The 113330-nt window shown below is 61.4% G+C and carries 107 protein-coding genes and 1 tRNA gene (1 of these 108 cut by a window edge); 68 read left to right on the plus strand and 40 right to left on the minus strand.

Annotation, left to right across the window (positions count from 1 at the left end; all coding sequences use genetic code 11):
* Positions 1 to 114, minus strand: the 5' portion of a protein-coding gene (locus tag ACFRFQ_RS11595) for an MFS transporter (protein ID WP_378657064.1). Its footprint begins 1482 nt before the window's first position; 114 of the gene's 1596 nt are visible here — the first part of the coding sequence; its start codon is at positions 112 to 114; its stop codon lies off the left edge, out of view.
* Between the two features lie 119 nt (positions 115 to 233).
* Between ACFRFQ_RS11595 and ACFRFQ_RS11600 the strand changes: the two genes are divergently transcribed.
* Positions 234 to 683, plus strand: a complete 450-nt coding sequence (locus ACFRFQ_RS11600) for a MarR family winged helix-turn-helix transcriptional regulator (RefSeq protein WP_378657067.1) — start codon at positions 234 to 236, stop codon at positions 681 to 683.
* 74 nt (positions 684 to 757) lie between these two features.
* Here the strand turns inward: ACFRFQ_RS11600 and ACFRFQ_RS11605 are convergent, their stop codons facing one another.
* From ACFRFQ_RS11605 to ACFRFQ_RS11620, 4 genes are all read right to left on the minus strand, one after another.
* On the minus strand, positions 758 to 1606 hold the full coding sequence (locus tag ACFRFQ_RS11605; protein WP_378657070.1) for a 3-hydroxybutyryl-CoA dehydrogenase: 849 nt from the start codon (positions 1604 to 1606) through the stop codon (positions 758 to 760).
* An 87-nt stretch (positions 1607 to 1693) separates the two neighbouring features.
* Positions 1694 to 2851: an acyl-CoA dehydrogenase gene (locus tag ACFRFQ_RS11610; RefSeq protein ID WP_378657072.1), complete on the minus strand. Its 1158-nt coding sequence runs from the start codon at positions 2849 to 2851 to the stop codon at positions 1694 to 1696.
* Between the two features lie 149 nt (positions 2852 to 3000).
* Positions 3001 to 3693 carry a TetR family transcriptional regulator gene (locus ACFRFQ_RS11615; RefSeq protein WP_378657075.1) on the minus strand — a complete coding sequence of 231 codons (693 nt, stop codon included), beginning with the start codon at positions 3691 to 3693 and terminating at the stop codon, positions 3001 to 3003.
* A 73-nt stretch (positions 3694 to 3766) separates the two neighbouring features.
* Positions 3767 to 4387, minus strand: coding sequence for a TetR/AcrR family transcriptional regulator (locus tag ACFRFQ_RS11620; protein WP_378657077.1), 621 nt, complete (start codon positions 4385 to 4387; stop codon positions 3767 to 3769).
* Between the two features lie 90 nt (positions 4388 to 4477).
* Between ACFRFQ_RS11620 and ACFRFQ_RS11625 the strand changes: the two genes are divergently transcribed.
* Positions 4478 to 5845 carry a cytochrome P450 gene (locus ACFRFQ_RS11625; protein WP_378657080.1) on the plus strand — a complete coding sequence of 456 codons (1368 nt, stop codon included), beginning with the start codon at positions 4478 to 4480 and terminating at the stop codon, positions 5843 to 5845.
* Positions 5846 to 5860: 15 nt separating this feature from the next.
* Here the strand turns inward: ACFRFQ_RS11625 and ACFRFQ_RS11630 are convergent, their stop codons facing one another.
* Entirely contained in the window at positions 5861 to 7465 is a 1605-nt protein-coding gene (locus ACFRFQ_RS11630; RefSeq protein WP_378657083.1) for an AMP-binding protein, read from the minus strand.
* 158 nt (positions 7466 to 7623) lie between these two features.
* Here ACFRFQ_RS11630 and ACFRFQ_RS11635 point away from each other — a divergent pair, with 158 nt between their 5' ends.
* From ACFRFQ_RS11635 to ACFRFQ_RS11680, 10 genes are all read left to right on the plus strand, one after another.
* Positions 7624 to 8475, plus strand: coding sequence for a response regulator transcription factor (locus ACFRFQ_RS11635; RefSeq protein WP_378657085.1), 852 nt, complete (start codon positions 7624 to 7626; stop codon positions 8473 to 8475).
* A 100-nt stretch (positions 8476 to 8575) separates the two neighbouring features.
* Positions 8576 to 10003, plus strand: coding sequence for an amidase (locus ACFRFQ_RS11640; protein ID WP_378657088.1), 1428 nt, complete (start codon positions 8576 to 8578; stop codon positions 10001 to 10003).
* 259 nt (positions 10004 to 10262) lie between these two features.
* Positions 10263 to 13433, plus strand: a complete 3171-nt coding sequence (locus ACFRFQ_RS11645; protein ID WP_378657091.1) for a carboxyl transferase domain-containing protein — start codon at positions 10263 to 10265, stop codon at positions 13431 to 13433.
* A complete protein-coding gene (locus ACFRFQ_RS11650; RefSeq protein ID WP_378657094.1) occupies positions 13433 to 14422 on the plus strand; it encodes an NAD(P)H-dependent flavin oxidoreductase in 990 nt (329 codons plus the stop codon). The genes ACFRFQ_RS11645 and ACFRFQ_RS11650 overlap by 1 nt, the downstream gene beginning before the upstream one ends.
* Before the next feature lie 205 nt (positions 14423 to 14627).
* On the plus strand, positions 14628 to 16208 hold the full coding sequence (locus ACFRFQ_RS11655; protein WP_378657097.1) for an ABC transporter substrate-binding protein: 1581 nt from the start codon (positions 14628 to 14630) through the stop codon (positions 16206 to 16208).
* A 150-nt stretch (positions 16209 to 16358) separates the two neighbouring features.
* Complete coding sequence (locus ACFRFQ_RS11660) at positions 16359 to 17300, plus strand: ABC transporter permease (protein ID WP_378657100.1); 942 nt, start codon at positions 16359 to 16361, stop codon at positions 17298 to 17300.
* Positions 17297 to 18217, plus strand: coding sequence for an ABC transporter permease (locus ACFRFQ_RS11665; protein ID WP_378657102.1), 921 nt, complete (start codon positions 17297 to 17299; stop codon positions 18215 to 18217). Before ACFRFQ_RS11660 ends, ACFRFQ_RS11665 begins: the two co-directional genes overlap by 4 nt.
* On the plus strand, positions 18201 to 19247 hold the full coding sequence (locus ACFRFQ_RS11670) for an ABC transporter ATP-binding protein (protein ID WP_378657105.1): 1047 nt from the start codon (positions 18201 to 18203) through the stop codon (positions 19245 to 19247). The genes ACFRFQ_RS11665 and ACFRFQ_RS11670 overlap by 17 nt, the downstream gene beginning before the upstream one ends.
* Positions 19244 to 20083, plus strand: a complete 840-nt coding sequence (locus ACFRFQ_RS11675) for an ATP-binding cassette domain-containing protein (RefSeq protein WP_378657108.1) — start codon at positions 19244 to 19246, stop codon at positions 20081 to 20083. The genes ACFRFQ_RS11670 and ACFRFQ_RS11675 overlap by 4 nt, the downstream gene beginning before the upstream one ends.
* Positions 20084 to 20093: 10 nt before the next feature.
* Positions 20094 to 20807, plus strand: a complete 714-nt coding sequence (locus ACFRFQ_RS11680; protein ID WP_378657111.1) for a hypothetical protein — start codon at positions 20094 to 20096, stop codon at positions 20805 to 20807.
* A 6-nt stretch (positions 20808 to 20813) separates the two neighbouring features.
* Here the strand turns inward: ACFRFQ_RS11680 and ACFRFQ_RS11685 are convergent, their stop codons facing one another.
* Positions 20814 to 21542 (minus strand): IclR family transcriptional regulator, encoded by a 729-nt coding sequence (locus ACFRFQ_RS11685; protein WP_378657113.1) that lies wholly within the window; start codon positions 21540 to 21542, stop codon positions 20814 to 20816.
* Positions 21543 to 21674: 132 nt separating this feature from the next.
* Between ACFRFQ_RS11685 and ACFRFQ_RS11690 the strand changes: the two genes are divergently transcribed.
* The 9 genes from ACFRFQ_RS11690 to ACFRFQ_RS11730 are packed head-to-tail and all read left to right on the plus strand — an operon-like array spanning position 21675 to position 29969.
* Complete coding sequence (locus ACFRFQ_RS11690; protein WP_378657116.1) at positions 21675 to 22430, plus strand: class II aldolase/adducin family protein; 756 nt, start codon at positions 21675 to 21677, stop codon at positions 22428 to 22430.
* A gap of 45 nt (positions 22431 to 22475) precedes the next feature.
* Positions 22476 to 23654 (plus strand): acyl-CoA dehydrogenase family protein, encoded by a 1179-nt coding sequence (locus ACFRFQ_RS11695; protein WP_378657119.1) that lies wholly within the window; start codon positions 22476 to 22478, stop codon positions 23652 to 23654.
* Positions 23655 to 23693: 39 nt separating this feature from the next.
* The gene (locus ACFRFQ_RS11700) at positions 23694 to 24833 is read left to right on the plus strand and encodes an acyl-CoA dehydrogenase family protein (RefSeq protein WP_378657121.1); all 1140 of its coding nucleotides are present in this window, start codon (positions 23694 to 23696) and stop codon (positions 24831 to 24833) included.
* 1 nt (position 24834) lies between these two features.
* Positions 24835 to 26055 (plus strand): CaiB/BaiF CoA transferase family protein, encoded by a 1221-nt coding sequence (locus ACFRFQ_RS11705; protein ID WP_378657438.1) that lies wholly within the window; start codon positions 24835 to 24837, stop codon positions 26053 to 26055.
* A complete protein-coding gene (locus ACFRFQ_RS11710; RefSeq protein ID WP_378657124.1) occupies positions 26052 to 27323 on the plus strand; it encodes a CaiB/BaiF CoA transferase family protein in 1272 nt (423 codons plus the stop codon). The genes ACFRFQ_RS11705 and ACFRFQ_RS11710 overlap by 4 nt, the downstream gene beginning before the upstream one ends.
* 12 nt (positions 27324 to 27335) lie before the next feature.
* Positions 27336 to 27860: a MaoC family dehydratase N-terminal domain-containing protein gene (locus ACFRFQ_RS11715; protein ID WP_378657126.1), complete on the plus strand. Its 525-nt coding sequence runs from the start codon at positions 27336 to 27338 to the stop codon at positions 27858 to 27860.
* A 35-nt stretch (positions 27861 to 27895) separates the two neighbouring features.
* Entirely contained in the window at positions 27896 to 28351 is a 456-nt protein-coding gene (locus ACFRFQ_RS11720) for a MaoC/PaaZ C-terminal domain-containing protein (RefSeq protein WP_378657128.1), read from the plus strand.
* Positions 28351 to 29553: a thiolase family protein gene (locus ACFRFQ_RS11725; protein ID WP_378657131.1), complete on the plus strand. Its 1203-nt coding sequence runs from the start codon at positions 28351 to 28353 to the stop codon at positions 29551 to 29553. The genes ACFRFQ_RS11720 and ACFRFQ_RS11725 overlap by 1 nt, the downstream gene beginning before the upstream one ends.
* Positions 29554 to 29555: 2 nt before the next feature.
* Positions 29556 to 29969, plus strand: coding sequence for a Zn-ribbon domain-containing OB-fold protein (locus tag ACFRFQ_RS11730; protein WP_378657134.1), 414 nt, complete (start codon positions 29556 to 29558; stop codon positions 29967 to 29969).
* 28 nt (positions 29970 to 29997) lie between these two features.
* Here the strand turns inward: ACFRFQ_RS11730 and ACFRFQ_RS11735 are convergent, their stop codons facing one another.
* Complete coding sequence (locus ACFRFQ_RS11735; RefSeq protein ID WP_378657137.1) at positions 29998 to 30651, minus strand: PadR family transcriptional regulator; 654 nt, start codon at positions 30649 to 30651, stop codon at positions 29998 to 30000.
* Positions 30652 to 30819: 168 nt separating this feature from the next.
* Here ACFRFQ_RS11735 and ACFRFQ_RS11740 point away from each other — a divergent pair, with 168 nt between their 5' ends.
* Positions 30820 to 32292, plus strand: coding sequence for a class I adenylate-forming enzyme family protein (locus tag ACFRFQ_RS11740; protein ID WP_378657139.1), 1473 nt, complete (start codon positions 30820 to 30822; stop codon positions 32290 to 32292).
* A gap of 16 nt (positions 32293 to 32308) precedes the next feature.
* On the opposite strand, the gene ACFRFQ_RS11745 is transcribed toward ACFRFQ_RS11740, so the two are convergent.
* Together ACFRFQ_RS11745 and ACFRFQ_RS11750 are read right to left on the minus strand one after the other, a co-directional pair.
* Positions 32309 to 32989, minus strand: a complete 681-nt coding sequence (locus ACFRFQ_RS11745; RefSeq protein WP_378657441.1) for a 3'-5' exonuclease — start codon at positions 32987 to 32989, stop codon at positions 32309 to 32311.
* A 105-nt stretch (positions 32990 to 33094) separates the two neighbouring features.
* Positions 33095 to 34009: an SDR family NAD(P)-dependent oxidoreductase gene (locus tag ACFRFQ_RS11750; RefSeq protein ID WP_378657141.1), complete on the minus strand. Its 915-nt coding sequence runs from the start codon at positions 34007 to 34009 to the stop codon at positions 33095 to 33097.
* A gap of 84 nt (positions 34010 to 34093) precedes the next feature.
* Between ACFRFQ_RS11750 and ACFRFQ_RS11755 the strand changes: the two genes are divergently transcribed.
* Both ACFRFQ_RS11755 and ACFRFQ_RS11760 read left to right on the plus strand, forming a co-directional pair.
* Positions 34094 to 34711: a TetR/AcrR family transcriptional regulator gene (locus ACFRFQ_RS11755; RefSeq protein ID WP_378657143.1), complete on the plus strand. Its 618-nt coding sequence runs from the start codon at positions 34094 to 34096 to the stop codon at positions 34709 to 34711.
* 87 nt (positions 34712 to 34798) lie between these two features.
* Positions 34799 to 36220 (plus strand): purine-cytosine permease family protein, encoded by a 1422-nt coding sequence (locus tag ACFRFQ_RS11760; RefSeq protein WP_378657146.1) that lies wholly within the window; start codon positions 34799 to 34801, stop codon positions 36218 to 36220.
* On the opposite strand, the gene ACFRFQ_RS11765 is transcribed toward ACFRFQ_RS11760, so the two are convergent.
* On the minus strand, positions 36101 to 37714 hold the full coding sequence (locus tag ACFRFQ_RS11765; RefSeq protein WP_378657149.1) for a PucR family transcriptional regulator: 1614 nt from the start codon (positions 37712 to 37714) through the stop codon (positions 36101 to 36103). The genes ACFRFQ_RS11760 and ACFRFQ_RS11765 overlap by 120 nt on opposite strands.
* Before the next feature lie 106 nt (positions 37715 to 37820).
* Here ACFRFQ_RS11765 and ACFRFQ_RS11770 point away from each other — a divergent pair, with 106 nt between their 5' ends.
* From ACFRFQ_RS11770 to ACFRFQ_RS11780, 3 genes are all read left to right on the plus strand, one after another.
* Positions 37821 to 38300, plus strand: coding sequence for a nucleoside deaminase (locus ACFRFQ_RS11770; protein ID WP_378657150.1), 480 nt, complete (start codon positions 37821 to 37823; stop codon positions 38298 to 38300).
* Positions 38297 to 39268 carry an isopenicillin N synthase family dioxygenase gene (locus ACFRFQ_RS11775; protein ID WP_378657151.1) on the plus strand — a complete coding sequence of 324 codons (972 nt, stop codon included), beginning with the start codon at positions 38297 to 38299 and terminating at the stop codon, positions 39266 to 39268. The genes ACFRFQ_RS11770 and ACFRFQ_RS11775 overlap by 4 nt, the downstream gene beginning before the upstream one ends.
* 252 nt (positions 39269 to 39520) lie before the next feature.
* Positions 39521 to 40669, plus strand: a complete 1149-nt coding sequence (locus ACFRFQ_RS11780; RefSeq protein WP_378657154.1) for a magnesium and cobalt transport protein CorA — start codon at positions 39521 to 39523, stop codon at positions 40667 to 40669.
* 48 nt (positions 40670 to 40717) lie between these two features.
* Here the strand turns inward: ACFRFQ_RS11780 and ACFRFQ_RS11785 are convergent, their stop codons facing one another.
* Entirely contained in the window at positions 40718 to 41338 is a 621-nt protein-coding gene (locus ACFRFQ_RS11785; protein ID WP_378657158.1) for a hypothetical protein, read from the minus strand.
* Between the two features lie 89 nt (positions 41339 to 41427).
* On the opposite strand from ACFRFQ_RS11785, the gene ACFRFQ_RS11790 reads away from it, so the two are divergent.
* From ACFRFQ_RS11790 to ACFRFQ_RS11815, 6 genes are all read left to right on the plus strand, one after another.
* Positions 41428 to 42474 (plus strand): ATP-dependent DNA ligase, encoded by a 1047-nt coding sequence (locus ACFRFQ_RS11790; protein ID WP_378657160.1) that lies wholly within the window; start codon positions 41428 to 41430, stop codon positions 42472 to 42474.
* Positions 42474 to 43517: a non-homologous end-joining DNA ligase gene (gene ligD, locus ACFRFQ_RS11795; RefSeq protein WP_378657163.1), complete on the plus strand. Its 1044-nt coding sequence runs from the start codon at positions 42474 to 42476 to the stop codon at positions 43515 to 43517. The genes ACFRFQ_RS11790 and ligD overlap by 1 nt, the downstream gene beginning before the upstream one ends.
* A gap of 49 nt (positions 43518 to 43566) precedes the next feature.
* Positions 43567 to 44079 carry a DUF6764 family protein gene (locus tag ACFRFQ_RS11800; protein WP_378657166.1) on the plus strand — a complete coding sequence of 171 codons (513 nt, stop codon included), beginning with the start codon at positions 43567 to 43569 and terminating at the stop codon, positions 44077 to 44079.
* A 107-nt stretch (positions 44080 to 44186) separates the two neighbouring features.
* Positions 44187 to 45398: a serine hydrolase domain-containing protein gene (locus tag ACFRFQ_RS11805; protein ID WP_378657168.1), complete on the plus strand. Its 1212-nt coding sequence runs from the start codon at positions 44187 to 44189 to the stop codon at positions 45396 to 45398.
* 13 nt (positions 45399 to 45411) lie between these two features.
* A complete protein-coding gene (locus ACFRFQ_RS11810; RefSeq protein ID WP_378657171.1) occupies positions 45412 to 46278 on the plus strand; it encodes a hypothetical protein in 867 nt (288 codons plus the stop codon).
* Positions 46279 to 46358: 80 nt separating this feature from the next.
* Complete coding sequence (locus ACFRFQ_RS11815; RefSeq protein WP_378657174.1) at positions 46359 to 48041, plus strand: FAD-dependent oxidoreductase; 1683 nt, start codon at positions 46359 to 46361, stop codon at positions 48039 to 48041.
* A 10-nt stretch (positions 48042 to 48051) separates the two neighbouring features.
* Here ACFRFQ_RS11815 and ACFRFQ_RS11820 read toward each other — a convergent pair whose 3' ends face one another.
* Positions 48052 to 49839, minus strand: coding sequence for an ABC transporter ATP-binding protein/permease (locus tag ACFRFQ_RS11820; RefSeq protein ID WP_378657177.1), 1788 nt, complete (start codon positions 49837 to 49839; stop codon positions 48052 to 48054).
* 284 nt (positions 49840 to 50123) lie between these two features.
* On the opposite strand from ACFRFQ_RS11820, the gene ACFRFQ_RS11825 reads away from it, so the two are divergent.
* Entirely contained in the window at positions 50124 to 51041 is a 918-nt protein-coding gene (locus ACFRFQ_RS11825; protein ID WP_378657180.1) for an Ig-like domain-containing protein, read from the plus strand.
* Positions 51042 to 51062: 21 nt separating this feature from the next.
* Entirely contained in the window at positions 51063 to 51389 is a 327-nt protein-coding gene (locus ACFRFQ_RS11830; RefSeq protein WP_378657184.1) for a YnfA family protein, read from the plus strand.
* A 56-nt stretch (positions 51390 to 51445) separates the two neighbouring features.
* Here the strand turns inward: ACFRFQ_RS11830 and ACFRFQ_RS11835 are convergent, their stop codons facing one another.
* The 4 genes from ACFRFQ_RS11835 to ACFRFQ_RS11850 all read right to left on the minus strand — a co-directional run bounded on the left by ACFRFQ_RS11835 (position 51446) and on the right by ACFRFQ_RS11850 (position 54338).
* Positions 51446 to 52117: a GNAT family N-acetyltransferase gene (locus ACFRFQ_RS11835; protein WP_378657187.1), complete on the minus strand. Its 672-nt coding sequence runs from the start codon at positions 52115 to 52117 to the stop codon at positions 51446 to 51448.
* A gap of 92 nt (positions 52118 to 52209) precedes the next feature.
* On the minus strand, positions 52210 to 52623 hold the full coding sequence (locus tag ACFRFQ_RS11840) for a DNA-binding protein (RefSeq protein WP_378657190.1): 414 nt from the start codon (positions 52621 to 52623) through the stop codon (positions 52210 to 52212).
* 58 nt (positions 52624 to 52681) lie between these two features.
* Positions 52682 to 53173 carry a nitroreductase family deazaflavin-dependent oxidoreductase gene (locus tag ACFRFQ_RS11845; RefSeq protein ID WP_378657192.1) on the minus strand — a complete coding sequence of 164 codons (492 nt, stop codon included), beginning with the start codon at positions 53171 to 53173 and terminating at the stop codon, positions 52682 to 52684.
* Between the two features lies 1 nt (position 53174).
* On the minus strand, positions 53175 to 54338 hold the full coding sequence (locus ACFRFQ_RS11850; protein WP_138871943.1) for a steroid 3-ketoacyl-CoA thiolase: 1164 nt from the start codon (positions 54336 to 54338) through the stop codon (positions 53175 to 53177).
* 176 nt (positions 54339 to 54514) lie between these two features.
* On the opposite strand from ACFRFQ_RS11850, the gene ACFRFQ_RS11855 reads away from it, so the two are divergent.
* Complete coding sequence (locus ACFRFQ_RS11855) at positions 54515 to 55765, plus strand: cytochrome P450 (protein ID WP_378657196.1); 1251 nt, start codon at positions 54515 to 54517, stop codon at positions 55763 to 55765.
* A 205-nt stretch (positions 55766 to 55970) separates the two neighbouring features.
* On the opposite strand, the gene ACFRFQ_RS11860 is transcribed toward ACFRFQ_RS11855, so the two are convergent.
* From ACFRFQ_RS11860 to ACFRFQ_RS11885, 6 genes are all read right to left on the minus strand, one after another.
* Complete coding sequence (locus tag ACFRFQ_RS11860) at positions 55971 to 56351, minus strand: VOC family protein (protein WP_378657199.1); 381 nt, start codon at positions 56349 to 56351, stop codon at positions 55971 to 55973.
* A gap of 151 nt (positions 56352 to 56502) precedes the next feature.
* Positions 56503 to 56913 carry a nuclear transport factor 2 family protein gene (locus ACFRFQ_RS11865; protein WP_378657201.1) on the minus strand — a complete coding sequence of 137 codons (411 nt, stop codon included), beginning with the start codon at positions 56911 to 56913 and terminating at the stop codon, positions 56503 to 56505.
* 10 nt (positions 56914 to 56923) lie between these two features.
* Positions 56924 to 57787: a TIGR03619 family F420-dependent LLM class oxidoreductase gene (locus ACFRFQ_RS11870; RefSeq protein WP_138871946.1), complete on the minus strand. Its 864-nt coding sequence runs from the start codon at positions 57785 to 57787 to the stop codon at positions 56924 to 56926.
* Between the two features lie 33 nt (positions 57788 to 57820).
* Entirely contained in the window at positions 57821 to 59002 is a 1182-nt protein-coding gene (locus ACFRFQ_RS11875; protein ID WP_378657204.1) for a thiolase domain-containing protein, read from the minus strand.
* Complete coding sequence (locus ACFRFQ_RS11880; protein WP_378657207.1) at positions 59002 to 60072, minus strand: thiolase domain-containing protein; 1071 nt, start codon at positions 60070 to 60072, stop codon at positions 59002 to 59004. Before ACFRFQ_RS11880 ends, ACFRFQ_RS11875 begins: the two co-directional genes overlap by 1 nt.
* Before the next feature lie 11 nt (positions 60073 to 60083).
* On the minus strand, positions 60084 to 61061 hold the full coding sequence (locus ACFRFQ_RS11885) for a Zn-ribbon domain-containing OB-fold protein (protein ID WP_378657210.1): 978 nt from the start codon (positions 61059 to 61061) through the stop codon (positions 60084 to 60086).
* Positions 61062 to 61134: 73 nt separating this feature from the next.
* On the opposite strand from ACFRFQ_RS11885, the gene ACFRFQ_RS11890 reads away from it, so the two are divergent.
* Positions 61135 to 62172, plus strand: a complete 1038-nt coding sequence (locus ACFRFQ_RS11890; protein WP_378657213.1) for an LLM class F420-dependent oxidoreductase — start codon at positions 61135 to 61137, stop codon at positions 62170 to 62172.
* Positions 62173 to 62353: 181 nt separating this feature from the next.
* Positions 62354 to 63313 carry a hypothetical protein gene (locus ACFRFQ_RS11895; protein ID WP_378657216.1) on the plus strand — a complete coding sequence of 320 codons (960 nt, stop codon included), beginning with the start codon at positions 62354 to 62356 and terminating at the stop codon, positions 63311 to 63313.
* A gap of 132 nt (positions 63314 to 63445) precedes the next feature.
* On the opposite strand, the gene ACFRFQ_RS11900 is transcribed toward ACFRFQ_RS11895, so the two are convergent.
* Entirely contained in the window at positions 63446 to 64270 is an 825-nt protein-coding gene (locus tag ACFRFQ_RS11900) for a crotonase/enoyl-CoA hydratase family protein (RefSeq protein ID WP_138871951.1), read from the minus strand.
* Between the two features lie 80 nt (positions 64271 to 64350).
* On the opposite strand from ACFRFQ_RS11900, the gene ACFRFQ_RS11905 reads away from it, so the two are divergent.
* Entirely contained in the window at positions 64351 to 66024 is a 1674-nt protein-coding gene (locus tag ACFRFQ_RS11905) for an acyl-CoA synthetase (protein ID WP_378657219.1), read from the plus strand.
* Complete coding sequence (locus tag ACFRFQ_RS11910) at positions 66024 to 67139, plus strand: NAD(P)H-dependent flavin oxidoreductase (RefSeq protein ID WP_378657221.1); 1116 nt, start codon at positions 66024 to 66026, stop codon at positions 67137 to 67139. The genes ACFRFQ_RS11905 and ACFRFQ_RS11910 overlap by 1 nt, the downstream gene beginning before the upstream one ends.
* A gap of 85 nt (positions 67140 to 67224) precedes the next feature.
* On the opposite strand, the gene ACFRFQ_RS11915 is transcribed toward ACFRFQ_RS11910, so the two are convergent.
* From ACFRFQ_RS11915 to ACFRFQ_RS11940, 6 genes are all read right to left on the minus strand, one after another.
* Positions 67225 to 67383: a hypothetical protein gene (locus ACFRFQ_RS11915; RefSeq protein WP_185993124.1), complete on the minus strand. Its 159-nt coding sequence runs from the start codon at positions 67381 to 67383 to the stop codon at positions 67225 to 67227.
* 72 nt (positions 67384 to 67455) lie between these two features.
* Entirely contained in the window at positions 67456 to 68193 is a 738-nt protein-coding gene (locus tag ACFRFQ_RS11920) for a FadR/GntR family transcriptional regulator (protein WP_378657224.1), read from the minus strand.
* Positions 68194 to 68256: 63 nt separating this feature from the next.
* Positions 68257 to 69072, minus strand: coding sequence for an ABC transporter ATP-binding protein (locus ACFRFQ_RS11925; RefSeq protein ID WP_378657226.1), 816 nt, complete (start codon positions 69070 to 69072; stop codon positions 68257 to 68259).
* The gene (locus ACFRFQ_RS11930) at positions 69069 to 71144 is read right to left on the minus strand and encodes a dipeptide/oligopeptide/nickel ABC transporter permease/ATP-binding protein (protein ID WP_378657443.1); all 2076 of its coding nucleotides are present in this window, start codon (positions 71142 to 71144) and stop codon (positions 69069 to 69071) included. The genes ACFRFQ_RS11925 and ACFRFQ_RS11930 overlap by 4 nt, the downstream gene beginning before the upstream one ends.
* Positions 71144 to 72103 carry an ABC transporter permease gene (locus ACFRFQ_RS11935; RefSeq protein ID WP_378657229.1) on the minus strand — a complete coding sequence of 320 codons (960 nt, stop codon included), beginning with the start codon at positions 72101 to 72103 and terminating at the stop codon, positions 71144 to 71146. The genes ACFRFQ_RS11930 and ACFRFQ_RS11935 overlap by 1 nt, the downstream gene beginning before the upstream one ends.
* 40 nt (positions 72104 to 72143) lie before the next feature.
* Positions 72144 to 73769: an ABC transporter substrate-binding protein gene (locus ACFRFQ_RS11940; RefSeq protein ID WP_378657231.1), complete on the minus strand. Its 1626-nt coding sequence runs from the start codon at positions 73767 to 73769 to the stop codon at positions 72144 to 72146.
* Between the two features lie 273 nt (positions 73770 to 74042).
* On the opposite strand from ACFRFQ_RS11940, the gene ACFRFQ_RS11945 reads away from it, so the two are divergent.
* Genes ACFRFQ_RS11945 through nagB form a run of 9 tightly spaced genes read left to right on the plus strand, consistent with a single transcriptional unit; the run spans position 74043 to position 82372 of the window.
* Complete coding sequence (locus tag ACFRFQ_RS11945; RefSeq protein WP_378657234.1) at positions 74043 to 75092, plus strand: Gfo/Idh/MocA family protein; 1050 nt, start codon at positions 74043 to 74045, stop codon at positions 75090 to 75092.
* Positions 75089 to 76084 carry a Gfo/Idh/MocA family protein gene (locus ACFRFQ_RS11950; RefSeq protein ID WP_378657237.1) on the plus strand — a complete coding sequence of 332 codons (996 nt, stop codon included), beginning with the start codon at positions 75089 to 75091 and terminating at the stop codon, positions 76082 to 76084. The genes ACFRFQ_RS11945 and ACFRFQ_RS11950 overlap by 4 nt, the downstream gene beginning before the upstream one ends.
* The gene (locus tag ACFRFQ_RS11955; RefSeq protein WP_378657240.1) at positions 76081 to 77130 is read left to right on the plus strand and encodes a Gfo/Idh/MocA family protein; all 1050 of its coding nucleotides are present in this window, start codon (positions 76081 to 76083) and stop codon (positions 77128 to 77130) included. Before ACFRFQ_RS11950 ends, ACFRFQ_RS11955 begins: the two co-directional genes overlap by 4 nt.
* 58 nt (positions 77131 to 77188) lie before the next feature.
* Positions 77189 to 78118 carry a dihydrodipicolinate synthase family protein gene (locus ACFRFQ_RS11960; protein WP_138871962.1) on the plus strand — a complete coding sequence of 310 codons (930 nt, stop codon included), beginning with the start codon at positions 77189 to 77191 and terminating at the stop codon, positions 78116 to 78118.
* Between the two features lies 1 nt (position 78119).
* Positions 78120 to 79049, plus strand: a complete 930-nt coding sequence (locus tag ACFRFQ_RS11965; RefSeq protein ID WP_378657244.1) for an ROK family protein — start codon at positions 78120 to 78122, stop codon at positions 79047 to 79049.
* Positions 79046 to 79753 carry an N-acetylmannosamine-6-phosphate 2-epimerase gene (locus ACFRFQ_RS11970; RefSeq protein ID WP_378657246.1) on the plus strand — a complete coding sequence of 236 codons (708 nt, stop codon included), beginning with the start codon at positions 79046 to 79048 and terminating at the stop codon, positions 79751 to 79753. The genes ACFRFQ_RS11965 and ACFRFQ_RS11970 overlap by 4 nt, the downstream gene beginning before the upstream one ends.
* Positions 79750 to 80412, plus strand: a complete 663-nt coding sequence (locus tag ACFRFQ_RS11975) for an SGNH/GDSL hydrolase family protein (RefSeq protein WP_378657249.1) — start codon at positions 79750 to 79752, stop codon at positions 80410 to 80412. Before ACFRFQ_RS11970 ends, ACFRFQ_RS11975 begins: the two co-directional genes overlap by 4 nt.
* Entirely contained in the window at positions 80409 to 81578 is a 1170-nt protein-coding gene (locus ACFRFQ_RS11980) for an N-acetylglucosamine-6-phosphate deacetylase (RefSeq protein ID WP_378657252.1), read from the plus strand. The genes ACFRFQ_RS11975 and ACFRFQ_RS11980 overlap by 4 nt, the downstream gene beginning before the upstream one ends.
* Before the next feature lie 14 nt (positions 81579 to 81592).
* Positions 81593 to 82372, plus strand: a complete 780-nt coding sequence (gene nagB / locus ACFRFQ_RS11985) for a glucosamine-6-phosphate deaminase (RefSeq protein ID WP_378657254.1) — start codon at positions 81593 to 81595, stop codon at positions 82370 to 82372.
* On the opposite strand, the gene ACFRFQ_RS11990 is transcribed toward nagB, so the two are convergent.
* The 3 genes from ACFRFQ_RS11990 to ACFRFQ_RS12000 form a co-directional block, all read right to left on the minus strand.
* A complete protein-coding gene (locus tag ACFRFQ_RS11990) occupies positions 82366 to 84015 on the minus strand; it encodes a long-chain-fatty-acid--CoA ligase (protein ID WP_378657257.1) in 1650 nt (549 codons plus the stop codon). The genes nagB and ACFRFQ_RS11990 overlap by 7 nt on opposite strands.
* Before the next feature lie 93 nt (positions 84016 to 84108).
* Positions 84109 to 85230 (minus strand): acyl-CoA dehydrogenase family protein, encoded by a 1122-nt coding sequence (locus ACFRFQ_RS11995; protein WP_378657260.1) that lies wholly within the window; start codon positions 85228 to 85230, stop codon positions 84109 to 84111.
* Positions 85231 to 85244: 14 nt separating this feature from the next.
* Positions 85245 to 86426 carry an acyl-CoA dehydrogenase family protein gene (locus ACFRFQ_RS12000; RefSeq protein ID WP_378657263.1) on the minus strand — a complete coding sequence of 394 codons (1182 nt, stop codon included), beginning with the start codon at positions 86424 to 86426 and terminating at the stop codon, positions 85245 to 85247.
* Positions 86427 to 86670: 244 nt separating this feature from the next.
* Between ACFRFQ_RS12000 and ACFRFQ_RS12005 the strand changes: the two genes are divergently transcribed.
* From ACFRFQ_RS12005 to ACFRFQ_RS12060, 12 genes are all read left to right on the plus strand, one after another.
* Positions 86671 to 86862 (plus strand): ferredoxin, encoded by a 192-nt coding sequence (locus ACFRFQ_RS12005; RefSeq protein WP_378657266.1) that lies wholly within the window; start codon positions 86671 to 86673, stop codon positions 86860 to 86862.
* A 111-nt stretch (positions 86863 to 86973) separates the two neighbouring features.
* Positions 86974 to 87891: a 3-oxoacyl-ACP reductase gene (locus tag ACFRFQ_RS12010; protein ID WP_378657268.1), complete on the plus strand. Its 918-nt coding sequence runs from the start codon at positions 86974 to 86976 to the stop codon at positions 87889 to 87891.
* A 478-nt stretch (positions 87892 to 88369) separates the two neighbouring features.
* The gene (locus tag ACFRFQ_RS12015; protein WP_378657271.1) at positions 88370 to 89134 is read left to right on the plus strand and encodes an MlaE family ABC transporter permease; all 765 of its coding nucleotides are present in this window, start codon (positions 88370 to 88372) and stop codon (positions 89132 to 89134) included.
* Positions 89135 to 89189: 55 nt separating this feature from the next.
* Positions 89190 to 90041 carry an MlaE family ABC transporter permease gene (locus ACFRFQ_RS12020; protein WP_378657273.1) on the plus strand — a complete coding sequence of 284 codons (852 nt, stop codon included), beginning with the start codon at positions 89190 to 89192 and terminating at the stop codon, positions 90039 to 90041.
* A gap of 10 nt (positions 90042 to 90051) precedes the next feature.
* The gene (locus ACFRFQ_RS12025) at positions 90052 to 91233 is read left to right on the plus strand and encodes an MCE family protein (protein ID WP_378657276.1); all 1182 of its coding nucleotides are present in this window, start codon (positions 90052 to 90054) and stop codon (positions 91231 to 91233) included.
* Positions 91233 to 92252: an MCE family protein gene (locus ACFRFQ_RS12030; RefSeq protein ID WP_378657446.1), complete on the plus strand. Its 1020-nt coding sequence runs from the start codon at positions 91233 to 91235 to the stop codon at positions 92250 to 92252. Before ACFRFQ_RS12025 ends, ACFRFQ_RS12030 begins: the two co-directional genes overlap by 1 nt.
* On the plus strand, positions 92249 to 93307 hold the full coding sequence (locus ACFRFQ_RS12035; protein WP_378657279.1) for an MCE family protein: 1059 nt from the start codon (positions 92249 to 92251) through the stop codon (positions 93305 to 93307). The genes ACFRFQ_RS12030 and ACFRFQ_RS12035 overlap by 4 nt, the downstream gene beginning before the upstream one ends.
* A complete protein-coding gene (locus tag ACFRFQ_RS12040; RefSeq protein ID WP_378657282.1) occupies positions 93304 to 94605 on the plus strand; it encodes an MCE family protein in 1302 nt (433 codons plus the stop codon). The genes ACFRFQ_RS12035 and ACFRFQ_RS12040 overlap by 4 nt, the downstream gene beginning before the upstream one ends.
* Positions 94605 to 95843 carry an MCE family protein gene (locus tag ACFRFQ_RS12045; protein WP_378657284.1) on the plus strand — a complete coding sequence of 413 codons (1239 nt, stop codon included), beginning with the start codon at positions 94605 to 94607 and terminating at the stop codon, positions 95841 to 95843. The genes ACFRFQ_RS12040 and ACFRFQ_RS12045 overlap by 1 nt, the downstream gene beginning before the upstream one ends.
* Entirely contained in the window at positions 95840 to 97237 is a 1398-nt protein-coding gene (locus tag ACFRFQ_RS12050) for an MCE family protein (RefSeq protein ID WP_378657287.1), read from the plus strand. The genes ACFRFQ_RS12045 and ACFRFQ_RS12050 overlap by 4 nt, the downstream gene beginning before the upstream one ends.
* Positions 97237 to 97983, plus strand: a complete 747-nt coding sequence (locus tag ACFRFQ_RS12055; RefSeq protein WP_378657290.1) for a hypothetical protein — start codon at positions 97237 to 97239, stop codon at positions 97981 to 97983. The genes ACFRFQ_RS12050 and ACFRFQ_RS12055 overlap by 1 nt, the downstream gene beginning before the upstream one ends.
* Entirely contained in the window at positions 97980 to 98513 is a 534-nt protein-coding gene (locus ACFRFQ_RS12060; RefSeq protein ID WP_378657292.1) for a twin-arginine translocation pathway signal, read from the plus strand. The genes ACFRFQ_RS12055 and ACFRFQ_RS12060 overlap by 4 nt, the downstream gene beginning before the upstream one ends.
* Positions 98514 to 98570: 57 nt before the next feature.
* On the opposite strand, the gene ACFRFQ_RS12065 is transcribed toward ACFRFQ_RS12060, so the two are convergent.
* Together ACFRFQ_RS12065 and ACFRFQ_RS12070 are read right to left on the minus strand one after the other, a co-directional pair.
* Positions 98571 to 100088 carry a trehalose-6-phosphate synthase gene (locus ACFRFQ_RS12065; RefSeq protein WP_378657449.1) on the minus strand — a complete coding sequence of 506 codons (1518 nt, stop codon included), beginning with the start codon at positions 100086 to 100088 and terminating at the stop codon, positions 98571 to 98573.
* A 74-nt stretch (positions 100089 to 100162) separates the two neighbouring features.
* Positions 100163 to 100342: a hypothetical protein gene (locus ACFRFQ_RS12070; protein WP_378657295.1), complete on the minus strand. Its 180-nt coding sequence runs from the start codon at positions 100340 to 100342 to the stop codon at positions 100163 to 100165.
* Positions 100343 to 100497: 155 nt separating this feature from the next.
* On the opposite strand from ACFRFQ_RS12070, the gene ACFRFQ_RS12075 reads away from it, so the two are divergent.
* The 3 genes from ACFRFQ_RS12075 (at position 100498) to ACFRFQ_RS12085 (ending at position 104892) form a co-directional block, all read left to right on the plus strand.
* A complete protein-coding gene (locus ACFRFQ_RS12075; RefSeq protein ID WP_378657298.1) occupies positions 100498 to 102249 on the plus strand; it encodes an ABC transporter ATP-binding protein in 1752 nt (583 codons plus the stop codon).
* A complete protein-coding gene (locus ACFRFQ_RS12080) occupies positions 102246 to 104006 on the plus strand; it encodes an ABC transporter ATP-binding protein (protein ID WP_378657300.1) in 1761 nt (586 codons plus the stop codon). Before ACFRFQ_RS12075 ends, ACFRFQ_RS12080 begins: the two co-directional genes overlap by 4 nt.
* Positions 104007 to 104088: 82 nt before the next feature.
* Positions 104089 to 104892 (plus strand): alpha/beta fold hydrolase, encoded by an 804-nt coding sequence (locus ACFRFQ_RS12085; protein ID WP_378657303.1) that lies wholly within the window; start codon positions 104089 to 104091, stop codon positions 104890 to 104892.
* Between the two features lie 5 nt (positions 104893 to 104897).
* Here ACFRFQ_RS12085 and ACFRFQ_RS12090 read toward each other — a convergent pair whose 3' ends face one another.
* The 3 genes from ACFRFQ_RS12090 to ACFRFQ_RS12100 all read right to left on the minus strand — a co-directional run bounded on the left by ACFRFQ_RS12090 (position 104898) and on the right by ACFRFQ_RS12100 (position 107895).
* A complete protein-coding gene (locus ACFRFQ_RS12090) occupies positions 104898 to 105161 on the minus strand; it encodes a metal-sensitive transcriptional regulator (RefSeq protein WP_033232278.1) in 264 nt (87 codons plus the stop codon).
* Positions 105162 to 105273: 112 nt separating this feature from the next.
* The gene (locus ACFRFQ_RS12095) at positions 105274 to 105666 is read right to left on the minus strand and encodes a DUF302 domain-containing protein (protein ID WP_378657308.1); all 393 of its coding nucleotides are present in this window, start codon (positions 105664 to 105666) and stop codon (positions 105274 to 105276) included.
* 75 nt (positions 105667 to 105741) lie between these two features.
* The gene (locus ACFRFQ_RS12100; protein ID WP_378657311.1) at positions 105742 to 107895 is read right to left on the minus strand and encodes an MMPL family transporter; all 2154 of its coding nucleotides are present in this window, start codon (positions 107893 to 107895) and stop codon (positions 105742 to 105744) included.
* Between the two features lie 130 nt (positions 107896 to 108025).
* Here ACFRFQ_RS12100 and ACFRFQ_RS12105 point away from each other — a divergent pair, with 130 nt between their 5' ends.
* The 3 genes from ACFRFQ_RS12105 (at position 108026) to ACFRFQ_RS12115 (ending at position 110377) form a co-directional block, all read left to right on the plus strand.
* The gene (locus ACFRFQ_RS12105) at positions 108026 to 108610 is read left to right on the plus strand and encodes a class I SAM-dependent methyltransferase (RefSeq protein WP_378657314.1); all 585 of its coding nucleotides are present in this window, start codon (positions 108026 to 108028) and stop codon (positions 108608 to 108610) included.
* A gap of 178 nt (positions 108611 to 108788) precedes the next feature.
* A complete protein-coding gene (locus ACFRFQ_RS12110; RefSeq protein ID WP_378657317.1) occupies positions 108789 to 110135 on the plus strand; it encodes a lysine N(6)-hydroxylase/L-ornithine N(5)-oxygenase family protein in 1347 nt (448 codons plus the stop codon).
* Complete coding sequence (locus tag ACFRFQ_RS12115; RefSeq protein ID WP_033232272.1) at positions 110132 to 110377, plus strand: MbtH family protein; 246 nt, start codon at positions 110132 to 110134, stop codon at positions 110375 to 110377. Before ACFRFQ_RS12110 ends, ACFRFQ_RS12115 begins: the two co-directional genes overlap by 4 nt.
* 62 nt (positions 110378 to 110439) lie before the next feature.
* On the opposite strand, the gene ACFRFQ_RS12120 is transcribed toward ACFRFQ_RS12115, so the two are convergent.
* A complete protein-coding gene (locus tag ACFRFQ_RS12120; protein WP_378657321.1) occupies positions 110440 to 111867 on the minus strand; it encodes a threonine/serine exporter ThrE family protein in 1428 nt (475 codons plus the stop codon).
* Between the two features lie 138 nt (positions 111868 to 112005).
* Between ACFRFQ_RS12120 and ACFRFQ_RS12125 the strand changes: the two genes are divergently transcribed.
* Positions 112006 to 112080, plus strand: a tRNA-Thr gene (locus ACFRFQ_RS12125).
* Positions 112081 to 112138: 58 nt separating this feature from the next.
* On the opposite strand, the gene ACFRFQ_RS12130 is transcribed toward ACFRFQ_RS12125, so the two are convergent.
* Positions 112139 to 112951 (minus strand): GAF domain-containing protein, encoded by an 813-nt coding sequence (locus tag ACFRFQ_RS12130; RefSeq protein ID WP_378657324.1) that lies wholly within the window; start codon positions 112949 to 112951, stop codon positions 112139 to 112141.
* Positions 112952 to 113330 lie beyond the last annotated feature (379 nt).

Genomic DNA, 113330 nt, shown 5'->3' on the forward strand with positions numbered 1-113330 from the left:
GGACGTCGACAGCACGGCGACAAGCATTCCGATGAGGATTCCGCCGAACGCTTCGTTTACTTGGCGTCGAGACATTGTCGGCGCTGGTCCGTTTTCGGTGGTCGATTCCATCATTCGGTTTCCTCGCGTAGCTGTCAGACCCGGCAAAGTATGTGACTGAAGTCAATCATCTTTAGTTGATTGACGCAACTATTTCAAAAGTCGGCCGACAGGGGAGGTTCTATGCTGACCAGGTGAGGTCGACACAACCTGAAGCTGATATCCACGCGATTCAATGGGCAATCCGGCGGCTCGTGCAAGGTTCCCGCAAGACGCTGATTGCCGACGCGGGTGCGGCAGCGCCGGAGATGACGCCGGCTGCGTTTGTCATCATGACCCGCATCGTCGACATGTTCCCCGTGTCGCCCGCGGCGATCATTGCGGTCACAGGTTTGGATCGGAGTGTGGTGAGTCGTAATCTGACCGCCCTCACCAGGCAGGGCTACGTGGTGTCCGAATCCGATCCACAGGACGGACGGGTTTCGCTGTTCTCTCCGACGCCGGATGCTGCGGCAAAGTTCGGCGACGTGAGAAAGGTGAATCACGACCGAATTGCCGACGCGATCGGTGACTGGACGCACGAGGATGTGTCGACGTTCATCACGTTGTTGGAGCGATTCAACAAATCTGCCTACGAGAGCTGAAGGCGCGCTCGACTGAAAGACTTTCGGCCCCACACCTTCGAAAGGTGTGGGGCCGAAAGTGAGAACTGAAACGGCTAGGCGTAGTCGTAGAAACCGCGGCCGGTCTTCTTGCCGAGGCGTCCGGCGTCGACCATGCGGCGCAGCAGCGCCGGCGGAGCGTAGTGCGGTTCGGCGAACTCTGCGTACAGCGACTCTGCCGCTGCGAGAGCAACATCGAGGCCGACGGTGTCGAGGAGCGTCAGCGGGCCCATCGGGTAGCCGCAGCCGCCCTTCATGGCCTCGTCGATATCTTCCGCGGTGGCGTAGCCGGAATCGAGCATCCGGATCGCTTGGCACAGGTAGGGGATGAGCAGCGCGTTGACGATGAAGCCTGAACGGTCGCCCGCACGAACTGTCTTCTTGCGCAACGTGTTCTTCGCGTAGTCGGTGACCGCGAGGACAGTCTCTTCGGACGTGGTCAGGCTGACCACGATCTCGACGAGCGGCATGACCGGCACCGGATTGAAGAAGTGAACGCCGACAACCTGACCGGGGCGCGAGGTGGCCTTGGCGATCTTGATGACGGGGATCGACGACGTGTTGGTCGCCAGAATGCCGGCAGGCTTGACGATCTTGTCGAGCTTGCCGAAGATCTCGTACTTGAGGGCTTCGATCTCGGGAGCTGCCTCGATCACCAGATCGCGATCGGAGAACTCTTCCATGTCGAGGGTGACGCGGACGCGAGCGATGGCGGCGTCTGCTTCTTCCTGGGTGATCTTGCCCTTGGCTACGCCGCGGTTGATCGACTTGGCGATCCGCTCGCGTGCGGAAGCGGCAAATTCTTCCTTGGTTTCGAGCACCAGTACCGAGCTACCGGCCTTTGCACATACCTCGGCGATGCCGGCACCCATGGTGCCGCCGCCGATTACGCCTACAAGTTCCACAATTCTCCTCGAAAATTAGGGGCAAGCCCCGGTGCGCCGTTCCAGTAGTCAGAACTACCAGAAAGGCGCACAGGGGCGCGAAGTGCCTTACTTCAACAGCGCACGCGACATCACGACGCGCTGGATCTGATTCGTGCCTTCGTAGATCTGCGTGATCTTGGCGTCGCGCATCATGCGCTCGACCGGGAAGTCGGTGGTGTAGCCGGCGCCACCGAACAGCTGCACTGCGTCGGTGGTGACCTCCATGGCAACGTCCGAAGCGAAGCACTTCGCCGCAGCGGAGATGAAGCCGAGGTTCTTCTCGCCGCGCTCCGCGCGAGCAGCGGAGGTGTAGACCATCAGACGTGCGGCTTCGACCTTCATCGCCATGTCGGCGAGCATGAACTGCACAGCCTGGAAATCGCTGATGGACTTGCCGAACTGCTTGCGGTCCTTGGTGTATGCCAGAGCCGCGTCGAGTGCGCCCTGAGCAAGGCCGACGGCCTGGGCGCCGATGGTGGGACGCGTGTGGTCGAGGGTTTCGAGTGCCGTCTTGAATCCGGTGCCCGGTGCTCCGATGATGCGGTCGCCGGGGATACGGCAGTTCTCGAAGTACAGCTCAGCGGTGGGGGAGCCCTTGATGCCGAGCTTCTTTTCCTTCGGGCCGACGACAAAGCCCTCGTCGTCCTTGTGGACCATGAATGACGAGATGCCGTTTGCGCCCTTGTCCGGATCGGTGACAGCCATGACGGTGTACCAGGTGGACTTGCCGCCGTTGGTGATCCAGCACTTGGAGCCGTTGAGGATCCAGTCGTCGCCGTCAGCCTTCGCTCGGGTGCGCATGGCGGCGGCGTCGGATCCGGCTTCGCGCTCGGACAGTGCGTACGACGCCATTCCGCCGTTCACGAGGTCCGGGAGAACCTTTGCCTTGAGCTCTTCGGAGCCCTTGAGGATCAGGCCCATGGTGCCGAGCTTGTTGACGGCCGGGATCAGCGAGGAAGAGCCACAGACGCGGGCAACTTCTTCGATGACGATGCAGGTGGCAACAGAATCGGCGCCCTGGCCGTCGTACGCCTCGGGGACGTGGATGGCGTTGAAGCCCGACGCGTTGAGCGCGGCAAGTGCTTCCTCGGGGAACCGGGCGTTTTCGTCGACGTCCTTGGCGTGCGGCGCGATTTCCTTCTCGGAGAGTCCGCGGATAGCTGCCCGCAGTTCGTCGTGCTCTTCGTTCAGTGCGAAGAGATTGAAGTCCGGGTTTCCGGCCATGAGGACACTCCTTAGTAGAAGGTGGGTCGTGCGGCGCCGACAGAACCAGCATGGCTTGTCGGCGGACTGGTGCCAATGAGGTCAGTCAAACACGGCACTCAGTGCCAGGTCAAGGGAGCGGGGTGTGACATTGTGGTGTATGACGGGCATCAGCCGAGTTGTTCGTGAATTTTTTTGCTGATCTCTTCAGCTGAAGTTCCCGGATTAAACGCCACTACCAGCACAGACTTCTCTTCTCGTGGGGTGGTCTTGGAGCCTGGGGCGACGCCGTACGTGCGACGCACATTCAGTAGCGCTTGGCGCAGTGCGTCGGCTGTGGCGTCGGAATCGCCCTTGATCATGCTGCGCAAGAGATAGTTGTGGCACGCGGTGACAGCGGCGGCGAATCCGACAACCTCTAGCACTGGTTCGCGCGGTACAGCGCTGCGCAGATAGTCGACAAACAGTCGCTCGTATCGGAACCCTGTCACCAGCTCGCGGTCGCGCAGAGCGGGAACGTGCTGTACGACGCGGTATCGCCGCATCGACAGATCACGATTCTGCTGGAAGAAGTCGAAGACCAGACCGGCTGCTTCACAGACCGATCCCCACGGATCCGGCGACTCGGTGGACAGGAACTGCGCGACATGCGCCAGAAGCGACTCGTGATCGGCGAAGATCACGTCTTCCTTGGAACGGAACTGTCGGAAGAACGTCCGACGTGAAACACCGGCGGCAGCGGCGATCTGCTCGACGGTGGTGGCTTCGTAACCGTTTTCCGAGAACAACCGAATGGCTTGGGACGCGACATGGACGCGGAACTCTGTCGGATCGGTTCCGGGTACGTCTGCGCGTTCACTCATGGGGACAAGTATTGCCCCTGTGAGCACGATCCCGGTGTGACGGGCAGGATCGACGTGCCGGATCAGTTCTATCTCAACGGTGTGCGGTGGATGTGAATTGATAGGTTGCCGCCTCGACGATCTCCTCGGGGGAGATAGCGATCTCCTCGTTCAGCCATGCGGTGACCAGTTCGGCGAGGCCGCCGACAAAGAGCAGTCCGTTGATCTGACCCTGACGAGGTGGCCAAGCTCGGTCGCCGTACATTCGCGTGGCTTCGTCCGCGACCATCTGAGCGAAGCCCTGCAGTACGGCGCGTCGGTGTGTTCGAAGTGGTTCGTATGCAGCGGATTCGATCATTGCTACACGGCCCTTGCGGGGATCGTCGGTAAGGATGGTGACAAACGACGCGATGGCATCTCGCGCGCGCTGCTCGAGCGTTCCGTTGCTCGCTCGTAGTGCGGCCAGACCGGCATCGCGGACCTCGTCGGCAATCCTGTCCAGGATCTTTTCCAGCAGTTCGTCTCTGCTGGAGAAACTTTCGTAAAAGTAGCGTTCCGTCAACTTGGCCTGTGCGCAGATAGCGGTCATCGTGGCGCCGCGATTGCCTACGGCCGCGAATATTTCCATCCCTGCCTCGAGTAAGCTCTCGCGCCGCAGTGCCGAGCGCTGATCGCCGCTCAGGCCGGCATATCGACGCGGCGTTGGAGGAGTCATGGGTCGATATTGGCAGACACATCAGTGTGACGCAGACTACTATTAATCTGACAGGAGTCACTGTCAGATTGAGCGAGAGTAGAGGTCACAGTGCCCAAGATCCTGGCTCGTCCCCCGATGAACTCACCGTTGCACCCGATTTCGGGTCGTTCCGGGCTGCCCCTGGTCGGGCATGCGCTGGCATACATTCGCGATCCACTCGCTCTGATGCAGGAGAACTGGGATCGATTCGGCGAGGTGTCCTGGTTCTCCATGGTCGGTCGGCGATGGATCGCTGTACTCGGGCCTGACGCGTGTCAGGAGGTGCTGCAGAACAAAGATCGGGCTTTCGTCAACAGCGACGGCTGGTCGGTGCTGATCGGTCCCTTCTTTCACGGTGGGCTGATGCTGCTCGATTCCGAAGAACACTTACGGCACCGTCGAATCATGCAGCAGGCGTTCACTCGATCACGACTCGAGAAGTCTGTCGACGTTCTCAACCCGGCAATCGACTCGGCGCTCGACGCATGGTCTCCCACTGACGGATTCCGGGCTTACACGGCGCTGAAGACACTGACCCTCGATCTCGCCACCGACATTTTCATGGGCGGGGCGGAAGGAAGCACAGAGAGCGAAATATCTTCGGTGAAGAAGGCTTTCGTCGATTGTGTCCAGGCAGCAACGTCTCTGGTCCGCTACCGCGTGCCGGGGACGCGATGGAAGCGAGGGCTCGACGGCCGCCGGGTCCTGGAAGACTTCTTCCGTCGTTACCTGCCGACGCGTCGAAATCTCGAAACCGATGACCTGTTCTCCGTGCTCTGTCACATCGAATCCGAAGCGGGACAACGCTTCAGCGACGACGAAGTGATCGACCACATGATCTTCCTCCTGATGGCCGCACACGATACCTCGACCATCACCCTTTCCACGATGATGCAATACCTGGGTCAGCACCCAACGTGGCAGGACAAGTGCCGGACAGAATCGCTTGCTCTGGGAACCTCGATGCCGAGTTATGCAGATCTCGACGGGCTGAGCAGTCTTGATCTGGTGATGAAGGAATGCCTCCGACTCGTCTCGCCCGTACCGGTCATGGCGCGGCGAGCGGTACGCGACACTCAAGTGCGGGGTCGCTTCGTGCCGGCGGGGACGTATGCCGCCGTCGCTCCTCATTTCACACACCATATGTCGCAATACTGGCCGGATCCCGAGCGTTTCGATCCCGAGCGCTTTGCCGAGAATCGACGCGAAGACAAGATTCATCGATATGCGTGGGAGCCGTTCGGCGGTGGAGTGCACAAATGTCTCGGAATGCACTTCGCCGGCGCCGAGATCAAAGCAATCATGCATCATCTCCTCCTGCGCTTCGACTGGAACGTCGATGCCGATTACGTCGCCCCGCTCGACTTCACGTCCCTACCATTCCCTTCCGACGGTCAACCTGTCGATCTGCGTCGGCGTTCCACTCCGGTGCGCTGAGCCCCTAACTCCGAGTTACTTCGACGCTCGCAGTTCGAACTTGAGAACCTTGCCCGTCGGTGTGCGAGGAAGATCCAGGGGAAAGACGATGTCCCGCGGAACCTTGTATCCGGCGAGCAAGGACCGGGTATGCGCGACAAGCTCTTCGGCGGTGGCGCTCATGCCCTTGCCGAGAACGACAAACGCTTTGGGGCGCTCGCCCCACTTCTCGTCGGGAACCCCGATCACGGCAACGTCGATCACTGCGGGGTGGCTCATGATCGCCTGCTCCACTTCGACGGTCGAGATGTTCTCGCCGCCGGAGATGATGATGTCCTTCGCGCGGTCTTTGAGCTGGATGTAGCCGTCGGGGTGCATGACGCCGAGGTCGCCCGTGTGGAACCAACCACCGGCAAACGCCGCGGCGGTGGCAGCGTCGTCGCGGTAGTACCCGAGCATGACGTTGTTGCCGCGCAGGACGATCTCACCCATGACAGTGCCGTCGGCGGGCACGTCGTTCATGTCGGGGTCGACGACACGGGCGTTCTCGGCCTGGACCATGCCCACGCCTTGGCGAGACAGCAGGGCGGCACGCTCGGCCTGCGGCTTCTCGTCCCAGGCTTCCTGATACTCGCAGATCGTGTACGGCCCGTACACCTCGGTGAGCCCGTACACGTGGACGACCGTGATGCCGATGTCCTCGAGCTTTCCGATGATCGTCGGAGACGGGGGAGCACCTGCCGTGGTGATACGCAGGGTGTCGACCTTGTGGGCCTGTTCCGCGTCGGCAATGGTGGAGCAGACGGTGGGAGCGCCGCACAGATGCGTCACGCCCAAGTTGTCGATCGCGTCCCAGATCGAGTCGGCACGGACGGCGCGCAGGCAGATATGGGTTCCGGCTGCCTGGGTCACGGCCCAGGGTGTGCACCAGCCGTTGCAATGGAACATCGGGAGCGTCCACAGGTACTTGGTGGACCCGGTGAACCCGTTGTGGAAGGTTTCGCCGAGAGAGTTCAGGTAAGCGCCGCGGTGCGAGTACATGACGCCTTTAGGCTTTCCGGTGGTGCCGGAGGTGTAGTTGATGGCGATGCACTGCTGTTCGTCGTCGACGCCCCAGTGCAGCGGCTGATCAGCGAGTGCTTCGCCTTCGGCCAGCAGATCGGCGTACTGCCCGGTGACGATGCCGGCGGGAACTTCCGGGTACGGCACGGTGGAGTCCGGAATCTCGATGATCTCGCGCAGGCTCGGAACGTTGGCCTTGGACGAGGAGACGGAGCCGACGAATTCCGAGTCGACGAACAGGATCGTGGTTCCCGAGTGATCGAGAATGTACTCGAGTTCGGGACCGGCGAGGCGCGAGTTGAGGGCGATCAGAATTCCGCCCGCCAGCGGGACGGCAAAATGCGCGAACAGCATCTCGGGGATGTTCGGCGCCAGGTAGGCGACGCGATCACCGGGCTGGATACGCTCGCGCAGAACTCGTGCCAGGGCGGCCACCTCGTCGCCGAACTCGCGGTAGGTGTACGTCCGGTCGCCGTGAATGACGGCTGTGCGATCAGGGAACACCGACGCGCTGCGTTCGAGAAAACGCAGCGGGCTGAGCGGGGTGTTGTTGGCTGTGAGTGCGGCGGATGCAGACACGGGTTCCTCCGAGGTTCGCGTGGTCGGACGTTGCAGCTCACCCGTCACCGTGAATGTGATCGGCACTACAAACGCTCGCGTTGGACGATATTGGGCGAGCGCGTCAGCCGCTACCCTCTGAAGTGGGTATCTACGTTTGTCCCCGACCAGGAGTGCACGTGAACAAGGTTTTGAGGCCGAGCGACGACGACGCGTTGCGTGCGGCGTTGCGACAGTTGCAGCCACAGACCGAACTGCCGGTTCTGTTCGGCGGGTGCGTGAGCGGCAACTCGTTGACCATCACCGGTTACGTCGGCACGCACAGCACGATTCTGCGCAACCTCGAGATCAACGCCGAATGCGGCCTCGGTGGGCGGGCAATTGCCGAGCAGCGACCGGGCGCAGTGCAGGACTACGCGAATTCGTCGCAGATCACCCACGACTACGACTACGAGGTCGGCACCGAACGCATCGAATCGTTGATGGCGGTTCCCGTCGTCGTGCGAGGGAAAACCCGCGGCGCGCTCTACGGTGGACTGCGCGCCAACCTGCCGATCGGGGACGTCGTTGCAGACAAGATGATGCGCGCGTCGTATTCGTTGGCCCGCGAAATCGAGATCCGCGACGAGGTGGACCGCCGCGTCGCGATGATCGACAATGCTGCCGTGGAACAGGTTTCGAACCGCGAGGCAAAAATCTCGGAGACGTTGACGGAGAGTTTCCTTGCGTTGGGCGAGATCGCGGAAGGCTTGCAGGACAAAACCCTCAGTGCGCAGGTTCAGGCCGTCGAGGCAAAGCTGCGGACATTGACCGCACCCGCCCGGATCGAGAGCGCGATAGTTCTGTCGCCGCGAGAAACTGACGTGATGAGGTACGTCGCGCTGGGTCTGCGCAACGCAGAGATTGCCGAGCGGCTCTCCTTGAGTGTCGAGACCGTCAAGACCTACATGCGCAATCTCATGGCCAAACTGGACGTTCGGAGTCGTCATGAAGCTGTGGTGGAGGCTCGCCGTCACGGGCTGATTGTGTGAGTGAGTCCCGGTAAGCGGAATTCCGATACCCGCCGCTCGCCGCGGTTGATATGACGGACCTCACAATCGCACACGAAGCACACGAGTGATGAGGGCATCGATGCAGGATTTGTTCGACAACAGTGACATGACGGGCCTGGCCGGGGCGATTCGCGAGGGAGTCGTATCCGCCAAGGAGGTCCTGGAGTTCAGCCTTGACCGGCTCGACGAGCGCAATCCGGCCGTCAATGCAGTGATCAGTGAGCGCCGCGACGAAGCTCGGGACGAGGTCGCTGCCGGTCTTCCCGAAGGTCCACTGCACGGAGTCCCGTTCGTGATCAAGGATCTCGGACTGGACGTCGCGGGATTGCCGAGCACCAACGGATCTCGCTTGTTCGCCGACGCTGTGGCACAGGAGGATTCGACGCTCGTCGAGCGATACCGTCGTGCCGGCCTGGTGATTGTCGGTAAGACGAACACCCCGGAATTCGGTAAGAACGCGAGCACCGAACCTGCGCTGTTCGGCCCCACCCGCAACCCCTATGCGCTCGATCGTTCCCCTGGTGGTTCGTCGGGTGGAACGGCAGTCGCTGTTGCCGTGGGAATCGTGCCCGCCGGCCATGCGAGTGACGGCGGCGGCTCGATCCGCATCCCTGCATCCGCTTGCGGGTTGGTTGGTCTCAAGCCCAGTCGTGGTCGCACGCCGACGGCACCGGCGCGCACTCTCTTCGCGTCGCCGATGGGTGTTCACCACGCGCTCACTCGAAGTGTGCGTGACACCGCACTTCTCCTCGATCTTTCCGCCGGGCCCACGGTGGGCGATCCCTACGTGATTCTGGCGCCGAAGCGGCCGTACGTCGAGGAAGTGGGCGCGGATCCCGGACGATTGCGGATTGCTCTGAGTAACGCGCTGCCCGACGGCACCCCGGTGGACCCGGAGTGTGCGGCAGTCACAACCGGTGTTGCCGGTCTGCTCGAAGAACTCGGTCACGATGTCACCGAGGGGGCCCCGAGCTTTCCGCTCGATGCACTTACTGCCGGGCTTTCCGTGTTGATGGGCATTCCGATGACGATCGAGGTCGATGAACGACTCGAGACCCTGAACCGCGCAATCCGCGACGACGACCTGGAGCCGATGGCTCGGATGATCTACGACCGTGCGAAGTCCGAAAGTGCGACGAACGTCGTCAAGGCATTGCAGGAACTCGAGCGGGCAGCCCAGGTGATCGGTGCGTTCTTTGTCGATCACGACCTGTTGCTGACCCCGACGATGGCTCGGCCGGCAGCGCCGCTGGGTCTGCTCGATACGGCAAATCCCCTGTCGATCTGGGAGCACTCGGCTGGATACAGCGGTTTGACCAGTCCGTTCAACAGCTCCGGTCAGCCTGCGATTTCCTTGCCGATGGGTCATGATTCGGCCGGTGTGCCCATCGGCGTGCAGTTGGTCGGCGCGTTCGGGCGTGAAGATGTGCTGATTCAGGTTGCGTCGCAACTCGAAACGGCACGCCCGTGGTCCATCGCTCCCGTGTGGCCGCCGACCCAGGGATAACAGCGCGACAACAGCGGTCCGGCGGTGATTCTCGTACGCTGCCGGGCCGCTTTGTCGTGCTCGGAATGGGGCCGGACTGGCGCCTCGAAACTCAAAAAGTATTTCTAATCGAAATATCGCATATCGAACGACTCTTCTGCGTAGTATCCACAATGAGCGGTGGTGAGTAGTCGCGCCGGTGTGGAGCGAACAGGTTCCGATCCACACCGGCGGGCCGCCCAGCGCGATCGAACTGCGTTGTCACAGAAATGGATCAAGGATGGTCGTTCAACCGGACATGGCATACCGGCGCTCTCTGGCTGTGGCTGAACTGACAAGCCCGGGGCAGTTGTTCGAGGTGGCTGATGAATCCGTGCGCGGGCACATCATGCCGGTGTTCAAGAATCGCGCGCACACGCTTCGTGAGATTCTGGCGGCCTCGGTCAGGCATGGTGATACCGAATATCTGGTGTGTGACGAACAGCGGATCACGTTCTCCGATCACTTAGTACGTGTGGCGTCACTGGCGGAGGAGCTGCGACGCACGTACTCGATCGGTAAGGGCGATCGCGTTGCGATTCTGTCGGCGAACAACGCCCAATGGATCATCACGTTCTGGGCGGCGACGTCACTCGGAGCGATAGTGGTCGGGATGAACTCGATGTGGTCCGCTCCCGAGATCGACTACGGCCTGAAGCATGCCACTCCGAAACTTGTTGTCGCCGATGCCAAACGGCGGAAACTACTCGGTAACATCGATGTGCCGGTGCTGTCCACCGAAGCCGACGTACCTCGATTGTCGACACTGCACGACGACGCAGAACTGTCGACCGTCGCCATAGACGAAGACGACCCCGCCGTCATCCTGTACACCAGCGGTACAACCGGGCGGCCGAAAGGTGCGACACACTCGCACCGGAACATCATCACGGCAAACGACTTTCACCGATTCAACGATGCATTGGCAACGCACTTCGGCAGCCCGCCCGCGAACCGGCGGTTCCTCCTGTCCAATCCGCTGTTCCATATCGCATCGCTGCACAACCTCGCCGTGCCCCGGTTGTCGATCGGGGACACCGCAGTCATCTACAGCGGCCGATTCGAGATCGAACGTGTGCTGCGATTGATCGAGCGTGAGCAGGTCACCAATTGGGGAGCCGTGCCGACCATGGCGAATCGCCTTGTTTCACATGGTGATCTGTCTCGGTACGATCTGTCCTCACTCAAGACGATGTCACTGGGATCGGCGCCGTCGTCAACCGCTCTCAAGGAGAAGGTTCGCGAACTGCTGCCGGTGGCAGGGCGTTCACTGGGAACGACGTACGGGCTCACCGAGTCGTCCACGGGAGCCACCTTGGCAACGGCCGCCGATCTGGAGGAGTACCCCGATTCCGTGGGCCGCCCCGTCGTGACGATGAGTGTCGAAATTCGGGACGACAACGGGCATAGACTGCCGGACGGTTACGAGGGTGAGATCTGCCTGCGCGGACCACACGTGATGGTGGGCTACTGGAACAACGATGCGGCGACAGCCGCCGCCCTGGACGAAAAAGGGTGGCTGCGCACCGGTGATCTGGGATTCATCGCCGACGGTCATCTCCGTGTCAGCAGCCGACGTTCTGACTTGATTCTGCGTGGCGGGGAGAACATCTACCCGGTCGAAGTCGAGAATGTCCTGAGTGAGCACCCGGCTGTGCAGGAATGTGCGGTGATCGGAATTCCCCACGCGGACTACGGCGAAGAAGTGGCCGCCATTGTTGTCATCGAAGAGCCGGGATCCGTGACGGAGGCAGAGCTTCTCGGGTACGTGCGGGAGCGTCTCGCGAAGTACAAGGTTCCGTCGCGATGGCGATTGACAATAGAACCGTTGCCGCGCAATGCAACCGGAAAGGTTGTGCGCAAACAACTCGATGTCGATGCCGAACCGGCGATGGTCTCGGAGAATCGTCACGCGTGGACATCGCTTCTGACGGCGCTTGACGAGCGTCGGCGGGCCGCACGGGAGATGGGTGGCCCGGACAAACTACTGCGGTACCGGCGGTTCGGGCGCGTTGATGCGCGCGATCGAGTAGCAAAGTTCCTGGACCAGGATACATTTCAGGAAATTGGCATGCTGGCCGGTGACGCGTCGATTCCGTCCGACGCCTTCGTTGCAGGATCAGGACTAGTCAACGGCCGGCCGGTTCTGGTCGGTTCGGAGGATTTCACGGTTGCCGGCGGATCCATCGGCACGGCAGCGGCCACCAAGCGCGCCCGGATTGCGGAACTCGCCCAGCGTGAACGGACTCCGCTGGTCATGATGCTCGAAGGCGCCGGGCATCGGGCAACAAATGCCCTGCATCCACATCGGCCGGCACCTAACGATCTCCAGGCGATGGCTGAGCTTGCCGGGTTGGTCCCGACGGTCTCGATTGTGTGTGGACCTTCTGCCGGCCACGGAGCGCTCGCTGCACCCATGTCGGATTTTGTCATCATGGTCAAAGGCCACGGCGCGATGTTCACGGCCGGCCCACCGTTGGTGGAGGCGTCGCTTGCCGAGAAGGTGACAAAGGAAGACCTGGGTGGATCGACTGTGCACGCGGTGCAGAGCGGCATCGCCGACAACATTGCTGCGGATGTGGATTCGGCGCTCGAGTTGACGCGTCGATACCTGTCCTATTTCCCGTCGAATGCATGGAACCGCGCCCCACTATCGGATCCTGACGCTCCGGTTGCCGCGCCGCGCTCCCTCGACGCCCTCCTCGACATAGTTCCGCCGAATCCTCGTATCCCGTACGACATGCACGATGTGTTGTCCGTGATGGTGGACGAGGGCACACTCTTCGAACTGCAACCGCAGCACGGTTCTTCCGTCATCACAGCGCTGGCAAGGATGGGTGGCAGGGTTGTCGCCGTTGTCGCCAACCAGCCACTGGTGCTTGCTGGTGCGTTGGATGTTGCTGCGGCGGAAAAGGCGTGCCGATTCATCGAGATGACCGGAGCTTTCCATATCCCGTTGATCTTCCTGGCCGACAACCCGGGAGTTCTTGCCGGCAGTAAATCCGAACGGGACGGGATTCTTCGGGCGAGCGCCAGGATGTTTGCGGCCCAGCATCGGTCCACGGTGCCGAAAATGCATGTGACAGTGCGCAAAGCTTTCGGATTCGGGGGCTCTGTCATGGGGCAGAACTCGTTCGACAACCAGACCGTGTCGTTGTCGTTCCCGGGCGGAATGCTGGGAGGAATTCCGGCTGCCGTGGGTGGAAGCACTTCGAAAGCCGACGAACGAACACAGCGCGCCTTGATCGAGAACGAGGCTGCAGGTCCTTGGCGTCTCGCCAGTTCGGTCACCTATGACGATGTGATCGACCCGCGCGAGCTGCGTAACGCACTGCTCGGCGCGCTGAGGCTCTCCAGTGCGCGGGATTCGGAACCGGTTGCGCCGGTGGTGCACACCGGATACCTGCCCTGATGAAACCCGAAGTGACACCGGCATTTCGGAGTAGATTCGGCGCCCGCTTGCGGCTACCGCTTATCGCGGCCCCCATGTTGAGGGTGAGCGGGCCGAACCTCGTCGCGGCGGCCTGCGCTGCGGGCGTCGTCGGTGCCTTTCCGACGGCTAACGCGCGCACGCCCGAAGAACTCGATTCGTGGTTGGAGACGTTCGATCGTGCCCACGAGGAGAGCGGCGGAGCACTGGCTCCCTACTGCCCCAATCTGATTATGAGGGCGCCGAGACTCGCTGACGACGTTGCGTGCTTGGTACGCCGCCGAGTGGAAATGGTCATCGCGAGCGTGGGCTCACCGGCCCCGATCATCGGACCATTCCACGATATCGGCGCTGCCGTATTTGCCGACGTCGGCACCCTTCGTCATGCCGAAAAGGCTGTCGAGGCGGGCGCGGACGGGCTCGTGCTGCTTTCGGCCGGTGCCGGCGGGCAGACGGGGTGGATGAACCCGTTCGCCTTCATTCGTGGTGTCCGTGAATTCTTCGCCGGGACAGTAATTCTCGCAGGCGGAATCTCTGACGGGCACGCATTGTGGGCAGCGGAGGTGGCGGGGTTCGACGCGGTCTACATGGGCACACGCTTCATCGCGGCTGACGAGAGTCTGGCGTCGACGAGGTACAAGGACATGGTGGTCGACGCAACGATGGACGACGTGGTGTTGACCAACGCTTTCACCGGACTGCGTACGAACATGCTTGCTCCTTCCATCAGAGCTCAGGGGCTCGATCCCGAGAAACTGAACGAGCAGATCTCCGTGAAGGAATCGGCGGAACTGTTCGGGTCGAAGTCGTCGGCACCGGGGCCGAGAAGATGGACCGATGTCTGGAGCGCAGGGCATACGGTGTCCGGGGTGAAACGGCGCGGCCCAATTTCGGACATAGTGCACGAAACCGTCGGAGAGTACGAGGACGCCCGAGCGAGAACTCTGTCGCTGCTGGCCGATCGACCATGAGCGGTTGTCGATATCTGTTTTCGCTAGTCAACTTCCCAGTGATCGGGACATCGATGGACAACGTCTGTGCCGGTTACCATCGTCAAAACTAGTTCCGAAAAAACGTATACCTAATAGACATATCCGGGCTAGTCTGCCTGTGAGCCGAAGAGACCGTGTGCGTGGAGGTTTCTCGCCGACTTTGATCTACTTCGAGAGGAATTCGATGAGCGGAAAATGGAACGGCAAAGGCAAGATTGCCGCGGTGTCGTTGGTGGCTGCCTTGGCGGTCGCCGGATGCGGCGGGGGCGGCGGCACCAGCACTGCCGGCGGCTCGACTGCATCGGCCGCGGATGTCGACCGTGCGGCCGTACTTCGTGTCACCGCGTCGGCGCCGACCCGAAACCTCGATCCGTACCTCCAGACCAGCTACGGCGGCTGGGGATATCTGACTCCGATGTTCGATCGTTTGACCATGGTGGACAAGGACGGAAATCTTGTTCCGGGACTTGCGGAGTCGTGGGAATTTTCTTCTGACGGTGGCTATCTCGAGCTGAAGTTGCGAGACGACGTCTCGTTCCACGACGGCACAAAGTTCGACGCAGCTGCTCTCGCCGCGAACGTCCAGCGAGGAAAGACTATGGCAGGCAGCACTGTTGTCGCTGCGCTCGACGACATCACGTCCGTCGATGTTGTCGACCCGACGACTGCCCGGCTGAACCTGACCAAGGGTTCCGGTGTGGAGCTACCGGGGCTGTTCAGCACCAATGTCGGCATGATGGTCAGTCCCAAGACCATTGAAGCCGGAACTGACCTCCGAAATGATCCGGGGCAGAGCGGATCCGGACCCTACATCGTCACCAAGTACGTGCCGGAAGAATCTCTCGAAGTTTCTCGCGCAGAGGGCGACTACTGGGATTCGGCAGCCGGTCTGCTCGGCGGAATCAGCTTCAAGACCATGCCGGACGCGACGACGCGTTTGAACGGAATGCAGACCGACGCCACCGATATCAGTTGGGTCAGCTCGGCCAACGAGATCGTTCAGGCTCAGTCGCTCGCGGACCGTAATGTTATGGGCATCGACAAGGTGAAATTCCGCAATGTACTCGGCGTCTTCATGCGGGCCCGTGATGACCTCGCGAAACCTGAAGTGCGTCAGGCTGTTGCACACGCTATCGATCCCGAGGCCATCAGCGCGCTCTTCTCGGGCACCTGCACCCCGTACCGCCAGATGTATCCGGAATCGAGCTGGGCGGCCGACCCGTCGTACCAGTACCCGTACACCTTCGACGTGGACAAGGCCAAGAGTCTGGTCTCCAGTGCCGGTGGAGCCAAGATCACACTGACCTTCGGCGCTGGAACCAACACGGAAAAGCCTGCCAACGTCATTCAGTCCGCCTTGGCGGCAGCAGGGTTCGACGCCGAGCTCAATCCCGTTCCGAACTCCCAGAACGAACCCGGCTACATCGCGGGCACCTACCAGTCGATGGTGTCGAACAGCTTCAGCCCCAAGGTGGACCCCGCTGAGACCGTCAATACCTTTGTCGTGGGTCCCTACGACTTCGGCAACGGCAATCCCGAGATCGCCGCACTGGCGACAAAGGCTGCCAACCCGACGTTGTCGCAGGACGAGCGGGCCGAGATGTACCACGAGATCTGGTCGAAGACACTGGCCGAGGCCATGTTCGTGCCGATCTGCAACCAGACGAACGCAACGATTTTCAGTGACAAGGTAGTCAATGCCGACAACATCCCGTGGGTCGACACCGGAATCTTCGATCTGCGCTACGTAGGAATGACCAAGTAGCAATTACCAAGTAGCACTGCAGAACAGCAATCTCTTGCTGAAAGACCGATCCGCTTCACAGGTGATGCGACACAAGGATTCACGTAGTCGCATCACCCGTGAAGGGGAACCGCCGACAAGACCGGCTGTAAGCGCCGGTGAGGGGTGCTTATGTTGCGTTACGCCGGGCGACGGTTGCTGGCGGCGGTGCCGCTGCTGTTGATCGTGCCCTTGATGATCTTCTTGCTGATCGATCTCGCGCCGGGGGATCCGGCTGCGATTCTTGCCGGCGATGATCCGACTCCGGAACGGTTGGCGGAGATCCGGTCCACACTTCACCTGGACGACAACATCTTTGTGCGATACGTCCGGTGGGTGGGCGGTGTTCTGCATGGTGATCTGGGTACGTCGTTTCTGTCGAATCAATCTGTGACGGAACTTATTTTCCGCCGGATGGCGACGACATTGTCGTTGGTCATTTTCGCGATGGTGCTCGCGGTGACGATCGGCCTGATCCTCGGTGTCGTGGCATCGCTTCGTCCCGGCGGAATCGTCGATCGCCTGGTGAATGTGGTGGCGTCGATTGCAATTGCGATTCCGGCATTCTGGTTCGGTCTGGTGTTGGTGTCGGTGTTCGCGGTGACCAATCAGATTTTCCCGGCATTCGGCTATGCGCCGTTGTCCGACGGTTTTGTGCCGTGGATTCAGCACCTCATCTTGCCTGGCACAGCGTTGGCGTTGTTGCCCGCGGCGGAGGTGACCTTGCAGCTTCGGTCGTCGCTGGGGCAGGTACTCAAGAGCGACTACATTCTCAATGCGGAAGCAAAGGGTCTGGGACGCGGGACGGTCGTGTTCAAACACGGGCTCAAGAATGCGTGTATCCCGGTGGTCACGGTGCTCGGCTTCCGTGTTGCCGAGGTGTTGGGCGGGGCGGTGACTATCGAAATCATCTACAGCATGCCGGGGTTGGGCAGCTTGGCCGTCAACAGCGTCCAGAACCATGACATTCCGGTGTTGCTCGGGTTTGTCCTATTCACCACCGTTGTGGTGGTGCTGGTGAATCTGCTTGTCGACATTTCGTACGGCTACTTCAACCCTAAGGTTCGCGCATGACAGATCCGAAGGCACCGACGGAGGCAACTTCGGCTCCGAAGGCACTGACAAAAACCGAGACGGCAGCGCGATCAACTCGCAGCGGAGGTCTGAAAGCTGTTCTGCGGAAGCCGGTAACGATGGTGGCGGGTATTTTCATCCTGCTCCTGGTGATCATGGCTGTGTTCGCCCCCATCCTGGCGCCACACGATCCGTACGTGCAGGACCTGGTCAACCGGTTGCAGCCGCCCAGTGCGGATCATCTGCTCGGCACTGATGACTACGGCCGAGATGTGCTGAGCCGGTTGATCTACGGCGCGCGCATCTCGCTGACCGCGTCGTTGCAGGCGGTGAGCGTCGCGCTGATTCTCGGACTTCCTCTCGGCGTCATCGCGGGGTATCGCGGCGGCTGGGTCGATTCGCTGATCACCCGGGTGATGGATGCGCTGATGTCTGCTCCGTCGCTGGTGCTGGCAATCACGATCGTCGCGGTCCTCGGTTCGGGAATCACCAACGCGATGCTTGCCATCGGTTTGGTCATGGCGCCCAGGTTCTTCCGTGTTGCTCGGGCATCTACGATGGATGTGCGACACGAGACGTACATCGAGGCTGCGATCGCGTTGGGGTGCCGCCCGGTGCGAACGATTGTCAGGCATATCCTTCCGAACGTGATGCCGCCGGTGGTGCTGGTCATCTCGGTCTCTCTCGGTGCTGCGGTCGCGGCGGAGGCGAGTTTGAGCTTCCTCGGTCTCGGGGCGAAGGCTCCGGCGGCGAGTTGGGGTTCGATGCTCAGCACGGCGGCGTCGAATATGCAGCTCGCGCCGTACCTGGTGTGGCCTCCCGGTGTGATGATCTTCTTGACCGTCTTGTCCTTCACCTATCTGGGCGACGGTGTTCGCCGATCCTTGCTACGGAGTCGTAATGGTGACAATGACTGATCTGATGCGAAAAGAACAGCTCGGTGCGAGTGCTGAACCGCTGTTGCGGGTTCGGGATCTGACTATCGAGTTTCCCGGCAGCGGGGGGTGGCAGACGACGGTCGAGGGTGTCTCCTTCGATGTCGGTGCCGGCGAGTCGGTGGCGTTGGTCGGTGAGTCCGGATCCGGCAAGACGGTGTCCTCGCTCGCGGTGATGGGTCTTACCCAGGCAACCGGTGGCCGGATTTCACGGGGCTCCATCGAATTCGACGGTCGGGATCTGACGAAGGTTCCGGAGCGCGAGTGGCGCAAACTCCGCGGCACCGGGATGGGCATGATTTTCCAGCAGCCCATTCGTAGCCTCAATCCTGCCTATACGGTCGGTGATCAGATCGCCGAGTCCGTCCGCAAGCACCTCGGATTGAGTCGTAAGGAAGCGATGGCCCGGGCAATGGAGATGCTCGAGTTGGTGCAGATTCCCCGGGCGAAGGAGCGGGTGAGTGACTACCCGCACGCATTCAGTGGTGGCATGTGTCAGCGCGTGATGATTGCGATGGTGATGGCGTGTAACCCGCGGTTGCTGATTGCGGACGAACCGACCACCGCGCTCGATGTGACGGTGCAGGAGAAGATCCTCGATCTGCTGCGAGATCTGCAGGAGCAGACCGGTGTGGCGTTACTGTTCGTCAGTCACGATCTTGCAGTGGTGGCGGAATTGTGCCAGCGGGTGGTTGTGATGTATGCCGGTGAGATCGCGGAAAATGCTGCGGCAGAAGAAGTATTCTTCCGTCCTCAGCATCCGTACACGTCGGGGCTGCTTGCCTCGATTCCGCAGCCGGGGCTCAATACCGATCGGCGGCTGCATGCGATCCCGGGGGGAATCCCGGCGGCGGCCGACTGGCCGACAGGTTGCCGGTTCTCGCCGCGTTGCCCTCATGCCACACCGGGAGTATGCGATGTGGAGCATCCTTCGATGGCGAGTGTTCCCACCGGAGAAGCGCGATGCCTGCGCGTGCAGGACCTCGATCTGCAGGGAGTGAGTGTGCGATGAGCCTTCTCGAAGTGAAGAACGTGTCGAAGTCGTTTGCGTCGGGCCGCGACTTTCTCGGCCGCCGCACCAAGTGGTCTCATGCGGTCAAGGATGTCAGCTTCAGCCTCGAGGCTGGCGAATGTCTTGCCGTGGTGGGGGAGTCGGGCGCGGGTAAGTCGACCGTGGGCCGGATTGCGCTGCGGTTGATCGAGCCGGATACGGGTTCTATTACGTTCGACGGCGTTGATGTGCGGGCTGCAAAACCAGCCGAATTGCGTTCGATGCGCCGCGGTATGCAGATGATCTTCCAGGACCCACACAGCTCCCTCAATCCGCGGATGACTGTTGTCGACGCCGTGGTTGAACCGCTGATCGTTCACACCGACATGGGTCGGGGTGAGCGTGAGAAGTTGGCGACGGCGATGTTGGACAAGGTGGGGATCGGCTCCCGCTACTTCGGCCGATATCCGGCGGAACTCTCGGGTGGTCAGCTTCAGCGAGTGGCGATCGCTCGCGCGTTGACACTTAATCCGAAGATGATCGTCTGCGACGAACCCGTTGCTGCGCTAGATGTTTCGGTTCGAGCTCAAGTCCTCAATCTGTTGCGAGATCTTCAGGAGGAGTTGGGTCTTGCGTATCTGTTCGTGTGCCATGACTTGGCGTTGATCGAAGTGATCGCGGATCGCGTACTGGTGATGGCGCGCGGTGAGGTAGTGGAAAGCGGGTCGACCAAGGACATCTTCCAAAGCCCGCAGCAGGAGTACACCCGAACATTACTCGACGCGATACCTGTGCCTGTTCCACGATCAGTGCGTGGGCAAGTTCTCGAGGGCGTCCGAGCCGAACCTGTCAGTTGAGGAGAATTCGATGACATCACCCCCGGCAGCAGTCACACCCGCGCAGTCTCGAACCGTACTGCGTACCACGGAGTCCGGAGACTTCCTGATGAGTGACTATCTAGGTGAGCATTCGGATGGTTCGGCAACCGATGGTTTTCAGGCCTATCTTGTCGGTCAGAAGGCGCCGAAGCTCCGGCCGCACTATCACGAGGTAGATCAGTTTCAGGTAGTTCTCGACGGCAGTGGACGGTTGGGTAGGCACGCCATCCGTTCGGGCACTGTGCATTACAGCGATGCGTACACGGTGTACGGGCCGATTTTCGCCGATGCTCCGGAAGGGCTGTCGTACTTCACACTTCGGCTCGACCCTGCCGCTGGATTGAATTACATGCCGGAATCGCGCGTGAAAGGTGAGACGCGTGCCGGTGAACATTTCACCTGTGCGATCGACGACGCTGCGGCCGAGAAAGGAAAGCTGGATCTGCTGGCGCGTACCAGACGCGGCGCCGCGGCATTCGGTGTTGCGCTCGATCCCGGTGCGGTATTGACGGCCGATGCGCTGACCGAATGTGTGGGCCGGGGATATGCGGTGGTGTTGTCCGGCAGTGCTGCGTTCGGCGGCCGTGCATTGCCGCCGGGAAGCCTCATTCCGTTCGAGTCCGCTAGTGCGCTGGAGGGGCTTTCGGGACAGTCTGATCACACGAACCTGGCCCTGGTCGTCTTTGCCACACTGAGCAAGTGAATCCGCTCAGTGGGAGCCTCCGAGTTGATCCGCTGCTTCCCGGAGCAGTTCGCCGTACTGCGTGAAGTGATCCTCGGTCAGCCGCGTGGCGGGTCCGCTGATCACGATTGCAGCGAGTGGCGACCCCGACGCATCCAGTATCGCCGCGGCGAGGCTGGTCGATCCTTGTTGGACGGCTTCCGCACTGGCGGCCCATCCGCGGCTGCGAATCTCCTGGTACTCCTGCTCCCCGAGGAGGAGATCGGGCTGACCCGAACTGTTCACGCGCTCTTCCTGCGGCAGGTATGCGTGGATGACCCGGCCCGCGGCACTTGCTTCGGGTACGTGTACCTGTCCGATCTTCAGGCCGGTCCGAACCATGTGGGTACCTTCCGCAACGCCGAGAACGATCATGTGTTCGTCCTCGGTGACCGCGAGATGCACTGTCTCGCCCGTGGTATCCCGGAGCCTCGTCATGACGGGTTGCGCTCGGGCAGCCAGGGACGAGCCGTTGTAGACCTGTCCGGCAACAACAACGCAACGGGTGGAGAGCTCCCATCGTGGCGGAGCCTCCCCAACGGGGTGGATCCATTGCGCTTCATGGAGAGTTGCCAGGGTGCGTTGCATGGCGCTTTTGTCGACGTCGAGTAGGCGTGAGAGCGCGGTCAGGCCGATCGGCTGGTGGGCGGCAACGGCTTCGATGACGCGAAGTCCACGCGTGAGTCCGCTGATTGTCTTGACTGCGATCTGAATCACCCCTAATGTGGGACTTGAATTTGATACACAGTATCACATAGCGATACATGCTGATGCAAACTGTGCGATGGTCTTTCCGAAGTTCTCCCTTTCTTTCCTGCTGGCGGTCCAGTGCACTACCGAGAGGTTGCTGTGAAGAAGTTCAAACCCACTGTTGATCAATTGATCCCGAACCTGACGCCGGCGGAGGAGATAGTCCTGCTCGCGCGCGTCTTGTGGACCGAGGGGTATCAGGATCACCTTGCCGGGCACATCACGTACAACCTCGGCGACGGCACCATGCTGTGCAATCCCTGGTTGCTCACCTGGGAGGAGATCCTCCCCGCCGACATCATTCGCATCGATATGGACGGCAATGTTCTAGACGGCGATTGGCCTGTCCCGCTGGGAATTCCCCTGCACCTCGCGCTTCACCGCGCTCGTCCCGATGTCGGCATTGCGCTGCACAATCATTCGGAGTTCGGAACGGTCTGGGCCGATCTGGGTGAGGTTCCACCTGCCTACGATCAGAGTTCGAGCCTCGGCGGCGGCGAGGTAGTGCTTGTCGACGAATACGACGGTGGCGTCGACAACATGGAGGCGGCCGAGGCTGCGATTCGGTCGATCGGGCCCGCTGATCGAGCGCTGCTCGCTGGGCATGGTGTCTTTGTCACGGGTAGCACCGCTGCCGCTGTCTACCTGCGGGCGGTCGCACTCGAACAACGTTGCAAGAATGCCTGGATGGTCCGAGTGGCTAGCGGACCGGAGAAGACAGCACTGCCCGACTGGTGGCTCGATCGAATGGCCGGTAGCGACGGAAACAGCTACCACGGCTTCTGGGAGGCTGCGGTGCGCGCTGCATTGCGGTCGGATCCCGAACTGCTCGAGAGCCTGCAGGCCTCCCAATGAACGACCAAGGCTTTCAAGCTATCAGCTGCTGCGGAACGGACACTCATGGATTTTGAACTCGATGCAGATCAGCGAGCGTGGCGCGAAGAGATACGTGCGTTTCTTCGCGAAAATGTGACGCCGGAATTGCGTGCGGAGATGGCCGAGCACGACCTCGAGTTCATAGGCGGGGAGCTCACTGCGTTTCGGCGAAAGATCGGGGCAAAAGGATGGTTCGGGCTCAATTGGCCCACAGAGTTCGGTGGGCTTGGTCTCGGGGCGGTGTATCAGCATCTCCTGGTCAGTGAATTCGAGTACTGGGGTGTTCCGGGACCGGACCTGACGGTCACGTCGGTGGCACCGATGATCATGCGTCACGGCACGCAGCAGAATCGGGAGGAGTTTCTGCCGCCGATCGCGCGCGGTGAACTGACCTGCGCCGTGGGCTATTCCGAACCCAATGCCGGAACCGATCTTGCGAGTTTGAAGACCAGGGCGGTACGCGAGGGTGACGAGTGGGTGATCAACGGTTCCAAGATCTGGAACAGTATGGCGCAGCGCGTCACTCACGAATGGTTGTGCGTTCGCACCAATACCGAGGTACCCAAACACAAGGGAATTTCGGTGATCATCGTGCCGATCGACGCTCCCGGCGTCGTGATTCGCCCGATCACCGCGTGGTCCGGGTATCGAACCAATGAAACGTTCTTCGACAACGTTCGTGTCCCCGTGACCAACCTCATCGGTGAAGTCGACAAGGGATGGAAATACATCACCGGCGCACTGGATCTCGAACGGGGTGCGCTCACGAATGCCGGCGACCTTCGCAGAGCCGTCGACGACCTTGTAGTTCTTGCGCGCGAGATCCGCGAAGACGGAACAAGGCCACTCGATCACGCAGATGTACGACGAAAGCTTGCTCAGTTGGACGCGGATGTCGAACTCGCGCAACTCATGGGCTTCGAAGCGTCGTCGCTGCTCGAGAGCGGAACCATTCCGTCCGTGCTTGTCAGCGTCGAAAAGGTCTTCTCCAGTGAACTCAGACAACGGATTGCCGACGTCGGAACGTCGATGCTCGGCCCGGCGGGTTTGATCACGGGCGGCGATCCACATGCAGTGATGGCGGGAAAGTTCGAGCGGCTGTATCGAGCCGCGCCGTTGCTGCGATTCGGTGCCGGAGCCAACGAAGTTCTGCGAGATGTCATCGCGCAGCGCGGGCACTCTTTGCCGAGTTACGGACGCTGACATGATTTCGACATCCCTTGACGGCGTAGGAGTTCGCTGATGAAACTTGTTGCTACCCAAGACCAACTCGATCTACAGGCGATGTCGGCTGCCGTCCTGGCCAAACAGTGTCCGATCAGTGTGGTGCGTGAACTGGCAGAACCGATGTCCGAGAGCCATCCGGACAAGCTGATGACGGCGCTGGCCGAGGTTGGTGTTCTGGGATTGGCGATCGGTGAAGAATACGGCGGCGGCGCCGCGAGCCTGTACGAACTCGGTGTGTTCTTTCGCGAGGCCGGACGGGTACTGTGCCCATCGATCGTCTACAGCACACTGCAATTCGGTATTGCTGTCGGGCGACTGGCCACGCCGGAACAACGCAGCCGGTATCTGCCCGCATTGGCTGAAGGTCGACTCCGTGCCGGCGTTGCCGCCTGGAATCCCGGTGACGCCGGTGACATCCGACCGACGGTGACGGCAACCCCAGTGCAGGGTGGGTGGCTGCTCAACGGCACCCTGCCATTTGCCGTGAACGCCGCGGAGTCCGACGTGGTCCTCGTGACTGCTCGCACCTCGGTGTTCGCTGAACCGGAACGATTGATCTGTGCGTTTATCGAGCCGACAGCCCCAGGGTGGAATGCCGTCCCCTTGTCGAACATGTCCGGAGAGAGGCTCTCTCGGGTCCATCTGGTCGACATCTTCGTCTCGGACGAGTCGGTGTCGCTCGGGTTGAGCGGGAACGGGTTGAGCGTCGCCGATCTTCGATGGGTGGCCAACGCGGCAGTGGCGCTGCAATGTATGGAGATGGCCGGTGGTGGCGCCGCAGTTCTGGACCGCACCGTCGACTACATTGCGCAGCGCGAGCAGTTCGGACGGTCGATCGGCAGTTTCCAAGCCGCGCAACACATCATTGCCGATATGCACATCGCGCTCGAAGGCGCCCGCTTGGCTGCTGCGCAAGCGGTGTGGTGGGTGGCTCGCGGCGAATCCGCCACTCGCGCGGTCGCGATTGCAAAAATGCAGTGCAATGAGGCCTACAAGCGCGCGACGCTCGACGCACATCAGTTGCACGGCGGCATGGGATACGTCCTCGAAACCGATCTGCATCTGTGGTCGGAGAGGGCAAAGGTCACCGAAATCCGCTACGGCACAGCAGATGTTGCTGCGGGCTGGCTGCAGAAGGAGCTGAATCTTGCCTAGTGTGGCGAAGCCGGAACCGCGGCAGGCACTTCAGGATCTCCGGATCGTGGATTTGTCGAGATGGGTGGCCGGCGAATACGCAACGAAGATGTTCGCAGATTTTGGTGCGGACGTTGTCAAGGTCGAAAAGCCGGAGACAGGTAGTCTGACGCGGTCGTGGGGGCCGTTCCCCGACGATGTTCCGAACGTCGAGCGAAGTGCGCTGTTTCTGCATCTGAACACCAACAAGAAATCGCTTGTCCTCGACCTGAGTTCGGATGCCGGACGGGACGTTCTCCTGAACCTCGTGGACACCGCGGACGCTGTGGTGGAGTCCTTCCGGCCCGGACAGCTCGAGAAGTTGGGCCTGGGGCCGGACGTGCTCCAGGCGCGCAACCCTTCGCTGGTGATCACGCGGATCAGTGCATTCGGCCAGACCGGACCGTACCGGGACCGTGAAGCGAGTGGCCTGGTCCTACAGGCTGCCGGTGGTCCGATGAATGCAACCGGTGCGGCTGATCGCGCGCCGTTGCGCAAACCGGGACTGCTCGAGCACTACACGATCGGTCGTACAGCCGGCGAAGCAACGATGGCCGGAATTTTCAGTGCCAAGCGCACGGGACAAGGTTCGGTGATCGACGTGTCGGGGCAGGAGGTGCTGCTCGCCGGCGCCGACCGGCGAGCGTCGTATCTGGTCTCGGCGGCGTATTCCGGCATGAATGCCCCACGCGGAGTTCGAAGCCCGCATCGGCACGGCGTGACGTTCACCGGGCCGTTCCGGGCGAAGGACGGATTCGTGATGCTGTACGTGACCAATCAGGCATTCTGGAATCGATTGGTCGACATCGTCGGTGAGCACGACAGCGAATTCCATGCTCGATATCACGGACGCGAGACAATCATGGGAACGGACCGTGACGAGTTCATGGACTATGTCTCCAAGTGGTTCGCACAGCGACCGAAAGTCGCGATCATGGAACAGTGTGAGGCGGCTCGTATTCCCGTCACGGCGTACCTCAACGTCTCGGAATTGTTGAGTCACGATCACTTTCGTAGCCGAGGCGCGTTTGTCCGTGGTTCGCACCCGGTCGCGGGAACGTTGGAGTACACCGGTGCCCCGTGGCGGATGGCCAACGGGTACCGGTTGCGTCATACCGCGCCAACTCTCGACCAGCACGGCCCGGAGATCCGCGAGCTACTGGCACAGGCACAGTCACCGGCACAGACAGGGGAGCGATCGTGAGTTATCCGCTCGAGGGGATTCGTGTTGTCGACTTGACGGTTGTCTGGTCCGGACCCGGTGCGACAGCGATGCTGGGGGACTTGGGTGCCGAAGTGATTCGGGTGGAAGGCAACAACCGCGTCAGCCGACAAGTATCGGCAAAGACCACAAAGGAATCGATCGCGCAGACGGGCTATCACGGCGGCACCTATCCGGAGAAGGATCCCGGCGAGCGGCCGTACGACCGCACAGCTCTGTTCAATTGGCATTCCCGGAACAAACTTTCGGCGTGTATGAATCTCGACACGGCAGAGGGACACGCGGCGGTGATCGAACTGATCAAGGTCAGTGATGTTCTGGTGGAGAACAATTCCAACGGCACTCTGGAGAAGTTGGGTCTCGGACACGAGCATTTGCTCGAACTCAACCCACGGTTGATTGTCGCTCGTATGCCTCCCCTCGGGATGACGGGACCGATGAGTGACTATCTCGGTTACGGGCCCAATTTCAATTCGCTCGTGGGGATTGCCGCGATGGACGGTTACGAGGGTGAGGAAGCCGACTCGGCCGGCGAGAATTACCACATGGATGAGGCAGCGCCGGCGGGATTGGCCTTTGCGGTGATGGCCGCGTTGTGGGACCGCGAGCACACCGGCGTCGGGGGACTTGTGGAGTTTGCGCAGGCGGAGAACGTCATGGCGGAGATCGGGGAATTTGTACTCGACGCTCAGGTAAACGGGAGAGTTCCGGAGATTCTCGGCAACTCCGATCCTCATGTGCTGCAAGATGTTTACCTCAGTGCCGATGCAGACCGGTGGGTCGCTATCTCCGTGCGCAGCGATCGCGAGTGGACGGCATTGGCTGCGGTGATCGGCGGGGACGAACTCGCCGTACTTGGCGCCGATGCGGCCACAAGACGGACCAATTCCGCGTCGATCAGGGATCGAATCGCGCATTGGGCACGGTCCGTGTCGGCCGCCGAGATCGTTTCGGTGTTGCAGGATTGCGCCGTTCCCGCGGGTGAGGTGATGAGAGAAACCGGATTGCTCGAGGACGACCATCTACGCGAGCGGGGCTGGTTCCAGGAGCGAACGCACCCGTCGGTGGGAACCTATCGATATCCTGGACATCCCTGGCGGGTAGAGGGATTCGATCTTGCCTTCGGGCGAGTACTCCCGGGGTTCGGTGAGGACAACGAGTACGTCTACAAGAAGATTCTCGGCTATTCCGATGAGAAGTATGCAGAACTCGAGAATGCCGGACTGGTCACAGACCGTCAAATAGCGTGAGAGAGAAAGAACATGACTGAAAACATAGCCGTGGTTCCGGATTCGGAATCTCTGATCCCCGACACTGTTGCGGAGCGGGTCGGGGAAGTGGTCTCGAGGGCAACAGGAGCTGTCGTCGCGCGGGATTGGCAACGATGGGCGGTGTCTGTCGGCGAGACCAACCCGCTGTACTTCGACAGTGCCTATGCCCGTGAGCACGGCTATCGCGATATTGTTGCTCCGCCGTTGTATCTGCAGTACGCGATTCTCGGGGTGACGCCGATACCGGAACTGCGGGTAGACGGGTCATCCGGGGCTGCCTCCGGGAATCTGGTATTCCCGTTGTGTCCCAAGCGGATGGCCGGCGGCGAGAACACCACTTTCCTTCGGTCAGCCTATGACGGCGACGTGATCACCAGTGTGCGCGTCGTGGATTCGGTGGTCGAGAAGCGCGGTCGATCCGGCCGGTTCGTGCTGGTGACGTGGAAAACCACGTATACCAATCAGAATGACGAGGTTGTGGCCGAAGCGACGACCTCGATGATCGCCCGTCCGTAGCTCGCCCGGCCGTATCCCGCAGAAAGATGAAAGTTATGTCACCGCAAGTGTATTTCGACGACATCGAGACCGGCGACACGATTCCGGTGTTGGCGGTCAGTGTCACTCAGCTGCAGATGTTCCTCTTCAGTGCGGCAACGTACAACGGGCATCGCATCCACTACGACCGGAGTTGGGCCGTCGACGTCGAGGGTTACCAGGACGTCGTAGTGCAGGGGCCGCTCCAGGCGGCCCTTCTGGCGCGCGTTGTCACCGACTGGATTGGCGGTGCTGGATCGTTGGTGAACTTCTCGGCCTCGAACCGCGCCGTGGCCTTTCCCGGCGAGCCGTTGGAATTCACGGGAACAGTGACCGGCAAGCGCGACGAGAACGGCAGAGCATTGGTCGATCTGGATCTTGCGGGAGTACGTGGCGGTGAGGTGCTGATGCCGGGAACTGCGACGGTACTGCTGCCGCGTCGGGGCACTGCCGCCGCGGATGGAGTGTCCTGATGGCGGGACTGCGCGGAGAGGCTGCCATCGTCGGATTTTGTGAACTGCCTGCCCAGCGTAAGCAGACCCGACCGGAGTTGTTGACCATCGAGCAGTGGGCAATGCTCTCGAAGCTGGCAATTGAGGACGCGGGGCTGGAGGCTTCGCAGATCAATGGTCTTGTCACGCATGGTATTGCGGAATCCGATATGTTTGCTCCGGCCACGCTGTCCGAATATCTCGGGATTCCCCTGAACTTCGGTGAGCGAGTAGACCTCGGCGGTGCAACGGCAGCCGGGATGGTGTGGCGAGCTGCCGCAGCCGTCGAACTCGGTATCTGCGACGCGGTGTTGGTTGTTGTTCCTGGGTCGTTCATGACTCCGAAATCTCAGATTCAGCCCGCGGCGGATCCGGGGTATCTCGGTGCTTCGAGTGGCAAGTTCGGTTCTCCTCAGGCCGAATTCGAGATTCCGTTCGGTAATCTCGGGCAGAACGCGCCGTACGCTCAGATTGCACGGCGGTACGCGGCGGAATTCGGGTACGACGAGCGTGCCACTGCCAAGATCGCAGTGGACCAGCGAACCAACGCCTGTGGTACTCCGGGCGCGGTGTTCCACGGAAAGCCGATCACCATCGACGACGTCCTGGCGAGTCCGATGATCGCTGATCCCATTCGGATGCTCGAGGTGGTGATGCGGGTTCAGGGTGGGGCGGGGATTGTCGTGGCGAACGCGGACATCGCCCGTCGTGGCCGTAACCGTCCGGTCTGGGTCAAGGGGTTTGGCGAGCACCTGTCGTTCAAGACGCCGACCTATGCGGACGACATGGTGCGCACGCCGATCGCGAAGGCTGCCGACACGGCATTCGACATGGCTGGAATCTCGCGCTCAGCGGTCGATGTGGCGTCGATCTACGACTGCTACACGATCACGGTGGTGATGAGCCTCGAAGACGCAGGCTTCTGTGAGAAGGGGAAGGGCATGGAGTTCGTGTCGTCGCGAGACCTGACCTTCCGCGGCGATTTCCCGTTGAATACCGCGGGCGGCCAATTGTCCTACGGGCAAGCCGGAATGGCGGGCGGAATGCATCACGTATGTGACGGTGTGCGTCAGGTGATGGGCCGATCCGGGGCGGCGCAGGTCGAGGACTGCAATACCGCTTTCGTCACCGGGAACGGCGGCATCATGAGTGAGCAAGTTGCACTGATACTCCAGGGAGACTAGGCATGTCGAATGAAAAGCCGTTTCCGGAACCGACACCGGTGTCCGCACCGTTCTGGAATGCTCTGCGAGAGCGCAAGATAAAGATCCAGTACTCACCTTCTTCGGACGAATTTGTGTTCTATCCACGATTGCTGGCGCCGCGCACGTTGGCCGACGACCTCGAGTGGCGTGAGATCAGGGGACTGGGCACGCTCTACACCTATACGGTGGCTGACCGTCCGACGGCACCGCCGTGGTCGGATGCGTTGCCGCAGTTGTTGGCGGTGGTGCAGTGGGACGAGGGACCGCGGTTCAGTACCGAACTGGTCGAGGTCGGCGATCGCGAGCTCAGCGTCGGTATGCGGGTGGAACCCGTGTTCTGTGACTATCCGGATCGAGACATCACGCTGCTGCGATACCGGCCTGTATCGCTCTGACACCTTCAGTGTCAGAGCGATCCGAGCATCAGTCTTCGTGTTTGCGGAGCTCGTCCGGAGTGCGGGGTTCAGGCTTCTTCCGGCGTGCTTTTCCGGCGCTGGATTTGTCGGTCCCGAGTCGAGAGATGTTCTCCAACATCCAGTTTGCTCGGTCGCGCTCTGATTCGTAGTACATCTCCGACCATCGCAGCACCAGTTCGGGATATGCCCATCCAGCTTCCTCGGATGCGCCTTCGGCATCGGCAATTGCGCGGATGCGCATCTTTTCGGACTGGTCGCGGTGTTCGGTAAGTACAGATTGCAGTTTGTCGGGGTCGGCTAGATGGCCGAGCCACATTCTGAGCATCACGCCGTGTTTGAGCACTGCGGGTTCGACCGGCGATTCGTTTGCCCACGTCGCTACCGCGTCGGTTCCGGCCGGAGTGATCGCGTACAGGCGCTTGCTCTTGACATCGTTTGTGCTCACCACGCGGGAGGTGGCATAGCCGTGTGCCTCGAGATTGCGTAGTTCGCTGTAGATCTGGCTGTACGACGGTGCCCAGTAGAAGAACCGCAGGCTCCAGTCCGCCCATTTCTTGAGGTCGTAACCGGAGAGTTCGGATCCGAATGAGAGGAGGCCCAGGACGGCCCAGCTTGTCGGTCGCAGAGTGGGTGCGTCTGCGGATGTTTTGTCCTTTGCCATGGTCGAAAGGTTACCTGCCGGTAGACCACCAGAGAGTATTTCGGTTAGAAATATGCTGAAAAGTAGTGCGGGAAGGTACGGATGAACGGCGCTCTCAACCCCGGTTCCGGAGAACCACTCAGCGGGAGAGGCGCCAAGCCTGAGTCGGCCGGATGTTTCAATGCAGACATGCCGCGTGATCTTTTGGTACCGACGCTCGACGCGCTCTGCCTGGACTTGGCGCAGCGGTGCGGAGACCGAGTGGCATTGCTCGACGGCAGCCAGGAGATCACGTACGGCGAACTGACGGACCACGCGCTGAGGGTGGCGACTGTTCTGGCGAATGCGGGCGTGCGACCGGGCTCACGGGTGGTTCTCAGCGGCCGCAACACCGCCGACTGGGTATGTATCGCCTTCGGGATCCTGTGCGCTGGGGCAACTGTTGTTCCGGTGGGGCACGGCGTCAGTGACCTCGAGTATTCACGGATTCTCGATGTCACAAAACCAGCCCTGGTAGTCGACGAACCACGGATCGCCGACATCATGGCGGCGGCCGGAGTCGCCACCCCTGATCCGGATCGGCCTGCTGCCAGTCCCGATGATGTTGCGGTGATTCTTTCGACCTCCGGTTCGACAGGAGTGTCCAAGCAGGTCCCCATGACCCACGGACAGCTGTCACGGTTGTACTCGGCAGTGGCGCAGCGACTCGAGTTGACGACTGCAGATCGAGTGATCGGTGCCGTCCCGTTTGCACATTCGTTCGGTTTCAACGGCGTGCTGCTGACCGCGATGTGCGCGGGAGCCTCGGTGCGCGTCGTCGAACACTACGACAGAGCCGACCTGGCCGACGTGATAGTCCGTGACCGCGTCACCGTGGTGATGGGGCCACCGACCATCCTCTTCGACCTCGTCGGCAGCGGCCGCGACGACATCGGGTTGGTATGCAGGATGGCGGTGAGCGGCGGTTCCGAAGTGCCGCTCGACCGGATGCGCGGTGCGTGCCGCGAACTCGGAATCGTGAACATGGTTGTGGGCTACGGACTTACCGAAGCGTGCGGGACCGTCGCCATGGGCAGTATCACCGAAGGCGAATCAGGTTCGCTCGCGATGTTGACCCCCGTCGACGGACTCGAGATCCGGATTGTCGACGACTACGGCTATCCGCTTCCGCCCGACGAGGACGGCCACGTGCTCTGCTCCGGGTACAACATCATGCACGGATATCTCCGAGCCGGAGACGATCCGGAATCAACGCCCGACGACGCGGTGGACGGTGACGGATGGTTGCGAACCGGCGACATCGGTTGGTCCGACGACGAAGGACACCTGTACATCGTCTCGCGGGCAAAGGACACGGTGATTGTCAGCGGATTCAACGTGTACCCGCAAGAAGTCGAGACGATATTGATGGAGCACCCGTTGATCCTCGAAGTCGCAGTGATCGGTGTCGCCGACGAACGGCAAGGTCAACGGCTGGTTGGCTGCATCATCCCGGTCCACGGGTACTCCGTCGATCCGCAGGATCTGATCGAATTCTGCAAGGAACGATTGAGTGCCTACAAGGTGCCGCGCATCTTTGTCGAGTTGGAGATGTTCCCGACAACGCACACCGGAAAACGATCACGTGAAGAATTACGCAAGCAGATTTCGCAGAGATTATGACTTGCGTGTGCGGGTATCACGCAATGAACTGAATAGGCCACTGGCCGTTTATATCTGACACGTCTTTCCCCTGGCTGCTCAGGAATTCGGCAAAATCACGTTGCCGTTCGGCATGCCATTGTGCCTGATCGATCATGAGATCAAGATCGTTGATCTCGGGAAAACGCACCGCCAATTCTTGTGCGAGAGCTGCGGCGGCCATAGCATCGGCCTCTGCATCGTGTGCGGATTCGAGGGTGATTCCGTAAAACTCGCAGACCGCAGACAGTGTTCGCTTCCCCTTGCGGAACTTGTCCATCGCGCGATCGATGACGTACGGATCCACAACCATCCCGGGAACCAGCGCCGGCTTGCCGATACGCAAACCTTCGGAGTGCATGACCGTGAGGTCGTAGGACGCATTGAACGCAACAACCGAATGATCACGGGCCCACGAATTGTGGAGAGCCTCACGGATCTCCTCGTAGCCCTCGGCGTAGTCCTGGCCGTGCTCGGCCGCATGCTCGGTGGTGATGCCGTGGATGGCGATGGCACCGGCCGGAATATCGACGCCCGGGTTGAGTAACCAGGTGCGGGTCTCGACACTCGAGCCGTCCACGACGGCAACACACGCGCTGACGATCCGGGCAGTGGATGGATCACGCCCCGTGGTCTCGAGGTCGAACGCGCAGATCGGGCGATCGGACCAGTTGTTCATCGGGGGCCTTTCGGTGTGCAAGTTCATGTCCGGTTCACTATGCACGCAGGCACCGACAAACAACTGGCCGGCCGACAACCGGAGTAGCGGCCTCGTCGATGTCGTTCAGGCGGAGGGTTGCTCGGCTACTGCCTTCTCCACGAAGCGGCGCGTCTGATCGAATGCCGCGGCGACCTGGACCGTGTTGGTCATGTCACTGATTTCGGCCCAGCGTTCGGCGACAACCTCGGGCGAGAGCGCATCCTGCGGGATGTAGACGCCCTGTGACTCCTCCATGCGGGCGATTGCGAACACACCGGCGCCGGCGCTGAGGATCGTCTTGGTGGGGGCGTCGTCGGAGACCATGAACAGCGCGCCCGGTGAAATCGACTCGGGAGCAAGGAGTGCAAGGGTTTTCTCGTCGAGGAGGTCCTCGGTCATGCGAGTAGCTGCTGTGGGGGCAAGGGAGTTCACGCGAATGCCCTTGCGCTCGCCCTCGATGGACAACACGTTCATCAAACCGACGACGCCCGACTTGGCGGCACCGTAGTTGGCCTGGCCGAAGTTGCCGTAGATGCCCGACGCGGACGTGGTCATGAGAATGCGGCCGTAGTTCTGCTCGACCATGTGCGGCCAGACGGCTTTGGACACGATGACGGAACCCATGAGGTGAACGTCGATGACCTTGCGGAAATCGTCCAGTTCAGCCTTGACGAACGACTTGTCGCGCAGGATGCCGGCGTTGTTGACGAGAATGTCGACGCGGCCCCACTTCTCGATCGCAGCGGCGACCATGGCGGCAACTGCGGCGGAGTCGGTGATGTCGCAGTGGTCGGCAAGCGCTTCACCGCCGAGAGCCTCGATCTCGGCTACTACCTTTGCGGCTGCGGTATCGGCGCCGCCACTGCCGTTCACGGATCCGCCCATGTCATTGACAACAACGCGTGCGCCGCGCGCGGCAAGGGCCAAGGCGTGGGCTCGGCCGAGGCCACCGCCTGCGCCTGTGATGATCGCGACCTTGCCTGAGAAATCCAGTGACATGGGGAAAACCTCTCTGATCTGGGATACTACCGAGTATTACTATGTCAAAGTGTGGAAACAAGTCAAGGCAGTGAAGGGTGAACGATGAGTGCTGACGCACTGGACATGCGCTCGGTGATCATCGAGACGGCTGCAGACGCATTTGCGGCGGACGGATACGCCGCCACGACCATCGACGACCTCGCGGATCGCGTCGGCGCTACCAAAGGTCTTGTCTACTACCATTTTCGGTCGAAGTTCGATATCTACCTGGCTATTTTCGAGCAGGGCATGAACAGGCTCCGCGCGGAAGTCGACCGAGAAGTGGCGGCGGGCGGCACCGGATTGGCCAAGCTGACGGCGATGTCGCGGGCCCATCTGATCAATCTGATGACGCACCTCGGACATCACCATGCAATTCACCAGGGCGTGCGGGGGCAGATGAATTCGGCACTCAAGCCTCGCCAACAGCAGGCGCTCGTCGAACTCAACGACCTCCGGTTGGACTACGAGAAACTCTTCGAACAGGTGATGATCGACGGAGTCGCCGACGGGTCGATCCGCGCGACGTCACCGCGGATGGCGGCAAAAGTGCTGCTCAGCAGCCTTAACGGTATCGATCTCTGGTATCGCCGTCGAGAGGGCCAGTCGCTCGCGGAAACCGAGGCGTTGGCTGACGAGATCGTCGAACTCTTGATCGGCGGGTTGCGCGCGCCGCACTAGTGCGGCGCCAGACTGTCCGTAGAACCGGCTGCGGTGGCGGACAGTCTGTCGGTTGTCGCAGCTCTCCCCGCACCCCAAGGTTCTCTTATGGCAATTACCGAGGGTGTAACCGGCGAGCAGACCGGGGCGGATCGCGAGTACGGAGACCGCGTACTTGCCGTCGAACCTGGCGGAAACGAGTTCATTCCCGACGAGGATCGCCACGGCACGCCCAGTCAGTTGTTCTGGACCTGGATGTCCCCGAACCTCGAATTCGCCACGATCTTCATCGGAGTTCTCTCCGTATCCGTGTTCGGCATGACATTCTGGCAGGCAACCCTCGGGCTGGTCATCGGAACAGCTCTCGGCGCGGCCGCGCACTTCGTGCTGTCGGCACGCGGACCCCTGCACGGTGTACCGCAAATGGTGCTCGGCCGATTGGGATTCGGATACCGCGGCAATGCTCTGCCGTCGGCGTTCATGTCGATCATGTGCGGCGTCGGATGGTTTGCGACCAACAGTGTCAGTGGCGCTTTTGCGCTCAACACACTGACTGGATTGCCGCCGGTACCTTCGCTGTTGGTGATCGTCGTTATCCAGACCGTATTCGCCTTCTTCGGGCACAACCTCGTTCAGGCTTTCGAGCGATACGCGTTTCCCGTCCTCGCCGTCATCTTTGCGATCACTGCGATTGTCATTCTGACCAAAGCCAATCCAGGTGCGCCGGCGATCGAGGGTGGCGTCGGCGGCCTGGGCGGGTTCCTCCTCACGGTGGGTACCGCGTTCGGGTACGCCGCCGGGTGGACGCCCTATGCCGCTGACTACACGCGCTACCTTCCATCGTCGGTCTCGACATTCCGAACGGGCCTGTTCGCGTCGGCCGGGCTGTTTGTCTCCTGTGTGGCACTGTCGGTTGTCGGTGCTGCATCGGTCACGATCGGTGCAGCATCGTCGGATAACCCTGCCGATGCCTTTACCTCCAATCTTCCCTCGGCACTTGCCAATCTGACGCTACTTGCCATCGCGCTCGGAGCCGTCGCTGCGAATGCACTCAATGTCTATTCCGGCTCGATGGCTTTCGTGACCATCGGCTTGAAACTCCCGGTGAAAACGCAACGCGCCATGGTCGCAATGGTTTTCGGAGTTGTCGGATTTCTCGTTGCGTGGTGGGCACTCGCCGATGCAGCAGCAAGCTACGAAGCTTTCCTTCTTGTTGTCGCCTACTGGATCGGTCCGTGGCTCGGCATCATGTTTGCCGACCAGTATCTGCGCCGCGGGCAGCGCATCGACAATCTCCTCTACGATCCCGAGCACACCAACTGGGGCGGATTCTCAGCCTTCGTGATCGCACTCCTCACTTCGGTTCTGCTGTTCTCCAATCAGGAGAAGTTTGTCGGCTACGTCGTACGGTCAGTCCCCGAGCTCGGCGACATCACGTTCTTCGTGGGATTTGTCATCGCGGGCGGACTTTATCTCCTCCTCAACGGTTCGAAAATCTCTCGCGGCAAGTCGGTGAGCACACAGCGCTAGAAGCAGAGTTGCGTACATCGACGGTATCGACGGATCGTATCCGAGTAGGGCCCGGATGCGGTCGAGTCGTTGATAGAGCGACTGCCTCCCCAGATGCAATGCGGCTGCTGAACGTGTTGCGCTGCAACCATGTCGGAGATGAACTTCGAGTGTTCTCGTGAGATCACTGGAATGAGTGTCGTCCCAGGAAACCAGGGGAGCGACGACGGACACCATTCGCTCCCGGACGTCCACGGGCAACTGGTCCACCGCGAGTTCCGGTGCCAGTTCGCGCGTAGTTGTGACCACGCGTCCGGCGAGCCAGGTCCGACGAGCCGACGTCGCAAGGCGAAGCCCTGATCTGGCAGCGTGCAGTGCCGCACTAACCTCGGACGGCGTGAACGAACACGGGTCTCCGATCACCACCGTGACACCGTCGGTGATGTTGGACGACAAGGACGTTCCGAATGCCGCACTCACGGCTCCGACAGCATCGATTGTCTTGGCAGGCACCGCAACAAGACCGAAAGTGCTGGCATGAACTTCGGCGGCCAGATTGGGTTGACCGAGCAGTTTGGCTGCAGAATCAAGCAGACGTATCGAGATTCGTGAGCCAGGGGAGTCGATAGCGATCGCAACGACGCGGTGCCCGGGAGTGGGATGGAACCCGGCGGCCGCGGATCTGACTCGAAGGTCGATCTGCCGTACGTCGCCCCGCTCCAGCAGATCCGACACGAGGGTGGCGGCCGCCCGCTGGGGGCGGCCGGTCAGGCTTCCCGAATAGGTCAGTGCCAACCCCAACGAACCGGCAGCGCGTTGCAACAGCCCGTGCAACGTTGCCGGATTCAGTGTCGAACCTGGTCCCGCCGTCAGAGTTCCCCAGGCTCCGTCTCTGGAATGGATAGTGGCAGTCGCAGTTCCGGCGTCAGCGGCACGCCACGCAGATCGATCATCGTCGACGCCATGTGCCGCGACGAGGGCGCCGCTGCCACTTGTCACGATCAGCGGACAACCGGTTACGTCGCTGATGCGCTCGAGCAGAGTGGCGACACCGCTGCCCGCCATCAATTCGATTTCGAGTACCCGCGCGAGATCATTTCCCAGGCGCAAAACAGAGACTTCACGCGAAATGATCTCGGTGTTCGCGTTCTGGCACAGTTCGATGAAGGGGACAACAGTCCGGAGCGCGATCAGCGGCATCCCCATGATCGACGCCTCCTCGATCATGTCCGACGGAATCGTGTCGAAGGTTCGTCCGAGTTCTACGGCAACTCCGGCGACGTTTCGATTGCCGACCTCTCGCAGATAATGTCGCCTTGTCCCCGGATCGACTCCGGACAGCCCCAAACCGGTAGTGAGCAACAGTTCATCCCCGGACAGCAACGGACTGATCTCGTAGATCTCGCTCGAATGGACCCAACGGACCACCCGTCCCAACTGGCTGCCACCTGCTAGAACCTGTGGATCGGCCCCACGAAACTGGTTGTCGAGTAGCTCGCGCACGGTGAGAGTCATCGGTTCGGCTTTCCTCACTCTGGGCGACAGTATGTCCACACTAGGGGCGGCTCGTTACAACAATGTGTCAGTTGTGGATGTATCCGGAACCGCAGAAGGTAGAGGTATGTCGACGACTGTGACGAGCGCTTCTCGCGCTCTCGACCCCCAGGCAATGTTGCAGGCAGCGATAACCGAGGCTGAACTCGGCCGCAGTGAGGGTGGAATCCCCATCGGCGCGGCACTCTTCGCATCCGACGGCACCCTTCTCGGGAGTGGCAGAAACCGTCGAGTCCAGCATGACGATCCCTCGGTGCACGGTGAAACCGACGCCTTCCGTGCCGCCGGACGGCAACTCGACTATCGGCAGACCATTATGGTCACCACTCTCTCGCCGTGTTGGTACTGCAGCGGGCTCGTGCGTCAGTTCAACATCGGATCTGTGATCGTCGGTGAAAGCGTCACATTTACCGGCGGACACGAGTGGCTCCGAGAGAACGGGGTGTCTGTCACAGTTCTGCGGGATCAACACTGCATCGATCTGATGACCGAGTTCATCGAAACAAATCCGGCACTGTGGAACGAAGACATCGGGGTAGCGGAATGAAAGCTGTATCGACCGTGGATATTTCCCTGTGGCGCGCCGGCGGCCTCGGTGCCGAAGCCGTCGCGCGTGAGGTGGACGAAGGGCTGCGCCGGGCGGGCTTCCTCCTCGTTCGTGGACACGGGATCACCCAGGAACTTGCCGCAGACGTGCGAGCTGCGGCGCGGAATTTCTTTGCACTACCCGAAGAGGTCAAAGCCCGGTACGCCGCAGTAGTCGGCGAACGCGGATGGATCGGTCCGGGAATGGAGGCAAACGGCTACTCCGAGGGAACCGAAACTCCGCCGGATCTCAAGGAAACCTTTGCGATCGGAGCAGAAACTCGGACAGGAGATCCGCTGGTCGACGACGTCTGGTTTCTCTCCAACGTCTGGCCGAGCGAAGTTGCCGAACTACACGAGCTCTTGACCGTCTACACCGCGCAGATGCGTCGACTGTCGGACGATTTGCTGGAGATGTTCGCAGCCGCACTAGGTTTGACGAATAACCCATTCGATGGGCTTGCCGACCTCCCCACCTGGACGTGCAATATCAACCACTACCCACCGATGAGCGTGGTGGGTGAGCCTGAGCCGGGACAGTTCCGCATCGGTCCGCACACGGATTTCGGAACGGTGACAGTTCTCGATCGTGAGCCCGGATCCGGTGGACTGCAGGTGTACACGGACGAGGGCGGTTGGGAAGACGCCCCGTACGACGCCGAAGCGTTAACAGTCAACATCGGGGACCTTCTCGAGTACTGGAGTGGCAAACGCTGGCCGTCGGGCCGTCACCGCGTGCTTCCTCCCCAGGCGGACGCTCCGGAGGAAGATCTGGTCTCGCTCATCTACTTCTACGAACTCAATCACGACGCAGTAGTCACCCCGTTGGAGTTGCCGATCGGGCGGGTTTCCGGCCTGGAACCCGTCGTGTCGGCCGACTTCATCAAACTTCGGTTGGACGCGATCACTCTCCAGTCGGCGAAATCCTGAGTTTGTCCAGTTCCAGGAAGAGGGGTAGTGTGTGGGCGTCGTGCGCCGTCCGAGTGCATGAATGATTGCGTAGGAATTCAGGGAAGAGGAGGTGTGGCTTGTAATGCGTGGCCAACCTCCGAGTACCAACTGAAGCTGTAGGCCACCCGGGTTGTCGGGCATTTTGCTGCAGCTTCATTGTGTGTTCATCGGCCTGACGTTTCGCTGTGAAGCGAACTTCGCCGTTCACTCTTCCTTGAAAGCTGTTGCAGCATGTCTGAATTCAAGTCCCGCCGGTCACCCTTTCCACGTCGTTCGGCAGGTTTCGGCGACAGTCGAACCGGCCATGTGCGTGCCCGCACCGTCGTGAAGGCCGCACCGGTCGATGCGATTGCGCCGGTGGAAGCTACGGTGGTGAACAGTGGTGTGTACCGCGACGGAACTCGTATCGCGTCGCCTTCCACGCTGGCCGAAGCGTTGTCGTGCCTGCCGGATTCGCAGTCGATGGCATGGATCGGGCTGTACCGGCCCGATGATGCTCAATTGTATGCTGCAGCACAACATTTCGATCTGCACGAGTTGGCCGTCGAAGATGCGATCGTCGCCCATCAGCGGCCCAAGCTCGAGCGCTACGGTGAGACTCTTTTTGTCGTGCTGCGCGCGGCGCGCTACCGCGACGAGACCGAACGCGTCGAATTCGGCGAACTGCATGTGTTCTGCGGCCCCAATTTCGTTCTCACTGTCCGGCACAGCGAATCTCCGGACCTCACCGCCGTGCGAACACGAATGGAAAACGATCCCGATCTCCTCCGTCTGGGAACAGAGGCCGTTCTCTACGCGATCCTCGACGCTGTCGTCGACGGCTATGCGCCGGTTGTCGCCGGCCTGCAGAACGACATCGACGAGATCGAGACCGAGGTATTCAGCGGTGATCCCGGAGTGTCGCGTCGTATCTACGAATTGACCCGTGAAGTCATCGAATTCCAGAGGGCCACAAGGCCGTTGCTCGGTATGCTCCGTGGACTGTCCGCCGGATTCGACAAATACCACACCGACGAAGAATTGCAGCGGTATCTCCGCGATGTCACCGACCACGCGACAACGGTGGTCGAGCAGGCCGACGGGTTCCGGCAGCTGTTGGGAAACATCCTGACCGTCAATGCAACTCTGGTGTCGCAGAATCAGAACGAGGAAATGCGAAACCTCACGCACGCAAGTTATGCGCAGAACGAGGAAATCAAGAAAGTGTCGGCGTGGGCAGCAATTCTCTTCGCCCCGACACTGATCGGAACCGTGTACGGCATGAACTTCGACGACATCCCGGAACTGCACTGGCAGTTGGGGTATCCGTTTGCGCTCTCGATGATGGTGCTGACGTGTGGAAGTCTCTACACGATTTTCAAGCGGCGAGGCTGGCTCTGACTGTGCGCCTTTGTTAACCGCGGGCGGTTAACAAAGGCGCACAGCAAGCTACATCGTTGCCGTGCAGACGGTGAACTTGCGTTCAGCGTGCTCGAATCCCGAATCTGCGTCGGAGCCACAATCTTCGATGGACGTCGAGCCCTGCAGGATTTCGATGACCTGGACAACGTCGCTTCCCGAATCGCCGCAGTCGATGCGGGCCGGTTCGTCGTCGAGGCCGCCAGGTCCGAGATCCATGCATCCGCCGACGACCCAGTCGATGTCGAGGCAGACAGCGCCCTGTTCCTGTCCGAGGAGAGTCTCGTAATAGGTCTGATCGATGTCGGACGCGCACTGATCCGACGTGGGAGCCTTGGCGACGACCTTGTAGTTGGATTCGTCACTGCCACACACCGCATGGTCGATTTCGGCGTCGTTGGTGGTGCCGCCGATCTTGACGCAGTCGCCGATGCTCACGTCGATGTCGACGTCACCGCCGGCGTCGGTGCCCTCTTGACCGTCGATTTTCGAGGTCGTGGGACTGGCTGACGTTGTGGTCGAATCTGCCACGGAGGATGATGATTCCGCGATGGCTTTGGGTTCTACGTCAGATCCACACCCGACGGTGAAAATGGCGATCGCAGATGTCGCGATTACCGCAGTACACAGGCGTCCGAAGATTCCGGACATGAAGCCCCCTTTGCTAGATCTTGAACTGTTCGGGGTCTATTCCAACTGACCGCTAGTCGAATTGCGAATTGGACTGTCAGTATGAGTGGGTGGACCTCCCTCAGATGCCGCCGCTCGCCCCGATGTTGGCGAAGGCCGCTACGACAGTGCCGGTACAACCCGAATCCGATGAGCCGATGTGGTCGTACGAACCGAAATGGGATGGCTTTCGGTCGATTGTCTTCCGCGACGGGGAGGAGGTGGTCCTCGGTTCTCGAGGAGGAAAGGACTTGGCTCGGTACTTTCCCGAAATCGTCGAAGCGGTGAAGGCGGAACTGCCTGACAGATGCGTGGTGGACGGCGAGCTCGTTGTTCCGCGGGAAGTGAACGGTGTGACGCGGCTGAGTTGGGAAGCGCTGTCCGAACGTATCCATCCGGCGGCCAGCCGGGTGAAACTGCTCGCCGAACAGACACCAGCGCAATTTGTCGGATTCGACCTGTTGGCGCTAGGAGATCGGGATGTAGCGGCCGAAGATTTCACGCTACGACGCGCATTGTTGGTCGACACGATCGGCGGCGGTCTCAGCTGCCATGTCACGGCTGCCACTTTCGACAGTGCTGAGGCGATGCGATGGTTCGAGATGTTCGAAGGCGCTGGTCTGGACGGTGTGATCGCCAAGAAGCTGGTCGGCCCCTACCTGCCGAACAAGCGCGAGATGATCAAGGTCAAGCACGCCCGAACCGCAGATGTCGTACTGCTCGGATATCGTCCGCACAAGAGCCAACCGGGGATCGGATCCATGCTGCTGGGTTTGTTCGACGGCTCCGAATTGAAGATGGTCGGGGGCGCTTCGGCATTCACCGCGGCGCGGCGCATCGAGTTGCTGGAAGAACTCGAACCGCTTCGCGTCGGCGAGGACGTGGTGGCCGAAGGGGAGGCAAGCCGATGGAAGTCGGCGGCCGACCGCTCGTGGGTTCCGCTCCGCCCGGAGCGGGTGTTGGAAGTGGCATACGACCAAATGGAAGGGGAACGCTTCCGGCACGCAGCGCGTTTTCTGCGGTGGCGTCCGGATCGAATTCCCGACGAGTGCACGTTCGATCAGTTGGAGGTTCCGGTGCGGTACGACTTCGCGGATGTCCTTGCAGGTGGTGTGTGATGGCCAGTCCGGCAGTGGAACTGGATGTCGACGGAATCGCGGTCCGTCTCTCCAGCCCCGACAAGATCTACTATCCGCAATTGGGCGCAGAAGGCGGAACCAAACGTCAGCTTGTGGAGTACTACCGCACAGTCGCGTTACAGGGCGCCGCGGTGGCCGCACTGAAGGATCGGCCGACGCACCTTCAACGTTTCCCCGACGGTATCGAAGGCGAAGAGGTCTACCAGAAACGGTTGCCGGCGAAACGACCTGAACACGTCGAATCCTGTGAGGTCACGTTTCCGTCCGGGCGCAAGGCCGATGTCCTACGAGTGCAGAGCGCTGCCAACATCGTGTGGGCAGCAAACCTCGGAACCATCACGTTCCATCCATGGGCAGTGCGCTGCCCGGATACCGATCACCCGGACGAATTGCGGATCGACTTCGATCCGCAGCCCGGTACCGGTTTCGCGGAGGCCGTCGCGATCGCCGACGAGGTACTGCGTCCATTGCTGTCGGAGTTGGGTCTGGAAGGGTTCCCCAAGACATCCGGCGGACGGGGCCTGCACGTGTACATTCCGATCGCTCCGCGTTGGGATTTCATCGAGGTTCGCCACGCGGGAATTGCTCTTGCTCGTGAAGTCGAACGACGCAGCGGCGATCGGGCGACAACGGCGTGGTGGAAGGAAGAACGTGGCGAGCGGATCTTCATCGACTTCAACCAAAATGCCAGGGACAGAACGATTGCCGCAGCCTATTCTGCGCGCAAGACGCCGATTGCAACCGTGTCGACGCCGGTGACGTGGGACGAACTGCGTGACGTGCATCCTGATGACTGCACTATCGCGACGGTCCCGAGTCTGCTCGCCGACCGCGGTGATCCGATGGCAGGGATGCACGAGAAGGCCTTCGAGCTCGATGTTCTTCTGGAAATGTTCGACAAGGACATTGCGGCTGGATTGGGAGACCTTCCTTATCCGCCCAACTACCCGAAAATGCCAGGTGAGCCGAAACGGGTACAACCGAGTCGCGATCGAGATCGGAAGGAGCCGGAAACCGAGTAGCGTCTGAAACGGACAAATCCGAGACTCGCGAGTGCATTGTGAGGGGCAAATGGATCACCGGAGCGCACGGGTAACCGGATTATTGATGGGCGGCGGGATAATCGCTGCTCTGAGCATTGTTGGTGCTACCGCACCCTCGTCGGCCGCAACATTGGACTGCTCGGCGAGAGGAATCGACCAAACTCTGGTGGACGGCTCGTCGGCTTGCCGGGCGGTGGCCGATCCAGGCAGTTCCGCCATCTCGCATGTCGAAGGTGACGGAGTGGGGGCCGCAGACTCGCGTGACGGCGGCACATCTGCCGGGCTTGCGATGTTCGGTGGTGTCGCGGCGGCGGAAACACGCGGTGGCATGCTTGCTGCCATTGCTTTCGGACGGGATTCGTTGGCTCTCGGCCGCACCGCGTCACCCTTTGCGCTCGTCTTGGCAGGCCCAGGCGGTCGCGCCGCTGTCGGTGACGCCGACGTTGGCGCGATCTGCGGCGGGGGTCCTGCGCTGGTTTTCAATATCGCGACTGCTCAGGGGTGTTTCAGCGATGGAATATCGACCTGGACGCTGCCGTGACGCTACCTCGCACTACAGTTCACATCGTGACACCGGTCACAAGGATGTAAAGCTGTGGTGGGTCGATCAGGGCAGTTGCCGTGATCAAACGGGGATCGGAGGACGCGATGACGGCAAACGCACGGCGCGGTTCACTCGCACACGCAGAGTCACCGGCGCGGACTGAGTTGTATGTGGATCGTCGATTCCTGCCACTGGCAGACCGGTTCTTTGCGATGTACCGGCAACCGCAGCAAGGCGGCGGCGCGTTGGTTGCGTACCAGGGCGGCGAGAAAGTGCTCGACATCTGGGCCGGATATGCCGACCGTGACCGCCGCTGGGACCACGACACGATCTCGCTCTCGTTCTCCACCGGCAAAGGCGTGGCCAGTACCGTCGTACATCGTTTGGCTGAGCGTGGATTGATCGATTACGACGCACCCGTTGCGCAGTACTGGCCCGAGTTCGGCGCCGCAGGCAAAGACACGATCACCGTTCGTGAATTGATGACGCATCGCGCCGGCCTGCACAAGGTGCGTGGGTTGATGCGCAATCCACTTGATCTCATGGACTACGACGCCGTAGTTGCCGCGCTGGCTGCGAGCAAGCCGGATCCGCGCCGGCTCAAGGGGCCCGGGTACCACGCGGTGACCTACGGATGGTTGTTAGCCGAGTTGGTAGCGCGGGTGACTGGACTGCCCTTCACCGACGTAGTCCAGGCAGAGATCGCGAAGCCGCTCGGTGTCGACGAATTCTGGTTCCGGGTACCCATCACCGAGCGGACGCGTATCGCGAAACTGTTTCCACACATCAATCCGGCAGGTCTGAACTGGGCGTTTGCCTCCACGGTTCTCTCTCATGTCGGCCCAACTCGCGGTCTGGCCGAGGCGGCGATGCCCGACGGGTTCGACGTGATGGTTCGTAATCCGGCGGTGCACGACACGGTGATGCCGGGTTGGAACGGAGTCTTCAGCGCGCGGGCGCTGGCCAGAATGTATGCGGCAATTGCCAACGGCGGCATGCTCGATGGAAAGCGGTTCCTGAAAGAGTCCACCATCGAACAGATGGCGGCCATTCAAACGCGCGAGCGTGACTACGTGCTTGCCGTTCGGCCCAATTGGGCTCTCGGTTATCACCCGCCGATCATCGCAGCACGGCGTCAACCGCGAAACGCCATCGGACATTACGGCGTCGGTGGTTCGGGCGCGTACGCCGATCTCGACAGCGGCCTGTCCTTGGGTTTCACGACCAACCGATTGGGTAGTGCCGTAACAGCACTCGGCGACCTTCGTCTCGCCAGGCTGGGAGCCGAGGCACAGGAGTTGGCGCGTCGAACATAGCGAGGGAGGGGAAATGGTCGTCGACCTTGCGGCAGCAAAACGATTTCTGGCCGGCAACGGCCGGATACTCGACCGTCACCGGTTGAATTTGGTTCTGGGACACGGTGACCGGGATGGTGCATTGGCGTCCGTCGAGGGCTACCGCAATCCCGACGGTGGGTACGGCTGGGGTCTCGAGCCGGACCTGCGTTCGTCAAGTAGCCAACCCGGTGGCGCACTGCATGCGTTCGAGGTTTTTGCCGATGTCGGTACGGTGACCCCACGGGCGCTGGAATTGTGCGACTGGTTGCAGTCGATATCGCTCGTCGACGGTGGTTTGCCCTTTGCTCTTCCGATTTCCGAATCGGCGGGTTGCGCGCCGTTCTGGGTCGATGCGGATCCGACGGTGTCGTCGTTGCAGATCACGAGCATCGTGTGCGCTAAGGCGCTACGGGTGGCCGACTTCGATTCCGCGGTGGCCCGGCATCCCTGGCTCGTCTCGGCGGTTCGATTCTGCCTGGGCGCAATCGAGCGTGCCGAGACGTTCAGCGCTCTCGAATTGGCGTTTGCGTTGCAGTTCCTCGACGCAGCGAACGAGGTTCGGTTGGTGGCAAAGCTCGGTGCGTTGATTCCTCCCGACGGATTGGTGCACGTGGACGGGGGTGCCGTCGACGAGTACATGCGGCCGCTCGATTTCTCGCCGTATCCGGGAGGCCCGACCCGCACATTGTTCAGCGGGGGCGTGATCGAGGAGGAACTGTCCGCGTTGGCGTCGCAGCAGTGCGACGACGGTGGATGGACAGTGGATTTCGACAGTTATTCACCCGCTGCCGCACTTGAATGGCGTGGTCATGCCACCGTTTCCGCAGTTGACTTGTTGAAACGCAACGGCGTGATCTGAAAACCGTTCTCGCACCAAATTGGAACACGTTATAGTCTGGAAAGTAGATGTGCTTTGTGGTTCAGGGATAGGGGAGAGCAATGGCGTATGTGATCACGCAGCCGTGCTGTAACGACGCCTCGTGCGTGGACGTGTGCCCGGTCAACTGCATTCATCCGACGCCCGACGAAGCCCAGTTCGCCACCACGGAAATGCTCTACATCGACCCGGACACGTGCATCGATTGCGGTGCCTGTGTGGACGAGTGCCCGGTCGAGGCCATCTACGCCGACAACGAACTTGCCGAAGCCGACGCGCCGTACCTCGAGATGAACGCGTCGTACTTCGAGAAGCATCCGATGGGGCCGGACTGGCCGGAACCGATAACCATGGCCAAGATCGCTCCGGAGTTAGGGACACTGCGGGTCGCGATAGTCGGTTCGGGGCCGGCTGCGTGTTACGCCGCCATGGAACTGACCGGCAAGCCGCGGGTCGAGGTCGACATCTTCGATCGCCTGCCGACGCCATACGGTTTGGTTCGAGCGGGGGTGGCTCCCGATCACCCGGGTACCAAGGGCGTCACCGACCAGTTCCGGGCCGTTGTGTCGAAGAAGACGGTGCACTGCCATTTCAATGTCGAGGTGGGCAAGCATATTTCGCATACCGAACTGCTCGAGCACCATCATGCGGTGATCTACGCGGTGGGCGCGGCGGGTGACCGCAAGCTCGATATTCCCGGTGAAGATCTTCCGGGAAGTCATGCCGCTACCGAATTCGTAGCCTGGTACAACGGTCATCCGAGTTACGCCGACCGTAGTTTCGATCTGTCGGGGGAGCGGGCCGTCATCGTCGGCAACGGCAACGTTGCGCTCGACGTCGCGCGCATACTTGTCACGGACCCCGAGGTTCTGGCCAAGACGGACCTTGCGGATCATGCCCTCGAAGCGTTGCGTAACAGCAATATTCGTGAAGTGGTGATCCTCGGTCGTCGGGGTCCGGCCCAGGCCGCCTACACCAACCCCGAACTGCTGGCGCTTGGCCAGATGACTGATGTGGACGTCATCGTGGATCCGGCAGAGGCGGAACTCGACGATTCGAGTCGAGCTTTTGTCGAGAGCGACGCAGCCGAGCCGTCGGTGCTTCTCAAGGTGAAGCAGGCGCAGGAATTTGCCTCGCACACAGCCGATCCCACCCGTAAGCGCATTGTTCTCCGATTCCTCACCTCGCCGGAGGAAATCCTCGGCGATGGCAGTGCGGAGCAGATTCGCATCGTGAAGAACGAACTGGTCGCAACACCCACCGGTCAATTGTCCGCGCGGCCCACAGAAGAAACCGAGACCCTCGACACCGGACTGGTATTGCGCTCCGTCGGGTATCGAGGAACGCCCGTCGCGGACCTACCGTTCGACGACGCACGGGGTGTGATCCCGAACGAGAACGGCCGAGTGATCGATCCGGAATCAGGGATGCCCATGCCGGGCGTCTACGCGGCGGGGTGGATCAAGCGTGGGCCAACCGGTGTGATCGGCACGAACAAGTACTGCTCGGCCGAAACCGTCTCGATGATTTTCGACGACTTCGCAGCTGGACGCCTTGCGACGCCGAGCGCCGAAGCGGAGAAGTTGACGGTACTTCTGGCCGACAGGTCACCGGATCAGGTGGACTACCAGGGTTGGCAGCGAATCGACAAGGCAGAGCGCGCATCCGGTGCGGCAGTCGGCCGTCCGCGAACCAAGCTCATTTCGATCGAATCGATGCTCGCGGCCGCTCGCGAGGAAGGCTAGCGGAGATCGTTCAACCCACGTGCTCGGTGAGTGACCATTGTCCCGAACCCTGCAGTTCGAGTTGCCGATTGTGAAAGACGTCGAGGGTGCTGCGATGCCCCACGCTGACCATGATGCTGTCGGGCAGTTCGCTGCGAAGCATACGGTAGAGAGCGTATTCGAGGCCTTCGTCGATCGCGGATGTAGCTTCGTCGAGGAACACGGTGCGGGGCCTGGCCAGAACGACCCTGGCAAACGAGAGTCGCTGCTGTTCTCCCGGAGACAGGATTCGGGTCCAATCGGCTACTTCGTCGAGGCGGTCGGTCAGATGCGCCAGATGCACTTGGTCGAGTAGCTCGTGGAGCCTGCCGTCGGGGGCGATCGATTGACCCGGATACGCGAGTCCGGTGCGCAGCGACCCCAGCGGCAGATACGGGCGCTGGGAAAGGAAGAGAGACTTACCCGTCGGCCGGGTTACCGACCCGTCCGCGTACGGCCACAATTGTGCGAGGCTCCGTAGCAAAGTGGTCTTACCGCTGCCGGACGCACCTTTGACGAGCAAGGCGTCGCCGTGATCGAGTGTCAGATTCAGTTCGGAGATCAGCGTTTCGCCGGACGGCTTGCATACGTGGAGTTTTCGGATGACGAGTTGATCTCCACTGTCCGAGACGTCGAGCGTCGGTAGCGCCCGAGCTCGTTTGTCGGCGTCGGCGAGGCCGGTCAAGCGTATGAGGGTGGCGCGAAAACTCGCGAAATCGGCGTACGACTCGCGGAAGAACGACAGCGAATCGTGGACTTGGCCGAACGCCTGCGCGGTCTGCATGACGTCGCCGAAAGTGACCTGCCCCTTGAACAACCGATCGCCCTGCACCAAGAACGGGAAGATGACCGCGGTCTGGTTCACGGCGAGGTTGAAGCCGCTGAACTTCAGTGTCCGGAATACGATGGCCCACATGTTGCGGATCACGGCAGCGAAGCGTGTTGCGAGAGTTCGACGCTCGACGTCCTCTCCGCGATAGAACGCGATACTTTCGCCGTACTCCCGCAACCGCACCAATGCATAGCGAAAGGTCGCGCCGAATTTCTCGTTCAGGAAGTTCAGCATGATCAGCGGTCGGCCGATCCAGAATGCCAACGCCGTGGTCACCAGTACATAGATGTAGACCAGGAAGATCATCGCCCGTGGAATCTCGGTACCGAAAATGGTCAACGGCCCGGAGAGATTCCACAGGATCGCGGTGAAGCTCACTATCGACACCATCGCGGTGACGGCACCCATCGACAACGTATTGGCTGACGTGACGAATTCGGTGATGTCCGCCTGGATACGTTGATCCGGATTGTCGATCGGGTCGCGCAGGAATTCTCCGCGGTAGTACGCGAGACCGTCGAGCCAATCGTCGGTCAGATTGTTGTTGAGCCAGACGCGCCAATTGATGACGAGGGCCTGCCCGACGAAGTACGTGAGGAGTGAACTCACGACGTGGATGACCGCCAAGATGGCGAACACTCCGAGGTAGTGCCAGAATCCGGCTTCGTCGAGGTTCTGAATCGTGTCGTAGAAATCCTTGTACCAGTACGAGAACAACACCGTCACGCGCACAGCCCACACCGTGAGTAGCAGGAGTGTCGCAAGAATCAGTAACGGGACGGGGCTGCGACGGGGGTTGAAGTACGGCCAGGCCATCCGTCGAAACTGGCTACCCCAATGAGTGAAGCGGGCCAGCAGAATTGCCGTGATCGCGAAGGCGGCGGCGGTGATCGTGTATGCCTTTGCCAGCCACAACGCACTGTCCGGAACTGCGGCGCTCCAATTCACGTGCACCTCCGTCGCAGAACGGAAAGGGGCGATCCCGTCGGATACGGAAGCTGAAAAACGGATTCACCGAAGGGGACGCCACCAAACCTGGAAACGGGTGCAACATGACCGTTGACAGCTACGGTTCAGCGAACCTTCGTATTGCTGGATTTCTCGTTTTATGTGTTAATTACAAGGGAATTGTGCGGTTTGCTCCGAATGGCGCGTTGACGTCGATGCCAGGCGGGTATCGACGTCAGCCACGCATGACCAGCAAAGGCACGTTGTCGAAGGAAAGTAGTGAGATGGTCAGCAAGCGAGTGCGTCGGACGTCCCGGATAGCTGTGGCGGTTGTCGGAGTAGTGGCTGCAGGCCTCACCTTTGCCGGACCGGCAGCGGCTTTCCCGCTCTTTCCCGGTGGTCCGGAAATTCCCGTACCCGTCGTCGCAGGTGTTGCCGGCCTTGACCCGGCGCTCCCGGGTTTCATGGGTACAGCGGATCAGATCCCCGCCCCGGTTCCCAACTTCTCGGCACCGTCGGTGAACCCGTCCAACGGTGAGCGGGTCGGAATCGCGCAGCCTGTCATCATTCGCTTCAACGAATCGATCGATGACCGTGCCACCGCGGAACGTGCAATTCGCGTCACCACCAGTCCGCCGGTCGAGGGCAACTTCTACTGGATCAACAACAGCCAGGTGCGATGGAAGCCGACGCAGTTCTGGCCCGCGAACATCTCCGTGACCGTCGACGCCGGCGATTCGCATTCCACGTTCAGCATCGGCGACGCACTGGTCACGGTTGCGGACGACAACACGAAGCAGATCACCGTCACCCGCAACGGTGAAGTGGTTCGCACCATGCCGACGTCGTTCGGCAAGCCGGGGCACGAAACTCCCAACGGCACGTACATCGTCGGCGAGCAGTTGCGTGACATGTACATGGATTCGTCCACCTACGGAGTTCCGATCGATTCACCCGAGGGCTACCGGACTTACGTCGAATACGCCTCACGGATTTCCTACAGTGGCATCTTCGTTCACGCAGCACCGTGGTCCGTTGCGCAACAGGGCTTCACCAATGTGAGCCATGGTTGCCTCAACGTCAGCACCGAGAACGCCAAGTGGTTCTTCGAGAACGCCGGCAAGGGCGACCCCGTCATCGTGCAGAACACCGCCGGTGGAATCCTCAGCGGCGCCGACGGTCTGGGTGACTGGAACCGCTAGCAGCGCCTGAGTGTTCCGAACATGACCGTTGCTCGTTCGCTTCTGCTTTTTGTCCTCGCTGCCGTACTCGAAATCGGTGGAGCCTGGCTGGTGTGGCAGGGAATTCGCGAGAACAAGGGCTGGATCTGGGTCGGCCTCGGCGTGATCTCGCTCGGTCTGTACGGACTGGTCGCGACGATGCAGCCCGACGCCAACTTCGGTCGCATCCTCGCTGCGTACGGCGGCGTATTCGTCGCCGGATCCTTGCTGTGGGCAGTGGTGATGGACGGTTTCCGCCCTGATCGATTCGACATCGCCGGTGCGCTGATCTGCCTAGCCGGAGTTGGCGTGATCATGTACGCGCGCTAATACTGCTGTGCGCCTTTATCAACCGCGGGCGGTTGACAAAGGCGCACAGCACATGGTCATGCCTTCGCCCGAACCACCAGAACAGTGCCAGGGAATTCGGCGGCAAGTTCGCGGCGAGCGTGCTTGATGCACGCCGTGCCGTAGCCCTTCTTCCGGGCTTGCGGCGCGATCCAGATCGCGACGTTCACTTCCTGATCGGTGAGCTCACCGAAAACCAGGCCGACGCTCGCCGGAGTGTCAGACGAAAGATCCTCAGCCACAAACCAAGCCGCACTTTCGTCGTCGATGCGGCCCAGGCCTGCGGTGCGCTCCGACTCGACGCGATCGGAGGCCCACGGAGCGCCGTTGTCGTCGAGCTGCTCCGCGGACCGCTCCGCGAACAGTGCTGCATCGTCGGCGCTGCCGCTGAACGGGCGCAGGTTGAAGTTCACACCGCTGCTTGCCGGGCGATCCACGGCGGTCCATTCCAAGGTGGCGTCGAGGTTCTCGAGTTCGCCCTGAATGCGGTCGCGTGCTGCCTTGGTCAGTGCGCTGAACTTGAGGCCCAACACGGCTTCCGCGTTGGACTCCGACGTTCCGAGCAGTTCTGCAACCGTGGCCACTGCTGCCTGATGATCGGCGCTGTCGACAACGGCGTCCAAGACCTCGTGTCGGCGTTCCAAGGCGCGAACAAGTGCGGCAGTGAGCTCGCGACGGTCCAGGATCTGATCTTGAATGTGCGTCGTCATAAATGCGACTCCTTGTTGTTCGAGGCTACAAGCGCTTGCCGTGCGGACCGTACTGGTCAATAGTGCTCCAACTTGCACGTTATGGCACGTGTTCAGCCTGTGGTGCGCCGGACGAGTCGTTCGTAGCGCTGACGTGCAGCCTGAGTGCTGCCGAGGCCGAGTCCGAACGCGATGTCCTGCCACGTCATCCCGCGTTTGCGTGCGACCGCGAGGAAGAGTGCTTCGTCCTGGTCCATTTCGGCGCGGGCTTTGGGGATCAGGCTCAAGGCGGCCATGACATCGGCGTCGTCGATGTCCGGTTCGCCGGGTTCGAGTGTGCTGCTGCCCGCGGCGAGACCGCCGACGACGCGGATCGCGCCGTACGGCTCGAGCATGTGGGGGAGGGATTGTCTGGCGCGTTGGCTCTCGGTCGCTCCGTGTCGTTCGTTGATCCGAAAGAGCCCGGCGTACTCGCGATGTGCGCGCTCTCGGCCGGGCTCGATCGGTCGGAATTGGTCATCGGTCATGCATGTCAGGGTTGCATGAACCGTCGGCATTGTAAACACTTTGTTGTAAACAAATTGTTCACTTCGATATGAGTGGTTCACACACGATTACCGGGATAACCCGATCGGTCCAGGCTTGGTAGTTGTCGAAGTCGGCATACATCGCCACCAGTTTGGGCCACAACCGAGCGCGTTCGTCTTCGGTGGCGACACGAGCTTTCATCGACCGCACGCGTGACTTGATCTGAACGGTCACCACGGGATCGGCCTTGACATTGAGATACCACATCGGGTTCTTAGGCAGACCGCCTTGCGACGCCACCAGAATTACGTTGTCGTCGTCCTCGAGAAACAGAAGCGGACTGATTCGTTCCTCGCCGGACTTACGCCCGGTCGTCGTGAGCAGGCAGATCGGCAGCCCGCGTGGAAACGCGCTGCCGACCCGCCACTTGCTGCCCAGCAATCCGTCGGTCGCCCGATACATCGCGACGTTGGCCTTCGACATCCACTTGATGATCGTGACTGTCGCCTTGGCGTCGAGTCCCTTGGGTTTAGCTGGGGGAGCGCTCATGTCAGATGCGCTCGATGATCGTGCCGGTGGCCAGTGCGCCGCCGGCGCACATCGTGATCAACGCAGTGGAACCGTCGCGGCGCTCGAGTTCGTGCAGCGCCGTCGTGATCAGTCGCGAGCCGGTGCTGCCGACCGGATGGCCGAGTGCCAGAGCGCCGCCGTTGACGTTGACATTGTCGAAATCCGGCTCGTGAACCTGAGCCCAGGACAGGGCGACAGAGGCAAACGCTTCGTTGACCTCGAAGAGATCGAGGTCGCCGATCTTCATGCCGCTCTTCTCGAGTACGCGGGTCGTGGCCTGGACCGGACCGTCGAGGTGGAACTCGGGTTCGGATCCGACGAGAGCCTGGGCAACGATGCGAGCGCGCGGCTTCAAGCCGAGAGCGCGGGCCTTGTCCTCGTCCATGAGCAGGACGGCCGCTGCGCCGTCGGAGATCTGCGAAGACGTTCCGGCAGTGTGGATTGCGCCCTCCATGACCGGCTTCAGGCGAGCCAGGGCCTCGGCCGTCGTGTCACGCAGGCCCTGGTCGCGATTGACCAGCTTGGTTTCGCCCGTCAGGTTGCCTTCCTTGTCGATCTGGGGTGCCGACAGCTCGAGTACCTCGCGATCGAAGCGGCCTTCTTCCCAGGCCTGCTTGGCGAGGGCCTGGGAGCGGACGCCGAGAGCTTCGAGATCCTCTCTGGTCAGTCCGCGACGACGCGCGATGCGCTCGGCGGCTCCGAACTGGTCGGGCAGGTCGATGTCCCAAGTGGCGGGCCGACGTGGTCCAGCCAGGGTTCCGACATTGGCTCCGAGCGGGACCTGGCTCATCGCTTCGATACCGCAGGCGATTCCGGCGTCGATCGCACCGGTGGCGATCAAGCCGGCAATCAGGTGATTGGCCTGCTGCGCGGATCCGCATTGGCAGTCGACGGTGGTGGCACCGGTCTGCCAGGGCAGTCCGGCGTGCAGCCATGCTGTGCGGGTGATGTTGTTGGACTGTGCGCCCGCTTGGGTGACGCAGCCGCCGATCACTTGCTCGATCAACATCGGGTCGATTCCCGAGCGATCGAGAAGACCCTTCTGGGCAGCTCCGAGAATTTCGGCGGCGTGCAGGCCGGCGAGCCAGCCTCCGCGCTTACCGATCGGTGTGCGGACGGCCTCGACGATTACTGGTGTGCCCACGGTGGGTTCCTTTCCTTGTATTGAAAAAGTAGAACAAGTTCTTAGCTAGAAGCAAGAGCTGTCTACTGTTTCCTTTCCTAGTAAGCAGGCTTGTGTTTCAATGTAAGTTAGAACGTGTTCCACATTACGGATGGTCATCACCGCGGTGGTGAAAAGGCTCATGGCAGGAGACATCAGTGGCACAGCCCGCAATCCCCCAGGGGATCGACTTCACGGACCCCGACATCTACGCAGAGCGGATGCCTTTCGAGGAATTTGCCCAGCTGCGTAAGACTGCTCCCGTGTGGTGGAATCCGCAGCCGCCGGAGATCGGCGGGTTCCAGGACGAGGGCTACTGGGTGGTCACTCGACATGAAGAGGTCAAGGAAGTCTCGCAGCGTAGCGACATCTTCTCGACCCACGAGAACACTGCGATCCCGCGTTTCGCCGACGACATCCCGCGTGAGAACGTCGAAATGCAGCGGTTCATCCTCATCAACAAGGACGCTCCCGAGCACACCAAACTTCGTAAGCTGATTTCGCGTGGGTTCACACCGCGAGCTATCAACAGCCTGCGCGACGAACTGACCGAGCGGGCCGCGCAGATCGTGAAGACCGCCGCCGAGAGCGGTGCCGGAGACTTCGTCACGCAGGTGGCGTCGGAACTTCCGCTGCAGGCGATTGCCGAGCTTCTCGGTGTGCCGCAGGAAGATCGTATGAAGCTCTTCGACTGGTCCAACCAGATGACGTCGTACGACGACCCGGAATTCGACATCGACCCGCAGGCTGCGTCGATGGAGATCCTCGGGTACGCGTACCAGATGGCGGATCAGCGCAAGAAGTGTCCCGCCGATGACATCGTCACCAAGCTCATCGAAGCTGACATCGACGGAAATGAGCTCTCCCCTGAGGAATTCGGCTTTTTCGTGATCCTTCTTGCGGTCGCGGGAAACGAGACCACTCGCAATGCGATCACACATGGCATGGTGGCGTTCCTGGACAATCCCGACCAGTGGGAGCTGTACAAGAAGGAACGTCCCAAGACCGCTGCCGACGAAATCGTTCGGTGGGCCACCCCGGTGACGTCCTTTCAGCGCACCGCTCTCGAGGACACCGAGCTCGGTGGGCAGAAGATCAAGAAGGGCGATCGCGTCGTGATGATGTACGCGTCGGCCAACTTCGATGAAGAGGTCTTCGAGAACCCCACCAAGTTCGACATCACGCGCGACCCCAACCCGCATCTCGGATTCGGCGGCACGGGTGCGCACTACTGCGTCGGAGCGAATCTGGCTCGCCTCGAAATCGACCTGATCTTCAACGCGATCGCCGATCATCTCCCGGATATCACCCGGCTCGGAGATCCTCGTCGTCTGCGTTCAGGCTGGCTCAACGGCATCAAAGAGTTTCAGGTTGATTACAAGACCGGTGGCTGTCCGGTCAAACACTGAACCAGCCCTATACTTAGCTGGTAACCGGCAAGTAGGTATGTGCCAAGTAGGTATGTGTATGGAATCGAAGGTTGGCACTGCGCTTTCGACTGCACAGAACTACAGTTGACGTTCTGAGGAGCCACTAGCTGGCTACTTGGAACTGCGGCGGCGTCTGTGGGATCCCTCATCTCCCGCAGGCGCCGCCGTTTGTAGTTCGCGAGAGCTAGCCGCCGTATGGTTTGGTGATCGCTTCGAGGAAGTGTCCTGACGGGTCGAGGAAGTAGACACCGCGCCCACCGTCATTGGTGTTGAAGCCGGTGCTCAATTTGCGCGGATCAGCCCAATGCTCGAGTCTCAGATCGAGTATTCGCTGGTAGATTCCGTCGAAGTCACTCTCGGAGACCAGGAATGCGTAGTGCTGCGGTGAAATCTCAGCGTCTTGCTCGACCTGCGCGTAGTCCAGCATCGCTCCGTGTTCGAGTTCGACGGAGAGGAAATGCCCGGCCGGGGTGGGATCGGGAAGACCGAAAATGTGGGTGAAGAACCACGCGGACTCTTGTCTGTCGTGTGCCGCGATGATGGTGTGATTGAACGAAATGGTCATTGACAAACCCTTGGTGTACGACGCCTCCATGCCTGGCGCAGTCCGCCATCGACACGCGACGATAAAGACCAGGAAACCATTTTCGTGAATCCGGCGCAACAGCGAGGGCTCCGGTCGTGTGACCGGAGCCCTCGCTTGTTCGTTTGTACGATCAGGCCTTGCGAGCTGTTTTCATAGCGCGCTCCACTTCCCAGAATGCGCGCAGCGACTGGATTTTTCCCTCGTCGTTGACGTGGTAGACGAACACGCCTTCGGCGTCGATGACGGAGCCGGCGATGGTCGTCCGTATCTTGCCGATGTTGACGTTCTCGTTGCCACACACCAAGGAATCGTCGATGAGGAACTCGAGTTTGTCCGTGTTTGCGATCGTCATATCGTAGAACTTGGAAATGGCTTCGCGGCCATGATGGCCTTTGCCCTCGGGATCGAAGCCCGAAGGACCGACGGGATCTTCGACCCAGCCGTCCTCGGCAAAGAGATCCAGCCAGGCTTCCTTGTTCTTTCCACTTGCTGCTGTCCGCGATGCATTGCCCGCTACGCGGGCGGGATGTTCGGTGGTCATCGATTTTCCCTCACTGGATGTATTTCTCGGCGAACCTGCGCATGGAATCCTGCTTTGCCTCGAGCGGTGCGTCGAACCCGATACCGTCGAAAACCCAAGGAACCGTGATGATGTCGGTGACGCCGGCGTCCTCGAGTTCGGCGTAGCCGTCTTTTCCGAACCGGTCGACGCACACAGTCTGGATCTCGTACGGTTCGTTCTCCTTGCCGTACTCGGCGCGCAGTTCACGCAGTCTGGCGATGACGCCGACCAGATCGTCGAACTTGATCATCGCCGACGTCCAGCCGTCGCCGACGCGTGCCGCACGCTTGAGAGCAACCTCGGTGTGGCCACCGACGTAGAACGGAACCGGTTTGGTGGGAGTCGGACTCATCTGCAGACGATCGAAATCGAAAAACTCGCCGTGGTACTCGACCATACCGCCGCCGAGGATCAGCTTGATGACGTCGATCATCTCGTCCACTCGGGCGCCGCGACGCTGGTATGGAGCCCCACACCACTCGAATTCTTCCGGAGCCCAGCCGATTCCGACGCCGAATCCGAAACGGTTGTTCGTCAACGCGGCGACCGACCCGACCTGGCGGGCGAGGAGCACCGGATTGCGGCTACCCAGCTTCAATACCTGCGTGTAAAACTCGATTTTCTCGGTGACAGCGCCCATCGCCGCCGCGGCGATCAGCGGATCGACCCAGGGGGTCTCGGCAGTCCACATCCGAGACCCGTCCGGCGTGTACGGGTAGTCCGCCGTCTGGGTTTCCATGAAGAACAGTGAATCCGGCAACGCAATGGACGTAAATCCGCACTCTTCAGCGGTTTTGGCGATGCCGGGCAGCTGATCCAAAGGGTTCATCGCAACCCCGACGGTGTACTTCATCTTCGACTTCTCCCTGATCGACGGTTGGCGTGCTTACGTGGTGGGGCGTTCGGAGCCGACGACCCACATCGAGAAGTACTGTGAGCCACCGCCGTACGCGTGACCCAGAGCCTTACGTGCACCGGCTACTTGGTGATCGCCGGCGCGGTGCATCACCTGCATCGCAGATTCGGCAAACCGGATCATGCCGGACGCACCGATCGGGTTGGACGAGAGAACGCCACCCGACGCGTTGACGGGAAGCTTGCCGCCGATGGCTGTTTCGCCGGCTTCGGTGAGCTTCCATCCCTGCCCTTCCTCGGCAAATCCGAGGTTCTCGAGCCACATCGGTTCGAACCAGGAGAACGGCACGTAAATTTCGGCGCAGTCGATCTCGTTGAGCGGATCCGTGATTCCGGCTGCCTTCCACAGGGCTGCCGCAGCATCGCGTCCGGCCTGCGGGTTGACCTGGTCGCGACCCGCGTAGGTCGTCGGTTCGGTGCGCATCGCCGTTGCATGAATCCACGCGACGGTCCGGCCCTGGGCCTCGATCTCGGCGGCAGCCTCTTCGTTGCCGATCACCAGCGCGCAGGCGCCGTCGGAGGACGGGCATGTCTCGTCGTAGCGGATGGGATCCCACAGCATCTGTGACGCTTGAACGGATTCGACCGTGATATCAGGTTGCTTGAGGTGCGCATAGGGGTTGATGCTGCCGTTCAGGCGATCTTTTGCGGCAACGATGGCACCGATGTGCGAGGGCGCACCCGAGCGTCGGATGTACGAACGGACGTGCGGCGCAAAGTAGCCGCCGGCGCCGGCACCCACCGGCATGTTGAAGGGGACCGGCGTGGACAGTGCCCACATCGCATTCGACTCGGACTGCTTCTCCCAGGAAACCGTCAAAACCCGCTTGTGAACGCCGGATTTGACGAGGGTCGATGCCACGATCGCTGTCGAACCACCGACGGACCCGGCGGTGTGGACGCGAAGCAACGGTTTCCCGTTGGCACCGAGAGCATCCGACATGGCCAGCTCCGGCATCATCGATCCCTCGAACAGGTCGGGGGCCTTGCCGATCACGACTGCGTCGATGTCGTCCCAGCCGACCTGTGCGTCGAGCATCGCGGCGTCGATCGCTTCGCGGACCAATCCGGCCATCGACACGTCGTGACGCTTTGCGACGTAGTGAGTCTGGCCGGTGCCGAGCACGGCCGCGAGTTGTGGCGTTCCGGCCATCAGTTCCGTCCCTCCAAGACTGCTACCAGGTTCTGTTGCAGCACTGGGCCGCTGGTTGCATGGGCCAGTGCGCGATTCGCCTGGCCTCCCCAAATTGCCTGTGCTGCGTAACCGATACGTTCGAGACCACCCGAAAACATCGGGTTGCCACTGAGCGGGCCACCAGACGGGTTGATCGTGGTGGCATCCGTGAGACCGATTGCCTCCTTGAGGATCAGCTCCTGATGGCTGAACGGTGCGTGGAGTTCGGCAATGTCGATGTTGCTGACATCACCGCCCGTCGCAGCCCTCGCGGCGGATGCCGTCGACGGTGATGTCGTGAGATCACGCGCCCCCAGGTCGGGTGAGTCGATGCGGTGTTCGAGGCCGGAGATCCATGCCGGACGTTCACACAGGTCGCGAGCCCGGTTTCCGGATGCCAGCACGATGGCTGCGGCGCCATCGGTGATGGGTGCACAATCATGGGCACGCAATGGATCTGCGAGGAACGGACTGGCCAGCAGTGCCTCGATGTCGACCTCGCCGGCGAGCTGCGCGTTCGGATTGTTCATCGCGTGACGGCGGCTGCGGGCGGCTACTTCGGCCATGTCTTCGTGGGTCCACTTGCCGGCGTCGAGTCCGAGTCGGGCTTGAAGGCCGGCGATCGATACCGAGTCGGGCCACAACGGCGTCACGAGGTATGGATCGAGTTGCATGGAAAGAATCTTGCGCAGGTGCCCGGCGGAAGACTTACCGAAGCCGTACACCAGTGCGGTCTCGACCTCACCGGTCAAGATTTTGATCCACGCTTCGTAGAACGCCCAGGCTGCGTCCATTTCGACGTGAGACTCGTTGATGGGTGGAACGGCGCCGATCGAGTCGATTGCCGAGATGAAGGAAAACGCGCGCCCGGCAAGGTAATCGGAGGAACCCGAGCACCAGAATTCGATATCGGACTTGGTGATTCCCAGGTCCTGGTAGAGCTGCTGGAAGCACGGGACCAGCATCTCGACGCCGTTGGTGGTGCCGTGGGTCTCGCGTACGTGTGGGGCTTGTGCAAAGCCCACCACCGCGATGTCTGCAGAAGTCATGTCGGAAGCCCTCACAGGTGGTGTTGGAAGGTGGAGTACTCGGCGTCGGGTTCACCGCTCGGCCTGAAGTACTCGATGTTCTCGAGCGTGTAACCCCACTCCTCGCGTGGTTTCCACTTGGCCTCGACGCGCATGCCCATCCGGACATCGGCTGCGTCGCACTCCAAGATCAGGTGCAGGAACGGAATATCCGCACCGTCGAGCAGTACGTAGGCGGCGACATAGGGGGGCTTGATCCGTTGGCCGAGGAACGGGACGTTGACGATGCAGAAAGTGGTGACGGTTCCCTTGTCCGGCAGTTCGATCTGCTCGTTCGTCGGCTTCCCGTTGGTGGGGTTGGCGCCGCGCGGCGGGATGTAGACCTTGTCTCCCGGTCCGCTGCGACCACCGATGAGCTTGCCCTCCGCGAGCCCGCGGAGATAGAAACTTTCCTCGGCCGAAGCGGAATGCAAAAAGTGCAGGTCGACGGGCGTCGTAATCATGGTGACCGGATCGGCGCTCGAATCGATTGTCGCGATGCCATTTTCGCTCTCACCAGGTTCGAAGCACTCGATGTCCTTGATCTGGCCGACTCGCTCCGACGCCCATCGAGCACGCACACGCATGCCGGTGCTGATGTCGTCGGGGGACTCGACGTCGACCGCGTGAAGCATCGCGGTGTCTGCGCCGTCGAGCCTGATGAGGGCCCATGCGAATGGCTTCGTGAGGGGTTGGCCGTCGATCGGTTCCGGCATCCACGACCAACTCACGACGGTACCGCCGTCGGACACTCCGACGAAGTCAGTGAGTGGTTCGGCGGTATCCGGATCGAATTCGGGCGGCGGCACGAAGACACGTCCGTTCGACCCGCGCGCGCCGATCACCTTGCGATCACGCAGGGCCGTCACGAACGCGCCGATGGTCGGCCCCGTCGATCTGGTGTAGTCGAAATGGAGATTCAATGGTGCGCTCAGCGGCTTTTCGGCCACCCCGCTCTTTCCGATGGTCACAAGATCGAGTAGAACAGGTTCTAGAGATTGTGGCAAGGGTCACTTCTGATCACCGGAGACGTGGAGGCGCGAGATGAAGCTTGGGTTGCAACTCGGATACTGGGGCGCACAACCCCCCACGAATGCTCCGGAACTGATCGAGGCAGCCGAGAACGCGGGCTTCGATTCGGTTTTCGCAGCGGAGTCCTGGGGGTCCGACGCTTTCACACCACTCGCGTGGTGGGGATCGCGGACCGAGAACATTCGGCTGGGCACGTCCGTCGTCCAGATTTCTGCACGAACGCCCACCAGTTGCGCCATGCACGCACTTACGCTCGATCACCTCAGTGGCGGTCGGACCATCCTGGGACTCGGCGTATCCGGACCGCAGGTTGTCGAAGGGTGGTACGGGCAACCGTTCGAAAAGCCGCTCGCACGGACCCGCGAATACGTGGACATCATCCGCCAGGTCCTCGCTCGCGAAAAACCGGTCACCAGCCCCGGACCGCACTACCCGCTGCCGTACGACGGGCCCGGAAATTCAGGGCTTGGCAAGCCGCTCAAGGCGATTACACATCCGCTTCGCGCCGACATTCCGATCTGGCTCGGCGCCGAAGGACCCAAAAATGTTGCCCTCGCCGGAGAAATCGCCGACGGGTGGTTAGCGATCTACTACACCCCGCGGCTCGCACCGATGTACAACAAATGGCTCGACGAAGGATTCGCGCGCACCGGAGCGCGTCGCAGCCGTGAAGACTTCGAGGTAGCCGCCACCTGTCAGGTCATCGTCACGGACGATCGCGCTGCAGCTATCGCGAAGCTCAAACCGACGACAGCCCTCTACGTCGGCGGAATGGGCGCACCGGAGTTGAACTTTCACGCCCAGGTCTACAAGCGCATGGGCTACGAGAAGGAGGTCGACGAGATCGGCCGTCTCTTCATGTCGGGCCGCAAGGAAGAAGCTGCGGCCGTCGTCCCCGACGAGATGGTCACCGAGACCATGATCATCGGCAACCTCGACGAAGTTCGGGCCGGCGTGAAGCGCTGGGAAGAGGCCGGCGTCACGATGCTGTTGGTGACCTGCCGCGACGCCGATCATGTGCGGGAATTGGCGGCGGCGGTGCGGGGCTGACCCCTTTTTGAGCGAACGTACCTTTCGGCTTTTCGGAGCCCCTTCGACCGCGTGAACGTATCGCTGCCCTTGTCAGACAGGGGGAGCGATACGTTCACGCGCCGAAATGTTATCCACAGCCCTGTGAATAACCCCGAATTTTGAGACAGTTCACTTTCCGCGATGACCCATGCTGTTTTCCATGCGAAGAGGAGAGTGGGGCGACGATCCGAGGTTGTTGTACGCAGCGAGCGCCGACGGAGTGATTCGGGTGGCAGAACTGACGCGGTTGGGAGTTTCAGATACTGCAATCGCGGGGCGATGCAAACCGGGAGGTGCGTGGCAGCGATTGTTGCCCGGGATCGTGATGCTGAGCAACGGCTATCCGAGTCCGCGCCAACGCACCATTGCAGCACTCATGTTCTGTGGTCGCGGGTCGATGGTCACGGGACGGGCGGCAATGACTCAATATGGGTACCGCGCGCATTCGGGGGACGTTCAGTTGTTGATGCCCATGCACCGTCGCGTACAGTCGACGGGTTTTGTCGTCGTCGAGCGCACCGTCAGATTGCCGGACCCATCGACCCGTAACGGAATCGACTGCGCACCATTGGTTCGCTCGGTACTCGACGTTGCCCGGCGATGCAAGACGCTGGATGCTGCTCGTGCGGTCATTGCAGAAGTCGTTCAGCGTGGCGATGTTTCAGTTCGCGACCTGTCGAAGGAACTCGAAGCTGGAAGCATCCGAGGAAGCGCGTTGCCTCGCGAAGTCCTGCGTGAGGTCGACGCCAATGTCCACTCGGTACCCGAGGCGCAGGCTCGCAGGCTGTGGAAACGGAGTGGGCTGCCCGAGATGGTCTTCAACCGTGAAATCTGCGACGCAAATGGGAGATTCATCGCTATGCCGGACGGGTGGATCGATTCTGTCGCGTTTGCCTGGGATATCGATTCACTGGACTGGCATCTTTCACCCGATGATTATCGTGCGACAGTTGAGCGTCGGACGAGGATGCAGAATGCGGGAATCATCGTCCTGCCGACGGTGCCTCGCGCGTTGCGCGTTGAGCCTGAGCGCGTGATCGCAGATCTGCGCGCGCATTATGCGTTGGCGGCGTCACGGCCACGCCCAAGGGTGTCCATCAGCGCCAGACCCGGAGGGTGAACGTATCGCTCCCCCTGTTGGACAGGGGGAGCGATACGTTCATGCGATCGGCGGGAGCGGGCGGGGTCGGGGCAGGGTGGGGCGAGTGGGGCCGGTCGGCGCAGTAGTTGGGCAGGGAACGAGGGTGGGGCCTCAGACTCCCTTGAACTTGGGCGCCCGCTTCTCGCCGAAGGCTCGGGGGCCTTCCTTGGCGTCTGCGCTCATGAAGACCTTCATGCCCAGTTCCGCGTCGATGCGGAAGGCTTCTTCCTCGTGCATGCCCTCGGTGTCGCGGATCGTCTTGAGGATCGCCTGGACTGCGAGAGGTCCGTTGGCGCTGATCAGTTCGGCAAGTTCGAGTGCCTTGTCGAGGGCTTGACCGTCCGGGACGACGTGGCCGATGAGCCCGATTTCCTTGGCTTCCGGCGCTTTGATGTGGCGTCCGGTGAGCAGAATATCCGCGGCGATGGTGTACGGAATCTGCCGGACCAGGCGCACTGCCGAACCGCCGAGTGGGAAGAGCCCCCACTTGGCCTCGGACACTCCGAATTTGGCGCTTTCACCGGCGACGCGGATGTCGGTGCCTTGCAGGATTTCGGTTCCGCCGGCGATGGCGGCGCCTTCGACGGCTGCGATCAAGGGCTTGGTGAGCCGTCGGCCTTTGAGGAGACCTTCGATTTTGGACATGTCGACACCGCCGCCGGCAAAGGCGTCTCCCGGGGGTTTGGCGGACATGTTCTTGAGGTCGGCGCCGGCGCAGAAGTCGCCGCCGGCTCCGGTGAGGACGGCGACGCGGATGTCTGGGTCGTTGTCGACCTGATCCCACGCGTCGACCATGATCGCCATCATGTCGCCGGTGATGGCGTTCTTCCGCTCGGGGCGGTTCATGGTGATGATCAGGACGTGACCGCGTTTCTCCACGAGGCAGTGCGGTGCGGTTTCCGAAGTGTCGGATTTCTCGGTCGTCGTAGCGGACACTGATGGCTCCTGGTGAGTCTGTGAGCTGGCTCTCAAATTGGGTCTTGCCAGAAAAGGTAACACGTTCTACTTTGAAGGGCGTGGCCCTTAACATCGCAGACTTCGTAGAGCACTCGATCGACCTCGTTCCGGACCGGGTTGCACTGGTCTCCGATGATCGGGAGGTGACGTACGCGCAACTCGAGGACCGCGCCAACCGGCTTGGTCATTACCTGCGCGAACATGGCGTGAAGCCGGGTGACAAAGTCGGCATCTACTGCCGCAATGTCATCGAGGCGATCGAGGCTATGGTCGCGATCTTCAAGATCCGGGCGGTGATGGTCAACATCAACTACCGCTATGTCGAGAACGAGTTGCAATACATCTTCGACAATTCGGACATGGTTGCGCTGGTCGCTGAGCGCCGTTATGCCGACAAGATCAAGAACGTTCTCCCGAACGCGCCCCTCGTCAAGTCGGTTGTCATCATCGACGACGGCACAGATGCCGACTACTCGTCGTTCGGCATCGAGTACGAAGCGGCACTCGCGCAGAGTTCGGGCGAGCGCGATTTCGAGGATCGCAGCAACGACGACATCTTCATGCTCTACACCGGCGGCACGACGGGTAGCCCGAAGGGCGTCATGTGGCGTCACGTGGACTGGTGGCGTGTGCTCGGCGGTGGCATCAACTTCGTGACCGGAGTTGCGGTCGAGGACGAGTACGAGATGGCGAAGGTCGGTGCTGCCAACCCGAGCATGGTGCGCTACCCGATTCCCCCGATGATCCACGGCGGCTCGCAGTCGGCAGTGTTCCACAGCCTCTTCGGCGGCGGAACCTGCTTGATGCACCCCGAGTTCGACGCCCACGAGGTGTGGCAGAACATCGACAAGCACAAGGTCAACCTCATCTTCATCACCGGCGACGCGATGGCCAGGCCGATGCTCGACGCCTTGATCGCCGGAAACCCGAAAACGGGCCAGCCTTACGATCTTTCGTCGCTGTACGTCATGGCCAGCAGTGCGGCGCTGTTCTCGCCGAGCATTCAGGAGCAGTTCCTGGAACTGCTGCCCAACCGTTTGCTGACGGACTCCATCGGAGCGTCGGAGACCGGTTTCGGTGGCTTGGCAGTTCTCTCCAAGGGGCAGAAGCACACCGGCGGTCCGACGGTCAAGATCGACGCCTCCACAACGGTTCTCGACGACGACGGCAACGAGGTCGAACCGGGATCGGGCCAGCGCGGCATGCTTGCGCGCAAGGGCAACATCCCGCTCGGTTACTACAAGGACGAGGTCAAGACGGCGGAGACGTTCCGCACCATCAATGGTGTGCGCTACTCGATCCCCGGTGACTACGCGCAGGTCGAAGCCGACGGTACTGTCACGATGCTCGGACGCGGTTCGGTGTCCATCAACAGCGGCGGTGAGAAGGTGTACCCGGAAGAGGTCGAAGGTGCGTTGAAGGCGCACCCGGACATCTTCGACGTGCTGGTGGTCGGCATCCCCGACGAGCGTTTCGGGCAGCGAGTTGCCGCAGTGGTTCAGGTCCGCGAAGGCACGTCTCCGACGCTGCTCGACATCGCGACGGCGGCACGCAAAGAGATTGCCGGATACAAGGTTCCGCGCAGCGTGTGGTTTGTCGACCAGGTCAAGCGGAACCCAGCAGGCAAGCCGGATTACCGATGGGCGAAGGCCGAAACGGAATCCCGTGAAGCCGACGACCACAACGGAAACGGTGCTCCCGAGGCCAACAGTGCAGAGAGTGTGGAAGCCTGATGCGATCCGATCTTGCCGACAAGTTCGGCATCGAATACCCGATCTTCGGATTCACTCCGTCGGAGCACGTAGCGGCTGCGATTTCTCGCGCCGGTGGACTCGGAGTCCTGGGTTGTGTGCGATTCAACGATCCTGAAGAACTCGAAGCGGCCCTGACCTGGATGGACGAGAACACCGACGGTAAGCCGTACGGCGTCGACATCGTCATGCCCGCAAAGGTTCCCACCGAGGGCGGCGCGATCGATCTCGACAAGCTGATCCCGGCCGAGCATCGCGCGTTCGTCGACCGCACGCTCGACGAACTCGGTGTGCCGCCGTTGTCCGACGACGTCGAACACGCCACTGGTGTCCTGGGCTGGTTGCATTCCGTGGCCCGCTCGCACGTCGATGTAGCTCTCGGGCATCGAATTGCCTTGATCGCCAATGCTCTTGGTTCACCACCGAAAGATGTCATCGATCAGGCGCATGCAAAGGGTGTGCCGGTTGCGGCGTTGGCCGGTGCGGTCGAGCATGCCCGTCGTCATGTGGAGAACGGCGTCGACATCGTGATCGCCCAGGGCTACGAAGCCGGCGGGCATACCGGTGAGATTGCTTCCATGGTGCTGGTTCCCGAGATCGTCGACGCACTCGGCGACAGTGCGGCCGTGTTGGCCGCCGGCGGAATCGGAAGCGGCCGGCAGGTTGCCGCAGCCCTCGCGCTCGGTGCATCCGGTGTGTGGATGGGTTCGTACTGGCTCACCACGTCGGAATACAAACTGGGTAGCGCGTCGGGGGATGGCCCGTCGGCCATTCAACGTGCGCTGCTGAAGGCGACGTCGGCGGACACCGTTCGGTCTCGGATCTACTCGGGCAAGCCCGCCCGACTGCTCAAGACGAAGTGGACCGAAGCCTGGTCGAAGCCCGGTGCGCCGGACGCTTTGCCGATGCCGCTGCAGAATCTTCTGGTGAGTGATGCGCACCAACGTATTTCGGCGTCGGAAAATCCTGACGTCGTGGCAATGCCGGTCGGTCAGATCGTAGGACGGATGAACGAGATCCGTCCGGTCTCCGAGGTTATGGCGGAGTTGGTTTCCGGATTCGAGGATGCGCGTGCGCGCCTGGACTCCATGAAATAGAACGCCGTGAAATAGAACGCCGCGAAATAAGCAGACAGGGCAAAAGGCTCTCGACCACTCAGTGGTCGAGAGCCTTTTGCTTGTTTCAGCCCGCCAGGTCGTCCGGTCCGACGCTGTCGGCCAGCCATTCTCCGCGACTGAGTACGCCGCCGTCATCTCGACGACGGGCGATCACGAAAATGACCAGGGCAGCGGCGGCGACCAACGCGAGGATGCGCGACGGCGTCAGGTTCGGATTCTTCATGCCTGCAATTTTGCCGCAAGATCTGCCGACGTGGGGGATCGCGTGTCCAAGATCAATGCCTGGCGCTCAGCGCTAGTTCGAACTCTCCGCATGCAGATTTCCGATCCGCTCCCGCAGGCCACCGAAATGTACGTCGAGACTATGGGCAGCTTCGATGGCGTCACCGGTACGAATAGCGTCGAGAATTGCGCGGTGCTTCGACGCTATATCGACGAGCGGTGTATCCGAATGACCGATTGCCTGCTGGATTTCGCTGTACACCTGCCAGAAGACATCCATCAATTGCGCAAGCACCTGATTGTCGAGCGGTGAATACAGCCGGCTGTGGAAAGTTGCATCGATATCGGAGAAGTTCTTTCCGGCAGCTGCGCGGACTTCCATTCCCGTCACGAGTTCGTCGAGAGCGTCGTGATCTGCGGTGGTCATTTCGGCCATTGCGGCACCGATCAGACCGGTTTCGAGAGCCTGACGGATATCGACCAGTTCCATCGCTTCGTGGCCGGTGCCCTGGAGGGACAATCGGCCGCGGAACGTCAGACCGTCGGCCAGAGCGTCGAAGTTACTCGGGGCGACAAACATTCCGAAACCGTGCCGGATTTCGACGACGCCCAAGGCCTGCAGAACCTTGAGAGCCTCGCGCAGTGTGTTCCTGCCGATTCCCAGTTCTTCGGACAGCTCGGCTTCCGTCGGCATGGGATCACCGGGGCAGAGTCGACGATCCAGGATCAAGTTCATGATGTCGGATTGAAGCGCACGCATACGGTTTTGCGCGCTGAAACGAGCACGCGGTGTGCCATTCCGAACAGACATCGATTCCCCTTTTCCGAATTGAACGTCCTTCATCCTATGTCCGCTTGCCGACTCCATCGGTTATCACGCATCCACGGTGCGTTGAAGCAGGCTCGGTGCCGCGCCGAGCAGTTTTGCGGTATAGGCGTCGGACGGGTTGTCGAACACTTCGCGAGCTGTTCCCTGTTCGACGATGCGGCCGGCATTCATGACGACAATGCTGTCGGAGACGTAGCGGACGGTCTGGATATCGTGCGAGATGAAGACCATGCCGAGCCCGAGTCGCGCCTTGATGTCGCTGAGCAAATTGAGGATCTGCGCGCGCACCGACACGTCGAGCGCGGATGTCGGTTCGTCGGCCACGATCACGTCCGGTTCGAGTGCGAGCGCACGAGCGATCGCCACTCGCTGACGCTGTCCGCCCGAGATCTGACTCGGGAGGACCTCGAGCGCTGACGGGGGAAGCCCGACCAGTCCGACAAGTTCGCGGACCCGAGCGGTGCGGGTCGAACGATTCCCGATCCCGTGAACGTCGAGCGGATCGGTGAGGATGTCGGCCACCGTCATTCGCGCGTTGAGCGCGGTGGCCGGATCCTGGAACACGATGGAGATCGCGCGTCCGAATTCCTTGCGCACCGATGCCGATCGGGTCAGCGCGCTCTGCCCACGGAAGATAACGTCGCCCGACGTCGGCGTCTGCAGCCCGACCATGACCTTCGCGAGCGTCGACTTACCGCAACCGGACTCGCCCACGATGCCGATCGTCGCCCCTCGTCGAACGGCGATACTGACATCGTTGACGGCGTGCACGGTTCCGGGTTTGAACAGCGATCCCGAACGAGTCTTGTGGACGACGTGAATGTTCTTCAGTTCCAGGATGGGTGTCTCAGTTGTGGTCATCGCACGCTTTCCAATTCCGATTCTGCGGACAACGGCGCCGCGGACTGGTTGGCGAACCAGTGCTCGGTTCCGTCGATCCGAACCATTTCGGGCTTTCGGTGGGGATCGGAATCCGGACGCAGGGAACGTTCGGCAAAGCGGTCACCGGTGGCGAAGCTGCCGGGCGACGGTACGGTTCCCTGGATCTGGTGGAGCCTCGGCGCCTCGTCCTCGATGGAGAGAACTGCGCCGAGAAGGCCCTGGGTGTATTCGTGGCGGGGATCGACGAGCAGGTCGCGGGTAGGCGCTGACTCGACGACCTGACCGGCGTACATCACCGTGATCTTGTGGGCGAGTGAAGCAACCAGCGCAAGATCGTGGCTTACGAAAACCATGGCAAAGCCGAGCTTTTCGCGCAGATCGTTGAGCAGATCCACCACCTGAGCCTGGACGGTGACGTCGAGAGCTGTGGTGGGTTCGTCGGCGACGATCAGGCGCGGGCTACGCGTGAGGGACATCGCGATGAGGACACGCTGGCGCTGACCACCGGACAACTCGTGCGGGTAGCTGGCAAGCGTGCGAACCGGGTCGAGTCCGACAAGTTCGAGCAGTTCCTCGGCGGTACGCGTTCCACCTCGTTTGGTGAGCTGCTTGAACTGGGCGCGAATCAACATTGCCGGGTTCAGGGAGCTGAGTGCGTCCTGGTAGATCATGGCCATGTCGTGTCCGCGAAGCTTGTTTCGTTCCCGGTTGTTCAGCTCGAGGACGTTGACCCCGTCGAACAGGATCTCGCCGGTCACCACTGCGGTCTTGGGTAGCAGGCCCATGATGGCCAGCGACGTCAACGACTTGCCACAGCCCGATTCGCCGACAAGAGCCATCGTTTCGTTCGGGCGGACGGTGAAGCTCACGTTGTCGACGATCGCGGTGTCGCCGTAGCGTTCCGGGAACCGGATCGTGAGATTGCGAACCTCGAGCAGCGGGGCCGCGTCACCTTCGTACACAAGACGATCGGTGCGTGTGCGTTCGGTTTCCGCGAGGATCTTCAGATGCGTTTCGAGTGGCGTCGGCGCGGCGACCGGTTTCAGCGCCTTGCTGACGATGACACTCGAGTCGGCGAAGTCGTCGTCGATGACCGCCAACTTGGCGTCCGCTGCGGCTTCAGCTTCGAGAATGAGCTCGTTGGACGTTTCTTCTGCGGCGGCGGTGCGGGCTGCTTCGAGAGGTGTCTTCTTGGTCTTCTTGAGGCTCGGATCGGCCATCGCGTCGGTGAGACCCTCGGCAAGCACGTTGAGGGAGAGAACCGTCAGAAGAATCAGCAGACCGGGGAACACCGTTGCCCACCAACCACCGAGCAGGACCATGTTCTTACCGTCGGCGATCACCGATCCCCATGACGGGTCCGGCGGACGCACACCGGCGCCGATGAATGACAGGCTGGCTTCGAGCACGATGGCATCGGCGACCATGACCGTGCAGAACACGAGGACCGGTGCGGCGCAGTTGGAGATGACGTGCTTGACGACGATGTGGAAAGTGCTTGCCCCGATGACCTTTTCGGCTGCAACGTAGTCCTCGCCGTACTGAGCGAGCACGTTGGCGCGAACGACACGGGCAACCATCGGGGTGTAGAGAAAGGCGATGGTCACGATCAGGGTCGGGATCGAACCGCCGAATGCAGCGACGAGGACCGCTGCGAGTGCAATACCCGGGAATGCCATCACGACGTCGAGAACACGCATGATGGTCTCGTCGACGGCTTTGCGGCTGGTAGCCGCCACCGAACCGATGAGAGCACCGACGCACAGGGCCAGGAATGTAGAGCCGAGGCCGATGGCGAGTGACCAGCGCCCGCCGTACAGCAAGCGGCTGAACAGATCTCGTCCGAGACTGTCCTGACCGAACCAGTGATCTGCGCTGGGTCCGGCCGTGCCGACGGCCTGCTCGAGGGGGCTGTACTGCGTGACCAGTGGCGCGAACAGACACGCGAGAACGATGATCGCGAGGACTGCCATGGACAGCCAGGCGGAGAGGGGAAAGCGTGAAAAGGTGATACCGGGACGCGAAAGCTTCTCGGTGAGTTTTCTTCTCATCATGCTGCGCTCCGAAGTCGTGGATTGACAAGCAGGTAGAGGATGTCGACCACGAGGTTGACGACAACGAAGCCAACTGCGATGACGATGACAACACCCTGGACAACCGCGGGGTCACCGTTGGTGACGCCGTTGATCATGAGCTGACCCATGCCGGGAAGGCCGAAGATCTGCTCGATGACCACGGCGCCGCCCAGGAGATAACCGACGCGCAGACCCAGAACGGTGAGTGGGTTGATCAGCGCGTTACGCAACACGTTTCGCCCGATCACCACGGGGTAGGGCAGGCCGCTTCCGATGGCCGTACGGACGTAGTCCTTGTCCAATTCCTCGACCATGGAGGTGCGGATGATGCGAGTGAGTTGGGCTGCGACGGGGAGCGACAGCGACAACGCCGGCAGTGCCATGTACCAGAGCCAGTCCGTAACGGAGTCGGCCGGATTGACGTAGCCACCGGTGGGGAACCAGCCGAGCTGGACGGCCAGGTACTGAATCATCAACAGTGCCAACCAGAATGACGGTGCGGCCACGCCGCCGAGTGAAATCACGCGAATGACCTGATCAGGCCAGCGGTCACGGAAGAGTGCACTGGTGACGCCGAAGATCAGCGAAAGCACGATGGCGATCACGAGTCCGAGCACCGTGAGCTGGATCGTGAGCGGCAGCGCCGTGGAGATCGAATCCAGTACCGGGGTACCGGAAATCAGGCTGTCGCCCATGTTGCCACTGACAAGATCGGTCACGAAGTGGACGTACTGCAGCGGCAGAGGGTCGAGCAGTCCGTTCTCTTCCTTGAACTGCTGCAACTGTTCTGCCGTCGGGTTGCCACCGTTGAACGCCGCAGTCGCGGGATCGGTGGGCGCGAACTGCATCACGATGAAAACGAACGCGATGATGCCGAGGATCAGGGGGATCAGTATCAGTAATCGCCTGATCAGCATGGGGAGGACTCTTGCCATCGGGGGATCTCTCAGTCGATAGGAATGGCCGCGCGCAACGTCAGGCGGGCTTTGTCTGAAGCAGGTTGACGCCGGGGTACGGCAGGGGCGTGACGTCGGCGACCTTCTGCGGATCCCAGGCGGTCAACAGTTCCTGATGCAGGACCGGGTAGTAGACAGCGTTTTCCGCGATCTGGTTCAGGTACGACTGCACGAGGGTGCTTCGCTTGGCGGGGTCCGTCTCACGGGTTGCCTCGTCCATCGTGGCGTAGATCTTCTGTGCTTCCGGGGTGTCGTCCCACTTGGCGTAGGTCTTGGTCCACAGGCCGCCCTTGCTGTACGTGTAACGGACGAGCAGGTCGACGTCGGATCCGAATGCCTGCGGGTTGGACGTGCCGGCCGCGATCTGGAACTTCTGGCCGCTGTTGAGCTTGCTGACCATTGCGCTGGTGTCCTGCGGTTCGAGCGTCGTCTTGAATCCGACTGCGTCCCAGGACTCTTTGATGGTCGGCAAGCAGTCCGCCAGCCAGCTGACGTTCGTGGAGAGCAGCGTCAGATCGAGACCACTGACGCCGGCTGCAGCGAGCAGTGAGCGGGCCTTGTCCGGATCGTACGAGTACACGGTCGACGACCGGACATAGTCGGGGTTGCGTTCGTACAGGTAGCTCGTGGCCGGTGCGGCCTTGCCGCCGAGGGCGATTTCGATCATCTTCGGAGTGTTGATCGCGTAGAACATCGCCTGACGAACGCGAACATCGTCGAACGGTGCCTGCGTCGTGTCGAATAGCAGGTACATCAGGTTCATGCCCGGATTGCCTTCGACGGTACGTCCGCCGGACGTCAGCGTCGGGACGTTGGCGACGGGAATGTTGTCGGCGAGCTGAGCGCCGGCGTTGTTGCCGGACACTCGCGCGATACGCGAGGACGTGTCGACGATGGACAGCCAGTTCATGGTCGTGAAGTTGGCCGGACGCGGACCGTTGTACGCGGGGAAGGCCTCGAATGCCGTGTTGCTCTTGGGGGTATGGCTGGTGACCTTGTACGGACCGGAACCCACCACGAGCGTGCCGGACTTGGCTTCGTCCCAGTGACCGTCGAAGACATGCTTGGGCATGATCTTGGCAATGGACAGGCGTTGAGCAGCAGCGCTGAACGGGTAGTTGAAGTTGAGCGTCACGGTCTGATCGTCGACCTTGGTGACGGACTGCAACCAGGAGGAGAAGAAGGAGCGGATCAGCACGTTCTGCTGGGGATCGAGAATGCGCTCGAAGCTGAAGACCACGTCGTCCGAGGTGACCGGGGTGCCGTCGTGCCAGGTGGCGCCGTCGCGGATCTGCATGGTCCAACTCGACGCGGTGGCGTCGGTGGGAACGGTCTTCGCCAGTGCGGCATACGTCTCGCCGGTGGCCGGATCGTTTTCGAGCAGGCCTTCGTACACGTGGTTGACCGCGGCCATCAGGAAGCCCGACGCAGTCTGCATCGGATCGAAGCTCTGGTCGTTTCCGTATCCGATGGCGGTGGTGAGATCGCCCGTGGACGAGGAGCCGCCCACGACCGAGGTAGACGACGGGCCGCCGCCGCACGCTGCGAGGGTTGCGGTGATACCTGCAGCGGCTCCGATGAGGCCGGTGTACCGGAAAAGGTCCCGGCGGCTAATGGCGGAGCTCAGCGGTCGTTGGTTCTTCAAGGCGGCCTCCAAGGCGGGGAGCGGGACATCTCGAGTGGGATAGGGGATGTCCTATGTTCGACGTCCGATGTTGCGTAACCTACATTGTGGATCAGAAAGCGTCTAGAGACTCTTTGGAACTTGTTGCCCGAAAATTCATTTTTCAGCGGGTTTCGTGAACCTTTCGATGCCCCTACCTGCATAGATGAAGACTGTGTTACCGACCTCGAATTGACGGTCGATCACACTGGCCGTATAACATAGGACATCCCTTATCCAATCTTTGGAGACTTCATGACCCGATACAAAGTCGGCGTGGTCGGTTGCGGATTCTTCGGTAGTTCACTCGCACGCGAGTTTGCTGCCCATCCACGTTTCGAACTCACGATGCTCTGCGACCGAGATCTAGAACGGGCAACGGAAGCCGCCGGAGAATTCGGCGCGACCCCCACCAACGATCACGATGATGTGGCGGCTGACGCGACGATCGACCTTGTTGTAGTCGCGACTCCCAATCACGCGCATGCAGAACCGGCACTAGCCGCATTGACACACGGCAAGGCAGTGTTCGTCGAGAAGCCACTGGCAGTCGAGCTCGCCGACGCCCGCGGCATGATCGAGTGCGCCGAGTCCAACGGTTCGACGCTCATGGTCGGACACATCATGCGGATGATGCCGGGTGTTCGACGTCTGGCCGCATCGGTGCGGTCCGGAGAGATCGGTGATGTCAATGCCATCGAGACGTCGCGGTCGCGGTGGATCGACACCGCCGGAGCGGACCCGCAGTGGTGGAAGCTCGACAAGAGTCAGACCGGCGGCGAACTCACTCACGAGATCCACGAGCTCGACCTACTGTGCTGGCTCGGTGGCGACGTCAGCGCCGTGTCGAGCATCGCGACACCGGACGATGGCTTCCGTACAACGGTTGTGAAGTTCTCGAGCGGCGCGGTCGGCACGCACACCATCTCGACCCGTTCGCACACATCGTCGTGGGATCTGACGGTTGGCGGATCGAACGGCGCGCTGCGGGCAGATTTCCGTACCGGACTGGTGGAGAAGTTCACGGATGGTCAGGTTGTCGATTCCTGGCCGATCTTCGACGATACGGACGAGAACCAGTCCTTGGTCGACTCGGCGACCAAGACGCAGAAGTACAACTCCGGCGGCGGGGCGTCGTCAGTGTGGATGCAGGCAGCGATCCGTCACGAAATCGACGAGATCGCAAGGGTTCTCGATTCCGGTGACGAATCGCCTCTCACGGCGGCTACCGATCGAGCTCTGCTTGTGGCGCAGCAGGTGCGAGTTGGACAGGCGGAGCCCGCAGACCTTCGAGTTGCGCGATGACCGTCCGCGTTGCCGTGATCGGCAGCGGCGGAATCGCACGAGACCACGTACGTTCGCTCGGCAGTCTGCCAACGGTGGAGGTCGCGTACGTCGTCGGTAGTGACTTGGGCCGGGCCGCCTCGGTTGCGGCTCTCGCACCGGGAGCGCAGGCGAGCACCGATCTGGACCGAGTTCTGGCCGATCCGTCGATCACGGCCGTCAACGTCGTCGGGGCAACTCCCGATCATGCGCCGGTGACGATTGCAGCCGGCCTGGAGGGAAAGCATGTTCACGTCGAGAAGCCTGCGGCACTGACCGTCGCGGACTTCGACGCCATGGTCGCAGCCACCGAAGGTAACGGCACGTCGTTGATGGTCGGTCAGACCGTACGGTTCCAGCCGTCGATCACCTCGATCGGCGCTTCCGTTGCGCAGGGCGCTATCGGTGATCCCCGCCTGATCCATCTGAGTTGGTACACCGGCCACGTCTGGCCGGGTGGCTGGCGCGGGTGGCAGCACGACAAGGAACGATCCGGCGGCCACCCCGTTCACAACGGAACTCACGCACTTGATCTGGTGACCTGGCTGATCGACCGCAAGCCGATTCGGGTGTTCGCCCGCAGCTTCCCGACCTTTGCCGCCGGCATGCCCGTTCACGACAGTTTCCACCTGACCGTCCGATTCGAGGACGGTTCCCTGGCGTTGATCGAACTGGCGTACGCGTTGCCACAATCGGGAAAGATGGTGCGACGCATCGTCGTCTCCGGCACGCGAGGCACTCTCGCGCACGATACGGGCGACGATCCGGGACTCATGTCCGACACCACCAACGCTCCACCGTCGTCCATCGAAGACGCCATGACACATCAGATGCGCCATTGGATCGGCACTCTCGACGGTTCCGTGACACCGCTGGTGCAGAACTGGCAGGTGCGCGCGGCGCTGGCGACCGCGGTGGCCGCACAACAGTCTCTCGAAACCGGGCGCGCAGTTGCAATCGGAGGGCAGCAATGACCGGCTCGATCCGTATCGGATTCATCAGCGGCGTAAGGCATGCCGGTTCGTACGCGGACCTGTTGCGAGCCGACCCTCGCGTGCAGTTGGTCGGTGTCGCCGACGAAACATCGGTGCCGGACTGGATCCGCGACGACGGTATGAAGATGGCTGCTGCCGCCGACATCCCGTGGATCGACGATCTCGGCGAGCTTCTCGATCCCGACCGCATCGATCTGGCGGTCATCTGCAGCGAACCGACTCGGCACGCCCGGCTCGCCATTGCTGCCTTGAACGCGGGACTTGATGTGCTCGTGGACAAGCCGGTGGGAATCGACGAGGCAGAAGCCGCCGCCGTTCAGGAAGCAGCAGAGGCAAACGGACGTATCTGCACGGTCGTCAATCGCACGCATTCACCGGCACTGCGGAGATTGCGCCGCTGGATCGACGCGGGAAACCTCGGGCTTCCGCGCCACGTGGATATCGAGTTCCTGGCCAGCGGAACACATTTTGCGACCTCCGTGGAGCGGCCCGAGTTGGTTGTCGACCCAGCGCTGTCCGGCGGGGGAGAAGTCGTGAACTTCCTCGGATACGCCGCCGACTACCTCCGGTACCTCACCGGCCTCGACGTCTCCGAGGTCTACGCGGAGACAAGCACGTTGTACGGCGGCGCACACGAGAAGTTCGGTGTGGAAGACACCGCCCTCGTTTCGCTGGCCCTTGCACACGGTGTGACCGCAACCGTCACAGTCGGAAGAATCCCGGCAGCACCGGGTTTCGGTGCAAACACCGCAACGGTTCGGGTCCTCGGATCGCACGGCTACGCCAGTTCGGACGACGACAAACCCGCTGTCATGCAGTTCGGTGGCTCCGGCGATGTCACCGCGATACCCATCGGGGGCTTCGGATCCGACAACGCGGTTTCGAGCTTCCTCTCGCACCTCCTCGATCGCCTTCCGAAGCGCATCGAACCTGATTACTCCGTAGCAGACGCCCGCGCGTCGATGCGTGTGATCGACGCCGCGTACCGGTCCGCCGCATGCGGGCAGCCGGTTTCCGTAGCTTGACCACCCTGTAAAAGTTTTGCCCCGCAATTCAATCCGATAATCAAAGTACGGAGACCCCATGAGTACCGACACCACGACCTTCAGCGGAATTGTTCCCCCGATCGTCACACCCCTGACCATCGACGGTGACGTTGACACGAAGTCGCTCGAGCGCCTCCTGTCGATGCAGATCGAGGCCGGCGTCGACGGACTGTTCATCCTCGGTTCCTCGGGCGAGGTCGGCTACCTCACCGACGCTCAGCGCGCCCAGGTCGTGCAGACCGCCATCGGCCATGTCGGCGGCCAGTTGCCGGTGCTGGTCGGCGTCAACGACATGACCACGAACCGCGTCATCGCCGTTGCCGAGCAGGCGCGCGACGCCGGTGCCGACGCCATCGTCGCGACAGCTCCGTTCTACGCGATCACCAACGCCGAAGAGACTGCCACGCACTTCCGCTCCATCCATGCAGCAGTGGATCTTCCGCTGTTCGCCTACGATGTTCCGGTCCGCGTTCACAGCAAACTTCCCGTCGCGATGCTGGTCGAACTCGGCCGTGAAGGTGTCATCGCCGGTGTGAAGGACTCGAGCGGCGACGACGTCAGCTTCCGCATGCTGCTGCGTCAGTCTGTCGACCTCGAGAACTTCGCGGTCTTCACCGGCCACGAGGTTGTTGTCGACGGCTGCCTGCTCATGGGTGCATCGGGTGCAGTTCCCGGCCTGGCCAACGTCGATCCCCACGGCTACGTGCGCCTGTGGCGCGCAGCGCAGGCCGGCGACTGGGCCGCAGCCAAGACCGAGCAGGACCGTCTCACGGACCTCTTCTCCATCGTCGAGGCTCCGGCACCGGGACGGGTCAGCGCCGGTGCTGCCGGTCTGGGCGCCTTCAAGACCGCCTTGGCGCTGCGAGGTGTCATTTCGAGCAACACGATGTGCGCACCGATGCTCTCTCTCGACGAGTCCGAGGCTGCAGCGATCAAGGTCATTCTCGAACGCGCCGGACTGCTCTGACATGACCCACGGGCAGGAGCGTTGGATCGGTGTCGACATCGGCGGCACCAAAGTGGCTGCAGCGGTAGTCACCTCCACAGGTGAAGTGATCGAATCCGTCCGCGCGGCTACACCTGCGGCCGGCAAAGCCGCGGTGCTGGACACGACCGTCGCGCTGATCGACCAGCTGCGCGCCGAACACACCGTCGACGGAATCGGTGTGGGTGCGCCGGGAATCATCGACCGGGCAGCTGGACGAGTGCTGTTCGCTTCCGACATCCTGCCCGGATGGATGGGCGCCGAGGTGCGCGGCGAACTAGAGGCTCGCACGTCACTGCCGGTGACCGTGGACAACGACGTGCGTGCCATGGCACACGGCGAGAACATGATCGGTGTCGGCTACGGCCGCAGCTCGGTGCTGTTCGTCTCGATCGGCACCGGTATCGGTGGCGCACTGTCCGTCAACGGTGAATTACGGCACGGCGCGCACGGAACGGCAGGCGAACTTGCGCATCTACTCGTTCCGGCCTCCGGTGCCATCGGTTGTGGCTGCGGTCGCATCGATCATCTCGAAGCTGTGGCGTCGGGCCCGGCGATGGCAGCCGAGTACGCCTCCCGTGCAGGAGTTTCTGTGCAGCCGCTGCAGAAGGTGGTATCCCTGATGCACTCGGGCGACCCGATCGCCCGGGCCGTGATCACCGATGCCGGTGAACTGCTCGGGCGGGTTCTCGCCGGTGTCGCCACAGCCTTCGATCCCGAGGTGATCGTGATCGGGGGAGGCGCCGCCCAGATCGGACCCGATCTGCTGTCCCCGCTTGTGGCCGCGTTCCGCCTCGAAGCCATGCGCCCGATCGCTGACACCGCTATTCTCCCTGCACATCTGGGGACCGACGCTCCACTGGTGGGCGCTGCACTACTCGCCGCCGCAACACGAACAGAGGTATCACGATGACGCTCGATGAGTTACTGAAGATCATCAGCGGGAAGCTGGTCGTTTCGTGCCAGGCGGGACACGGACACGCGCTGCGCGACACGGCGACAATCGAGCGGATGGCCAGGGCAGCCGTCGACGGCGGTGCCGCCGCGATTCGCTGTGGCGGAGTGGGTGGAACGCCCGACGTCGCCGCGGTTGCCGCTGCGGTGGCGGTGCCGGTGATCGGACTGACGAAGATCGGATCCTCCGGGGTGTTCATCACTCCGACACGAGAATCCGCGCTGGAAGTTGTCGACGCCGGTGCACAGATCGTGGCAGCCGATGCGACGCTGCGGCCACGCCCGGACGGGTTGTCGTTCGCGGACACCGTGGCGGCAGTCCACGCGCGAGGCGCTCTCGTGATGGCTGACTGCGGAACTCTCGAGGATGGCATTGCGGCCGCAGAGGCGGGTGCAGACATCATCTCCAGCACCCTCGCCGGCTACACCGAGAACAGCCGACGCCTGAGCGGTCCCGATCTGGAGCTTATTTCGGAACTGCGAGCCGCACTTCCCACCGCCGTGATCATCGCCGAGGGCCGGTACCACAGCCCGGAGGCAGCCGCGCAAGCAATTTCACTCGGCGCGGATTCGGTTGTGGTGGGTACCGCAATCACGGATCCGGCATTCATCACCTCGAAGTTCGCTGCCGCAGTGTCAGACGCGGGGAGTGGTAGACGATGACTGCGGAACGCCGCAGAATCGAAGCGTTGCTGAATGATTCGGCAACACCGATCCGGTGGGTGTTCACCGGAGACAGCATCACGCAGGGTCTCGCTCATACGAACGGATACCGTAGCTACGTCGAGCACTATGCAGAGCGCATCCGCGGTGAGATGTCGTTGTTCAATCACATTGTGATCAACACCGGTGTGAGTGGTAATCGCTCATCGGATGTCCGTGGCGGATTTGCCCACCGGATCGAGGTCTTCGAACCGTCGGTGGTGCTGATCATGCTCGGTACCAACGACGCTCTCGACGGTGCGGACGGCCTCGAACGCTTTCGGGAAGATCTGTCCGACATCATCTTCCGATCTCGAGCCCTCGGTGCTGTTCCGATCTTGCAGACGCCGCCGCCCATCGACGTCCCGAACGCACCGACGCGAGCTGCTTTGATCGACTACGTCGAGGTGACGCGTCAGGTTGCCGCATCGACGCGCGCGATACTCATCGATCACTACGAGCAGTGGTATGCGGATTCACCCGAAGGCCCGCCGGCGTCGCTCCTGGCTGATGCGTTCCATCCGAACGAGAACGGGCACTATGTGCTGGCGGACGCGATTCTGCGCGAATTGGGGATCGCTGACATGGATAGTTCTGTTGCAACACAGGTGATGTCGTGATCCTGCGTGGGAAGCTGATCACCGGAGGTCGACTACTCGCCGACGGAGTTGTCGAAACGGCGGGTGATCGAGTGGTGTGGGCCGGGCCCGCATCGGAGCGAACAGATCCGATCCCGGAACCCGGAACTCCGGGCACTACGATCATTCCCGGTCTTGTGGACGTGCACTGCCACGGTGCCGGCGGATTCGGTTTCCCGGAAGCTGATCGCGAGGGGTCCATCGCAGCGGCAGATCACCACCGGCACAACGGAACTACCTCGGTAATCGGGTCGTTGGTTTCGGCGCCGCCGCAGGTCTTGCATAGTCGCATCGAACTGCTGGCGTCGCTGGTGGAGCGCGGCACACTTGCCGGAATCCATCTCGAGGGTCCGTTCCTCTCGGTACTGCGTTGTGGTGCACAGGATCCGGCCAGCATTCTCGATGGCGACCCGGCCCTGCTCGAGTCGTTGTTGGCTGCCGGACGAGGCCACATCCGCTCGATGACGATCGCACCCGAGACCGCGCATTTTGCCGAACTGTCGACCATGCTGGCCGAGAACGGCGTAGTGGTGAGCGTTGGACATACCGACGCGTCGAATCCCGTCGCGACTCGCTCGATCGCCCATTCCGCGCACGCACCGCTCAGTGCCACACACCTTTTCAACGGCATGGCGCCCATGCACCACCGCGCGCCAGGCACGGTGGCTGCGTGTCTGGCTGCCGCAGCCCGTGGTCAGATGGTGGTCGAGTTGATCGGTGACGGTGTTCATCTGGCCGACGAAACCGTCTCCACCGTCTTCGACCTGGTCGGCCCGCATCAGATTGCTCTGGTCTCCGACGCCATGGCGGCAGCGGGTATGCCGGACGGGCGATACCCGCTCGGTCCACTCGACGTGGACGTTGTCGACGGAGTGGCCCGATTGGCAGGACAGGGCGACACTGCAATTGCCGGCGGCACCAGCAGGCTGATGGACGTCGTTCGGCGAACGGTGCTTGATGCCGGCGTGGACCTGCTGTCGGCAGTTACCGCAGCAACTGCAACACCCGCTGCGTTGTTGGGATTGACCGGGGTTGTCGGCGATCTCGTCCCCGGATGCCGTGCCGATCTTGTCGTGACCGATGAAAAACTTTTGCCCCGAGCAGTCATGGCTTCGGGAAACTGGCTTACGAACACCATGGAAAGCTGAGGGGAAGAACTCCGATGGAAATTGTCATCGTCAAGGACGCGGATACCGCCGGTACGGTTGTCGCCGATATCTTCGACCACGCAGTACGTTCCGGCGCACGAACGTTGGGCCTGGCTACCGGATCGTCACCGCTGTCCGTCTACCGCGAGCTTGCGCGGCGCCACCGCGAGGAAGGCTTGAGTTTTGCCGGCCTGCAGGCGTTCCTGCTCGACGAGTACGTCGGCCTCCCGGATGGGCACCCCGAGTCCTATGCACAGGTGATCCGGACCGAGTTGGTCAATCACCTCGATCTCGACAGCGCTCGTGTATTCAGCCCGAACGGCACTACCGGAGACCCGTTCGGTGCCGCCGCGGCCTACGATCGCGCGATCGCCGCCAACGGACCGGTGGATGTGCAACTCCTCGGCATCGGAGCCAACGGCCACATCGGATTCAACGAACCGACATCGTCGCTGACCTCACGCACACGGGTGAAGACGTTGACCGAACAGACCCGGATCGACAACGCACGATTCTTCGAGAGCATCGACGACGTCCCGCGCCACGTCATCACCCAGGGCCTCGGAACGATCTGCGACGCACGGCATTTGGTAATGATCGCGACCGGCGAACACAAGGCCGACGCGATCGCCGCCGCAGTCGAAGGACCCCTCGCTGCGGTCTGCCCGGCATCGGTTCTCCAACTGCACCCGCACGCAACAGTTGTCGTCGACGAAGCCGCAGCCTCCAAACTTCAACTCACCGAGTTCTACAAGACGGTGTCAGCGCACAAGCCGGTCGCGCAACACTACTGAGCTGCCGCACCCTCACGAACGACCGGAACTTTTTCGAGTGTGAGCGCCCGCTCCGGAGTGAGTAACTGGAAGTGGGCCTCGCCGCGTTGACGGATCCAGACCGGATCGCTGGTGTTCCAGCGTTCCGCGCTCTGGGTGCGGGTGACAACCTTGAAGGTTGCGGTCCGGGGGAATTCGCTACAGACCCGAATGAGAGTGGGTTTCTGCTTCGGACCCAGTTCGGGACGTGAGTCTATGTAGGCGGCAACCGCTTCGGGATCGAAGTTGGTCACATCACCGACCGGGATGACCGACGCCATCACTCGATCGCCGACATCGCTGTCCGGGACGGCGTAGACGGACACCTGCGCAAAGCCGGGGTATGCGGTCAGCGCACGTTCGATGGGGGCAGCGCCGATGTTCTCGCCGTCGACCCGCAGCCACCCGGAACTGCGCCCCGCGAAGTAGACGTAACCGTCGGCGTCGGCGTACGCGAGGTCACCGGTCCAGTACTGCCCGTTCCGCATACGTTCGGCGTCGGCTTCGGGATTCTTGTAGTACCCGGCGAAGGCTCCCGGGCCGGTCACGTTGACCATTTCGCCGGTTGCCTCGTCGGCGTTGGTGATCCGGCCATCTGCGTCGAATTCTGCAGGGGGGCAGGGAACTCCGGTTTCGGGATGAAGAATCTTCACGCCGTCGGGAAGCAGTCCGAGAGTGCCGGCGCGGGGGACAGGAGCGGCGCCGATGGACACTCCACCCTCGGTGGATCCGAATCCGTCGATGACGCGCGCACCGAATCGACGGACAAATGTGGCGACTGCGGGAGCGGCGCCCTCGTTGCCGTACATGATCTTCAGGGTGTTGTCATGATCGTCGGGCTGCTCGGGTGTCGCGGCGATGAAGGAGAGCGGTTTGCCGACGTAGTTGGAGTAGGTAATACCGAACTTGCGGACGTCAGGGAGGAATCCCGAGGCGGAGAACTTGCGGCGCATGCCAATTGCGCACTTGCGATGCAGCGCGATCGCCCACGCTGCCATGATCGCGTTGGAATGGAACATCGGCATTGCCATGTAGATGACATCCTGCGGCCCGAGGTCGAATCGATCACCAAGCATGATCGCGGGATCCGCGATCTTGAAGTGCGTGCAGCGAACCGCCTTGGGATCACCGCTGGTCCCTGAGGTGAAGATGAGCATCATCAGGTCGTCGGGAGACACCGCGCATGGCTTGTGCGGCGAATTGGCGAAGGGCGCCAACAGTTCCGCCCACTCCGGCGAGTCGACGTTGATCACCCGAACATCGCCGAGGGCGACTCCGTCGAGGAGATGCGCCTGACTGTTCTCGGTGAAGATGATCTGGCAGTCGGCGAGCGCGACATCGCGGGCCAGCGCCGGACCACGCCGGGTGGTGTTGAGGCCGGCCAGAACCGTGCCGGAGAATGCCGCGGCGCCCAGTAGCAGTGAGAACTCCGGAATGTTCTCCATCAGCAACCCGAAATGTCGTGGACGCTCGTTGTCGAGCAGCGCGTCGAGCAACGCGGCCCGGTCGAACGACGCCTGGACATGCTCGCGCCAGGTGATGACCTGGTCCTCGAATCGAATGCCGTACGAGTCGATTTCACTGACTCCGAGGAGCAGATCTGAAACGGTGGGGCTCTCACTCATAACTGCATCATTACCAATTCGTCGAGGATCAGGTTCAGGTATTCCGCTTGGTGGGACTGGGTCACTGTGGGACAGGGCCACTGTGGGACAGGGTCACGCAGGCACGTCAGCGAGCTCCTTACCCAAACTACGCAGCAGATCGGTGGTGTTGCCGAGCAGGAATTCGTGCCGCTTGGCGGCGAGGAAGTACCGGTGAATCGGGTGATCCTCGTCCAATCCGACACCGCCGTGGACGTGGACAGCGGTGTGCGCGACACGATGGCCGGCGTCGGCGGCCCAGAATTTTGCGGTCTTGACTGCCTCGGTGGCCGGGAGACTTTCGCTCAGTTGCCAGGCCGCTGCCCAGAGCGTCAGACGCACTCCCTTGACGTCGATGTATCCGTCGGCCAGTCGCTGAGCCACGGCCTGGAAACTGCCGATCGGGCGTCCGAATTGGACACGCTCGCGCGCATATTCCGCTGTCAGTTTCAGCGCCTGATCGAGGACGCCGTATTGGTATGCGCTGGAACCGAGTCGGTCGCGTTCGACGATCCATTCGCTGATCTCGGAGCCCCGAGTCACCGAGCCGAGCACCCGGTCGTCCGGCAGCTGGACCGCATCGAAATCGACCTGACCCGCACTGCCGAAATCGACGATCGACTGCCGTGTGACACTGACACCGACATCGCCTGGCTGCACCAGGAAAACGACAACACCGTCATCGGTGCTTGCCGGAACCAGGAAGAGATCGGCTATCGGTGCGCTGTCGACCACGATCTTCGTTCCGGTCAACTCCCAACCGCTTTCCGTCCGCTGTGCATGAGTGAACGGGAGAGCCGGATTATCGCTCCATTCTTCGGACAGCGCTGCCGTCAAGATCTTTTCGCCCTGTGCTGCGGGCGCTGCCCAGTCGGCGCGCTGGGTGTCATTGCCGAATTCTGCGATCGCGGCGGCGGACGACACGATGGACGTCAGATACGGCACCGGTGCGACAGCCCGTCCCAATTCGACAAGAATGCTGCACTGCTCGAGCACACCAAATCCGTCGCCACCCACCGATTCCGGCAAGGCTGCGCTGAGAACACCGGACGATGCGAGTGCCGCCCACAGTGTGCGGTCGGTACGGTCCTGCGCTGCGTCGAGTTCCCGGAGACGGTCGTTGGTGACCAATTCGGTGGCAATTCCGCGGGTGAGGCCGGCCAGATCGTTCTGGGCCTCGGTGAAGGTGAAATCCATGTCGCGAGGTGTCCTTATCGCTTTGAGGGCGGCAAGCCCAGGGCCGTCATACCGATGATGTCGCGCTGCACTTCGTTGGTGCCGCCGCCGAACGTCAGGATCAGCGAGGACCGGTGCATCCGTTCGATTCGTCCACGCAGGACCGCGCCGGGGGAGTTCTGCCGGATTACGGCCGACGGGCCGAGGATTTCCATCAGCAAGCGGTAAGCCTCGGTGGCGAATTCGGTGCCGAACACCTTGTTGGCCGATGCAGCCTCAGGGCCGGGAGCGTGGTCGGTGGTAGACGCGATTTCCCAGTTCATCAGCTTGAGGTACTCGGCCTTCGCGTGTATCCGTGCCAGGTTGATCTGCACCCACTCCTGATCGATCATGCGTCGACCGTCGGGAAGCTTGGTGTTCTGGGCCCACTCGCGGACTTCGCGTTGCGCCGTCAAAATCGGGCCTGCGGAGGTCAGCGCAACTCGTTCGTGATTGAGCTGATTGGTGATCAGGCCCCAGCCGCCGTGTTCCTCGCCCACGATCGACGATGCCGGAACGCGTACATCCTGGTAGTAGGTGGCACTGGTGTCTGGTCCGGCCATCGTGTGCACCGGTGTGTAAGAGAATCCTTCGGCGGTGGTGGGGACGATCAGCATGCTGATTCCCTTGTGCTTCTTGGCTTCCGGATCGGTACGGCAGGCGAGCCAGATGTAGTCCGCGTACTGGATGAGGCTTGTCCACATCTTCTGGCCGTTGATGATGTAGTCGTCGCCGTCCTTGACAGCGGATGTGCGCAGCGACGCCAGGTCGGTTCCGGCTCCTGGTTCGGAGTATCCGATGGCAAAATGCAGTTCGCCGCGCGAGATCTTCGGCAAGAAGAACGCCTTCTGCTCGTCGGTGCCGAAATGCATGATTGTCGGGGCCACGGAGTTGATGGTCAGGAACGGCACCGGTGCCCCGGCGATCGCGGCCTCATCGGTGAAGATCAGCTGATCCATCGCGGATCGTTCCTGCCCGCCGTACTCCTTGGGCCAGCCGAGCGTGAGCCAGCCGTCCTGGCCCATCTGAGCCACAACTTCGCGGTACACGTTTCCTTCGCCGTACTCACCGGTGGTGGCTGCGAGGGCTTCGCGGCGAGCCGGGGTCATCAGTTGAGCAAAGTATGCGCGCAACTCCTCCTGAAGCGCTTGTTGCTCAGGTGTGTAGGTGATGTGCATGGTTGCCTCTCGAAGTAGAGATACAAATCGACTATCTGGCACAGGTTCTATAAGCAGGTTTTTCGGGTGTGGCGCCCATGTGGGCGAATCCCGGGACTCGTTTCTGCTACTTTTCCGAATCATTGCACAGGACTGGAACAGGTTCTAGTGTTATGGCAGGAACGGTGCCGAGCACAGCCCTGCGATGCCCGTTTCTCCACCTGTCTGTGACACCCGAATGCGTGAGTAGAGAAGAGGAATACCCATGGAGGTCAGGGTTGATTTGGACCGTTGCGAGGCCAATGGAGTCTGCGTCGGTATCGCCCCCGATATTTTCGACCTCGACGACAATGAGGAGTTGGTGATCAGTTCGACGCGTCCGCCGGAGGATCGGTGGGAGGATGTTCGCTCCGCGATCGCTCAGTGCCCGCGCGCCGCGTTGACGGAACATCCGTAAGGACTATTGCCCAAAACAGGAACACGTTCTAAAGTTGCGAAGTCGTGAGGCTCGACCGGCTCCGCCGAGACGGTCGGGTTCACGATCGCACAGAACTGGGAGAACGCGTCGATGAATGCTGTGAAGAGCGAGGACACCAGTCTCGAGGGCAAGGTCGCCATCGTGACCGGTGCTGGATCGGGACTCGGAAAGTTCGAGGCCATCGCCCTGGCACAAGCCGGAGCGTCGGTGGTTGTCAACGATCTGGCGCCGAACGAAGCCGTCGAATCAACTCTCGACGAGATTCGTGGACTGGGCGCCAAGGTTGAGTTCGTTGCCGGCAATGTCGGCGAACGTTCCACCGCGGACGCGCTCATGGAGAAGGCGCAGGGCCAATTCGGCAGTGTCGACATCGTCGTCAACAATGCCGGCGTCGTCCGTGATCGGATGTTGTTCAACATGTCCGACGAGGACTGGGATCTGGTACTCGAAGTACATTTGCGTGGCCATTTTCTGTTGTGCCGCAACGCCGCTGCGTATTGGCGCGCAAAGTCGAAGGAAGCCGGCGCGCCGGTGTACGGACGCATCGTCAATACGTCGTCGGAAGCGGGATTGCTCGGGCCGGAAGGCCAGCCGAACTACGGCGCCGCCAAGGCCGGCATCACGGCGCTGACGCTCTCCGCCGCTCGCGGGTTGTCTCGCTACGGTGTGCGCGCCAACGCCATCTGCCCACGGGCACGAACGTCGATGACCGAGGGCGTTTTCGGTGACGCACCCGAGGATGGCATAGACCCGCTCTCGCCCGAGCATGTGGCGTCGTTGGTGTCCTATCTGGCTTCACCGGCGGCGGACGCAATCAACGGTCAGGTTTTTGTCGTCTACGGCCCGATGGTAGCGCTGATGGCGGCGCCCGTGGTGGAGCAGCGGTTCGATGCCGACGGGACGGCCTGGTCGCCCGAGTCGTTGTCCGTTGCGATCGGTGATTACTTTGCCGACCGGGATCCCGCCGCGATGTTCTCGGCTTCCGCTGCGCTTCGGGAGCTGGGCTGACGCACGTTGCTGCCGGCTTGCCCACGACACGAAACCCAAATTCACAGATATCGCAGTTGTTGTCGTCATTTTTGGTAGAAAGAGCATGGTCGCACGTCCGAATGGCTGATTTGTCGCGTTACGAGACTGTTGGTCTTCAAAAAACTGGACTGTGTTCCAATTTCGCACGTCGTTGACAGGGTGGTAGAACCGTCAACCAAGGCGCATCTTCTGGTTTTCTGCGACTGGCCGAAAGCGTCCAGTATCCGCCAAAAGTATTAATTTGCACGATAATTCGATGATTTTGTCATGAATGACGGACAATGTAAGGCGTGTTCGATTGACGGTTTCCCAGCCGTCGGATTGGGATATCCACGGTGATATGTACCCGTTTTTGACAGGTGAACACGTTCTAGTTAATATGACCTGAGTCACAAGCTGCCGGGGGCTGGACCATGCAAACAGACAGTGCTGCGGCAACAACAGACGAGGAGGACGGATGGTAGACCTCGTCGAGGTGCCATTACGGGCGGTCGGTGGCTTCTTTCAGATGTCAGCGGAAACCTTGCGGGCAGTCTTTTCTCGTCCCTTCCAGCGTCAGGAATTCATCGATCAGGCCTGGTTCGTAGCCAGGGTCTCGATGGTCCCCACCGTGCTGGTCGCCATCCCGTTCACCGTGCTCGTCAGCTTCACCATCAACATCCTGCTTCGGGAAATCGGCGCCGCCGACCTCAGTGGTGCGGGAGCTGCGCTCGGTACCGTCACCCAGGTCGGACCCATCGTCACTGTCCTGATCGTGGCCGGCGCCGGCGCCACCGCAATCTGTGCTGACCTCTCCGCCCGAACCATTCGCGAAGAAATCGACGCGATGAGAGTGCTCGGCATCAATCCGATCCAGCGGCTGGTTGTTCCCCGAGTGCTCGCGTCCACTGGAGTAGCCCTGCTGCTCAACGGTTTGGTCGTCACCATCGGCATTCTCGGCGGTTTCGTATTCTCGGTCTTCGTCCAGGACGTCAACCCCGGAGCATTTGTCAACGGCATCACGCTGCTCACAGGATTCGGCGAACTGATGCTCTCGATGGTCAAAGCCGGACTCTTCGGCATGATCGCCGGACTTGTCGCCTCGTATCTCGGGCTCAACGTCAAGGGCGGCGCCAAGAGTGTCGGCGATGCTGTCAACCAGACGGTTGTTTTCGCGTTCATGGCATTGTTCGTCGTCAACGTCCTCATCACCACCATCGGCATCAAGTTGACGGCCGGATGAGGCACACGGCAAGTGCGGGCACTGGGACACACCACGACGGACGGGAGACGGACTGATGGCACTGGCAGCAGCAGGACGCTTCCCGCGAACTCGCCGGCAGATCCGATCGGTCTCTCGCGGGGTAGACAGCATCGGTGACCAGGCACTGTTCTTCGCGAAAGCGATAGGACATGCGCCAAAAGCCCTGATGCGTTATCCGCGTGAGACGCTTCGCCTGATCGCCGAGATCAGCATGGGAACGGGCGCGCTTGCCGTCATCGGCGGCACCGTCGTGATCGTCGGCTTTCTGACACTCTTCACGGGCGGCACCATCGCCGTGCAGGGCTACAGCTCACTCGGCAACATCGGTGTCGAGGCGCTGACGGGATTCTTCGCAGCCTTCATCAACGTTCGTATCGCGGCTCCTGTCATCGCGGGAATCGGGTTGGCCGCCACCATCGGTGCCGGCTCCACCGCTCAACTGGGGGCAATGCGTGTCTCGGAGGAGATCGACGCTCTAGAGACCATGGCTATCCCGTCTATCCCGTATCTGGTCAGTACCCGCGTCATGGCCGGCATGATCGCCATCATCCCGCTGTACTCGCTGGCCGTGATCGCGTCGTTCATCGCCAGCCGCTTTGCCACGGTGTTCCTCTACAACCAGTCCGGTGGTGTGTACGACCACTACTTCACTACCTTCCTGATACCCACGGACATCTTGTGGTCGTTTGCCCAAGCGATAGTCATGGCCCTGGCCGTCATGTTGATCCACACCTACTACGGTTTCAATGCAACTGGTGGCCCGGTCGGCGTCGGTGTAGCCGTCGGTAATGCCGTGCGCGCCTCGCTGATTGCGGTTGTCACCGTCACTCTGCTCATTTCACTCGCCATTTACGGTGGGTCCGGCAACTTCAACTTGTCGGGATAGGGGCGAGACGATGACAGTTCCCAGTTGGCACAAGAAGCTTGCCGCGGCCGGTCTGATCCTCGGGCTGGCCGCCATCGTGGCCGTTGCACTCACCATGTTCTCGGGTGGCTTCACCAAAAGCACCCCCATCACGGTGACGTCGTCGCGCGCCGGCCTGGTCATGGAACCCGACGCCAAGGTGAAATTGCGCGGCGTGCAGGTGGGGAGCGTCGAATCCATTTCACTCGACGGCGACCAAGCCAGCCTCCAGTTGGCGATGTTCCCCGATCAGATGTCGAAGATTCCGTCCAACGCCGGCGTGGAAATCAAGTCCACCACGGTGTTCGGCGCAAAATACGTCAACATCGTGATCCCGGACGATCCGTCGAGCCAGCCGATTCAAGAAGGCGCGGTCATTGCCTCCGACAGCGTGACCGTCGAGTTCAACAGTGTCTTCGAACATCTTTCGGAGGTGCTGGCCAAGGTCGAGCCCGAGAAGCTGAACGCCACACTCGGAGCAATCTCGACAGCACTCAACGGCCGCGGCGAATCACTCGGCGAGGTTCTCGAATTGGGCGACACCTACTTGAAGAAGATGAATCCCACGCTGCCGCAACTGCAGGAGGATCTGGCCAGCGCGTCCACGGTCACCAACCTGTATGCGGACGTGGCGCCGGACCTCCTGCGCGTCCTCGACAATGCAACCACCACAAGCGGTTCGATCGTGGCCGAGCAGGCCAACCTGGATCTGCTGTTGCTCAACATCACCGGCCTCGCCAACACTGGTAACGCCTTGCTGACCGACAACGAGCAGGCCCTCACCACGTCCCTGGACACCCTGACGGCAACCACGACGCTGCTCGAGGAATATTCGCCCGGCCTGACCTGCTTCCTTGTCGGATTGAACGACGGCCGCATCAAGTTCGAGCCGATGGCAGGCACTGGCGACAAGGCGGCCTTGATGCTCAGTGCGAGCTTCATGTGGGGTGCAGAGGCGTACTCGAATCCGGAGTCCCTGCCGAAGGTCGCTGCGTCGGGCGGTCCGAATTGCTACGGCTTCCCCACTTTTGACCCGAAGGTCGACGGAAAATCTCCGTTTGCCGTCACGAACACCGGAAACGTTCCGTTCGTGCCCAACACGGAATTCGAAGTGACGGTTCCGACGATCTTCCAGTTCCTCTTCGGGGACTCCTACGAACAGGACCGGGAGTGATGAGACCGACAACGGTAAAATTCTTGATCTTCACACTCGTCATGTCGGTGATCTTTGCCGGTCTGGCAATTGTGTTCAGTCAGGTGCGATTCAGTAGCAGCAACGGGTTTCACGCGACATTTGCCGATGTTTCCGGTCTGAAGTCCGGAGACAAGGTACGAATCGCCGGTGTCCCGGTCGGATCAGTGACAGGCGTGTCCATCGACGACTCCAACCAGGCCGCGGTCACCTTCGACGTCGATACCCAGTACTCGTTGATGAAGAGCACCAAGGCGACAGTTCGCTACGAGAACCTGGTCGGCGATCGCTACATGGAGCTACTCGAGGGCACCGGGTCGACCGAAACCTTGTCGTCCGGTGGTTCGATTCCGGTCGACCAGACATCGCCGGCACTGGACCTGGACCTACTGCTCGGCGGGTTCAAACCGCTCCTGCGTGCGCTTGATCCCCAGCAGGTCAACGATCTTTCCGGAGCGCTGCTTCAGGTACTGCAAGGACAGGGCGGAACTCTGGTTTCGCTTCTCGGAAACACCAATTCGTTCACCAGCACGCTGGCAGATCGCGATCAGTTGATCGGCGACGTGATCACCAACCTCAACGACGTCCTCGGCACGATCAACGACAAAGGGGATCAGTTCTCCACTACGATCGACCAACTCCAGCAGTTGGTGAGCGGACTGGCACAGGACAGTGGTCCGATTGCGAACTCGATCACCGATATCGCCGGTGCAACAGGGGACCTCGCGTCTTTGTTGGGAGCCACTCGCCCCGATATCCAGACGCTGATCGGTGAAACCAACCGCACCATGACACAACTCGATCTGGGCAAGGAAGATATCAATACCACTCTGGCGCGTCTGCCTACGGATTACCAGAAGCTCATCCGAGTCGGAACTTACGGTTCGTTCTTCCAGTTCTACCTGTGCGCCAACACCTTTAAATTCTCCGGCCCCGACGGAACCACGATTATCCTGCCCACGGCAGTACAGACCACGGGAAGGTGTGCGAAGACAGAATGAGTCCTACCCGTGAACGAAATCCTGTACAGATCGGCATCGTCGGTCTGGTCCTGGCTGTCGCGACGGTCGGCGCCGCACTGCAATACGATCAATTGCAGTTCCTGTCCGGTGGAATCCGGCACTCCGCCTATTTCGCCGACGCCGGCGGCTTGGTTGCCGGTGACGACGTGACGTTGGCGGGTGTGAATGTCGGCAAGGTCAGCGAGGTCGAACTCGATGATCAAAGCGTGTTGGTCACCTTCACCGTCCAAGACGGCATTGCGCTCGGCGAACAGACGTCGGCCGACATCAAGACCAATACCGTGCTGGGCCGCAAGTCGCTGGCAGTTCGGTCCGAGGGGCCGGGCATGCTGCGTACCGGTACGCCGATTCCATTGGAACGCACGAACTCTCCGTACTCGCTCAACGATGCTCTCGGGGACCTGGGCACCACCGTGTCGGAACTCGACACGGCGCAGATCAACGATTCCCTCAACGCGATCTCGGATACGTTGGCCGACACCCCGCCTGAATTGCGGGGAGCGCTGGACGGCATGACGCGGCTTTCGCAGAGCATCAACGAGCGGGACGAGAGTTTGCTCCAATTACTCTCTCGCGCTGAGGATGTCACCAAGATTCTTGCGGACCGCAGCGGTCAGATCGACTCTCTACTGGTGGACGGAAACAAGCTGTTCGGTGAACTGAGCTTGCGCCGCGATGCGATCAGTGAACTGATCGTCAACACTTCGGCAGTGTCGCGTCAGCTCTCGGCGTTGGTGTTGGAGAACGAAGCTCAAATGGGCCCCACCCTGGAGAAGCTGAATTCCGTCGCCGAGGTACTCCAGAACAACAAGGACAACATCTCCGGCGCACTCGACGGTCTCGGTCCGTACATCACGGCACTCGGTGAAACCGTGGCAAGCGGACCGTTCTTCGACGCTTTCATCATCAACATTCTTCCCAGTAACTGGTGGAAGACGCTGGTGGACAGCAGTGTTGATCCCGAACAACTTCCGTCGGATCTCGAGGACTTCTTTCCCGGGATTCCGCCGACGACCAGGGGGCCAGGAGAATGACCGACACAACAGCCTCCACCGGTTCGCGTAAGAAGTGGGTACTGATCGGCGCCGTGGCACTGGTGCTCCTGCTGGTCGCTGCCGCGGCTTACCTTCTGATTCCGGGTCTGGGTAAGACCAAGGTCTCCGCCCACTTCGTCTCCACGACGGGACTGTACGAAGGCGATGTCGTTCGAGTTCTGGGCGTCAACGTCGGCAAGGTCACGAAGATCGAGCCTCGTGATCAGGACACCTACGTCGAGATGGTTGTCGACTCCGGCGTTGATATTCCCGCAGACGCAAAGGCTCTCATAATCGCGCAGAGTCTTGTCTCTGCACGGTTCGTTCAGTTGACCCCGGTGTACTCCGGGGGTGACCAGATGCCCGACGGCGGCGTCATTCCGATCGAACGCACCGCGGTCCCGGTCGAATGGGACGAGATCAAAACCGAGCTTGCCAAACTGTCGGAGGCACTGGGCCCGGAAGGCGTGGACGACGAAGGCTCATTGGGGCGCTTCATCAATACGCTCGGCGACAACCTCGAGGGCAACGGTGAGTCCATTCGGATGACGTTGCGCGAGTTGTCCGACACGATGCACACATTGTCGGAAGGCCGGACGGATCTCTTCTCGACTATCCGGAACCTACAGGCCTTCGTCACCGCGCTGTCCTCGAGTAACGAGCAGATCGTGCAGTTCAGCGGCAACCTCGCGTCAGTGAGTAGTGTGCTCGCCAGCAGTTCCGACGAATTGGGCACCGCCCTGAGCGATCTCGATCTTGCGGTCGGAGATGTCCAGCGGTTTGTCAACGACAATCAGGCCGGCCTGAGTGAATCGGTGGCGCGCCTGGCGGACGCAACCCAAGTGTTGACCGACAAGCGTCCGGAGATCGAGCAGGTACTCCACTCGGGCCCGACGTCGCTGGCCAACTTCTACCAGATCTACAAGCCGGCCCAGGGCAGCATGACCGGCGCGATCGCACTCAGCAACGTCAAGAATCCGATTCAGTGGATTTGCGGTTCCATCGAAGCCATCGACACCGGGGACGCCCAGAGAAGCGCCGACCTGTGCAAGGAGTACCTCGGCCCGGTGCTCAGCACGCTGATCGCCAACTATCCGGGGTTCTTGTTCAACCCGGTCTCCGGAGTTCAAGCCTTCCCGGACCAGATCGTCTACACGGAGCCAGGTTTGGAAGCGGCCGCAAATCAGGGCAAAGCCGCGTCCAGCCCGCAGGCTGCGGCCGGTCCGCTGGATGGTGTACCGATGCCCTCCGTTCCGAAAGACCTCACCGAACTCTTCAACATGGGGGGAGGCAACTGATGCGCGCCAGAGGTAAAGCGGTAGTGGTGGCACTGACGGTCGGCGTTGCTCTCGGCGCCAGTGGTTGCGAATGGAACGGACTGAACTCCGTACCCATGCCAGGCACCCAAGGGCGAGGCGAGGGGTCGTACGAGGTTCAGATCGAAATGCCCAATGTGACGACGTTGTCGCAGAACTCACCCGTTCGGGTGGACGACGTGGCGGTGGGCAGTGTCTCGAACATCGAAGTCCAGGGTTGGCATGCTCTGGTGACGGTGTCGCTCAACCCCGAGGTTCAGTTGCCCGCCAATGCCACCGCGAAGATCGGGCAGACCAGTCTGCTCGGATCTCAGCACATCGAGTTGGCGCCGCCGGTGGAAGAGGAACCGGAAGGGCGCCTCGAAGCCGGGGACGTCATTCCCCTCGAACGAGCGGGTGCCTACCCGACCACGGAGCAGACACTGTCTTCGCTATCCGTTGTCTTGAATGGTGGCGGACTCGCCCAGATACAGGACATCACGACGGAATTGAACGCGGCACTCGTCGGGCGCGAGGATTCTGTGCGTGACCTACTCCCGCAACTCGATCAGCTCGTCGGCAGCCTCGACAAGCAACGCGGAGACATCATTTCAGCGATGGAAGGAATCGATCGGCTGTCGTACACCGTCGAGGCGCAACGTGACACGCTGAACAAAGCGCTCGAGGGAATTCCCCCGGCACTGGACATCTTGGTGGCGCAACGCCAGGACATCACCAACGCGTTGACGTCCCTGGGTGGTTTGAGTGAGGTGGCCAGTCGTGTGATCAACGAAAGTGGCGATGACTTCGCCACCAACGTACGGTCACTGTCCCCGACTCTGAAAGCACTTGCCGATTCCGGTAACGCGCTGACTCAGGTACTCGGAGTTCTGCTCACCTTCCCGTTCCCACAGAACGGAATCGACAACGTCATCCGAGGCGATTACGCCAACCTGGCGATGACAATCGACCTGACACTGCCGCGACTCGATGCGAACTTCCTCACCGGTACACCGCTCGCAGGATCCTTGGGTGGCCCGGAAGGTGTTCTGGGCACGCAAGCCGGGCTGGGTGGGCAGGCAGGCAATCCGTTGAGCGATCCATTGAGGCCGGCCGCAGCTCCGGCTCCGGCTCCGGCTCCGACGGCAGAAGCGCCCGCTGCTGACCCGAACACGATTACGATTCCGGGACTCCCGCCGATCACCATTCCAGGACTTCCTCAGGGGGCACCAGCACCGTGATGCTCACAAAGTTCGTCCGCATCCAGTTAGTCATCTTCGCGGTACTCACCGTCATCGGTTTGGTCGTGATGGCAACGCAATACGTGCGGGTTCCGGCGATGATCGGGATCGGGCGCTACGCCGTCACCGTCGAATTACCGTCCACCGGTGGGCTGTACAAGAACTCCAACGTGACCTACCGCGGCCAGAGTGTCGGCGTCGTCAAGGCCGTCGAGTTGTCGCAAACCGGCGTGAACGCCCAGTTGTCCATGGACAGCAGTGTCGAGATTCCGGCTGACGTCGACGCGGTAGTCAAGAGTGTGTCCGCGATCGGTGAGCAGTTCGTCGATCTGATCCCGCACACCGACTCCTCCGGTGCGATCGTCGTATCCGGGCACTTGGAGGACGGCTCCGTCATTCCGGTTGATCGGAGTTCCGTTCCACAGGACGTCGGAGCGCTACTCGATCAAGCAGATTTGTTGCTGCAGAGTATCTCCGACACGAAGCTCAAGACCGTCATCGACGAATCTTTCAAAGCATTCAACGGTGCGGGACCGGATCTGCAGAAGTTGATCGACTCCGCTCGGTTGTTCGTAGAAGAAGCGAACAACAACTCCGATGCCACCAAGACGCTGATCGAGCAGGCCGGTCCGCTGCTTGACACCCAGATCGTGAGTAGCGACGACATCCGTTCGTGGACAAGCGATCTGGTGACCTTCACGGATCAGCTGCGGGCCAGTGACCCGGATCTGAGGGCAATTATCCAGAAGGGCCCGGCAGCGGCGTCCGAGGCCAACGCGCTGCTCCAGGATCTTCAGCCGACACTGCCGATCCTCCTGGCGAACCTGGTGTCCGTTGGCGAGGTAGGGGTGTTGTACAACAACGCAATCGAGCAGATCCTCGTGATCTACCCACCGCTGTCGGCAGCGCTCGTCACAGTCGCCGGCTCCGGTAACCCGGCGGACGGTGCCCTGGTCGACTTCCATCTCGAAGTCAACGATCCGCCGCCGTGCACCACGGGCTTCCTCCCCGCGGAGGAGTGGCGCAGTCCCAACGACGAATCACCGATCGCCACACCGTCTGACCTGTTCTGCCGCATCGCCCAGGACTCGCCGATCGCCGTGCGCGGAGCACGCAATCTGCCCTGCGCCGAATTCCCCGGGCGACGCGCAGCGACGGTGGAGCAGTGCCGGACCGGATACGTTCCACTGGGCACGAATCCGCAATCCGGACCGCCGGAACCGATCACGGCGACCCCCAGTTCCTATGCGTCGGAACCGGGCGTCACCGCGCGTCGGTACGATCCGACTACAGGCACGTACATAGGACCCGATGGAAGGACGTACTCGCAGCCGAAACTCGGTGCCGGCGGAGACATCAGTCTCGAAGAGTTCATGAAGGGTCAGCAAGGTTGATGAACGAAGAAGAACCCAACACGGGGCAGCGTGTGCGTCGTCGGGCGTCCCGGAACGCCGGACCGACCGGCGCAGATACAGGCGCAGCGTCGACGGTAGTGCCGAGCTCGGCGCAGGAACGCGTCGACCTGGTCAAGTCGGAACAGAGCGTCACTGCGGCGCACACAGCTACGGAAACGTCTCCGAAGATTCCGGAGGTTCTGGAGGTTCCGAAAACGTCAGCGAACTCCGAGTCTTCGGCTCCGACGGCAAAGCGGCCGACGTCTCGGAAGTTGATCGGCGGGATAGTTCTCGCATCCATTGTCGCGCTTGCGTTTGCGGTGGTGTCGGTACTGCTGTTGGTGGATCGCAGTAAGGCATCCAGCGCTGACGAAGAGCGGGCCGCATACATTGCGGGTGCGCGGACCACAGCGCTCAACCTGACCACTCTGCACTCCGAGACTGCAGGCGCCGATCTCGACAAGTTCCTGGCCGGCACCACCAAGGAATTTCAATCGCAACTCGACGGACGTAAGGATTCGTTTGTCGACGTTCTCGGACAGGTAGGTGTCCAGACCGACGGCGAGATCCTCGAAGCCGGACTCGAAAAGATCGACGGTGACTGTGGAACGTCGCTCGTCGCGGTGCGTGCACTGCAGAAGAACGCGGAGCAGCCCGAGCCCGAGGAACGTAATTATCGCCTGCGAATCACCATGTGCGATACCGACGGGCAACTCCTTGCCTCGAACGTGGAGTTTGTGCCATGACCCAGCAATCTGCAGAGACGAACACTACGTCCGCACGGGTGTCACCACTTGTCATAGTCCTCTGTGTGATCAGTGCGCTCGCCATCGCGCTGGCCGGACTCTCCGCGTATCTCTACTTCGGTCCGGACGGAACCAGGGATCTGGCCGCGACGGATAACACCAGGGACGAAGTGGTACAGGTTTCCTCGGACCAGGCAGTCGCGATGTTCCAGTACGACTACAACAACGTCGATCAGCAATTGCACTCGGCAACAGAAGGATTGACCGGTGATTTCGAGAATCAGTTCACCGAGTTGATCGAATCGGTGATCATTCCCGGCGCACAGGAGAAGGCGCTCACCGTCCAGGTTGTGGTACAGGGTGCGGCGATTCTCGATGCCGCACCGGATACCGCGACCACAATGCTTTTCCTCAATCAGATCACGACGTCGAAGGATTCACCGGAGGCGGTGGCCAGTGGCAGTCGGGTCAAGATGGGACTCGAGAAGCAGGATGGCCGCTGGCTGGTGAGCAGCGTTCAACCGTTCTGATCGACGCCTGCTCGACATAAAGAACCCGGCCGAGGGAATTTACCTCGGCCGGGTTCTTTAGTCGTTGTCGTCGACTTCCTGGGTCTCGTCCGGTGCGATCAGCGCGGGCCCAGCGGCGCCGCCGTGCGCGAGAGCGTCGAGGAACGAGCGAGCCCAACGGTCCACGTCGTGAGTGAGCACCTGACGGCGCAGGGCGCGCATGTGGCGTCGGCCGTCTTCCTTCGGCTGGTTCAGCGCTTCCACCATGGAATCCTTGACGTCGTCGAGGTCGTGGGGGTTGCACAGGAATGCCTGACGCAATTCTGCTGCCGCACCGGTGAATTCGCTGAGCAGTAGAGCTCCGCCCAGATCGCTGCGGCACGCGACGTACTCCTTGGCGACCAGGTTCATACCGTCGCGGAGCGGGGTGACCAACATGAGGTCGGCGGCAACAAAGAATGCGATCAGTTCGTCGCGGTCGACCGGTCGGTGGATGTAGTGGACAACAGGGCGGCCGACTTCACTGAACTCGCCGTTGATGCGCGAGACCATCTGCTCGATGTCACCGCGCATCTGGACGTAGCTTTCGACGCGCTCCCGGCTGGGAGTTGCCAACTGGATCATGACGGTATCGGCGGGATCGATCCGTCCGTCGATGAGTAGCTCGTGCAGTGCATTCAAGCGAACGTCGATGCCCTTGGTGTAGTCGAGCCGGTCGACGCCCAGCATGATCTTCTTGGGGTTGCCGATTTCTTTGCGAATCTGCTTGGCGCGGTCGCGAATTTCCTTGGAACGTGAGCGCTCGTCGAGCTTTCCGGAGTCGATGGAGATGGGGAATGCGCCGACGCGGACGGTGCGGAAACCCACTTGTACAACACCGAGTTTGGAGCGGACGCCGACATTGCCGCGTGAAGTTTGTTGTCCCGCAAGACGCCTGGCGAGGAAGAGGAAGTTCTGTGCTCCGCCGGGAAGGTGGAAGCCGATGAGGTCGGCGCCGAGGAGGCCCTCGATGATTTCGGTTCGCCACGGCATCTGCATGAACAGTTCGACCGGCGGGAACGGAATGTGCAGGAAGAACCCGATAGTGAGGTCGGGGCGCAGCATGCGCAGCATCTTCGGTACGAGCTGGAGCTGGTAGTCCTGGATCCAGACCGTCGCGCCGTTGGCCGCAGCCTTGGCGGTGGCTTCGGCGAAGCGGCGGTTGATCTCGACGTACGCGTTCCACCATTCACGGTGGTACTCAGGCTTGACGATCACGTCGTGATAGAGCGGCCACAGCGTCGCGTTGGAGAAACCTTCGTAGTATTCGTTGATCTCGGTAGCGCTGAGCGGTACCGGGTACAGCTCCAGGCCGTCCTCGACGATGGGGTTCATGTCGGCGTCGGCAACACCGGCCCAGCCGACCCACGCGCCTTGCTTGCTGCGCAGGATCGGTTCGAGAGCGGTCACCAAACCGCCGGGACTGCGCTTCCACCGGGTGGTGCCGTCCGGCAGCCGCTCGAGGTCGACGGGCAGGCGGTTCGCTACTACGACGAACTCGGCCTGCCCGGACACAGTTTCCTGCGGGGAAGGGGCACCTGCGTCGTCAGAGGGGATTGAGCTGGCCGATTCCGGACTGACAGACACGTGGTTCCTTCTCGTTGGGGAATAGTGAAAGACTCGATCGAGATTCAGTCGACTTTGCTGACGGGGCTGATACCGAGCATCGAGAGCAGCATCCTGCACTCGTCGGCGTCTTCCGCGTAGGCAGCGACAACGCGCTGAGCCATGCGGGCGGTTTCCTCGGCTACGGTCTCGATTTCCTCGTCCGGGATCTCGACTTCGGCTTCGACGGTCGTCTTCTCAGACATCATGTTCCTCTCGTGCTTGCCTGCACGGCGCAAGCAATGGTTCTTACAGCGACTCTATGAGAACTGGGCACGTCAACGCTAGTTGCTCATGTATTAGGGTCGACTTACTTCTCTGTGTGCCCGACGTTCCGGTTCCTATCAATGCTTGGAGTTCCATGAGTTCGACCTCCGCGAGTGACATCGTAGATTCAGGTGAATCCGACACAGGTAAACACAGTGGTGCAGCGATCTTGCGACGGGTTCTGGTGCGAAACCGGGGACCGCTGGCTATCGGCACGGTCCTGGTGTGCCTGCATCAGCTCGCCGAAACCGCGGTGCCGATTTCGATCGGTGTGATCATCGATCGAGCAATCGAGACTTCGGACACCACCGCGATCGTCGTGTCGATCTGTGCGCTCGGAGCGCTGTTTCTCGTCCTCACCGCAGCCTGGAGACTAGGCGCGCGGTTCATCGTGACGGCGATGCAGCAGGAGGCGCACCGATTGCGCCTCGAGGTGGCGCACCGCGTTCTCGACCCGAGGGGCGTGCGCACGGACCTCCGATCCGGCGAACTGCTCACAGTGTCGACGTCCGACGCGGAACAGGCGTCGTGGATAGCCGACATCGTGCCGCGGGCAGCGGCAGCGCTCACCGCCGCGGTGGCGTCGGCCATTGCGTTGCTGTGGATCGACCTCACGCTGGGGCTGGCGGTGTTGATCGGTACTCCGGTCATTCTCGGACTACTGCAACTGTCCGCGCCGCTCATCACGTCCCGCGCGACCGGGAAGCAGGCGTCGATCGCCCGGGCGTCGGCAATGGCGACCGACTTGGTGAGTGGACTGCGGCCTCTCCGGGGTATCGGCGCTGAGAAGTCGGCATCCGATCGCTATCGCGGTGCAAGCCGCGAAGCACTCGCATCCGCGGTACACACGGCGAAGGCGACTGCGATTTACACCGGTGTGTCGGCGACGGTCAGCGCCCTGCTTGCCGTGGGGATCGCCGGTTGCGCCGGCTACTTCGCATTGCAGGGCCGAATCACGGTGGGAGAGTTGATCACCGTGGTCGGTCTGGCGCAGTTCTTTCTCGAACCGCTTGGTCTCCTTGCCTCTCTCCCCGGCTATTTTGCGGTTGCTCGCGCGTCGTCCGATCGGCTGGCCTTGGTGCTCGACGCCGATCCGATCCTGACGCCGGGGTCGGTTATCGAGACACCGGGCTACGATCTGACTCTCGAAGGGCTGCAATTCCGTTCGCTGAATGGCGTCGATCTGCACTGCGACGCGGGCGAACTGTTGGGCGTCGTGGCGTACCAACCGCAGGACGCCGAGGCGCTTGCGACGGTTCTGTCGGGGCAACCGGGTGCACACGAGTACGGCGGTTCTGTTCGTATCGGCGGAATCTCGCTGCACGACATGGACTTGGCGCTAGCGAGGCGCACCGTGCTCGTGGAACCGCACCTGACCGATCTGTTCGGGGGGTCGCTGGGCTCCAATCTCGAGGCGGGCGCGGGCGATACACAGTCCGCAGATCTGGGGCAGGCGCTGGCTGCCTCGGCCGCCGCCGACGTCGTCGACTCCCATCCCGACGGACTCGACCTCGAGGTCACCGACCGCGGAGCCAGCCTGTCCGGTGGTCAACGGCAGCGGGTCGCGCTGGCACGTGCGTTGCTCACGAAGGCGCCTGTACTGGTGCTGCACGATCCGACAACCGCGGTGGACGCCGTGACGGAGTCGTCGATCGCGGCTGGCATCGCGGATTTACGACACAGCGGAACAGATCTGCACACCACGATCCTGATCACGAGCAGTCCGGCGCTGCTGGCGGCAACGGATCGTGTGGTCGTTCTGAACCAGGGAGTAGTAGTGGCGCAAGGGACTCACGCTGAACTCGCTCATCACGACACCGACTATCGAGGGGCGGTTCTACGATGACCGAGACACAGACTCGTGAACTGTTGCCGATCGCGGGCGGCCGCGAAACCTGGCAGTGGTTGAGGTCGGAGTTGGCGCAGCGAAAACTGCACAGTTTTCTTGTTGTTGCCGTATCGGCCGCAGCGGCTGCAATGGCGTTGGTACCGATCTACGTCTTCGGTGTTCTGGTCGATCGGGTTCGTGAGGGCGCCCCCACATCGACGATTCTGACGGTGGTGGCGATCATCGCGTCGGCGGCCGTCATCGGTGGTGTGTTCACGGGATTCGCGTCGTATCTGGTCAAGAAGCTGGGTGAGACGATCCTCGCGGATCTACGCGAGCGAACCGTCGATCGAGCGCTTCGGTTGCCAGTCCCGACGCTGGAGAAGGTCGGCAAAGGTGATCTGCTGTCTCGCGTCGGCGATGACGTCGCTGTGATCGCGAAGGCCGTCTCCGAGGTGATTCCGAACCTGATCGGGGCGGTTCTTCTGGTCGCCCTCAGCATGGTGACCATGCTCGGACTGGACTGGCGCCTGGGTCTGGCGGGGTTGGTGGCGCTGCCGATGTACGCGATGGCACTCAAGTGGTATCTGCCGCGATCGGCGCCGATCTATGCCGCCGAGCGCGTGGCGATGGGTGCACGTTCGCAGGCATTGATCAGCAGTGTTCAAGGTGTCCGGACAGTGCGGGCCTACAGCCTGGAGAAGGAGCATCTGAGGCGGATCGACGACGCGTCGGCGAAGGCCCGCGATCTGGCAGTGGGAGTGTTCGGCCTGTTCACCAGGTTCGCCGGGCGCGGGAACCGGGCAGAGTTCGTGGGTCTGTCCATGATCCTTGTTGTCGGGTTCCTGCTGGTGCGCGACGACATCGTGACCGTCGGCCAGACCACCACGGCAGCACTGCTGTTCCACCGGCTGTTCAATCCGATCGGTTCGCTTCTTTACACCTTCGACGAAGTGCAGTCGGCGGGTGCGAGCCTGGCACGACTGGTCGGGGTTGTGGATATTCCGGAATCCCACCGCACCGCAATCGAGGTGGCCGAACCCCAGGATCGATCACTGACATTGCGGGACATTCGGCACAGTTACGACGGCCGCGAGGTTCTCCACGGAGTCAGCCTCACTCTGGCCGCGGGGGAGCGGGTGGCATTGGTCGGCTCGACCGGAGCCGGGAAGTCGACTGTCGCGGCGATTGCTGCCGGATCGTGGGCACCGACGTCGGGAAGCGTGCTGGTCGGTGGTGTTGCGCTGGCCGACCTCACCGATCTACGACGCCACATCGGGATTGTCAGTCAGGAAGTGCATGTATTTGCCGGCCCCTTGATCGAGGATTTGCGCCTCGCCGCACCGGAGGCGTCCGACGAAGATGTGATGTCGGCGCTCAAGACCGTCGGAGCGTCGCCGTGGGTGGCGGCCTTGAGCGACGGTCTCGCGACCGTTGTCGGCGAAGGTGGGCACGAGATGACGGCGTCGCAAGCACAACAGTTGGCATTGGCCCGGCTGGTATTGGCAGACCCGGCGTTCGCGGTGCTGGACGAGGCGACGGCGGAAGCTGGAAGTGCGGGCGCCCGCGAACTGGAGGCAGCTGCCGATGCAGCGACGGCCGGGCGGACCACTCTTGTTGTCGCCCACAGGCTTACCCAAGCAGCCGCGGCGGACCGGGTAGTCGTTCTCGAGCACGGCCGGATCGTGGAGGAGGGGCCGCACCTCGAACTGGTGGCCGCCGGCGGGCGGTACGCGCACCTGTGGGCAGCATGGGAAGGTCGTGAGACGCGATAGTGTTGCCGCAAGCGGGGGAGCTTCGGCCAACCCGAAATCAGGCTGAGAAGCACTGCGGCAGAACACGAGGAGGAAGGCAGCTATGACGGTCGCCACTATCAACGGAATCCCGATCAATTACCAGGTCAAAGGTGATGGGGATCTGGTGGTGCTCATCATGGGAACCGGAAGTCCTGGACGGGTATGGGATCTGCACCAGACCCCGGCACTGGTTGCGGCCGGGTATCGCGTCTGCACGTTCGACAACCGTGGAATCGCGCCGTCCGGTGAGAGCGTCAGCGGTATCACCATGCCGGACATGGTCGCCGACACCGCAGGATTGATCGAACATCTCGGTGGCGGCCCTGCGTACGTGATCGGAACGTCGATGGGTGCCCGAGTAGCTCAGGAACTCACGTTGGCCCGTCCGGACCTGGTCCGCAAGGCAGTCTTCCTCGCCGGCCATGCCCGGATGGATCACTTCCAGCAGACGCTGTCAGAGGGGGAGCGTGAGTTGGTCGACAGTGGCGTGGAGTTGCCCGCAAAGTATCGAGCAGCAGTGACAGCGGTGATGAACCTGTCGCCCACTACCTTGGCGGACGAACGCGGAGTCCGGGACTGGCTGGACATTTTCGAATTCTCGGGTGGCACAACAGCGCCCGGCGTGCGGGCTCAGTTGAACATGGACCGTTCGTTCGATCGCCGCAGTGAGTACCGGGGGATCATGCGTCCCTGCCTGTCCGTCGCCTTCGCCGATGACCGGATGATTCCGCCATTTCTCTCCCGCGAGGTTGCGGACTGCATCGCTACGGCGACGTACGAAGAGATTCCGGACACCGGCCACTACGGCTACCTCGAGCGGCCGGATGCCGTGAACAAGGTGCTGATCGACTTCCTGGCCGGATAATCCGTTCAGGCCAGTGCGAGGAACAGTTTCTCGAGTTCGGCTTCGGTAAGAGGGTCCTTGCCTTCGGCGCCGGTCATGCATTCACGCAGTCCGGAGGCAACGATCTTGAAGCCGGCCCGGTCGAGTGCCTTTGAGACAGCGGCAAGTTGGGTGACTACGTCCTTGCAGTCACGGCCGCTCTCGATCATCGTGATCACTCCGGCGAGTTGGCCATGAGCGCGGCGCAGTCTGTTCAGTACGAGCGCAATGCTCTCTTCGTCGCCGGTCATGGTGGCCCTTTCTCGAATGTCTGTACTTGGACGAGAGTACCCCGGGGGGCATGGCGGCTGATCGTGAAGGATTCTGTTCGCTGAGCGAGCAGAATCCTTCACGATCGAAACGTCAGAGTGTGCTGATTGCCGCGCGCAGTTTGTCGGCGGCCTCGGCCGCAACCGTTTCGAGTCCGTCTTCGTCGGAAACCTGCACCATTACATCTGGATTCATGGCCTCGACAAAAAACGAATCATCGGCCGACGTGTCTTCGCGAACCACGACGTTGCACGGCAGTAGAAGCCCGATCTGGCGATCGACCCCGACGGCGCGGTGCGCGAGTTGCGGGTTGCAAGCACCGAGGATCAGGTACTTCTCCATGTCTTCGCCGAGTTTGGCCTTGAGGGTGGCTTGCATGTCGATTTCGGTGAGGATGCCGAAGCCTTGTGTCGAGAGGGCTTCGCGAGTGCGGGCCACGACGTCGTCGAATGTTCCGCTGACCTTGGTGCCAAGTGCGATATCCATGGGAGTTCTCCTTTGTCGTCTGTCTCCATCATACCCCTAGGGGTATTAGTTGAGCAGTGATCTGAGGTACACGAATCAGCCGTGCGCAAAACTGATCTTCGGCAGAATCCGTCGCAGCCATGTCGGGCACCACCACGCCGCCTTGCCGGTCAGACGCAACGCGACCGGAAGTAGAACCAGGCGCACGAGGACGGCGTCGAGCACGACCGCAACACCGAGGATGATTCCCATCTCCTTCGGTGGCAAGGGGTCAGCCAACGCGAAGGTGAAGAATACGGCCACCATTACTGCTGCCGCTGCCGCGATCACTCGGCCGGAGTGTGCAAGTCCGTCGACCTGAGCGATCTTGGGGTCGCCGGTTCGCTCGTAGTGTTCCTTGGCGCTCGAGAGGAGGAAGACGGTGTAGTCCATCGCAATCGCAAAGATCATCGCGAAGAAGAAAACCGGACCCCACCCGTTCAAGAAGCCTTGAGGTTCGAAGCCGAGCAGGCCAGATCCGTGGCCGTCTTGAAAGATCAGCTTCGCGACACCGAATGCCGCGCCGGTGGACAGCAGGCTTACCACCGTACCGATGACCGCGATCAGCGGTGCCTGCAGTGCGATCAGCAACAGCAGGAATCCGAGTGTCAAAATCACGGCAATCACAATCGGCAGGTACTCGTTCAGTGCCTGTTGAAGATCGAGATTCTCGGCTGGAGCTCCGCCGACAAGGGCAGAATCGGGTAGCCGATCCCGCAGGTCGGCGAGGATTCTCTCCATTGCGGGATCGGACGGGTCGACGCCCGGGATTGCCTGCAGCATCACCAGATCGGCGTCGTCGGCCGCGGGTTGTCCCGGAGTGACCGCCGCTACGCCGTCGACGGATCCGGCGATGCGTGCCGACTCGGCTGCGTTCTCCGTAGCGGTGATGATCTGCAGCATTCCAGGAGTGCCGTCACCGAACTGCTGCTGAACCAATTCGTATCCCTGGCGGACCGGAGCGTCCTCGGGAACTACCGCGATAGACGGCATGGCGACTTTCAGCCCGAGAACGGGGGTGATGAGCGCAATCAGAATCAGTAGTGCGCCGATGCCGAACGGCCAGGGGTGGCGGTGCAGCAGTGACGCCCATGAGGCGAACAGCGGGGAACGGTGTTGCTGGCGCCGCGCATAGGGGAGCGAACCGGCGTTGACCTTTGCGCCGATTTTTCCGAGCAGCGCGGGGAGCAGGGTCAGTGTTGCGGCAAGAACAAAGATCACGGCAAGCATGATTCCGACGGCCATAGTCCGCACTGCAGGTGCCGGAACGATCAGAACCGCAGTGAGGCTGACAAGGACTGTCAAGCCGGAGAGAACAACGGCTTTGCCTGCGGTGTCCATAGTTTCGGCCACAGCGGTGCGAGGGTCGGGGTTTTTCCGCAGCGCGTCGCGGAATCTGGCAACCAGGAACAGGGCGTAGTCGATGCCGAGTGCAAGGGCAAACATCATCGCAAAATTCATGGCCCACACCGAGATCGGTGTGACTTCGTTGAGAATCACAAGTCCGCCGGCCGACGCTACGAGACCCGCGAGCGTCAAAAGCAGTGGCAGTCCGGCCGCAACCAGTGAACCGAAAGCCAGCACCATGATTGCGAGAGTGACTGGCCACGACATCATTTCGGCCTTGATCATGGCTTCGTGATTGGCCTTGTTGAAATCACTCCACAATGCCGACGCACCGGTCGGGTACACCTCGATTCCGTCGGTCGAGAGGCCGGAGAGCTTTCCTGCGAGTTCGTCGAGGGCGCTCACCATATCGTCGGTACTTGCGTTTGCGCCGGCAATGATGATGCCGGTATGTCCGTCGGGGCTGATCGTCATGCCGGGTTGTGGTGCGATGACCTCACCGAATCGGCTGTCGTCTTCGAACAGTGCGGTTGCGCGGGCGAGCGTGTCCTGCATCTCCGGGTCGCCTGTCTGTTGCGAATCCGAATGCACGACAACTTGGACCGCAGCAGAGGAATTTCCGCCGAAATGCTGCTCTGCCAATTCCCGGACCTGTACTGATTCGGACCCGTTCGCTTGCCAACCTGCGCCGGCCAGTGACGTGAAAACAGTAGGTGCTGCGGTGCCAAGCGCCACGAGTGCGATTAACCAGATGCCGATAACCCAGCGGGTGTGCGTGACCATGGTGCGCCCGAGTCGGGCGAGCACTCCGTCGCGGGTGCGCTGATCGGGTGGCGCCGAATCAGTACGTGCTGTGGTCGTCATTCCAAACTCCTGATACGGGTGGGGGTATATGGGCTTGCTGACATGTATACCCCCTGGGGTATCTTGTTGTCATATGTCCGGCCGGGAAGATACTCGGTAAAGGCAGTCAGTCGGGAAGTAGGGGAAGCACATGGATGCATCGGATTGGGACCAGCGGTACAGAGCAGTCACGCAGCCGTGGGGGATCGACCCGGCCGGGACGGTGGCCACGCGTGTGGCTGACCTGGAGCCGGGCACTGCCGTAGACTTGGCGTGCGGCGACGGACGTCATGCCCGCTGGTTGGCGGAGCAGGGCTGGTCGGTGACCGGGGTCGATTACTCGTCGGTGGCAATCGACCGGGCGCGGTCCGCTGACGTGGGCAATGCCGTCAATTGGCAGGTCGGCGATGCGACGGCCTGGAATGCAGAAGATCGGGTAGATCTCGTTCTGGTGAGCTTCCTGCATCTGCCGCTCGAGCAGCTTGTCGACACCCTGCGGCGCGTCGCCGGGTGGGTCTCGCCAGGTGGACGAGTGATGTACCTCGGGCACTCGATCGAAAACTATCACCGAGGCGTCGGCGGACCGCCCGAGCCGGAAATTTTGCCGGGTGTGTCCGATCTTGCGCGCGCTGCCGAAGGCTTCCGCGTGTATGCGCTCGAGCACGTGGTGCGCCGCCAAGGTGACGGCCTTGCGATAGATATTTTGCTCGAATTCGGTCCGTGGGAACAGCGCTGAGCAGGTGTTTCGGCCCGTGGGCGGCAAACTATGACGTGCGTCGCACTGCAGTAGGGGATCAAGCGCTATGCGACGGGTCTCCATGTTGATACCCTCACCTAATTAAGGATAGCCTTTGCTTCTGACTTGGGATCGATGATCGGCCGCCTGGTCGTGATGTCGGGGATGGACAACCTGTATGAGCGAATCACCGAGTGACGTCAGTGCTACATCTCGCACTGTCGATATTGTCGGAATCGGGTTCGGCCCTGCCAACCTCGCTTTGGCAATTGCGATCGAGGAACACAACGCAAACTGTGCAGCCGTTGATCGTGTCACCGCACAATTCTTCGAGAAGCAGGACCAGTTCGCCTGGCATCCGGGAATGCTCCTCGACGGAGCCACGATGCAGATTGCGTTTCCCAAGGATCTGGTGACGTTCCGCAATCCTCAGAGCGGATACAGCTTCTTCTCCTATCTTCACCAGCACGGGCGTCTCGTCGATTTCGTCAATCACCAGACTTTCTTCCCGACGCGTCACGAGTTCAACGATTACCTGTGCTGGGCTGCGCGCCGGGTTGACGCAGACGTGAGTTTCGGAACCGCGGTCGAGGCAGTCGACGGAAATCGAAACGCCGACGGCATTGTCGACCGATTCGACGTTCGGTTAGCCAACGGGAGCGTGGTCAGCGCTCGAAACGTCGTGGTCGCTGCTGGTCTGGTGGAGCGGATACCGGACTGGGCGCAACTGTCCTCCCGGTGCTTCCACAACCATCAGTTCCTGTTCCATCTCGACGCGATGCCGGAACCCGTACACAATCGGTTTGCTGTTCTCGGCGCGGGTCAGAGCGCTGCCGAGATCGTCGACTACCTGCATTCCCACTATCCGAACGCAGAAGTACACAGTGTCTTCTCTCGCTACGGATACAGTCCGGCCGACGACAGCCCGTATGCCAACCGCATCTTCGATCCGGAAGCCGTCGACGCTCTGCATGGTGCAACTGCCGCCGAGCGGGAGCGGATTCTGGCTCTGCACCGAAGTACCAATTACTCGGTTGTCGACATCGAATTGATCAACAGCCTCTATGCCACCGAATACCAGGAAATGGTTCGCGGGCCACGTCGATTGTTCATGCACAAGGCGTCGGAGATCACGGGTGCCGCCGAATCCGAATCCGGAGTCGAACTGACTGTTCGTAGCAATCTCGACGGATTTACCGAGACGCTCGAGTGCGACGCGCTGGTCCTCGCTACCGGCTTCACTCCGGCGCCGTTGGATACGTTGTTGGGCGAACTCGTGTCTGATTCGTCTGTTCCGCGTAGCGTAAGTCGGGACTATCGTATGGCTGTAACGGATGACGTGACGGGCGGTATCTACCTCCAGGGGGGTACGGAACGGACACACGGACTGACGTCGTCGCTGTTGTCGAACGTCGCGGTACGTGCCGGCGAGATTTTGGCGTCCGTTCTGAGCAACCAGAAGACAACCGGTGCGCTTGCTAGTCTGAGCGCACAAGAAACGTACGTAACGAGTGAGGCGAGATGAGCACTAACCCTTTCGATGACGAAGACGGACGCTTCTACGTGCTGGTGAACGACGAGGACCAGCATTCGCTGTGGCCCACGTTCTCCGAGGTCCCTGCGGGCTGGCGTGTGGTGTTCGGCGAAGAGAGCCGAGCAGCGTGCCTCGAGTACGTGGAGAAGAACTGGACCGACATGCGTCCCAAGAGTCTGCGCGAGGCGATGGAAGCAGATCAGGCTGCAGCCGGACGCAGCTCCGAGAGCTGATCCGTTTTCAGAAAGCAACGACAAAGCTGGGCACCGACAGAGGTGCCCAGCTTTTCGTGTTTCTACCTGCTCGCTGTCGGTGTGCGTCGTTTCCGCTTTCTGACCAGAGGGCGACGCAGTGAGTCCACACGCATGAGAATCCTGGGCCGTCGTAGCGTCCGGGCTACCCACTCGCCGAGGGTGACACCCGCGGCCAGCGCGCAACCGATACCGAACGCCGACAACAGTGCTGTCAGCCCGACCAGAACCTGATCGTTGAGCAGCGAATAGAGCCCCTTGTACAGCGAGAGACCGGGAAGCAGCGGCGTAATGCCGGCGACTGCCACGACAAGCGGCGGAGTCAGCGCTCGGCGTGCCATCAAACCACCGGCGAGGCCGACGACCGTCGCTGCGATTGCCGCCGCGATGACGGGACCGACGTCGAGCGTCTGCACGTAGATCGAGACACCACTGCCCGCCGCGCCGCCGAGGAACGCGGCTGTCAACGCTCGCCGTTCCGCGTAACAGGCAAGCGCGTAGAACACCGAGGCGAATGCGCCGGAGAGCATCAGCACGGGTAGCTGGGTGATCGGGGAGGCTTCGACGTTGATCGGCGGCAACGTCGAGCCCAACATTCCGGTGACGCGCAGCGAGATCGCGACGCCGGCGATAATGCCGCCCGTCATCATCACGACTTCGAAGAAACGCGCCACTGCGGTGATCGGCGCGCCCATGATGGCGTCCTGCACCGAGCCGACCAACGACAGCCCCGAGAGCAGAACCACCACCCCGGCCGCGATCACCAGCGACGGTCTGATGCTGATCCCCAACTGTTCCTGAAAGGTGTACAGAGTCGCGGCGGGGGCAGCGGCGATCAAGCCGCCCATCACCTGCTGGAAGAAGAACGGCAACCCGAAACGGTTGAGCACCCGGTTAACTCGGTCGATCACCATCGTCGTCAGGAACGACACCGTGGCAACCAGGAGGCCGCCGCCGAGGAGCACGGACACCGACGCGGCCATCGCGGACCACGCCAAGGTCGCGGTCCAGCGACTGTAGGGATGGGGTGCGGTCGTGATCGCCGTCAGTGCGTCGTGGGCCTGATTCGGGGTGATGGCCTCGCGTCTGATGCGACGCGTCAGACGGTCCACCGCGGCGAGGCGGGTGAAGTCCATCGAGCGGTAGTGAACGATGCGCATCGTGCTGGCCGGCGGGCGGGTCGGTCCTCGATACGCAGACAGAACAATCGAGTTGTACGTGACGTCGACATCGCACTGAGCCAAACCGTAGGTTGCAGCGATGAACTGGACCTGTTCGGCTGTGTCCATCGCCGCAGTCCCCGATGCGAGGAGTACCTCGCCGACCCGAACTGCCAGGTCGAGGACTTCGGCGACCACTGCGTCGTCGGTCAGGTCGATCGGTTGTAGAGGCGCAGGTGCTGACGTGACCGTGTCCAGCGTTGCCTGGCGGTGGCCGGTCAACCGGTCGATGGCCTCGGCGAGTTTCGACATCAAGGGCGGCGAATCGGGCGTCGACTCAGCGGGGTGCTCATGGGGCCCACGGTATCTAATGTGACCCGCGCGCGGCCACCGTGACGGCTTGGATATGATGGCTCCGCAAAGTTCGTTCGCGGCGACGCGTGTGACTTCGCCTCCTTAGCTCAGTGGTAGAGCACTCGCCTTGTAAGCGAAAGGTCGTCGGTTCAATCCCGACAGGAGGCTCCAACAAAAAGGGCGTCCACCCGGCAATCAGCCGAGTGGACGCCCTTTTTCGGTCCTGGTTCTAGTTGGTGGACGGCCTGGTGTCGTGGCTGTCTGCGTTGGTCTGGCCCGGATGGATCGCAGCGGCGATGTGTTGCTGCGCGACAATGCGAAGTTTGATGTTGCTCGTCTGGGATTCCTGAATGAGCATCGCGAACGCGTCGTCAGCGGTGACGTGTCGGGTGCCCATGATGATGCCTTTTGCCTGCTCGATCACACCGCGGGATTCGAGGGCGAGTTCGAGGTCCCTGGTGCGTGCTCGGGCAAGCTCGAGTCGATGCGAACTGAGTAACGCGAAGTATGCCGTGAGGGCGAAGAGTTCGATGACGGCAGCGTCGGCATCGGTGAATCCACGCTGGTCGCGGCTGTACAGGTTCAGAGTTCCGAGTGGCTGCCCTTGTCCGGGGAGCGGGGCTGAGAGGAAGCTCGACACTCCGGCATGGTGGGCCTCACCGGCAAATTGCGGCCAGCGGCGACTGGCTTCGGCGGAGTGTGCGTGTACGACACCTGACGTGTTCGCGGATTCCACGGCGGGGCCCGCCCCGAGGCGGAATTGCAGTTCGTCGACAGTGTGGACGCGCTCATCGGTCGCGGCGACGGTGCGATGGGTGGAATCGGATTCGGCGATGGTGATGCCGGCCATGTGGGCGCCGTCGACGATGTCCACGGCATGGTTGCAGATCTGTTGGAGGAAGTGCTCGGCATCTGTGCGCGGATCGGGCTGCGCATAGAGCGAGCGCAGGGCATCGGTAGTTGCGGTCAATCGCGCTGGAAGTACGAAAGTGCCTGCACCGTAACCGGTTCCATGGCAAAAATCGGCGTGTGGCGGCGTCATAACGTGCGCACCCTTCTTCGGGCCCGGCAAATTTCGGGTGATTTGTCCCATTCTCACATCTGGATACCTGGTCCGCAGTCTGTTTAGTCGCGGAATCGGGGGATTGCCGTCGGATTCGTTACCTTTGTCACGAATCGGACATGGCCTATTTCAGTGGGTGATGTTTGACGGTGAGTTGAAGTGGGTACACACTCGCTCGGCCTAAAGCTGTTGTGCTGCAATGGATATACAAGTAGGTGAGACTGGGGTACAAGATTTCTGTTCAGCTCCCCGAATGGCTGCCGCATAGCCTATTCTCAGCGCCAGCGCACAATCTTGTACGTGTAACCCGAAGACAGTGAAGGGGATACGACAATGAATGGACTTATTGCCGCACTGA

The organism is Rhodococcus sp. NPDC056743 (assembly GCF_042790355.1).
GTDB lineage: Bacteria > Actinomycetota > Actinomycetes > Mycobacteriales > Mycobacteriaceae > Rhodococcus_F.

What these genes read in the sequence shown, in the direction of transcription:
- ACFRFQ_RS11610 (WP_378657072.1), bottom strand. Translation starts at nt 2,851, where the DNA reads ATGGCCGGAAACCCGGACTTCAATCTCTTCGCACTGAACGAAGAGCAC.
- ACFRFQ_RS11615 (WP_378657075.1), bottom strand. Translation starts at nt 3,693, where the DNA reads ATGAGTGAACGCGCAGACGTACCCGGAACCGATCCGACAGAGTTCCGC.
- ACFRFQ_RS11620 (WP_378657077.1), bottom strand. Translation starts at nt 4,387, where the DNA reads ATGACTCCTCCAACGCCGCGTCGATATGCCGGCCTGAGCGGCGATCAG.
- ACFRFQ_RS11640 (WP_378657088.1), top strand. Translation starts at nt 8,576, where the DNA reads ATGCAGGATTTGTTCGACAACAGTGACATGACGGGCCTGGCCGGGGCG.
- ACFRFQ_RS11645 (WP_378657091.1), top strand. Translation starts at nt 10,263, where the DNA reads ATGGTCGTTCAACCGGACATGGCATACCGGCGCTCTCTGGCTGTGGCT.
- ACFRFQ_RS11650 (WP_378657094.1), top strand. Translation starts at nt 13,433, where the DNA reads ATGAAACCCGAAGTGACACCGGCATTTCGGAGTAGATTCGGCGCCCGC.
- ACFRFQ_RS11655 (WP_378657097.1), top strand. Translation starts at nt 14,628, where the DNA reads ATGAGCGGAAAATGGAACGGCAAAGGCAAGATTGCCGCGGTGTCGTTG.
- ACFRFQ_RS11660 (WP_378657100.1), top strand. Translation starts at nt 16,359, where the DNA reads ATGTTGCGTTACGCCGGGCGACGGTTGCTGGCGGCGGTGCCGCTGCTG.
- ACFRFQ_RS11665 (WP_378657102.1), top strand. Translation starts at nt 17,297, where the DNA reads ATGACAGATCCGAAGGCACCGACGGAGGCAACTTCGGCTCCGAAGGCA.
- ACFRFQ_RS11670 (WP_378657105.1), top strand. Translation starts at nt 18,201, where the DNA reads ATGGTGACAATGACTGATCTGATGCGAAAAGAACAGCTCGGTGCGAGT.
- ACFRFQ_RS11675 (WP_378657108.1), top strand. Translation starts at nt 19,244, where the DNA reads ATGAGCCTTCTCGAAGTGAAGAACGTGTCGAAGTCGTTTGCGTCGGGC.
- ACFRFQ_RS11680 (WP_378657111.1), top strand. Translation starts at nt 20,094, where the DNA reads ATGACATCACCCCCGGCAGCAGTCACACCCGCGCAGTCTCGAACCGTA.
- ACFRFQ_RS11695 (WP_378657119.1), top strand. Translation starts at nt 22,476, where the DNA reads ATGGATTTTGAACTCGATGCAGATCAGCGAGCGTGGCGCGAAGAGATA.
- ACFRFQ_RS11700 (WP_378657121.1), top strand. Translation starts at nt 23,694, where the DNA reads ATGAAACTTGTTGCTACCCAAGACCAACTCGATCTACAGGCGATGTCG.
- ACFRFQ_RS11715 (WP_378657126.1), top strand. Translation starts at nt 27,336, where the DNA reads ATGACTGAAAACATAGCCGTGGTTCCGGATTCGGAATCTCTGATCCCC.
- ACFRFQ_RS11720 (WP_378657128.1), top strand. Translation starts at nt 27,896, where the DNA reads ATGTCACCGCAAGTGTATTTCGACGACATCGAGACCGGCGACACGATT.
- ACFRFQ_RS11725 (WP_378657131.1), top strand. Translation starts at nt 28,351, where the DNA reads ATGGCGGGACTGCGCGGAGAGGCTGCCATCGTCGGATTTTGTGAACTG.
- ACFRFQ_RS11730 (WP_378657134.1), top strand. Translation starts at nt 29,556, where the DNA reads ATGTCGAATGAAAAGCCGTTTCCGGAACCGACACCGGTGTCCGCACCG.
- ACFRFQ_RS11735 (WP_378657137.1), bottom strand. Translation starts at nt 30,651, where the DNA reads ATGGCAAAGGACAAAACATCCGCAGACGCACCCACTCTGCGACCGACA.
- ACFRFQ_RS11740 (WP_378657139.1), top strand. Translation starts at nt 30,820, where the DNA reads ATGCCGCGTGATCTTTTGGTACCGACGCTCGACGCGCTCTGCCTGGAC.
- ACFRFQ_RS11745 (WP_378657441.1), bottom strand. Translation starts at nt 32,989, where the DNA reads ATGAACAACTGGTCCGATCGCCCGATCTGCGCGTTCGACCTCGAGACC.
- ACFRFQ_RS11750 (WP_378657141.1), bottom strand. Translation starts at nt 34,009, where the DNA reads ATGTCACTGGATTTCTCAGGCAAGGTCGCGATCATCACAGGCGCAGGC.
- ACFRFQ_RS11755 (WP_378657143.1), top strand. Translation starts at nt 34,094, where the DNA reads ATGAGTGCTGACGCACTGGACATGCGCTCGGTGATCATCGAGACGGCT.
- ACFRFQ_RS11760 (WP_378657146.1), top strand. Translation starts at nt 34,799, where the DNA reads ATGGCAATTACCGAGGGTGTAACCGGCGAGCAGACCGGGGCGGATCGC.
- ACFRFQ_RS11765 (WP_378657149.1), bottom strand. Translation starts at nt 37,714, where the DNA reads ATGACTCTCACCGTGCGCGAGCTACTCGACAACCAGTTTCGTGGGGCC.
- ACFRFQ_RS11770 (WP_378657150.1), top strand. Translation starts at nt 37,821, where the DNA reads ATGTCGACGACTGTGACGAGCGCTTCTCGCGCTCTCGACCCCCAGGCA.
- ACFRFQ_RS11775 (WP_378657151.1), top strand. Translation starts at nt 38,297, where the DNA reads ATGAAAGCTGTATCGACCGTGGATATTTCCCTGTGGCGCGCCGGCGGC.
- ACFRFQ_RS11780 (WP_378657154.1), top strand. Translation starts at nt 39,521, where the DNA reads ATGTCTGAATTCAAGTCCCGCCGGTCACCCTTTCCACGTCGTTCGGCA.
- ACFRFQ_RS11785 (WP_378657158.1), bottom strand. Translation starts at nt 41,338, where the DNA reads ATGTCCGGAATCTTCGGACGCCTGTGTACTGCGGTAATCGCGACATCT.
- ligD (WP_378657163.1), top strand. Translation starts at nt 42,474, where the DNA reads ATGGCCAGTCCGGCAGTGGAACTGGATGTCGACGGAATCGCGGTCCGT.
- ACFRFQ_RS11800 (WP_378657166.1), top strand. Translation starts at nt 43,567, where the DNA reads ATGGATCACCGGAGCGCACGGGTAACCGGATTATTGATGGGCGGCGGG.
- ACFRFQ_RS11805 (WP_378657168.1), top strand. Translation starts at nt 44,187, where the DNA reads ATGACGGCAAACGCACGGCGCGGTTCACTCGCACACGCAGAGTCACCG.
- ACFRFQ_RS11810 (WP_378657171.1), top strand. Translation starts at nt 45,412, where the DNA reads ATGGTCGTCGACCTTGCGGCAGCAAAACGATTTCTGGCCGGCAACGGC.
- ACFRFQ_RS11815 (WP_378657174.1), top strand. Translation starts at nt 46,359, where the DNA reads ATGGCGTATGTGATCACGCAGCCGTGCTGTAACGACGCCTCGTGCGTG.
- ACFRFQ_RS11825 (WP_378657180.1), top strand. Translation starts at nt 50,124, where the DNA reads ATGGTCAGCAAGCGAGTGCGTCGGACGTCCCGGATAGCTGTGGCGGTT.
- ACFRFQ_RS11830 (WP_378657184.1), top strand. Translation starts at nt 51,063, where the DNA reads ATGACCGTTGCTCGTTCGCTTCTGCTTTTTGTCCTCGCTGCCGTACTC.
- ACFRFQ_RS11835 (WP_378657187.1), bottom strand. Translation starts at nt 52,117, where the DNA reads ATGACGACGCACATTCAAGATCAGATCCTGGACCGTCGCGAGCTCACT.
- ACFRFQ_RS11840 (WP_378657190.1), bottom strand. Translation starts at nt 52,623, where the DNA reads ATGACCGATGACCAATTCCGACCGATCGAGCCCGGCCGAGAGCGCGCA.
- ACFRFQ_RS11845 (WP_378657192.1), bottom strand. Translation starts at nt 53,173, where the DNA reads ATGAGCGCTCCCCCAGCTAAACCCAAGGGACTCGACGCCAAGGCGACA.
- ACFRFQ_RS11860 (WP_378657199.1), bottom strand. Translation starts at nt 56,351, where the DNA reads ATGACCATTTCGTTCAATCACACCATCATCGCGGCACACGACAGACAA.
- ACFRFQ_RS11865 (WP_378657201.1), bottom strand. Translation starts at nt 56,913, where the DNA reads ATGACCACCGAACATCCCGCCCGCGTAGCGGGCAATGCATCGCGGACA.
- ACFRFQ_RS11870 (WP_138871946.1), bottom strand. Translation starts at nt 57,787, where the DNA reads ATGAAGTACACCGTCGGGGTTGCGATGAACCCTTTGGATCAGCTGCCC.
- ACFRFQ_RS11875 (WP_378657204.1), bottom strand. Translation starts at nt 59,002, where the DNA reads ATGGCCGGAACGCCACAACTCGCGGCCGTGCTCGGCACCGGCCAGACT.
- ACFRFQ_RS11880 (WP_378657207.1), bottom strand. Translation starts at nt 60,072, where the DNA reads ATGACTTCTGCAGACATCGCGGTGGTGGGCTTTGCACAAGCCCCACAC.
- ACFRFQ_RS11890 (WP_378657213.1), top strand. Translation starts at nt 61,135, where the DNA reads ATGAAGCTTGGGTTGCAACTCGGATACTGGGGCGCACAACCCCCCACG.
- ACFRFQ_RS11895 (WP_378657216.1), top strand. Translation starts at nt 62,354, where the DNA reads ATGCGAAGAGGAGAGTGGGGCGACGATCCGAGGTTGTTGTACGCAGCG.
- ACFRFQ_RS11910 (WP_378657221.1), top strand. Translation starts at nt 66,024, where the DNA reads ATGCGATCCGATCTTGCCGACAAGTTCGGCATCGAATACCCGATCTTC.
- ACFRFQ_RS11915 (WP_185993124.1), bottom strand. Translation starts at nt 67,383, where the DNA reads ATGAAGAATCCGAACCTGACGCCGTCGCGCATCCTCGCGTTGGTCGCC.
- ACFRFQ_RS11920 (WP_378657224.1), bottom strand. Translation starts at nt 68,193, where the DNA reads ATGTCTGTTCGGAATGGCACACCGCGTGCTCGTTTCAGCGCGCAAAAC.
- ACFRFQ_RS11925 (WP_378657226.1), bottom strand. Translation starts at nt 69,072, where the DNA reads ATGACCACAACTGAGACACCCATCCTGGAACTGAAGAACATTCACGTC.
- ACFRFQ_RS11930 (WP_378657443.1), bottom strand. Translation starts at nt 71,144, where the DNA reads ATGAGAAGAAAACTCACCGAGAAGCTTTCGCGTCCCGGTATCACCTTT.
- ACFRFQ_RS11935 (WP_378657229.1), bottom strand. Translation starts at nt 72,103, where the DNA reads ATGGCAAGAGTCCTCCCCATGCTGATCAGGCGATTACTGATACTGATC.
- ACFRFQ_RS11945 (WP_378657234.1), top strand. Translation starts at nt 74,043, where the DNA reads ATGACCCGATACAAAGTCGGCGTGGTCGGTTGCGGATTCTTCGGTAGT.
- ACFRFQ_RS11950 (WP_378657237.1), top strand. Translation starts at nt 75,089, where the DNA reads ATGACCGTCCGCGTTGCCGTGATCGGCAGCGGCGGAATCGCACGAGAC.
- ACFRFQ_RS11955 (WP_378657240.1), top strand. Translation starts at nt 76,081, where the DNA reads ATGACCGGCTCGATCCGTATCGGATTCATCAGCGGCGTAAGGCATGCC.
- ACFRFQ_RS11960 (WP_138871962.1), top strand. Translation starts at nt 77,189, where the DNA reads ATGAGTACCGACACCACGACCTTCAGCGGAATTGTTCCCCCGATCGTC.
- ACFRFQ_RS11965 (WP_378657244.1), top strand. Translation starts at nt 78,120, where the DNA reads ATGACCCACGGGCAGGAGCGTTGGATCGGTGTCGACATCGGCGGCACC.
- ACFRFQ_RS11970 (WP_378657246.1), top strand. Translation starts at nt 79,046, where the DNA reads ATGACGCTCGATGAGTTACTGAAGATCATCAGCGGGAAGCTGGTCGTT.
- ACFRFQ_RS11975 (WP_378657249.1), top strand. Translation starts at nt 79,750, where the DNA reads ATGACTGCGGAACGCCGCAGAATCGAAGCGTTGCTGAATGATTCGGCA.
- nagB (WP_378657254.1), top strand. Translation starts at nt 81,593, where the DNA reads ATGGAAATTGTCATCGTCAAGGACGCGGATACCGCCGGTACGGTTGTC.
- ACFRFQ_RS11990 (WP_378657257.1), bottom strand. Translation starts at nt 84,015, where the DNA reads ATGAGTGAGAGCCCCACCGTTTCAGATCTGCTCCTCGGAGTCAGTGAA.
- ACFRFQ_RS11995 (WP_378657260.1), bottom strand. Translation starts at nt 85,230, where the DNA reads ATGGATTTCACCTTCACCGAGGCCCAGAACGATCTGGCCGGCCTCACC.
- ACFRFQ_RS12000 (WP_378657263.1), bottom strand. Translation starts at nt 86,426, where the DNA reads ATGCACATCACCTACACACCTGAGCAACAAGCGCTTCAGGAGGAGTTG.
- ACFRFQ_RS12005 (WP_378657266.1), top strand. Translation starts at nt 86,671, where the DNA reads ATGGAGGTCAGGGTTGATTTGGACCGTTGCGAGGCCAATGGAGTCTGC.
- ACFRFQ_RS12010 (WP_378657268.1), top strand. Translation starts at nt 86,974, where the DNA reads ATGAATGCTGTGAAGAGCGAGGACACCAGTCTCGAGGGCAAGGTCGCC.
- ACFRFQ_RS12015 (WP_378657271.1), top strand. Translation starts at nt 88,370, where the DNA reads ATGGTAGACCTCGTCGAGGTGCCATTACGGGCGGTCGGTGGCTTCTTT.
- ACFRFQ_RS12020 (WP_378657273.1), top strand. Translation starts at nt 89,190, where the DNA reads ATGGCACTGGCAGCAGCAGGACGCTTCCCGCGAACTCGCCGGCAGATC.
- ACFRFQ_RS12025 (WP_378657276.1), top strand. Translation starts at nt 90,052, where the DNA reads ATGACAGTTCCCAGTTGGCACAAGAAGCTTGCCGCGGCCGGTCTGATC.
- ACFRFQ_RS12030 (WP_378657446.1), top strand. Translation starts at nt 91,233, where the DNA reads ATGAGACCGACAACGGTAAAATTCTTGATCTTCACACTCGTCATGTCG.
- ACFRFQ_RS12035 (WP_378657279.1), top strand. Translation starts at nt 92,249, where the DNA reads ATGAGTCCTACCCGTGAACGAAATCCTGTACAGATCGGCATCGTCGGT.
- ACFRFQ_RS12040 (WP_378657282.1), top strand. Translation starts at nt 93,304, where the DNA reads ATGACCGACACAACAGCCTCCACCGGTTCGCGTAAGAAGTGGGTACTG.
- ACFRFQ_RS12045 (WP_378657284.1), top strand. Translation starts at nt 94,605, where the DNA reads ATGCGCGCCAGAGGTAAAGCGGTAGTGGTGGCACTGACGGTCGGCGTT.
- ACFRFQ_RS12055 (WP_378657290.1), top strand. Translation starts at nt 97,237, where the DNA reads ATGAACGAAGAAGAACCCAACACGGGGCAGCGTGTGCGTCGTCGGGCG.
- ACFRFQ_RS12060 (WP_378657292.1), top strand. Translation starts at nt 97,980, where the DNA reads ATGACCCAGCAATCTGCAGAGACGAACACTACGTCCGCACGGGTGTCA.
- ACFRFQ_RS12070 (WP_378657295.1), bottom strand. Translation starts at nt 100,342, where the DNA reads ATGTCTGAGAAGACGACCGTCGAAGCCGAAGTCGAGATCCCGGACGAG.
- ACFRFQ_RS12075 (WP_378657298.1), top strand. Translation starts at nt 100,498, where the DNA reads ATGAGTTCGACCTCCGCGAGTGACATCGTAGATTCAGGTGAATCCGAC.
- ACFRFQ_RS12080 (WP_378657300.1), top strand. Translation starts at nt 102,246, where the DNA reads ATGACCGAGACACAGACTCGTGAACTGTTGCCGATCGCGGGCGGCCGC.
- ACFRFQ_RS12085 (WP_378657303.1), top strand. Translation starts at nt 104,089, where the DNA reads ATGACGGTCGCCACTATCAACGGAATCCCGATCAATTACCAGGTCAAA.
- ACFRFQ_RS12090 (WP_033232278.1), bottom strand. Translation starts at nt 105,161, where the DNA reads ATGACCGGCGACGAAGAGAGCATTGCGCTCGTACTGAACAGACTGCGC.
- ACFRFQ_RS12095 (WP_378657308.1), bottom strand. Translation starts at nt 105,666, where the DNA reads ATGGATATCGCACTTGGCACCAAGGTCAGCGGAACATTCGACGACGTC.
- ACFRFQ_RS12100 (WP_378657311.1), bottom strand. Translation starts at nt 107,895, where the DNA reads ATGACGACCACAGCACGTACTGATTCGGCGCCACCCGATCAGCGCACC.
- ACFRFQ_RS12105 (WP_378657314.1), top strand. Translation starts at nt 108,026, where the DNA reads ATGGATGCATCGGATTGGGACCAGCGGTACAGAGCAGTCACGCAGCCG.
- ACFRFQ_RS12110 (WP_378657317.1), top strand. Translation starts at nt 108,789, where the DNA reads ATGAGCGAATCACCGAGTGACGTCAGTGCTACATCTCGCACTGTCGAT.
- ACFRFQ_RS12115 (WP_033232272.1), top strand. Translation starts at nt 110,132, where the DNA reads ATGAGCACTAACCCTTTCGATGACGAAGACGGACGCTTCTACGTGCTG.
- ACFRFQ_RS12120 (WP_378657321.1), bottom strand. Translation starts at nt 111,867, where the DNA reads ATGTCGAAACTCGCCGAGGCCATCGACCGGTTGACCGGCCACCGCCAG.
- ACFRFQ_RS12130 (WP_378657324.1), bottom strand. Translation starts at nt 112,951, where the DNA reads ATGACGCCGCCACACGCCGATTTTTGCCATGGAACCGGTTACGGTGCA.